The sequence below is a fragment of the Rhodoferax lacus genome (genome assembly GCF_003415675.1).
Lineage (GTDB): Bacteria > Pseudomonadota > Gammaproteobacteria > Burkholderiales > Burkholderiaceae_C > Allorhodoferax > Allorhodoferax lacus.
Genome location: NZ_QFZK01000011.1, coordinates 1 through 114008 on the forward strand (window position 1 = coordinate 1; position 114008 = coordinate 114008).

Sequence of the window (114008 nt, forward strand, 5' to 3'; positions counted from 1 at the left end):
ATTCAAAAGGAGTCAGCAAAACCAGCAAGAGACTATAGTTATCCACAGTTGGCAGTCATGCTGTCAGCAAAAGCCCCTGGTCAAAATTCGATCGGCACAGGTGGTCAAGATTCAATCGGCGCCAACAGATTCACTGACCCTTGGGAATCATTAGAAGTAGCGGAAATTGGACAACCATACGGAGGTCTTTTTGGGAAGAATAAAGACGATTTCGGAAGCGGTGATGGCCGCTATGTCACTTACATGGGAGTGTTCGGTAACGCAATATCAAATTTGAACATGACGGGGATGATCGGCGTTGATAAAAATCAGAATGAAGTCAAAAGGGGCGATGTTCTATTCACGATCTCGTCCGAGACGCCAAACGAAGTGGGAATGTCGTCTGTTTGGTTAGAGGACACGAAAAATGTCTATCTGAATAGTTTCTGCTTTGGTTTCCGACCGATACCTAGTTTACATAGCGAATTTTTGGCCTATGTTTTCCGATCAAGCGGGTTTCGAGAGAAAGTATGCATTTTGGCACAAGGAATTTCTCGCTACAATATTTCGAAAACAAAAGTGATGAAGATAGTCATTACCATTCCGAATTCCAAAGAACAAATAAAAATCGGTCGCTATTTCAGATCACTTGACGAAATCATTTCAAAGAACGCCACCCAGCTTCAAAAGCTTAAACAGATTAAATCTGCCTGCTTGGAAAAGATGTTTGTCTAAACGCTTTACGGACAATCCATGACCACTTTTTCCAAAGAATCTGAATTTGAAAACGCCGTGATCCACGATCTGCGTCAGAGTGATTGGGGCGATGCGGAAGTTATCAAGAACCCGAGCGAAGCAGACTTGTTGGCGAATTGGAAGCGAATCCTTTTTGAGAACAATTGCGGCAAGGATAGGCTCAATGAAGTGCCGCTGACTGACAGCGAGATGCAGCAGATCATGGAACAGATCACTGCGCTACGCACGCCGCTTAAGCTCAATGGCTTTATCAACGGTAAAACCGTTGCCATCACCCGCGACAACCCAGCGGACGCGTTGCACTTTGGCAAGGAAGTGAGCCTGAAAATTTACGACCGCCACGAGATTGCTGCGGGCCAGAGCCGTTACCAGATCGTGCAGCAACCCCGCTATGCCCGTGGGTCGGCGCTTCTCAATGACAGGCGCGGTGACCTTCTGCTGCTCATCAATGGCATGCCTGTTATTCACATCGAGCTGAAAAAAAGCGGTGTTGCGGTGAGTCAAGCGTACAACCAGATCCAAAAATATTCTCGTGAAGGCATTTTTACTGGCATTTTTTCGCTCATCCAGATCTTCGTGGCGATGGAGCCCGCGGAGGCGCTTTACTTCGCCAATCCAGGACCGGACGGGAAGTTCAATAAAGACTACGCATTTCACTGGGCGGACTTTAACAACGAGCCCATTAACGATTGGAAGAGCTTCACCAAGCACTTGCTTTCCATACCGATGGCGCACCAGCTCATCGGCTTTTACACGGTAGCAGATGAGTCAGACGGGGTGCTGAAGGTGATGCGCAGCTACCAGTATTACGCCGCCCACGCCATTTCCGACAAGGTGGCCAAGACCGATTGGAAGAACCCAAACCGCCTTGGTGGCTACATTTGGCACACCACTGGTTCGGGTAAAACCATGACCAGTTTCAAGTCCGCACAACTCATCGCCAACTCCAAGGACGCGGATAAAGTGGTTTTTCTGCTTGACCGCATTGAGCTGGGCACGCAGACCTTGGATGCTTACCGCAATTTCGCCGGTGACGGTAATCAGGTGCAGGCCACGGAATACAGCAGCGTACTCATCAAGAAACTCAAGAGCACAGATCCCGCCGATACCCTCATCGTTAGCTCAATCCAGAAGATGAGCAAACTCAAGGATGAAGAGGACGGGCTCAAAGCCCACGATCTGGAAACCATGCGTGCCAAGCGCATCGTTTTCATCATTGATGAATGTCATCGCTCCACCTTCGGCGACATGCTTATTGCCATCAAGAAGAGTTTTCCAGGTGCGGTCTTCTTTGGATTCAGCGGCACTCCCATCCACAAGGAGAACGTCCGCAAGGACAACACAACAACTGACGTATTTGGCGATGAGCTTCACCGCTACAGCATCGCCGATGGCATACGCGATAAAAACGTACTTGGCTTTGATCCTTACCAAGTGCTGACATATCGGGACCGAGATTTACGAGAAGCAGTCGCATTGGTGAAAGCAAAAGCTGCCACGCCACAGGAAGCATTCGCCGATCCACAAAAGAAGAAAGTTTTCAATCGCTACATATATGACGTACCAATGGCGGGACACTTGGATAGTGCTGGTGTTTACCAAGCAGGCATTGAGGACTATCTGCCCAGCACCCAATACAGCATTGAAATGCACCAAAACGCCGTGGTTCAAGATATTGCAGACAATTGGGTTACTCTGAGCCAAGGCAATAAGTTCCACGCCATCTTTGCCACTAGCAGCGTCACGGAAGCCATCATTTACTACCGTCTGATGAAGGCTCAATGTCCGCATCTGAAAATCACAGCACTCTTTGACCCCAATATCAGTGATGACGACGGTGGTGGCGATTCCGCTTTCAAAAGCAATGGCCTCGTTGAGATTCTGGAAGACTACAACCAAACCTACGGCCAAAAATTTGATCTTGGCAGTCATGCCAATTTCAAGAAAGACCTTTCTGCACGTCTGGCTCACAAAGCTCAATACATTCGTATTGAGAACCAGCCAGAAAAGAGGCTTGATTTGCTGATTGTTGTGAACCAAATGCTCACCGGATTCGACTCGAAATGGGTAAACACGCTCTACCTAGATAAGCTGCTGGAGTATGAAAACATCATTCAGGCGTTTTCTCGTACAAACCGTCTCTTTGGACCGGACAAGCCGTTTGGCACCATCCGCTACTACCGCAAGCCGCACACAATGGAGAGAGACGTCGCCGCTGCCGTGAAGCTGTATTCCGGTGACAAATCAATCGGCCTTTTTGCAGATCGCTTGCCCCACAACTTGGAACGCATGAATGTCAGCTTTGGCGAAATAAGTGCCATCTTCGCGTCAGCGGGCATTGATGATTTCATGAAGCTACCGGATGACCTCACCGAGCGAGCTGCCTTTGCCAAAACATTCCAAGAATTCAACAAAATATTAGAAGCAGCTAAGATTCAAGGTTTCACTTGGGATCAAGCAATCTATGAATTCGTTGAGCCGAACCAAAAGGTGGAACTTACTATTTCTCACATTCAATATCTCACCCTCCTTCAGAGATATAAAGAGCTTGGCGCAGCAGGTGGTGGCGGTGGCGAGGCGATCCCTTTCGACATTGATAGTCACATCACCGAGATTGACACCGGGAAGATAGATGCCGACTACATGAACTCGCGCTTTGACAAATATCTCAAAGTCCTGAAAAACGACAATGAACAGGCCAAGGAAACCACGTTGGCCGAGTTGCACCGGACGTTTTCATCGCTTTCCCAAGAAGAGCAAAAAATCGCCGAAATATTCCTCCATGACATTCAACGTGGCGACGTGCAGATTGACGCCAACCGTACATTCCGCGACTACCTCGCCGACTATCAGGCCAAGGCTAAGAATCATGAAATCGACACTCTAGTGGCTCTTCTGGGTGTCGATAGAGCAAAACTCGTTGCCATCATGAACACCCATGTGACACAAGCCAATCTAAATGACTTTGGCCGCTTCGACGATCTGAAAGCGACGGTTGATCAGCAAATGGCTAAGGCTTACTTTGAAGGTTTGGAAGGAAAGCAACTACCTTTATTCAAGGTCAACATCAGAACTGCAAAGCTCCTTCAGGAATTCATTATCCAAGGGAGCGTTGTTAAGATTTGAACAGCCGCCCCATCAAATCCTTGAGATTGTCGTGCTCGCTGGTCCGGCGCATAAATTAACTTTCGGGCATTCAGCTAGCATCGATGTAACTGAGATACAATTATATAAATTGCTACTTGATAAATTGGCAATGTTCAACAAAACAAAATATTAATTTTTCGACTTTTATGGAGATAATATGGATTGGTTGATTGCAAATAAAGATTGGGTATTTAGTGGTATAGGTGTTCTTGTTTTAACTGTCATTGGTGGTTTTATAAAAAATAAACTTTCACCAAGTGCTGCGCCTCAAACTGCACAGACAGTAAATCAATCTGTTGTATTGCAATCAAGCTCCTTATTAGATGGGAAAAGTACTGAGAAAAGAAGAGCAACCCCTCCATCACTCCCTGAGCGCAAAGCCGCAACAAAGATAGTGTTTGTTGATGACGACACGAAATTCAAAGTGGTAAAAATTTTAGCTACCAGCGGATGGTTGAATACTTCGATTATAAAAGATGTAAAAAGTCTTGACGATCCAGTAATTGTCGATGCCCATATTTTATTCATTGACGTGCAAGGTGTCGGTGTGGCGATGGGGTTTGATAGCGAGGGCTTAGGACTATCAATGGCAATCAAGAATAAGTATCCAGAAAAAAAGATTGTCATTTACTCAACTGAAACAAAAGGCGATCGATTCCATGAAGCACTAAGACGCGCTGACTCATTTTTGGCAAAAAATGCAGATCCATATGAATTTCAAAAACTTGTAGAGGAACTCTCGCTGGAAGTTAATTATTAACACGTTTATTTATCATGAGATATGAGCTTCGAAATTTGGATGACGCATGTGTTGCCACCACGTTATTGGATGCAGATCAATCCATTCTGAGCGGTTTAGCAAGTGAATCCACTCTTTCAGTAAGTGGGAAGTATCGTATTGGAAAAATGTCAAACCAACTAGGAACAATAATTGCCATTTCGAACGAAAAGGACTTTGTTTGTAGTTCGCAGAAATTCAAGAACACAGCGCGATGCATATTGAATTCTTTGGCTTATACACAAAATGTTATTGATTTGCAACGATCAATTACAAACAAAAACACAGCCAGGCTCATTCATAATCTAACCTCATTAAATGCACATAACATTCAAGAGGTTTATTCACTTATTCCTCAAGAAGAAATATCTGGCAAAATAAAAGGTCACGTCGAGTATGTAAAACAGACTGTTATTGAACATCCGATTGATGCTGCAAATGTATTGCTTAGGATTGCCAAAAATAACGCCGCGATGAAGGCGGAATTTTCAGTTTTTAAGAAGCTTTTCAATCCACATCCTGAGATGCACCCGTCTCAACATGTTGTTCATAAAGTTTTGCTAAATGTTTTATATTTATTTTTTTCAGACTTTACTGACAAAAACGTAGATATAAAAATTGACCGAAGCGATGCCAAAGCATACTTTGACTACGAATCAATCCATGTTGCGCTATATCATTTAATCGATAATGCAGCCAAATACACAAAACCGAGTAGTACGTTTGATATTAAATTCGATACAAACTCGGTGGGTGTTGCCATAGTATTTCGAATGAAAAGTGTTCGTATATTGGAGACTGAAATTAATAGAATATATGAAGAAGGATTTTCTGGTTCTATTCCAACAAAGATAGGCAAGGCAGGAAATGGGATTGGGATGGGAATAATCAGGACCATCATTCAGATTAATGGAGGATCTGTAAATTTAAAATCTGATCACTCCACGCGCGAAAATGACTTTGGCATCGATTTTGAAATCAATGAAATAGTTATTGAACTACCAGCACAACCTAGGCGTAACAATAGATTAAGTGATTTTGTTTAGCAAGCCTCCAAAAGAATCTGTCTGTGGACTGCTCGGAGCGCGAAAGTGTGAGAGCCAAGCTCAGGCTGATGGTGAGAAGAATCCTTCGGAAGTACAAATATCCGCAAAATATGGAGGAGTCGGCGGTTGAGTTGGTATTACAGCAGGCGCATGCACTTGGTGAAGAGTGGTCGGATGGCTAATACGATGTTCATTGAAGGGCCGTCCACGAGTATGGTCGATCTTCAAAGGTTTAATTGAATCAACAACTTACGCGTTTTGGTTCAATGGGCGACTGCTACCGAATGGCGCACAATCGGGTAATGCACATTCATATTCTGGGTATCTGTGGCACTTTCATGGGCGGTCTGGCTGCCCTGGCCCGCGAAGCCGGACACCGCGTCACCGGCTGTGATGCGGGTGTCTATCCCCCCATGAGCGACCAGTTGCGCGCCCTGGGCATTGACCTGATCGAGGGCTTCGGCGTTGAGCAGTTGGCACTCAAGCCCGACATGTTCGTGGTGGGCAACGTGGTCAGCCGCGCCCGTCTGGCCGATGGCACAGCCAAATTCCCGCTGATGGAAGCCATTCTGGACGCCGGCGCCCCTTACACCAGTGGCCCGCAGTGGCTCTCCGAGCACGTGCTGCAGGGCCGCCATGTGCTGGCGGTGGCCGGCACCCACGGCAAGACCACTACCACGGCCATGCTGAGCTGGATATTGCATAGCGCGGGCCTGGAGCCTGGCTTTTTGGTGGGCGGCGTGCCCTTGAACTTTGGCGTGTCGGCCCGGCTGGGAGCGCCCACACGCCCTGCACTGCCCGGCTCGCTTCCACCCGAAGTTGCGGCCGCTGCTGGCGCGGATCCAGCGAAACAACCAGCCTCGACGCCCGTCTTCGTGATTGAAGCCGATGAATACGACACCGCCTTCTTCGACAAGCGCAGCAAGTTCGTGCACTACCGGCCGCGCACCGCGGTGCTGAACAACCTGGAGTTCGACCACGCCGACATCTTCGACGACCTTGCCGCCATTGAGCGCCAGTTTCACCATCTGCTGCGTACCGTGCCTGGCACCGGGCGGGTGGTGGTCAATGGCCTGGAAGAAAGCCTGGCGCGCGTGCTGCACCAGGGCTGCTGGAGTGAGACGCGCAGCTTTGGCGCCGCCGTCAGTGACTTCAGTGCGGTGGGTGAGCCGCATGATTTTGAGGTGCTGCTGCAAGGCAAGCCAGTAGCCCATGTGCGCTGGGGCTTGAGCGGCGTGCACAACCAACTCAACGCCCTGGCCGCCATCGCAGCGGCCGACCATGTGGGCGTGTCCCCGGCCCAGGCAGCCCAGGCCCTGGCAAGCTTCGAGAACGTGAAACGCCGCATGGAAGTGCGGGCACAGATCGCCTTGCCTGGCACGGCCAGCTCCACACCGGTCACCATTTACGACGACTTCGCCCACCATCCAACCGCCATTCGCACCACGGTCAACGGGCTGCGCCGCAGCGTGGGGCAGGCGCGCATCCTGGCCGTGTTTGAGCCACGCAGCAACACCATGAAACTCGGTGCGATGAAGGCCCAGTTGCCCTGGAGCCTGGAAGAGGCCGACCTGGCCTTTTGCCACAGCGGCGGGCTGGGCTGGGATGCCGCTGCTGCGCTTGCATCCATGGGCGAGCGCGCCCACGTGGCGGACAGTGTGGAAGGTGTGATCGCCCAGGTGCTGGCTCAGGTCCAGCCCGGCGACCACATCCTGTGCATGAGCAACGGCGGCTTTGGTGGCATTCACCAGAAGCTCGCACTTGCCCTGCAAGCGGCCTGAGCCCGTGGGGCCGGCGCCTCAGTAAGTCACGCTGAGCGCGTCGGCGTCCACCAGCACCGTTTTTTTGCCCAGGGCCGCGCTGGCGGCTGCGGCAAAGGCTGTGCCCCACGCCGCGTCGGCAAAACGCCGGGCGCCGGCTTCGCGGGCAATAGCCACCACCTTGTCGGCAAGCAGCAGCTTGCCGGAGGCGCGAATGGGCTCGCACTCCAGTTCCACAAACTGCGCATCCAGCCAGTTGCGTGCAACTTCATTGGCCAGAACCTCCCGGCCCTCCAGACTGAAGGAAAAGGCCTGGCCCTCCACCGTGACATTGACTTCGCTGCGCATAGTGCTTCCTGTATCAAAGAGACAGGAAGAGGTTACCGCAATCTGCCCTGCGCTACGCTGACACAGCGCAGGGCATTGGTTCATGCCCGGCGGGCTTTAACCGCTTGGGACAGCACTTCCAGCGACGCCAGCGAATCGTCCCAGCTCAGGCAGGCGTCGGTAATGCTCTTGCCGTATTCCAGCTTGGCCGCATCGTCCTTGCCGGGTGTGAACTTCTGCGCGCCGCCCAGCAAATGGCTTTCCACCATCACGCCGAACACGCTGGTGGAACCCGCGGTGATCTGCGCTGCGATGTCACGCGCCACTTCGAGCTGCTTCTCATGCTGCTTGCTGCTGTTGGCGTGGCTGCAATCCACCATCAGGGTCGCTGACAGTTTGGACTTTTCCAGCTCGGCACAAGCTACCGCCACACTGGCTGCATCGTAATTGGGCGCCTTGCCGCCGCGCAGAATCACGTGGCAGTCTTTGTTGCCCTTGGTTTGCACAATCGCCACCTGGCCGTTCTTGTGCACCGACAGGAAGTGGTGACCACCGGCCGCGGCCTGGATGGCGTCGGTCGCGATTTTGATGTTGCCATCGGTGCCGTTCTTGAAACCGATGGGTGCCGACAGGCCGGAGGCCAGCTCGCGGTGCACCTGGCTCTCGGTAGTACGCGCGCCAATGGCACCCCAGGAGATCAGGTCGCCCAGGTACTGGGGCGAGATCACATCCAGGAATTCGCTGCCCGCAGGCAGGCCCAGGCGGTTGATCTCGATGAGCAACTGGCGCGCAATGCGCAGGCCTTCGTCGATGCGGAAGCTCTCGTCCAGGTAGGGGTCATTGATCAGGCCCTTCCAGCCCACGGTGGTACGGGGCTTCTCGAAGTACACGCGCATCACGATTTCCAGCGTGTCGGCATATTTCACGCGCTGCGCCTGCAGGCGGCGGGCGTATTCCAGCGCGGCAGCGGGATCGTGGATGGAGCAGGGTCCGATGATGACCAGGAGGCGGTCATCCTTTTTGGCCATGATCTTGTGGATGGTGTGGCGGGTGTCGGAAATCAGCTTTTCGACGGCCGTACCCTGGATCGGGAAGAAGCGGACCAGATGCTCGGGAGGTGGCAACACGGTGATGTCCTTGATGCGTTCGTCGTCGGTGATGCCGGTGCGGTCGGCGCTGGTGTGAACTGGGGTCGTCATGGCTGGGTTCCTGGGTTGAAGAGCACATAAAAAAACCGCCGGTGGTGCCGGCGGTTTTTTGAAAGATTCGGTACTTTTTACAGGTACGTTCAGATCTCTCGACCGCCGCAGGCGTTTGAGAACCAAAAGTAGCTAAAGAAAAAAGTGGCTGAATGCATGGCTTGCAATGTAGCACAGCTTTCTGACGCGGCCTTTGCAAGTCGCAATGCCCCAACAACAACCACAAACCCCACTCACACCAGCAACCAGCGCCATAAGCCATAGACCACAAAGCCCCCCAGAATGGCCGCCAGGGTCTGGCGCGTCCACAGGGCCAAGGCCACCGCGGCAAGCGTGCCCGGCAGATAGGCGTTGTGCAGCGACACGTCAATAGGCCCTTGCGGCGCAAGCGCCATGGGCACGATCAAGGCCGTCAGCACAGCCGCGGGCACATAGCGCAATGCACGCTCCAGCCAGACGGGGAAGCGCACGCCGTGGCCAAACACCAGAAAGCTCAGGCGTATGCCGTAGGTCACCACCACCATGCCCAGCAGGGCCAGGCCCCAGGTGAGTTGCAGACCGTCGTTCATGGCCGATCCTCGCGCTCTGCCCTGGGCGCCACCCGTTCGGCCCAAAGCTCGGCACAGACACCAGCGGCCACTCCGGCAACGGCCGCCAGCATCAGGCCCATCTTGTAGGGCAGTCCGCGCGCCAACAGCGCCACGGCACCGGCCACCAGGGCGGCAAACAGCACAGGGCGTGCATGCAGTTGCAGGGCCACGATGGCGGCAAAGGTGGCCACCATGGCAAAGTCCAGGCCCAGGGTTGCCAGCACCGGCACACTTTGGCCCAGCAGCACACCCACGAGGGTCCAGAACTGCCAGTTGAAGTACATGGCCAGCGACGAGCCCAGCCAGTACCAGGCGCCATCGCGCACATCCACATGGTGGCGCAGCTGGTTTTCCACCACGGCAAAGGTCTCGTCGGTGAGCCAGAAGGCCAGGGCCCAGCGCCAGCGGGCCGGCAATGCGCGGGCGTAGGGCAGCAAGGTGGCGCTGTAGAGCGCATGGCGCAGGTTGACCACAAAGGTGGTGAGCCAGATCACAGGCACGGCAGTGCCACTGCCCAGCAGGCTGACCGCCACAAATTGGGAAGAGCCACCAAACACCAGCAGCGACATGCCAAGGGCAAGCCAGACCGGCAGGCCGCTGGCTATGGCCAGGGTGCCAAAAATCACGCCAAAGGGCGCAGCCCCCACCAGCATGGGAAAGGTGTCACGCGCACCGGCCGCAAAAGGTCGCCAGTTCAGGCGCCCAGTCGCACGCCAATGGAAGGAGCGCAAGCCGCCAAGTCCTTAAGCCGTGCCGCCCACGGTAAGGCCGTCGATGCGCAGGGTAGGCTGGCCCACACCCACCGGCACGCTCTGGCCTTCCTTGCCGCAGGTGCCCACACCGGTGTCGAGCTTCATGTCGTTGCCAATCATGCTGACGCGCTTGAGGCACTCCGGGCCACTGCCCACGATGGTGGCGCCCTTGACGGGATAAAGAATCTTGCCGTTTTCCACCCAATAGGCTTCGGACGCGGAGAACACAAACTTGCCCGAGGTGATGTCCACCTGGCCACCGCCAAAGTTGGTGGCGTACAGGCCCTTCTTGATGCTCTTGACGATTTCTTCAGGCGCCTTGTCGCCGCCGAGCATATAGGTGTTGGTCATGCGCGGCATGGGGATGTGGGCATAGCTTTCGCGGCGGCCATTGCCGGTGGGCGGCACGCCCATCAGGCGCGCGTTCATGCTGTCCTGGATATAGCCTTTGAGGATACCGTCCTCGATCAGCACATTGCGCTGGCTGGCATTGCCCTCGTCGTCCACATTGAGCGAGCCGCGGCGGTCGGCAATCGTGCCGTCATCCAGCACCGTGACCCCCTTGGCCGCCACGCGTTGGCCGATGCGGCCACTGAAGGCGCTCGACCCCTTGCGGTTGAAGTCGCCCTCCAGGCCGTGGCCAATGGCTTCGTGCAGCAGGATGCCGGGCCAGCCCGAGCCCAGCACCACCGTCATTTCACCGGCAGGCGCGGGGCGCGCCTCCAGATTGGTCAGGGCCGCGTGCACGGCATGGTCCACATATTCCTGGATCTGCGCATCGCTGAAATAGGCCAGGCCAAAGCGGCCGCCGCCACCACCCGAGCCCACCTCGCGGCGACCCTTTTGCTCGGCAATCACCGTCACCGACAGGCGCACCAGCGGGCGCACATCGGCGGCCAAGGTGCCGTCGGCACGGGCCACCAGCACCACATCGTATTCAGCAGCCAGCCCGGCCATGACCTGCGCCACGCGCGGGTCCTTGGCGCGCGCCATGCGCTCCACCCGGCCCAGCAGATCCACCTTGGACTGGCTGTCCAGCGTGGAGATGGGGTCCACGGCGGTGTAGAGGCTACGGGCCTTGGCAATTTTTTGCGAGGCCGTCTTCACACGGGCCGATTGGGCCGCGCTGGAGATGGTGCGCACGGTGCGCGCGGCGTCCAGCAGCGAGGCCTCAGAAATGTCGTCGGAGTAGGCAAACGCCGTCTTCTCGCCGCTCACCGCCCGCACGCCCACGCCCTGGTCGATGCTGAAGGAGCCGGTTTTGACAATGCCTTCTTCCAGGCTCCAGCCTTCGGAGCGGGTGTATTGGAAGTACAGATCGGCCTCGTCCACCTTGTGCGCCTTGATTTCATTCAGGGCCCGGGCCAGATGGGTTTCATCCAGTCCAAACGGTGTGAGCAGGAGGGACTTGGCGGTGGCCAGGCGTTCGATGGTGGGTTCGCGAGAGATCATGGGCCCATTTTAGGCATGACCACCGAATGCCGGGGGCCCGGCTTTCTTAGACCCCAGAGAACTAGGATTGCACCAACCGCTTCGAATTGGAAATCGACATCAATATCCCCAAGGCCAGTCCCAACGTCACCATAGCAGTGCCGCCATAACTGATAAACGGCAACGGCACCCCTACCACCGGCAAGATCCCACTCACCATGCCCATATTCACAAACGCGTAGGTAAAGAAAATCATGGTCACAGCCCCGGCCAGCAGACGCGCGAACAGGGTGGGCGCGTCCAGTGCAATGGCCAGGCCACGCAGGATCAGGAAGATGAAGGCGCCGATCAGACACAGATTGCCGATCAACCCGAATTCTTCCGAGAAGGCAGCAAAGATGAAGTCGGTGGTGCGCTCCGGGATGAACTCCAGATGCGTTTGCGTGCCCTGCATGAAGCCCAGGCCAAACACGCCGCCCGAGCCAATGGCAATCATGCCCTGGATGATGTGAAAGCCCTTGCCCAGCGGGTCGCGCGTGGGGTCCAGCAGGGTGCAGATGCGCTGCTGCTGGTAGTCGTGCAACACCGGCCAGCGCATGCCGTCAGCGCACAAGGTGGGCTCGAAGGAAACAATCAACACGATTCCAATCAGTCCCAGGACTACGGGCGGCACGATCAGCTTCCAACTCATGCCGGCAAAAAAGATCACCGACATGCCGGCCGCCAGCACCAGGAGAGCCGTGCCCAAATCGGGTTGCTTGATGATCAGCGCCACCGGCACCGCCAGCAGCACGGCGGCCACGCCAAAGTCCAGCGGGCGCAACTGGCCTTCGCGCTTCTGGAACCACCAGGCCAGCATCAGCGGCATGGCGATCTTGAGTACCTCGCTGGGCTGTATGGTCACGCCCACATTGAGCCAGCGCCGGGCGCCTTTCTTGGTCACGCCAAAAATGGCCACTGCGATCAGCAGGGCCACACCCAGGGTGTACAGCGGCACGGCCAGGGCCATCAGGCGCTGGGGTGGAATCTGCGCCACCACGAACATGATGCCCGCGGCAATCAGCATGTTGCGGGCATGGTCCTCGAAGCGGGTACCGTGGTCCCAGCCGGAGGAATACATGGTCAGCATGCCCGCACAGGCCAGCAGAAAAACGGCAAAAGCCAGCGGGCCGTCAAAGCCGGCAAACCAGGGTGCAATGCGCTGGCGCAGTGACGGTTGTGAAAAGGGAGAGGACATATCAAAAGAAGTTATCCGCCCAATTATCCCGCCAAGCCGCATTCCTGCTCCAGCCCCCCTATGCTGTGGCCATGACAAGCATGACTTCACTGACCCACCTGCTCTACCTGCACGGCTTTCGCTCCTCGCCCCAATCGGCCAAGGCGCGGTTGATGGCGGCCCACATGGCGGCGCACCACCCGGACGTGGTCTGGCTGTGCCCGCAGTTGCCCCCTTCGCCCCGCGAGGCCATGGAGATGGTGCGTGCCGCCACGGCCCACTGGCCGTCGGACACCATGGCCGTGGTGGGCTCCTCGCTGGGCGGCTATTACGCCACCTGGGTGGCCGAGCAACGCGGCTGCCGGGCCGTACTGCTCAACCCCGCCGTCTACCCGGCGCGCGACCTGGAGAAATACATAGGCGCACAAACCCAGTGGCATGCACCCGAGGAGGAATTCTTCTTCCAGCCCCACTATGTGCAGGAGTTGCAAGACCTGGCCTGCGGCGCCTTGTGCGCACCAGAGCACTATTTCTGCATCATCGCCCAGGGTGACGAGGTGCTGGACTGGCGCGAGATGCAAGCCCACTACGCCGCATGCCACGTTCTGCTGCTCGAAGGCGGCGACCACGCCCTGAGCAACTTTGCAACACACCTGCCGGCCGTGATGGCCCATCTGGGACAATCTCCGCATGTATCTATTGTTTGAAGAAGCCGGAAAATTCATGGCCGGTCGGGTGCTGTCGGAGGCCGAGTCCTCTGCACAGGTGGAGTTGGACAGTGGCAAGCGCGTCAAGGTCAAGAGCAGCAACATGCTGATCAAGTTCGAGAAGCCCGCCCCCCAGGCCTTTGTGGAGGCGGCGCAGACCAGTGCCGCTTCCATTGAGTTGGAGATGGCCTGGGAGTTCGCACCCGAAGAAGAGTTCGGCTTTGCCGACCTGGCGCGCGACTATTTCTCGGCCAACGCCACGCAGGAGCAGCAAGCCGGCATGCTCTACAAGCTGTTCGAAGCACCCCACTACTTCCGCCGCGCAGGAAAAGGGCGCTTCAAGCGCGCCCCGGCCGACATCATTGCCCAAGCCCTGGCCGCCATCGAGAAGAAGCGCCTGATGGCCGAGCAGATCACCCAGTGGGCCAAGGACCTCGGCGAAGGCACGTGCCCCGAGGCCATCAAGGAACAGCTCTACAAAATCCTGTTCAAGCCCGACAAGAACGCGCCCGAGTACAAGGCCGTGGTCGAGGCCTCGCGCGCTACGCACACCGCGCCGCTGGAACTGCTGCAAAAGGCCGGCGCCATCCACTCGCCCTACCTGTTCCACTGGAAGCGTTTTCTGCTGGAGAACTTCCCCAAGGGCACGGGCTTTCCCGCCGTCACCGCGCCGCCGATTGCCGACGAGTTGCCCCTGGCAGAAGCGCAGGCCTTTTCCATCGACGACTCGCAGACCACCGAAATCGACGATGCCCTGTCCGTTCAGGGCCTGGGCAGCGGCACGGTCACCGTGGGCATCCACATCGCCGCACCCGGCCTGGCCGTGCTGCCGGGCAGCCCGGTGGATGTGCTGGGGCGTGCGCGCCTGTCCACCGTCTACATGCCGGGCTACAAGGTCACCATGCTGCCCGACGCAGTGGTGCAGACCTACACCCTGCAGGCCGGGCGCGATTGCCCGGCCGTGTCGCTCTACGTCACCCTGGACGAGGCCACGCTGGAGATCACCAACAGCGAAACCAAACTGGAGCTGGTGCCCATTGCCCACAACCTGCGCCACGACCAGCTCGATGCCGTGGTCACCGAGCCCTGGCTGCAAGACCCGGCCTTCAACCACGCCAACGAGCCCGAGGCACTGACGGGCTTGCGCACCCAGCTGGCCTTTTTGCACCGCCTGGCGCGTGACCTCAAGGCCAAACGCGAAGTGGTGCGCGGCAAGCCCGAGACCTTCAACCGCCCGGACTACAACTTCCGCCTGCGCCGCGCCGACCCGGCCCTGGCCGGCACCGAGCCCACCGGCGACGAGGTGGTGGAAATCAGCACCCGCATGCGCGGCGCGCCACTGGACCTGATCGTGGCCGAGGCCATGATTCTGGCCAACAGCACCTGGGGCAACTGGATGGCCGAGCTGGGCGTGCCCGGTATTTACCGCAGCCAGGCGTCCCTGGCACCGGGCGTTAAGGTGCGCATGGGCACGCGCGCCCTGCCGCATGCCGGTATTGGTGTGAAAAGCTACGCCTGGAGCACCTCGCCGCTACGCCGCTACACCGATCTGGTGAACCAGTGGCAAATCATCGCCTGCGCGCGCCACGGCAAAACGGCTGCGCTGGTGGCGCCCTTCAAGCCCAAGGATGCGGACCTGTTCTCCATCATCTCGTCGTTTGACACCGCCTACAGCGCCTACAACGGCTACCAGGGCGCCATGGAGCGTTTCTGGACACTGCGCTACCTGCAGCAAAACAACGTCACCGAGCTGGTGGCCAGCCTGTTCAAGGAAAACCTGGTGCGTGCTGACGAAATCCCGCTGGTGCTGCCGGTGATGGGAGCGCAAGGCCTGCCGCGTGCGGCCAAGGTGCGGGTGCGCTTGGGCGAAGTGGACCTGATCACCCTGGATGTGCATGGCACGGTGATCGAGCGGCTGGATGCACCCCTGACTGAGAGCGCACAAGCGCAGGAGATCGAGGAGGCTGAGGACGACGAAGAAGTGGCCGGCCCGATTGCCATTGCGGTGGATGTGAGCGAAAGTCCGGAAGGTTCCAACGATAATCCGGCCTAGTGATCTTCACAAAATACAGCACACTGCAGCTAGCCCTGGGTGCATCCATTGCGGTGCATGGTGTGCTGCTTTCAGTGCGCTTTGTGGATCCGGAATCCTTCAACCGCGTGTTCCAGGACACGCCGTTGGAAGTCATTCTGGTCAACGCCCGCACCAACGAAAAGGCGGAGAACGCCCGGGCAATCGCCCAGGCCTCTCTGGCCGGGGGCGGAGATGCCGAGGCAGGACGTGCCACCAGCCCACTGCCCCCTTCCGAATTCACCGACAACGGCGACACGCTGGAAATGATCAGCGCCCGCAAGCTGCAAAGCCTGCAGGAGCAGCAAAGCGTGATGCTGTCCACCGTGCGCCAGCAATTGGCCGCCCTGCCCCCGCCCAACCCCAAGGAACTCAGCAAACAGACCGAGCAAAACCAGAGCGAGGAAAAGCGCCAGCAACTGGCCAAGTTGCTGGCCGAAATCGAGCGGCGCATCAACAGCGAGAACTCGCGCCCCAAGAAGCGCTACATCAGCCCGTCCACCCGCGAAGAGGTTTATGCCGCCTATTACGACAGCCTGCGCCACACGATTGAAGACCGTGGCACCGAAAACTTTCCCGCGGCCAATGGCAAGAAGCTGTATGGCGACCTGACCATGATCGTCACTGTCAACTTCGACGGCCGTGTGCTGGGCACCGAGGTGGTAGCCAGCTCGGGCAACCCCGTGCTGGACCGGCGCGCAGCGGCCATTGCCCGCACCGCAGGTCCCTTTGGGGCCTTTACCCCGGCCATGCGCAAACAGGCCGACCAGATTCTGGTGGTGTCACGCTTTCGCTTTACGCGCGACGAGACCCTGCAAGCCCGGGTCAGCGCCGCACCATGAAGGCCCTATGGCGTTGGCTGGCCCTGTGCGCCCTGGCGCTGCTGTGTCTGCAGCTCTATTTCATAGGCCGTATCGCGCTGATGGCCGTGCTCAGCCCGCAGTCCACCGCCTTCCAGCGCTCGGAGGCCTGGCGCATCACCACCGACAAGGGCCGCTTGCCGTGGGCCCAGGAATGGGTGCCGTATGCCCAGATATCTGACAACCTCAAGCGTGCCGTCATAGCGTCCGAGGACGATGGCTTCAGCAGCCATGACGGCGTGGACTGGGACGCGCTGGAAAAGGCCTGGGCCAAGAACAGCAAGGCCGAGGCGCGTGCCGAACAGAAGGGCACCACCAAACCGCCCAAGGTGGTGGGCGGCTCCACCATCACCCAGCAACTGGCCAAGAACCTGTTTCTGTCGGGCGAGCGCACCCTGCTGCGCAAAGGCCAGGAATTTGTGCTGACCTTTGCCCTGGAGCTGCTGCTGGGCAAGCAACGCATTCTGGAGATCTACCTCAACAGCGTGGAATGGGGCGAGGGCGTGTTCGGTGCCGAGGCTGCGGCCCAGCATTACTTCCACAAGCCCGCAGCCAAACTCAGCGCCTACGAGGCGGCACGCCTGGTGGTGATGCTGCCGCGCCCCAAGTACTTCGAGAAGACGCCCAACTCGGCCTACCTGAGTGGCCGCGCCGGGGTGATAGCCGCGCGCATTGGCGACGCCCGGTTGCCCTGACAGGCTGCCCAGCGTTGGTTTGAAGGGACAGTTACCTCCGCTTACAGGATTTGGGTCGATTTGGGAATATTATCCCAAACATGGAAATTCCCGAACCATTGAAGCCCAGCGTCAGCCATGCAGTTGCGCGCTTGCTGCGCCCCTTGTTTCGCCTGCTGCTGCGCCAGGGCATATCGTTCAGGACCTTTGAAGAAATTGCCAAGCGTGCGTATGTGGATGTCGCGCTGCACGGCTTTGGGCTGGACGGCAAAAAGTCCTCCATTTCCCGCGTCTCCATTCTTTCGGGCCTGACGCGCAAGGAAGTGCAGCGGCTGGTGGAGGAGCCCCTGCCCTCTGATGCCGAGCTGGATGCCCGCCACAACCGGGCCGCACGCGTGCTGAGCGCCTGGGTGCGAGACGCCGATTTTCATGACGCCCATGGCGCCCCCCGCGCCCTCGAAACTCAAGGCGAACGCAGCTTTGACACGCTGGTCAAGCGCCACAGTGGCGACATGCCCACCCGCGCGGTGCTGGACGAGCTGCTTCGCGTGGATGCCGTCTACCAGCGCCTGGACGGCCGGGTGGAGCTGCAGACGCGCGCCTATGTTCCTCAAAAAGGGGCCGCGGAAAAAGTGGGCATCCTGGGCGCGGACGTGGCCTACCTGATAGACACGATTGACCACAACCTGAGCCAGGTGGGCCAGCCTCCCAGGTTCCAGCGCAAGGTCATGTACCACAGCATGCCCATGGCAGCGCTGCCCGCCTTTCGCGCCCTCAGCGCAACACAAGCCCAGGCCCTGCTGGAAAAGCTGGACCGCTGGCTTGCCGAGCACGACGTGGCCAACCCGGACAAGACACCCCATGCAGCGCGCGCACGCGTGGGTATGGGCATTTATTACTTCGAGGAAAGCCTCGATTCAACCCGACATGAAGGAAAAGCAAAATGACATTCCATTGGAAAACCGCACTGGCCGTTGCCAGCGCTGCCTTGGGCCTGTTCGCTTGCGGCGGAGGCGGCATGAGCGGCACCGGCGCGAGCGCCTCCGGCGCCATGCACCTGTCGCTGACGGACGCGCCGGCTTGCGGCTATGACAACGTCTACCTCACGGTAGAACGCATCCGTGTCAACAAGAGTGACACGGCGGTGGATGGCGATAACACCTGGTCCGAGGTGGTGCTGAATCCGGCCAAACGCATCGACCTCCTGACCCTGACCAACGGTGTGCTTTCAGAGCTGGGGCAAACAACGCTGCCCACTGGCAAGTACACCCAGATGCGGCTGGTACTCGCCCCCAATACCGGCCCCGGTGCCAACCCCTTGGCCAATTCCATCAAGCCTACCGGTGGCACCGAAGTGGCACTGAGCACCCCCAGCGCCCAGCAAAGTGGCCTCAAGCTCAACGTGAACATGGACATTGCGGCCGATCAGGTGGCCGATTTTGCGATTGACTTTGACGCCTGCAAGTCGATCGTCAAACGCGGCAATTCCGGCCAGTACAACCTCAAGCCCGTTGTCACGGTCATTCCCGTGGTGTCGAGCGCCGGCATGAAGGTGCAAGGCTATGTGCAGGGCGCAGTGGCCCTGCCCACGACCACGGTGTCGCTGCAGCTCAATGGCGTACCGGTGAAGGCCACCGTCCCGGACCTCAACGGCCGCTTTGTGCTCTACCCCGTGCCCGTGGGCAACTACGCGCTGGTGGTTACCGCGCCCGGTCACGTCACCGGCGTGGTCACCGACGTGCCCGTCACAGCCACCGCCATCACCACCGTGAACACATTGGGTACACCCATCACCCCCCCCTTGGCAACCCAGAGAGCCATCACCGGCACGCTGGATCCGTCCACTGCCACGGTGCGGGCGCTGCAAACCCTGACGGGCGGACCCACCGTGGAAGTGGCCTGGGGCCTTGTGGAGGTACCGACCGTACTGCCTGCGCCAGCCAGCTTCAGTCTTTCCCTGCCGATCGAGGCACCGGTCGTGGCCCCCTATGTGGCACTGCCGGCCTCGCTCAACTTTGCTGCAGACAGCAGCGCAAGCGTGAGTGGCAAGTACACGCTCGAAGCCACATCGGGCACCAGCATCCAGCCCGTGCCCATTAACGCCAACGCAATCGTGTCGCCGGTGGCGTTCACCTTTCCCTAACCACTGACAGCAGCCCAAACGCCAGCGGCGATGCCCGTGCATCGCCGCCCGGGCCCGCACCCGGTGGTATGGTCCAGCCATGAAAACTCAACTTGATCATGTGGTAGTGCTGGCAAAAACCCTGGAGCAAGGGGTGCAGTGGTGCGAAGCCACCCTGGGCATCACCCCGGCCCCTGGTGGTGAGCATGCCCAATACGGCACGCACAACCGGCTGTTCAAAATCGCCACGCCCACCAACCCCTTTGCCTACCTGGAAATCATCGCCATTGACCCCCAGGCCAAGGGGCCAGCCCAGGGCAAGCGCTGGTTTGACATGGACGACCCGGCTGTGCAGGCCGCTGTGACAACAGAACCCCGCCTGATCCACCTGGTGGCCAACACCAGCGATCTGCATGCGGCCCGCATCGCCCTCAAAGGCCAGGGCGTGGACCCGGGGCCTGCCGTGCACGCCAAACGCCACGCGCGCAAGGGCGTGCTGCACTGGCAAATCACGGTGCGCGACGACGGCCAGCGCCTCTTCAACGGCGCCATGCCCACGCTCATCCAATGGGGCAAGGCCGACGACGCCGATCCCATGCGCCTGCACCCGCGCAACAGCCTGCCGCGATCAGGCGTGTCGCTGCAAAGCGTGGCCATCAACCACCCCTCGGCCGACAAGTTGCAGGCGGCCTATGCCGCCATTGGCCTGGAAGGCATTGCGCTACAAACAGGTGCGGCCAACATCACCGTGGAATTGCGCACACCTAAGGGCATGGTCAGCCTGCAGAGCCTGGGAATCTGAAAAAAACGCGGGGAGGCGTCATGCACGCATTTGATTTATATACGCTGCAGGCGCTCAATCGGCTTGTGGGTGTGTCCAGACCCTTGGATGATTGGATCATCTACCTGTCCAATGCACACCTGTTCAAAATGACGCCCATGCTGCTGGTACTCTGCGGCTTCTGGTTCATGCGGCCAAAGGACAACGCAACCAACAGGCACATTATTCTGGCCGGTCTGACGGGTTGTTTTGTTGCGATGGCGCTAGCACGAGTGCTTTCGAAAATTCTTCCCTTCAGAGTGCGCCCGCTGCACTCCCCGGAATGGGGTCTTCAGCTTCCCGCGTCCATGCCCCGCTATACGCTCGATGGATGGAGCTCATTGCCCAGCGACCACGCTGCCTTGTCGTTTGCCTTGGTGACGGTCCTGTTCTTCCTGAGTCGGCGTTGGGGCCTGTGGGCACTGTTCCACGCCTTTGTGTTCATCTGCCTTCCAAGAGCCTATCTGTCTCTGCATTTTCCAAGCGACCTGCTCGCAGGCGCACTGGTGGGAACAATGGCTGTGGGCATTACCATGCGCCTGGCAATCAATAGCCGCTGGACCCACTTTCTGCTGGAGATGGAAACCTCGCGGCCAGCGGTCTTCTACACAGGCTTTGTCTTTTTGATTTCGCAAATGATGCACATGTTTGATGATTTGCGGCAAGGTCTGCACTTGTTGCTGACACTCCTGCATGCCTGACGGACCGTACCCGACCGTGCAGCGGCCACCCAGCACTGCATTGAACCGGTTGATGCAGTGTTCCAGATTTCCATTTGCGGCAGTCATTCCCAGACACCCCTCTGTATCATTGCAGCCATGCTGGCCAAGTTGATGTCGTTGTTTTTGCTGGGGCTGATTCGTGTACTGACCGGCGCGCAAGCCCGTTGGGTTGGCTGCCCACCCAAGGCCGAGCAGCGCATTTACTTTGCCAACCACCAGAGCCATGCCGACCTGGTGATGATCTGGGCGGCCCTGCCCCAAGAGCTGCGCCACAGCACGCGCGCCATTGCCGCACGTGACTACTGGACCAAGACCCCCTTCAAGCAGTGGCTGACCAGCGCGGTGTTCAACGTAATTTATGTGTCACGCGAGCGCACGGCCGACGAAGACCCGCTGGAGCCGCTGCTGGACGCCCTGGCCAAAGGCGACTCCATCATCCTCTTTCCCGAGGGCACGCGCGGCCATACAGGCGAGCCGCAGGCCTTCAAGGCCGGCCTCTACAACCTGGCGCAAAAGTTCCCGCAGGCGGTGCTGGTTCCGGCCTGGATCAACAACGTGCAGCACGTGCTGCCCAAGGGCGAGGTAGTGCCGGTGCCGGTGTTGTGCTCGGTGACCTTTGGTGCGCCGGTTCAGGTGCAACCGGGCGAAGCCTGCAAGCCCTTTTTGGAACGCGCCCGAAGCGCTGTCATCGCCCTGCGCGAGGTTTAGGCCCCTGCGTACTGTCCATGTATTTCTATCTGAAGAACCTCTCCCCCACCCAGCAGATTGGCGCGCTCTTTGTGCTGGTGTTCGGCCTGTTGCTGCTGGCCAGCGTGACCGCCTTTGCTTTTTCCATCAAGGAGTTTGCTGACGAAGAGCAGGCCCAGCGCCGCCGCGCCAACCTGCAAAGCATCAATGGCATCCTGCGCAGCAGCTGGCTCATGGTGCTGGTGTTCTGGCTGGGCTGGATGGTGGGCAACCGGGTGGCCCTCACCCTGTTTGGCCTGCTGTCCTTTTTTGCGCTGCGCGAGTTTCTTACGCTTTCACCCACGCGCCGCAGCGACCACCGCAGCCTGGTGCTGGCCTTCTTTGGGGTGCTGCCGCTGCAGTACTGGCTGGTCTATGCCGAACACTTCGACATGTTTGCGGTGTTCATCCCGGTGTTTGTGTTCCTGGCCCTGCCCGTGGTCAGCGCGCTGGGCAATGACCCGCAGCACTTTCTGGAGCGCAACGCCAAGCTGCAGTGGGGCATCATGGTCTGCATTTACGGCATGAGCCATGTCCCAGCCCTCCTGATGCTGCACTTCCCCGGCTACGACCACCGCAACGCCTTCATGGTGTTCTTTCTGGTGCTGGTGGTGCAGGTGTGCATGGTCACCCAGCACCTGCTGGGGCGCTGGCTGAAAAGAAAACCGGTGGCACCGGCCATCAGCAGCAGCTTCGACTGGGCCAGCTGGCTGATCGGCATGTTGTGCGCCAGCGTGTTTGGCGCAGCCCTGGCCGGCATCACACCCTGGGTGCCGGGAACCGCCTTTGCTTTTTCGTTTATTGCCTGCCTGGCCGGCTCACTGGGCCATTTCGTCATGAAGGCGCTCAAGCGCGACCGCGGCATCCCCAGCTGGGGCGCCCAGGGCCGCGCCGTCACCGGCGCAGGTGGCCTGCTGGACCGGGTGGACGCCCTGTGCTTTGCCGCCCCGGTGTTTTTTCACTCGGCGCGCTGGTACTTTGACTTGTAACGCCGCACTGGCGGGCGGGGCGCAGGCTATCCTTACCCACAATTTGCGCGACCTGCGTGGCGGCGATTTGCGTTTAGGAAACCTGCGGGTACTCACACCCGCGCAATGTTTGGAGGAGTGGGAATGAGCACATTGACCATACGTCTGCCCGACGACACAGCCCAACGGCTGAAATCGTTGGCACAAAGCCGGGGTTTAAGCATGAATAAATTGGTGGAGCAGTTGAGCGCCCATGCACTGTCCGCCTGGGACACAGAAAATCACTTCCGCGCTCTGGCCGCCACGGGGGATGTAAACAAGGCACTGTCCGTTTTGGACAGGCTGGACGCAGAAGATCGCAAAGCGCCTGCACGCTAAGGCCAAAATATCACCACCCATGCGAATACTCGGTATTGACCCCGGCCTGCGCACCACCGGTTTCGGCGTGGTGGATGAAGAGGGTGGGCAGCTGCGCTATGTGGCCAGCGGCACCATCAGCACCCAGCACCTGGACACCCACGCCCTGCCGGCGCGCCTGAAAGTGCTGTTTGACGGCATTGCCGAGGTGGTGCAGCGCTACCAGCCGGATTGCGCGGCGGTGGAAATCGTCTTCGTGAACGTCAACCCGCAGTCCACCCTGCTGCTGGGCCAGGCGCGCGGCGCGCTGATCACGGCCCTGGTGACCAACAACCTGGCGGTGGCGGAGTACACGGCGCTGCAGATGAAGCAGGCCGTGGCCGGTCACGGGCGGGCGCAGAAGTCGCAGATCCAGGAAATGGTCAAACGCCTGCTGGCCTTGAGCGGCCTGCCCGGCACCGATGCGGCCGACGCCCTGGGCCTGGCCATCACCCACGCCCATGCGGGCAAGGCCATGGCGCGGCTGGCTGCGGCCGACGGTTTGGGCCACGGCGTGAACATTGGCGCCAAGGGCGCACCCAAGGTGAGCCAGAAGGCCTCGTACCGGGCCGGGCGCAGCCGCTAATAAAGTTACGTACCGCATCCGTTTTTCGCTTGCACGGTCACATTAAGGGTATAGCCTATGGGTGGCACGTGAATTGCACGAAGATACTGCACTGACCCCCACTGGATAAGAAGAACATGCTGACCGCAAACGATATTTCCGCCCTCATGCGGGCCGACCACGGTGATGCATTCAGTGTCCTGGGCATGCACGAAAACGCAGGCGCCATCTGGGTCAACGCGGTGTTGCCCGGCGCGAGCAGCGTCACCGTGCTGGACCGTCACACTGGCATTGCGCGTGGCACTCTGCTGCCTCTGGATGACAGCGCTGTTTTCAGCGGCAAGCTGCCGGGTGCCACCGAGCGCTTTGAGTACCAGCTGCAGATCGAATGGGCCCCGGCCCCCGAGCGCACCACGCCGCACAGCCAGGTGCTCGAAGACGCCTACCGCTTCCCGTTTGTGCTGCAGGAGATGGATGTCTGGCTCTTGGGCGAAGGCTCGCACCAGCGCCCCTTTGAGTGCCTGGGCGCCCACCTCACAACGCTGCTGGGTGTGGAGGGTGTGAGTTTTGCAGTCTGGGCGCCCAACGCGCGGCGCGTCTCGGTGGTGGGCAGCTTCAACCAGTGGGACGGGCGGCGCCACCCCATGCGCCTGCGTCGCGAATGCGGCGTGTGGGAAATCTTCATTCCTGGCCTGGCCCAGGGCGACATCTACAAGTTCGAGATCCTGGGCGCCAAGGGCACCATTGCGCTGAAGGCCGACCCCTACGCCTTCCAGTCGCAAATGCGCCCGGACACGGCCAGCGTGGTCTATCCGTTGATGCCGCGGCGCCCCATGCGGCCCGAGCGCCTGGCCGCCAATGCGTTCGAGCAACCCATGAGCATTTACGAGGTGCACCTGGGCTCCTGGCGCAAGGCGGACGGCTGGCGCTGGCTGAACTACCGCGAGCTGGCGCAGAGTCTCGTGCCTTATGCGAAAGAAATGGGCTTTACCCATCTGGAGTTGCTGCCCATCAGCGAGCACCCGTTTGACGGCTCCTGGGGCTACCAGCCGCTGGGCCTGTTCTCGCCCACGGCGCGCTTTGGCACGCCGGAAGAATTCCGCGACTTTGTGGACGCCGCACACGATGCCGGTCTGGGTGTGATCCTGGACTGGGTGCCCGCCCACTTCCCCAGCGACGCCCACGGCCTGGCCGAGTTTGACGGCACCCACCTGTATGAATACGCCGACCCCAAGGAAGGCTTTCACCAGGACTGGAACACGCTGATCTACAACTTCGGCCGCACCGAAGTGCGCAACTTCCTGGTAGGCAATGCGCTGTACTGGCTGGAGCGCTTTGGCATTGATGGCCTGCGTGTGGACGCCGTGGCCTCCATGCTGTACCGCGACTACAGCCGCCAGGAAGGCCAGTGGATCCCCAACCGCTATGGCGGGCGCGAGAACCTGGAAGCCATTGAATTTTTGCGCCGCATGAACTTCATTGTGGGCACCGAGCGCCCCGGCGCCATCACCCTGGCCGAGGAGTCCACGTCGTTTCCCGGTGTCAGCCGCCCGCCCAGCGCGGACTTGCAAAGCGGGGGCCTGGGCTTTCACTACAAGTGGAACATGGGCTGGATGCATGACACCCTGCAGTACGCGGCCATGGACCCGGTCTACCGCAAGCACCACCAGAACCAGCTCACCTTCGGGCTGATGTATGCCTTCAGCGAAAACTTTGTGCTGCCGCTCTCGCACGACGAGGTGGTGCACGGCAAGAAGTCCATGCTGGACAAAATGCCGGGCGACCCCTGGCAGCGCTTTGCCAATTTGCGCGCGCTCTACGGCTATATGTGGGGCTACCCAGGCAAGAAGCTGCTGTTCATGGGTTGCGAGCTGGCCCAACCCACCGAATGGGCCGATGCGGGCAGCCTGCCCTGGCACCTGGAGGGGCAAAGCGCCCACCAGGGTGTGCAACGCCTGGTGCGTGACCTCAACCGCGTCTACCAGGCCTACCCGGCTCTGCACCAGCAGGACGTGAAGCCCGGCGGCTTTGAATGGATCTCGCACAGCGACGCGGCGCAAAGCATCGTGGCCTTTACCCGCTGGGGTGAGGACGGTAGCTGCGCCGTGGTGGTCTGCAACTTCACACCGGTGCCGCGCCACGGCTTCCGGCTGGGTCTGCCGCAAGCCGGGCAGTGGGCCGAGGTCATCAACTCCGACCTTGGCATCTACGGCGGCAGTGGCCTTGCCAACGGCACGCTGACCAGCGAGGCTGTTACCGCCCACCACAAACCCAACTCGGTAGTGCTCACCCTGCCCCCCTTGGCCACGGTGATATTGGTAAAACTTTCCGACTGAGGTGCTTAGGTGGTGGACATGATGCTTGAACCTGGCCACGCCCACGCCCTGGGCGCCACGCTGCAAAGCGGTGGCGTGAACTTCTGCCTGGCCGCACCCAACGCACAGGCCGTGGAGCTGTGCCTGTTTGATGCCACGGGCAGCACGGAGACTGCGCGTGTGTATTTGCCCGCCTGCACCGATGGCATCTGGCACGGTTTTCTGCCGGGTGCCCAAGCCGGCTTGGTCTATGGCTGGCGCGTGCATGGCCCCTGGGCACCGCAGCAGGGCCACCGCTTCAACCCGGCCAAAGTGGTGCTGGACCCGTATGCCCGCGAGGTGGTGGGAAGCTACCGGGGCCAGGACCTTTTCCTGGGCCATGACGCCAGCAACCCCGAGCTGCCAGACACCCGCGACAACGCCACTGTCGCGCTCAAGGCACGCGTGGCGGCTGAGCTGCCAGCCCCGGTGCCCGGCCCCGTGGTGGACCCGGCACAGCGCGTGCTCTATGAACTGCACATCAAGGGCTTTACCGCCCTGCACCCGGACGTTCCCATCAAGCTGCGCGGCAGCTATGCCGGCCTGGCCCACCCGGCTGCCATTGCCCACCTGAAGAAGCTGGGCATCACCACCGTGTGCCTGATGCCGGTGGCGCAGCGGGCCGACGAGGTGCGGCTGCTGAACCTGGGCCTGACCAATTACTGGGGCTACAGCTCCGTTGCCTGGAGCGCGCCCGAGAACCGCTACTGGAGCGGCACCGAGGGCACCACAGCGCGCAGCGAATGCAAGGCCATGGTCGACGCGCTGCACCAGGCCGGGCTGGAAGTGATTCTGGATGTGGTCTACAACCACACCGCCGAGACCGATGAGCTGGGCCCCACGCTCAGCCTGCGCGGCATCGACAACGCAAGCTACTACCACCTGCAGCCCGACAGCCCCGCGCACTACATGAACTGGACGGGCTGCGGCAACTGCGTCAACCTCAATGAACCGCTGGTACTGCGCTGCGTGATGGACAGCCTGCGCCACTGGGTGCAGGCGTATGGGGTGGACGGCTTCCGTTTTGACCTGGCACCGGTGCTGGCGCGCGGCGCGCAGGACACGCAGTACCGCTTTGCCAGCCACGCGCCCTTTTTGATGGCCGTGGCACAAGACCCGGTGCTGAGCACCAAACTGATGGTGGCCGAGCCCTGGGACATAGGCCCGGGCGGCTACCAGATGGGGAGCTTTCCACCCGGCTGGCTGGAGTGGAACGACAAGTTCCGCGACACCCAGCGCGCTTTCTGGTTGTGTGGCCAGGAGCATCTGGGGGCTGTGGCCCAGCGTCTGGCCGGCTCCAGCGAATCGTTTCACCCGCAATGGCGCGGCGCGCACAGCAGCGTGAACTTCATCACCGCACACGACGGCTTCACGCTCACCGACCTGGTCAGCTACCACCAGCGCCACAACCTGGCCAATGGCGAAGACAACCGCGACGGGCATGGCCACAACCTCAGCAACAACTTTGGCGCCGAAGGGACCACGGACGATGCCGCCATCCGCGCCCTGCGCCTGCAACGCAAACGCACCCTGCTGGCCGCCACCGTGTTCTCCCTGGGCACACCGATGCTGCTGGCCGGTGACGACCTGGGCCACAGCCAGAAGGGCAACAACAACGCCTATTGCCAGGACAACGCGCTCACCTGGCTGAACTGGCTGGATGCCGACCGGGATCTGAGCGCCTTTGTGGCGCAGCTGCTGCAGGCACGCCGCGCGCGCACGGCTTTGCAGGCCCGCAGTTGGTGGCAGCCGGGGCAAGCCGAGGCGGTCGATGTGCCCGGCCAGGTCAGCGCCACCTGGTCCACGCCGCAGGACACCGCCCTCACACCGGACGAATGGAATGACGGCCAGCACCGTGCCCTGGCACTGCGCCTGCAGGTCGCACCAACAGGCCCGCAAAAAAACACCGGTGCACAGCCCGTGTCCGAGTTGTCCGACTGCCTGCTGCTGTTCAATGCCGCTGACCACAACGTGACTTTCCGGCTGCCAAGCGGCCAATGGCTGCGCCACATCAACAGCGCAGACGCAACCCGCTGCGACACTCTGTTGTCAGCTGAAGAAACCCTGTCCCCAGGCTGCCTGTGGTTGGCCAGCACGCAGCCCCTGTTCCCCGCCTGAACCGCATCCGAACCACACCTTCCTCCCAGTCCCCATGACTATCCAGACCCTGCCCACCACCCCGTTTTCCGACCAGCGCCCCGGCACCTCGGGCCTGCGCAAAAAGGTCACCGTGTTTGCCCAGAAGCACTACCTGGAAAACTTTGTCCAGGCCCTCTTTGATGTGCTGCCCGATGCCAGTGGCCTGACCCTGGTGCTGGGTGGCGACGGGCGCTACTACAACCGCGTGGCGGTGCAAACCATTTTGCGTATGGCCGCCGCCAAGGGCTATGCCCGCGTGCTGGTGGGCCAAGGCGGCATCCTGTCCACACCGGCAGTGAGCGCGGTGATTCGCGCCAATGCAGCCAGTGGCGGCATCGTGCTCTCGGCCAGCCACAATCCCGGCGGGCCCGACGGCGACTTCGGCATCAAATACAACATCGCCAACGGCGGCCCGGCGCCGGAGAAGATCACCGAAGCGGTGTTCGCCCGCTCCAAGGAGCTCAGCAGCATCCGCATCAGCGACGGCGCCGACGTGTCCCTGGACGTGCTGGGCGACAGCACCCTGGACGGCATGCAGGTCACTGTGATTGACCCGGTGGCCCAGTACGCCGAGCTGATGGGCACGCTGTTTGATTTCGACGCCATTCGCAAACTGTTTGCCAGCGGCTTCAGGCTGCGCTTTGACGCCATGAACGCCGTGGGCGGCCCCTATGCCCGGGCCCTGCTGGAAGGCACGCTGGGCGCGCCAGCAGGCACCGTGGTCAATGCAGTGCCGCTGGAAGACTTTGGCGGTCTGCACCCCGACCCCAACCCGGTCAACGCCGAGGACCTGATTGCCCACATGACGGCGTCTGATGCGCCCGACATGGGCGCAGCATCGGACGGCGATGCCGACCGCAACATGGTGGTCGGCCGCAACTTTGTGGTCTCCCCTTCCGACAGCCTGGCCGTGATTGCGGCCCACGCGAAACGGGTACCCGGTTACGCCAAAGGCCTGGCCGGTGTGGCGCGCTCCATGCCCACCTCCACCGCCGTGGACCGGGTGGCCAAAGCCCTGGGCATTCCCTGCTTCGAGACACCCACCGGCTGGAAGTTTTTTGGCAACCTGATGGACGCCGGCCGCGTGAGCCTGTGCGGCGAAGAAAGCTACGGCACCGGCTCCAGCCATGTACGCGAAAAAGACGGCCTGTGGGCCGTGCTGTTCTGGCTCAACCTGCTGGCCGTCACAGGCAAATCGGTGGAGACGCTGGTGCGCGAACTGTGGACCGAACACGGCCGCTGCGTCTACTCGCGCCATGATTACGAAGCCATCCCCACCGCACAGGCCGACACCCTGATGGCGGGCCTGCGCGCCCAGTTGCCCACCCTGGCGGGCACCACGGTGGCGGGTTGTGACATCGCTTTGGCCGACGACTTTGCCTACACCGACCCGGTGGACGGCAGCGTGAGCAACATGCAGGGCATACGCATCATCCTCACCGACGGCTCGCGCGTGGTGTTCCGTCTTTCGGGCACGGGTACCGAGGGCGCCACCCTGCGCGTGTACCTGGAGCGCCACGAGCCTGACGCCAGTCGCCATGATGTGGAGGCGCAAGCCGCGCTGCAGCCACTGGTGGCCCTGGCGCAAACGCTGGCCCACATTCGGGACAGCACCGGCATGGACCAGCCCACCGTCATGACCTGAAGACTTTTTTCCTCGACCCACCAAACCATTACAAAACAGGAGCTCACATGAATTTTCGGGAAAACACTGCGGCTGCCCAACACGACCGCCAGGCCCAGCCCCACATGCTGGTACGCCGCACCATTGCCCTGGTGCTGGCAGGCGGGCGCGGTTCGCGCCTGAAGCAACTCACCGACCGGCGCGCCAAGCCTGCGGTGTACTTTGGCGGCAAGTTCCGCATCATTGACTTTGCGCTGTCCAACTGCGTGAACTCCGGCATACGCCGCATTGGTGTGATCACCCAGTACAAATCGCACTCGCTCTTGCGCCACCTGCAGCGCGGCTGGAGTTTTCTGCGCGCCGAGCTCAATGAGATGGTGGACCTGCTGCCCGCCCAACAGCGCGTGGACGAAGAACACTGGTACCGCGGCACGGCCGATGCCATCTACCAGAACATCGACATCATCCAGAGCAGCAACCCCGAGTACGTGGTGATCCTGGCCGGCGACCACGTCTACAAGATGGACTACTCGCTGATGCTCAAGGACCACGTGGACAGCGGTGCTGGTTGCACCGTGGGCTGCATCGAGGTGCCGCGCGCAGAGGCCTCGGCCTTTGGCGTGATGGCCGTGGACGAGAACCGCAAGATCATCGAGTTTGTGGAGAAGCCCTCAGACCCGCCGCCCATGCCCGGCAATGACGCCGTGTCCCTGGCCAGCATGGGCATTTACATCTTTGATGCGCAGTACCTCTACACCCTGCTGGACGCCGACATTGCCGACAAGTCCTCCAGCCACGACTTCGGCAAGGACGTGATTCCGCGCGTGGTGCAGGACGGCCGCGCCATTGCCCACCCCTTCTCTTACTCCTGTGTGTCCTCCACACCGGAGGCCGCGCCCTACTGGCGCGACGTGGGTACGATTGACGCCTTCTGGGAAGCCAACCTGGACCTGGCCTCGGTCACCCCTGAGCTGGACATCTATGACACCAGCTGGCCCATCTGGACCAGCCAGCGCCAGCTGCCGCCCGCCAAGTTTGTGCAGGACGCAGAAGGCAAGCACGGCCAGACTATCAACACCATGGTCTCGGGTGGCTGCATTGTGTCGGGCTCGGTGGTCAGCAACTCGGTGCTGTTTTCCAGCGTGCGCGTGCACTCCTACTGCGTGATTGACCAAGCCGTGCTGCTGCCCGACGTGACCATTGGCCGGGGCTGCCGCCTCAGCAAGGTGGTGGTGGACAGGCGCTGCAACATTCCCGATGGCCTGGTGATCGGCGAAGATGCGGCGCTGGATGCAGCGCGCTTCGAGCGCACCGAAAATGGTGTGGTGCTGGTAACCCGCGACATGATCAACCGGCTGACACAGTGACACCGTAACATCAGCCCTCACTTCAAGGAACCCAAGCCCCATGCCCATGCGCATTCTGCAAGTCAGTGCCGAGATATTCCCCTTGTTGAAAACCGGCGGTCTGGCCGACATTGCCGGTGCCCTGCCCCTGGCCCTGCAGGCCCAGGGCTGTGATGCGCGGGTGTTGCTGCCCGGCTTCCCGGCGATCCTGGCGGGGCTGAAGGACGGGGTACGGGTGGGCTCCTTTGGCACACCCTGGGGCGAATCGGTGGAAGTTCTGTTTGGTGCGCTGCCAGCCCTGAGCACCCAGGAGCACACCATCTATGCCTATGTGCTCCATGCCCCCGGCCTGTATGACCGCCCCGGCAACCCCTATGAAGACGCCAACAAGCGCCCCTATGCCGACAACCACCGGCGCTTTGCGGCACTGGGCTGGGCCGCGGCCCACCTGGCGCACGGCCTGGACCCTCTGTGGCGCGCCCAACTGGTGCATAGCCACGACTGGCACGCTGCCCTGGCCCCCGCCTGCCTGGCGGTGTGGAATGCCGGCATGGGCCCGCGCGTGCCCAGTGTCTACACCATCCACAACCTGGCCTACCAGGGCGTGTTCTGGCCGCAGAACTTTGGCGACCTGGGCCTGCCCGGCCATGTGTTCAGCGTGCAGGGCATGGAGTACTTCGGCCAGATCTCCTTCATGAAGGCCGGCCTGTCTTACGCCAGCCACATCACGACTGTGAGCCCCACCTACGCGCGCGAGATCCAGACACCCGAGCAGGGCTGCGGCCTGGACGGCCTGCTGCGCGGGCGCGCTTCCCACCTGAGCGGCATCCTGAACGCCGTGGACGACGCGGTCTGGAACCCGGCCACCGACGTCCACCTGCAGCACCACTATGACGTGCGCAACCTGACCGGCAAGGCCCGCAACAAGGCTGAACTGCAGGCCGCCCACGGCCTGAGCGTGGACGCCGATGTACCGCTGTTCACAGTGGTCAGCCGCCTCACTGAGCAAAAGGGATTGCCCCTGGTGCTGGCCGGTTTGCAGGAGATCCTTTCGCGCGGCGGCCAGTTGCTGGTGCTGGGCAATGGCGACACCCAGCTGGAGCAGGCCTTCACGCTGCAGGCCAAGGCCCACCCAAGCCAGGTGGCCTTCAAGCTGGGCTATGACGAAGACCTGGCGCACCGCATCTTTGCCGGCAGTGACATCACCCTGGTGCCCTCACGCTTTGAGCCCTGCGGCCTGACCCAGATGTATGGAATGAAGTACGGCAGCCTGCCTTTGGTGCGCCGCGTGGGGGGCCTGGCCGACACGGTGACGGACACCGACTTGGAAACCCTGGACGACCAGAGCGCCACCGGCTTTGTCTTCAACGATTTCGATGTACAAGACTACCGGCGCGCCATTCGCCGCGCCTTTGCCCTGTACCGCCGCCGCTCCGATTGGAACCGCGTGCGCCAGACTGGCATGCGAATTGCATTTGACTGGGCCAGCGCCGCCCAGCAGTACACCAACCTTTACAAGAGTCTGATTTAAGCCAATGACCCCACAAGCTACCGCACAAACCCTGGCCGACTTCCCCTTTGATGCACCGGGCCGGGACCTTGAATCCCTGAAGCACGCGATTGCCAACAAGCTGATGTTCACCGTTGGCAAAGACCCCAAGACTGCCCGCCCCGAAGACTGGATGCATGCCGCGGCCTATGCCGTGCGCGACCAGCTGGTGGAGCGGTGGATGAAGACCACGCGCGCCCAGTACGCCCAAGACGCCAAGCGCGTGTACTACATGTCCATGGAGTTCCTGATTGGCCGCACCTTTGGCAACGCCATGCTGGCCCTGGGCCTGCGCGAACGCGTGCGCCAGGCCCTGGCAGACTTTGGTGTGGATCTGGATGCCATCACCGAGCTCGAGCCCGACGCGGCCCTGGGCAACGGCGGCTTGGGGCGCCTTGCGGCCTGTTTCCTGGACTCCATGGCCACGCTCAACATCCCCGGCTTTGGCTACGGCATCCGCTACGACTACGGCATGTTCCGCCAGACCATTGTGGACGGCCGCCAGGTCGAAGTGCCCGACTACTGGCTGACCCAAGGCAACCCCTGGGAATTTGCCCGCCCTGAAGTCACCTACCGCGTGCGCTTTGGTGGCCGTGTGGTCAAGGACGGCGACCAGTACAACTGGGTGGACTCCAACGATGTGCAGGCCATGGCCTACGACACCATCATCCCCGGCTACGACACCATGGCCACCAACACCCTGCGCCTTTGGTCGGCCAAGGCCACGCAGGAGATCGACCTGGGTGCCTTCAACCGCGGCAACTACTTTGCGGCGGTAGAGACCAAGAACCATTCCGAGAACGTCTCGCGCGTGCTCTACCCGGACGACTCCACCGACTCCGGGCGCGAGCTGCGCCTGCACCAGGAATATTTTTTCTGCAGCGCCAGCGTGCAGGACTTGCTGCGCCGCTACATGAGCCGCCACAAGGGCTTTGAAGACCTGCCCAACAAAGTCAGCATCCACCTCAACGACACGCACCCGGTGCTGGCCATCCCCGAGCTGATGCGCCTGCTGCTGGACGAACAGCACCTGCCCTGGGCCGACGCCTGGCGCCTGTGCCAGGGCGTGTTCTCGTACACCAACCACACGCTGATGCACGAGGCCCTGGAGACCTGGCCCGTGGGCATGCTCGAGCGCATCCTGCCGCGCCACCTGCAAATCATTTATGACATCAACGCCCAGTTCCTCACCGGCCTGGCCCAGGCCGGCGTGGCCGCCGAGATGCTGCGCAAGGTGTCTCTGGTGGACGAGCACGGCGACCGCCGCGTGCGCATGGCCTACCTGGCCGTGCTGACCAGCCACAGCATCAACGGCGTGTCGGCCCTGCACTCGGAGCTGATGAAGGAATCCATCTTCTCCGACTTTGCGCGCCTGTGGCCCGAGCGCTTCAACAACAAGACCAACGGCATCACGCCGCGGCGCTGGCTGGCCCAGGCCAACCCGGCGCTCTCGGCCCTTTTGGACAAGAAGATTGGCACCGGCTGGCGGCGTGATCTGTCGCAGCTCAAGGAGTTGCAGCCGCTGGTCACCAACGAAAAGGTAATCGCCGGTTTCCAGGCCGCCAAGCTGGTCAACAAGCAGCGCCTGGCCGCCTGGGTGAAGAAGAACATGGGCCTGGAGATTCCCACCGATGCGCTGTTTGACGTGCAGGTGAAACGCATCCACGAATACAAGCGCCAATTGCTCAATGTGCTGCATGTGATCACCCGCTACCAGCGCATCCTGGCCAACCCGGACGCACCGGTGGTCCCACGCGTAGTGGTGTTTGCCGGCAAGGCGGCTTCGGCCTACCACATGGCCAAGAACATCATCCGCCTGATCAACGATGTGGCCAAAGTCATCAACAACGATGCGCGCATTGGCAACAAGCTCAAGGTGGTGTTCATCCCCAACTACAGCGTCAGCCTGGCCGAGATGATCATCCCCGCAGCCGACCTGTCCGAGCAGATCTCCACTGCCGGCACCGAGGCCTCGGGCACCGGCAACATGAAGCTCTCGCTCAACGGCGCGCTCACCATCGGCACGCTGGACGGCGCCAATGTAGAGATTTTGCAGAACGTGGGCGCAGATAACATTTTCATCTTCGGCATGACCACGCCCGAGGTGGCCACCCTGCGCGCCACCGGCTACCGTCCGGCCAGCATCGTGGAGAAAAACCCCGAACTGGCCGCCACCCTGAACGCCATCCGCAGCGGCCTGTTCAGCCCCGAGGAGCCCGAGCGCTACCAGTCGATTTATGACGCGCTGGTGACCTGGGGTGACCACTACCTGCTGCTGGGCGACTATGCCGCCTACATCGCAGCCCAAGAAAAGGTGGACGCGGCCTACCTGGACCCGCAGGCCTGGGCCATCATGGCCCTGCGCAATGTGGCGGCCATGGGCCCGTTCTCGGCCGACCGCACGATTGCGGAATACGCCGAAAAGATCTGGAACAGCCCGGCGCTGGAAATCGAAGCCTGAGCAGAGTCATGCCGGGCCGCGGGGCCCGCATGAATTTGCACCGCTTGCGTTAGCGCAAGCCGGGCCCCAGGGGGTGCGATGCAATCAAGGCTTGTATCGCAGCCCCAGGAGGCCACCATGTCTGACACCCCTGCCCCTTTGCCCGGCACCGAGTCCGCTGAGCGCAGCATCTGGCTGCGCGCCCTGCTGATGCTTGTGTTGGCCCTGTGCTTCCAGCTGGCCAGCTCCCTGCTGGTTGTGCTGGCCTTGGCGCAATGGGTCTTGGTGCTGGTCAGCAAAGACCCGAACGAGCGCCTGAGCTCCTTTGCCCGCAGCCTGGGGCACTATCTGCGACAGATCGCGGAGTTTGAGGGCTTTGCTTCCCAGGCATTGCCTTTTCCGTTTAGCGACTGGCCCGATGTTTAACTTCCCCCATTGTTTAAACGCCACTGTTTTTTTACTCCCCCATCCCCCCCGCCCCTTACCCCCCGTCGGGGTAAGGGGTGCCTAATACGGACAGCCGATTTGCTTGCTTCGCGCCGAATACAGAATTACGAACGGTGCGTTACCACCGTTTTTTTTCGCCCAAAGCTCACGCCGCTAGTTCCGAGCGCCGGAGACGCTTGTGCAGTGGCAAGTGGCAAGTGGCAAGTGGCAAGTGGCAAGTAGCCAAAGCAAAAAATAGAGCACGCAAATACAGAGCGGAAACAAATAAAAGAGAGAAGTGTGGCGTGTGAGGAAGGAAGAAAGCCGCCACGCCAGTAAGCGCGTAGCCGAAGCGACGAAACCAAATGGGCTGTCCGATCCCGGCACCCCTTACCCCGACGGGGGGTAAGGGGCGGGGGGGATGGGGGAGTCAAAAAGCGAGGTCGTCCCGCCCACTCACTCCTGTCCGTACCCAACAATCCCCTTGATTTCCAAGAAATCGTGGATGCCCCAGTCGGCATACTCACGGCCGTTGCCAGACTGCTTGTAGCCACCAAACGGCGCGTGCGTGTCCCAGTCCGGGTAGTTGATGTTCACCTGCCCCGCGCGCAACTGCCGTGCCACGCGGCGCGCATGCGCCAGGTCGCCCGACTGCACATAGGCCGCCAGCCCATACACCGTGTCATTGGCAATGGCGATGGCTTCCTCTTCGGTGTCGTAAGGGATGATGGCCAGCACCGGCCCGAAGATTTCCTCGCGCGCGATGGTCATGGTGGGCGTCACACCACCAAACACCGTGGGGCGCACATAGTAGCCACGGCTCAGGCCCTCGGGGCGGCCCAGGCCGCCGGACACCAGCGTGGCGCCTTCCTGGATACCCACCTCAATCATGTGCTGGATCTTCTGGAACTGCAGTGCGCTCACCACCGGGCCCAGCACCGTGTCATCGGCCTGCGGGTCGCCCACCTTGTGGCCTTCGGCGCTCTGCTTGGCAATGGCCAAAGCCTGGTCATGCAGGGCGCGCGGCACCAGCATGCGGGTGGGCGCGTCGCACGACTGGCCGGTGTTGCCAAAGCAGCCTTCCACGCCCTTGCGCACCGCGCTCTCCAGGTCGGCGTCGGCCAGGATGATGTTGGGGGATTTGCCACCCAACTCCTGCGCTACGCGCTTGACAGTATCGGCCGCATTCTTGGCCACCATGATGCCGGCGCGCGTAGACCCGGTGAAGGAGACCATGTCCACTTCCAGGTGGCCGGACATGGCCTGGCCCACCGAGGGGCCGTCTCCATTGACCATGTTGTAGACACCGGGCGGGGTACCTGCGGCATGCATGATCTCGGAGAACACGATGCCGCTGATGGGCGCAATCTCGCTGGGCTTGAGCACCACGGTGCAGCCCGCGGCAATGGCCGGTGCCACCTTGCAGACAATCTGGTTGAGCGGCCAGTTCCAGGGCGTGATCAGCGCGGCTACACCAATGCCTTCATGCACTACGCGGGTAGAACCGCGCTGGGATTCAAAAGCCATGCCTTCCAGCGCCGCAATCGTGGCCTCCAGGTGCACCCGGCCGGCCCAGGTCTGCGCATCACGGGCCCAGGCCATGGGCGCACCCATCTCATCCGACACGGCACGGGCAATGTCCTCCGCGCGTTCGTTGTAGACCTCCAGAATGCGTTTGAGCAGTTGCAGGCGCTCTGCCTTGCTGGTCAGGGTAAAGGCCGGAAAAGCCGCACGGGCTGCGCCCACGGCACGGTCCACGTCCGCCGCGCTGCCCATGGAAATGCGGGTGTAGGCTTCTTCGGTGGCGGGGTTGATGACGTCCAGCGTGGCCGGAGTGACCGGGTCAACCCAGGCGCCGTTGATGTAAAACTTGAGGTGGTTGTTCATGCGAAGGAGTCCTGAAAATAGGTGGCAACACGAAGAATACGCGCAGTCAGCTCCGCACGGTGCATGGCAGAGCAAAAACCCGCACAGCCCCACACGCGGTCACCGTCTCAGGCGATCCGCTCCAGGATCAGTACCGCGAAAAATCCCAGCCCGGCCAGCACCGCCCACTTCAGCACCACCAGGCCAAAACGCTTGAAGCGCTCCTGCCCTGTGCCCACATACAGCGCGAAGCTGACGATCACGCCCAGTGCACACAGAATAGCCAGCCAGCGGAAGATCAGCATAAGTGGGCCTTGTGCGATGAACCGCTGTGTTTACCAGGCGCGCGCGGGTTGCGCGAAGCCGGCGGGTGCCTGCTTCACATCTTCGAAGGTCACCACATCCCAGCAGTCCTGGTGCGCCAGCAGCTCGCGCAGCAGTTTGTTGTTCATGGCGTGGCCCGATCGGAAGGCCGAGTAGCTGGCCAGCAGCGGCTTGCCCACCAGATACAGGTCGCCCATGGCGTCCAGGATCTTGTGCTTCACGAACTCGTCGTCATAGCGCAGGCCATCGGCGTTGAGCACCTTGTAGTCGTCCATGACGATGGCGTTGTCCAGCCCGCCGCCCAGGGCCAGGCCGTTGGCACGCATCATCTCCACGTCCTTGGTGAAGCCAAAGGTGCGGGCACGCGCGATGTCGCGTGAATACGAGCCGGTGCTCAGGTCAAACTCCACGCGCTGGCCAGTGGAGTCCACTGCCGGGTGGTTGAAGTCGATCTCGAAGCTGAGCTTGTAGCCATGGAAGGGCTCCAGGCGCGCCCACTTCTCGGTGGGGCCGGACCCCTCGCGCACTTCCACGGGTTTGAGCAAGCGGATAAAGCGGCGCGGCGCGTTCTGCAACTCGACGCCCGCGCTTTGCAGCAGGAACACAAAGGAGGCGGCCGAGCCGTCCAGAATCGGAATCTCCTCGGCCGTGATGTCCACATACAGGTTGTCCACGCCCAGGCCAGCACAGGCCGACATCAGGTGTTCCACCGTCAACACCTTGGCATTGCCTTTTGAGAGCGTGGAGGCCAGCCGTGTGTCCGTCACCGCTTCGGCCGACACCGCAATCTCCACCACCTGTGGCAGGTCCACGCGACGGAAGACGATGCCGGTGTCAGGGGCAGCAGGCCGCAGCGTGATTTCCACACGCTGGCCGCTGTGCAGGCCCACGCCTACGGCATGGGTGAGGGACTTGAGGGTTCTTTGTTTGAGCACGGCTGCGATTTTAACGGCGCGAGAAGATGAGCGCCGCCGGGCCGCCCCAAGGCGCGAGGGCCCCCTCGGGGGGCAGGGAGCCACACGCAGTGGGCGACCGTGGGGGCCACATTAATCGGCCTGCTTCCTGAGGAACGCCGGGATCTCGTAGTCATCCATGCCACCGCTGGACAGCGCATCCACACGCGCCGCCGCTTGCGTGCGGTTGGTGCGCCACACGCTGGGGGTGGCCATGCTGCCGTAATCGGGTTGGCTGTGGCCCATGCCGGCGGGGGCTGTGTTCTGCACGCCCACGGCGTTGTTCAGCGTGGGGATGTTGAAGGGCACGTTGTCGGTGCCGGTGCGCAGCTGGGTCTGCACCACCTGGATGGGCGGGCGGGCGCGTTGGCCATTGCGGGACAGGCCGGTAGCCACCACGGTGACGCGGATTTCTTCGCCCAGGCTGTCATCGTTGGCAGTGCCGTAGATGACATGCGCGTCGGGCGAGGCAAAGGCGCGGATGGTGTTCATGGCCAGCTTGGATTCGGACAGCTTCAAGGAGCCCTTGGCCGCGGTGATCAGCACCAGCACACCTTTGGCGCCCGACAGGTCAATGCCTTCGAGCAGCGGGCAGGCCACAGCCTGCTCGGCGGCGATGCGGGCGCGGTCCGGGCCTTTGGCCATGGCGGTGCCCATCATGGCCTTGCCGGGCTCGCCCATGACGGTGCGCACGTCTTCGAAGTCGACGTTCACATGGCCGGGCACGTTGATGATTTCGGCAATGCCGCCCACGGCGTTTTTCAGCACGTCGTTGGCCTGGGCAAAAGCTTCTTCCTGGCTGACATCGTCACCCAGCACTTCGAGCAGCTTTTCGTTCAGCACCACGATCAGCGAGTCCACATTGGCTTCGAGCTCAGCCAGACCGGCGTCGGCATTGCTCATGCGGCGTCCGCCTTCAAAGTCGAAAGGCTTGGTGACCACGCCCACGGTGAGGATGCCCATCTCCTTGGCCACGCGGGCAATGATGGGGGCTGCACCGGTGCCGGTGCCGCCGCCCATGCCGGCAGTGATGAAGAGCATGTGCGCGCCCTGGATGGCGTCGCGGATATCGGCTTCGGCCATTTCGGCGGCTTCACGGCCCTTGTCGGGCTTGCTGCCAGCGCCCAGGCCGGAGGCACCGAGCTGGATGGTCTTGTGCGCCGTGCTGCGGGTCAGTGCCTGCGCATCGGTGTTGGCGCAGATGAATTCGACGTTGTCCACACGGGACTGGATCATGTGCTCAACGGCATTTCCGCCGCCGCCGCCTACGCCAATCACCTTGATTTGGGTGCCCTGGTTAAAACCTTCTTCTTCAATCATTTCGATGGCCATGTGTGTAACTCCTGAATGTCAAATGTACGTGAATTAGTCTTGTGTTTTGTGTCGCAGTTGCCTTTTACAGATCACCTTGGTGGATCTGTGCATCGCCATCGCCAGTGCGGGCTTCCCCTGGCCAGCCAAATCTTGTTTTGCATGGCTAGAAGTTCCCGATGAACCAGTCCTTGATACCGCCAAAGGCGGTCTTCATGGACCCTTGTTTTTGTGCCACCTTGTAGCCGCGCATGCGGCCCAGGCGGGCTTCTTCCAGCAGGCCCATCACCGTGGCGGCACGCGGATGGGCCACCATGTCGGAGAGCGCACTGCGGTATTGCGGAATGCCACGTCGCACGGGCTTCAAAAAGATGTCTTCGGCCAGCTCCACCATGCCGGGCATGACGCAGCTGCCGCCGGTGAGAACGATGCCGCTGGAGAGCACTTCTTCAAAGCCGCTTTCGCGCATCACCTGGTTGACCAGCGAGAAGATTTCCTCGATGCGCGGCTCGATCACACCGGCCAGGGCCTGGCGGCTGAGCATGCGCGGGCCGCGGTCGCCCAGACCGGGTACTTCGACCTGGATCTCGGGGTCCACCAGCAACTGCTTGGCATGTCCCGATTCCACCTTGATGTCTTCGGCGTCCTTGGTGGGCGTGCGCAGGGCCATGGCAATGTCGCTGGTGATCAGGTCACCGGCAATCGGGATCACCGCGGTGTGGCGGATGGCGCCGTTGGTAAATATCGCCACATCCGTCGTGCCCGCACCGATGTCCACCATGGCCACGCCGAGTTCGCGCTCGTCGGCGGTCAGCACCGAGAGGCTGCTGGCCAGCGGATTGAGCATCAATTGGTCGACTTCCAGGCCGCAGCGGCGCACGCACTTGATGATGTTCTCAGCCGCCGTCTGCGCACCGGTGACGATATGCACCTTGGCCTCCAGGCGGATGCCGCTCATGCCGATGGGCTCACGCACGTCCTGGCCGTCGATGATGAATTCCTGCGGCTCCACCAGCAGCAGGCGCTGGTCGGTGGAGATGTTGATGGCCTTGGCGGTTTCCACCACGCGGGCCACATCGGCCTGGGTGACTTCGCGGTCTTTCACCGCCACCATACCGCTGCTGTTGATGCCGCGGATGTGGCTGCCGGTGATGCCGGTGTAGACCCGGGTGATCTTGCAGTCGGCCATCAGCTCGGCTTCCTTCAGCGCGGCCTGAATGCTCTGCACCGTGGCGTCGATGTTGACCACCACGCCGCGCTTCAAGCCGTTGCTGGGCGCCACACCCAGCCCTGCCAGTTTGAGCTCGCCACCGGGCATGACTTCGGCCACCACCACCATCACTTTGGCGGTGCCGATGTCGAGTCCGACGATCAGGTCTTTGTATTCTTTGGCCATAGGTTCACCTGCTTGTGTTTGTCCATTATTTTTTAGGCGCATCCGGCTGCGTGGTGCTAACACCGCGTAGCCGGATGGCGTATCCGTTTTCATGCCGCAAATCGGCTGATTCGATGGCATTGGGCGCACGCCCGTAGCGCGACACCACTTGTGTGAGCGTCTTCAAAAAGCGGTCCACGCGGGGCTTGACTTCGTCGATGCTGCCGCGGCCCAGTTCAATGTCGGCGCCCGCATCCAGACGCAGGCTCCAGCTGCCGCGTCCCGAGAGTTCCATCTGCTCCACCGCCATATCCATGTCGGAGAACAGGGGTGCAATGGCGCGGTACATGGCCAGCACCTCGGCGCTCTGACCTTCCGGGCCGCTGAGCAGGGGCAGGCTGTCCTGGTCCACCTCGCCCAGATTGGCTTCAAACACTTCACCAAAGCTGTTGACCAGGCGGGCATCGCCCTGCCCGCCCTCGCCGCCCCACAGGGCCACGGGCTCGTGTTCCTGCAGCGTGACGCGCAGGCGGTTGGGAAAATCGCGGTGCACCACGGCACGGCGCACCCAGGGTGCGGCTTCAAAGGCCGCGCGCACACGGGACAGGTCCACAGTAAAGAAGGTGCCCGCAATGCGCGGTGCCACATTGGCACGCAGGGTCAGGCTGTTGTTGTGGCGGCTGTCACCGGTGACGGTGATGCCCTGGATGTCAAAAGCACGGGCGCGCGAGACGCTCCGCACGGTGGCCACGGCACAGTAGACGAGCAACACCAGAACCAGGACGACTACCGCCAGGTTCATGAGTTTGACGTCCACGGGCGTTGCCACTTTGTTTTTCACACCGGCGCCCTCGCATCCAGCGTGGCGCTTTGCAGCAGCTGCACGCACAGGTCTTCGTAGCTGATGCCAGACGCCTTGGCCGACATGGGCACCAGGGAGTGGCCGGTCATGCCGGGAGAGGTGTTGATCTCCAGCAGGTAGGGGGTACGGGTGGCGGCGTCGATCATCACATCGGCGCGGGCCCAGCCGCGGCAGCCCAGCACGCTGTAGGCCTTGAGCACCAGTGCGGCAATGGCTTCTTCTTCACCGGCGGGCAGACCGGCGGGCACCAGGTACTGGGTGACGTCGGTGAAGTATTTGTTTTGGTAGTCGTAGTTGCCGTCGGGTGCGACGATACGGATCAGCGGCAAGGCCCGGGGTGCGGCCGTGGGGCCCAGCACCGGGCAGGTGACTTCATCGCCGGCAATGAACTGCTCACACAGCACTTCCACGTCATGCTGCGCGGCCAATGCGTAGGCGGCGTCACACTGGTCTGCGGTCATGACCTTGGTGAAGCCGATGCTCGAACCCTCGCGCGCCGGCTTGACGATCATGGGGGCGCCCAGCTTGGCAAAGGCGGCATGCGTTTCAGCCGGGCTGCTGACCTGCGCCCAGGCGGGAGTCGACAGGCCTTCAAAGCGCCAGATGCGCTTGGTCATGACCTTGTCCATGGAAATCGCCGAGGCCATCACGCCCGAGCCGGTGTAGGGAATGCCCAGCAGTTCCAGCGCACCCTGCACCGTGCCGTCTTCACCAAAGCGGCCATGCAGGGCAATGAAGCAGCGCTCGAAGCCTTCGCGCTGGAGGTCGTCCAGGGGCCGTTCAGCCGGATCAAACGCATGGGCGTCCACGCCCTTGGACAGCAGGGCCTTGAGCACACCGCTGCCCGACATCAAGGACACCTCGCGCTCGGCGGAGGCACCGCCCATCAGTACGGCGACTTTGCCCAAACCCGAATGGTTTTGTGTGCTCATGCGCGGCCACCTTTCTGGGTCAGCAGGTCGGCAATCTTTCCCGGCACGGCACCAATCGATCCGGCGCCCATGCACACCAGCACGTCGCCATCGCGCGCGTTGTCGATGGCCGCTTGCGGCAGGTCCAGGATGTCGTCCACAAAAATCGGCTCCACCTTGCCGGCAATGCGCAAGGCACGCGCCAGGGCGCGGCCGTCGGCGGCCACGATGGGGGCTTCTCCAGCGGCATAGACCTCGCCCAGCAGCACCGAATCGGCCAGGGCAATGACCTTGACGAAGTCTTCAAAGCAGTCGCGCGTGCGGCTGTAACGGTGCGGCTGGAAGGCCAGTACCAGGCGGCGACCGGGGAAGGCACCGCGCGCAGCCGACAGGGTGGCGGCCATCTCCACGGGGTGGTGGCCGTAGTCGTCGATCACGGTGACGGTGCCACCCGACTGGCCGTCCACTTGTGGCAGGGGCAGATCGCCATAGCGCTGGAAGCGGCGGCCCACGCCGTGGAATTCGGCCAGGGCTTTTTGCACCGCCGCGTCTTCAATATTCAGCTCCACCGCCACGGCTATCGCCGACAGGGCATTGAGCACGTTGTGCAGGCCCGGCAGGTTGAGCACCACGTCCATATCGGGCAGCACCACGCCGTTGCGGCGCTGCACGGTGAAGTGCATTTGCGCACCCACCGCGCGCACGTTGATGGCACGCACCTGGGCTTCTTCGTTGAAGCCGTAGCTGGTGATGGGGCAGGTCACGTCGTTGCAGATGTCGCGCACGGCCGCATCGTCGGTACACAGAATCGCAGTGCCATAAAAGGGCATGCGGTGCAGGAAGTCGACAAAGGCTTTTTTGAGATTGTTGAAGTCGTGGCCATAGGTTTCCATATGGTCTGCGTCGATATTGGTCACCACGGCCATCACCGGCAACAGGTTCAAAAACGAGGCGTCGGACTCATCGGCCTCCACCACGATGTAGTCGCCCTGCCCCAGGCGCGCATTGGCACCGGCGCTATTGAGGCGCCCGCCAATCACAAAGGTCGGGTCCAGCCCGGCCTGTGCCAGTACGCTGGCCACCAGGCTGGTGGTGGTGGTCTTGCCGTGGGTGCCGGCAATGGCGATGCCGCTTTTCAGACGCATCAGTTCAGCCAGCATCAGGGCGCGCGGCACGATGGGGATGTGCATCTCGCGGGCACGAATCACCTCGGGGTTGTCCTGCTTCACGGCAGTCGACGTGACCACCGCATCGGCCCCCTTCACGTTGTCGGCGCTGTGGCCCACCTGCACGGTGATGCCCAGCTTGGCCAGACGCTGCGTGGTGGCGTTGTCGGCCAGGTCCGAGCCGGAGATGGTGTAGCCCAGGTTGTTCAGGATCTCGGCGATGCCGGACATGCCGGCGCCGCCTACGCCCACAAAGTGGATATGTTTGATGGCGTGTTTCATTTGGCGAGCTCCTCGCAGGCGGCGACCACCGCATCGGTGGCGCGCAGTTGCTGCATCTGTTTGGCGGCCAGGGCGCGCTGCAACAGGGCAGCGCGGTCGGTGGATTGGAGAAAGGTGGCCAGGCGTTGGGGGGTCATATCGGTTTGGGGCATCAGCCAGCCTGCGCCCTGGTCCACCAGGAAGCGGGCGTTGGAGGTTTGGTGGTCATCCACGGCGGAGGGAAAAGGCACGAACACAGCCGCAGCACCCACCGCCGCAATTTCGGTCACGGTGCTGGCGCCTGCGCGGCACAGCACCAGGTCGGCATCGGCAAAGGCGGCGGCGGTGTCGGTGATGAAGGGGGTGAGCTCGGCAGTGACGCCTGCGGCGGCATAGTTGGCGCGCAGTTCGTCAATCTGCTTCTCGCCGCTCTGGTGGATCACCTGCGGGCGCTGGTCGGCGGGGATGAGGGCCAGGGCCTTGGGCACCACGCTGTTGAGGGCCCGCGCACCCAGGCTGCCACCCACCACCAGCAGGCGCAGGAGTCCGCTGCGTCCAGCAAAGCGCGCTTGCGGCTCGGCCTGTTTCAAAAATTCGGAGCGCAAGGGGTTGCCCACGTGCACGCCCATGGGGCTGACATTGGGGAAGGCGGTGAACACGCGGTCGGCAACCGAGGCCAGTACCTTGTTGGCCAGGCCTGCCACCGAGTTCTGCTCGTGCAGCACCAGGGGTTTGCCGCAGGCCACGCCCATCAGGCCGCCAGGAAAGGTGATGTAGCCGCCCAGGCCCACCAGCACATCGGGCTTGACCCGGCGCACCACCTGCAGGCTTTGCCAGAAGGCGCGCAGCAGGCGCAGGGGCAGCAGCACCAGGGTCTTAATGCCCTTGCCGCGCACACCGGAAAAGTCCACCAGCTCCAGCGCGAAACCACGGGCAGGCACCAGGCGGCTTTCCATGCTGCCGGGCGCGCCCAGCCAGTGCACGCGCCAGCCCTTGGCACGCAAGGCCTCGGCCACGGCCAGGCCCGGGAAGATGTGGCCGCCGGTTCCACCGGCCATGATGAGTGCAGTGCGTTGGGTTGTCATACACGGCCTCCGTGCATGAGCTGTCTGTTCTCGTAGTCAATCCGCAGCACCACAGCGATGGCAACCAGGTTGACCAGAATCGCCGATCCCCCGTAGCTCATCAGCGGCAAGGTCAGGCCCTTGGTGGGCAGAGCCCCCAGGTTCACGCCCATGTTGATGAAGGACTGAAAGCCCATCCAGATGCCCAGGCCCTGTGCCACCAGACCGGCAAACACGCGGTCCAGCGCAATGGCCTGGCGGCCTATGTGCATGAGGCGGCGGGTCAGCCAAAGGAACAACCCGATTACCAGCACCACGCCCACCAGTCCGAACTCTTCGCCGATCACGGCCAGCAAAAAGTCGGTGTGGGCTTCGGGCAGCCAGTGCAGCTTTTCCACGCTGCCGCCCAGACCCACGCCAAAAATTTCACCGCGACCGATGGCAATCAGCGAGTGCGAGAGCTGGTAGCCCTTGCCCATGGAATAGGCCTCGTCCCACGGGTTCAGGTAGGCAAAGATGCGCTCACGCCGCCAGGGCGAGAGCGCAATCATCAGGGAAAAGGCCACCACCAAAATCGCGGCTATCAGGAAGAACATGCGGGCGTTTACGCCACCCAGAAACAGAATGCCCATGGCGATCACGGCAATCACCATGAAAGCACCCATGTCGGGCTCGGCCAGCAGCAACAGGCCAATCACCGCCACGGCAATGCCCATGGGCATGACGGCGCGGAAGAAGCGTTCTTTGACTTCCATCTTGCGCACCATGTAGTCGGCGGCGTACAGCACCACGGCGAACTTGGCCAACTCGGAAGGCTGGAAGTTGAGGACGCCCAAGGCGATCCAGCGGCGCGCCCCATTCACGCCCTTGCCGATGAAGGGAATCAGCACGGCAACCAGCAGCACCAGAGACGCGATGAACAGCCAGGGCGCCACTTTTTCCCAGGTCTGCACCGGCACCTGGAAGGCCAGCAAGGCGGCCACAAAGGCCACACCAATGGACATCACGTGGCGCAGCAGAAAGTGGCTGTGCGCGTAATTGGCAAAGCGCGGGTTGTCCGGCATGGCGATCGAGGCCGAGTACACCATCACCAGACCCCACAGCAGCAAGGTAACCGTGACCCAGACCAGCGGTTGATCAAACCCCTTGACCTGCGCCGCACGGGTTTGCGTGGAGAACGAGCCGCGCCCGCCCAGGCGCACCGGCAGGGCCGCACTGTTGGCTGCTGCAAACTTGCTGGAGAACCAGCCCTTCATGGTTTGTGCAAAGGCGCTCACTGTGCACTCTCCAGGTCCGAGCCGCTGTCCAGCGCCAAGGTGCGCACGGCGTCCACAAAGCACTGGGCACGGTGTGCGTAGTCCTTGAACATGTCAAAGCTGGCGCAGGCCGGGGACAGCAGCACGGCGTCACCCGCATGCGCTGCGCGGTTGGCCTGGGCCACGGCGTCTTCCATGCTGCTGGCATCCAGCAGCGGAACGTCGGTAGCCGTCAGGGATGCGCGTATCAGCGGCGCATCGCGGCCAAACAACACCACGGCGCGCACATGCTGTGCCACGGGGTCGGCCAGCGGTGAGAAGTCCTGGCCCTTGCCCTCGCCACCCAGCAGCAGCACCAGCCGGCGCTCGGCCCCCAGGCCGCGCAGGGCGGCTACGGTGGCACCCACGTTGGTGCCCTTGCTGTCGTCAAAGAACTCGACGCCATTCAGGATGCCCACGCTCTCCACGCGGTGCGGTTCGCCGCGGTATTCGCGCAGGCCAAACAGGATGGGGCCCAGAGCGCAACCGGCGGCCGAGCACAGCGCCAGTGCGGCCAGCGCATTGCTGGCGTTGTGGCGGCCACGGATGCGCAGCGCATCGGCGGGCATGAAGCGCTGGATGTGCAGTTCTTCCAGGTGCTGGTATTTCTTGCGCGTCTCATCGGCTTCCAGGGCGCGCACCAGCCAGGTCATGCCATTGGTTTCTTCCAGGCCAAAGTCACCGGGGCGATGCGGCATGTCGGTGCCGAAGGCCACATACTCGCGCTCTATGGGGCGCTGCAGTTTGGCGCGAATCGGCTCAGGGCGCATGGCCATGACAGCTGCATCTTCGCGGTTGAGCACCATGAGGCCGGTCTGGCCAAAGATGTTGGCCTTGGCCTTGGTGTAGGCGGCCATGCTGCCGTGCCAGTCCAGGTGGTCCTGGCTGATGTTGAGCACCACTGCGGCCGTGGGCTCCAGGCCGCTGGGCAGGTCCAACTGGAAGCTGGAGAGTTCCAGCACCCAGACATCCGGCAGGGCTTGCGCTGCCAGGGCTTCAGAGAGGGTGTCCAGCAGCGTCGGGCCGATGTTGCCGGCCACGGCCACGCTCTTGCCAGACCAACGCACCAGATGCCCGGTGAGCGAGGTCACGGTGGTCTTGCCGTTGGTACCGGTGATGGCCAGCACCTTCGGGGCGTAGTGCGCGTGCAGGGTGGGCACCGGGCTGGCAGAGAGGTCCTTGAGTGCCTGGGCAAACAGGCTGAGCTCGCCGCCCACCCACAGGCCCAAGCCTGTGGCGGCATCCACCACACCAGCCGTCTCGGCCGGGCTCAAGCCCGGGCTCTTGAAGACGGCGCGAATGGAAGTGCCCTCCACCAGGGCGGCGTTGAAATCCGAATGCACAAAGGCCACGGCGGGCCACTCGGCGCGCAGGGTGGCCAATTGCGGCGGTGCTTCGCGCGTGTCCACCACGGTCACCACGGCGCCGTGCTGTGCGCACCAGCGCACCATGGCCAAGCCCGAGGCACCGAGGCCCAGGACCATGACGTGGAGGTTGCGCAAGTTGTTCATGGTGTCAATGGCGTCTCAGCGCAGCTTCAGGGTGGACAGGCCCACCAGGCAGAGTAAAAAAGTGATGATCCAGAAGCGCACCACCACCTGCGTCTCTTTCCAGCCCTGCTTCTCGAAATGGTGGTGCAGCGGCGCCATCTTCAGCAGACGCACGCCGGTGCCGAATTTCTTCTTGGTGTATTTGAAGTAGCTCACCTGCACCATCACCGACAGGGCTTCGACCACAAAGATGCCGCCCATGATGGCCAGCACGATTTCCTGGCGCACGATCACCGCCACAGTGCCCAGGGCCGCACCCAGCGCCAGTGCACCCACATCGCCCATGAAGACCTGGGCCGGATGGGTGTTGAACCACAAAAAGGCCAGGCCCGAGCCCGCCAGTGCGGAGCAGAAAATCAGCAGTTCGCCACTTCCGGAGATGTGCGGAAAGAACAGGTATTTGGAGAACACCGCGCTGCCGGTCACATAGGCAAACACGCCCAGTGCCGAGCCCACCAGCACCACCGGCATGATGGCCAGGCCGTCCAGCCCGTCGGTAAGGTTCACAGCGTTGCTCGATCCCACGATCACCAGGTAGGTGAGGATGACAAAGCCCAGCACGCCCAGCGGGTAGCTCACCTCCTTGAAGAAGGGCAGCAGGAGGCCGGCCTTGGGCGGCAGGTTCACATCAAAGCCGGAACGCACCCACTGGAAGAACAATTCCATGACGCGCAGGTTGGAACTCTCGGAGATGCTGAACACCAGGTACAGAGCCGCCAGCAGGCCGATCACCGATTGCCAGAAATATTTCTCGCGCGAGCGCATGCCCTCGGGGTCTTTGTTGACCACCTTGCGCCAGTCGTCCACCCAGCCAATGGCACCAAAGCCCAGGGTGACCAGCAGCACGATCCAGACGAAGCGGTTGCTCAGGTCAAACCATAGCAGCGTGGAGACAGCAATGGCCAGCAGGATCAGCACGCCGCCCATGGTGGGTGTGCCGCTTTTGCTCATATGGCTTTCCATGCCGTAGCCGCGAATCGGCTGGCCGATCTTGAGTTCGGTGAGGCGGCGGATCACATAGGGGCCAGCGGCCAAGCCGATCAGCAGCGACGTGAGCGCGGCCATCACGGCGCGGAAGGTCAGGTACTGGAACACCCGCAGAAAGCCGAATTCCGGGGACAGGGTTTGCAGCCATTGGGCCAGGCTTAGCAGCATGTGCTTGCTCCGATCTTGTCGTTGTTGTTCATGCGTGGGACTCCGCTGCGGCGCACACCGCTTCCACCACGCGCTCCATGCGCATGAAGCGCGAGCCTTTGACCAGCACGCTGTTGCAGGCGCTCAGTTGCTGCAAGACAGCGGCATTCAGTGCGTCCATCGATTCAAAGTGCTGTGCACCGGGAAAGGCAGCCACGGCCGAGCGGGCCAGTTCGCCCATGGCAAACAGGTGCTCGATGCCGCTGGCACGGGCTTCCACACCTGCCTCGGTATGGAAGGCCGGGCCCTGTTCGCCCACCTCGCCCATGTCACCCAGCACCAGCAGGCGCGGGCCGGGCAGTTCGGCCAGCACCGCAATGGCGGCGCGCACCGAGTCGGGATTGGCGTTGTAGGTGTCATCCACCAGGGTGCGGGTGCCGCTTGCCATGTGCAGCGCCACGGCGCGCGAGCGGCCCTTGACCGGCACAAAGCTTTGCAGGCCCTGCACCACGGCCTCTGGTGCCACACCCGCCGACAATGCGCAGGCTGCAGCAGCCAGCGCGTTCTTGACGTTGTGGCGGCCTGCAATGTGCAGGCTGAAGGTAAAGGTGTGGCCCAGGCCTTGGGCCTGCACCTGCCAGGCGCCATCCTGCCAGTGGGCAGCGACACAGCACAGGTCCTGGGACTGATCCGTGGCGCCCAGGCTGAAGCGCGCCGTGCGGCGTGCGCCTGCCAGTTGGGTCCACAGCGGGGTGAAAGCATCGTCTGCTGGAAACACCGCCACGCCATCGGCGGGCAGGCGTCGGATGACGGCGCCGTTTTCTTCGGCCACGGCCTGCACGGTGTGCATGAATTCCAGGTGCTCACGCTGCGCGTTGTTCACCAGCGCCACGGTGGGCTGGGCCACTGCCGCCAGGGCATCAATCTCGCCGGGGTGGTTCATGCCCAATTCGACGACGGCCAGGCGGTGGTGCGCGCGCAGGCGCAGCACGGTGAGCGGCACGCCAATGTCGTTGTTCAGGTTGCCGCGGGTGGCCAGGGCATCGTCACCGGCTGCGGCCGCCAGAATGCTGGCGACCATTTGCGTGACGGTGGTCTTGCCGTTGCTGCCGGTCACAGCAATCAGCGGCAGGCCAAATTGGGCGCGCCAGCCAGTGGCCAGTTGGGTGAGCGCTGCGCGCGTGTCAGCCACCTCGATGCGGGGAATGCCGGCGGGGTAGCTGTCGGCACCCAGGCCGGCGTGGCAGATGAGCGCACTGGCGCCGCGTGCGCAGGCTTCGTGCAGCATGCTGTTGGCGTCGAACTTCTCGCCCTTGAGGGCAATGAACAAGTCGCCCGGCTCCACACTGCGGGTGTCGGTGTGCACGCGCAGCACGGGCGTATCCGCAGCGCCCACCAAAGTGGCGCCGGACAGCCAGGGCATGGCGGTGTGCAATTGCATCATGGGCTTCACGCCGACACCTCCGGATGGCTGCTGCGCCGCAGCTGCAGGGCAGCCTGGGCATGGGCACGGTCGGAAAAAGCGGTCTTGGTGCCAGCGATTTCCTGCGTGGCTTCATGGCCCTTGCCGGCCAGCAGGATCACGTCACGCGCATCGGCCTGGGCCACGGTCTGGGCGATAGCCAGTGCGCGGTCGGACTGCACCTCCAGCGTCTTGCAGGAAGGCAGGCCCAGCAGGATCTGGGCGATGATGGTTTCGGGCTTTTCGCTGCGCGGGTTGTCGCTGGTGACCACCACGCGGTCGGCCAGCTTGTCGGCAATGGCGCCCATCAGCGGTCGCTTGGAGGCATCGCGGTCACCGCCGCAGCCGAAGATGCACCACAGCTTGCCGCCACGGGCACTGGCCAGGGGGCGCAAGGCAGCCAGGGCATGGTCCAGCGCATCGGGCGTGTGGGCATAGTCCACTGCCACCAGCGGTGTATTCGCATGGCCCAGGCACTCCATGCGGCCGGGCACGGCATGCAGTTGGCTGCAGGCTTGCACAGCGTCGGCCAGCGGCACGCCCAGGGCGCGCATGGCAGCCAGCACACCCAGCAGGTTGGAGATGTTGTAGCTGCCGATCAAGTGGGTTTGCACCGGCAGGCTGACAGCGCCTTCCACCACATCAAAGCCCATGCCTTGCGCGGAGTAAGCGATGTTGCGGGCCTGCAGGCGCGCGGCTTGCACCGTGGACACAGTCCACACATGCAGGGCGGTGGATTGCAGCGCCTCGGCCAGTTCCAGGCCCCGCACGTCGTCCACATTGAGCACCACGCTGTGCAGCCCGGGCCAGGCGAAGAGGCGTCGCTTGGCCTGCCAGTAGGCGTCCATGCTGCCGTGGTAGTCCAGGTGGTCTTGGGTGAAGTTGGTGAACAGCGCCACGCGGATCAGCGTGCCGTCCAGCCGCGCTTCTTCGATGCCGATGCTGGAGGCCTCGATGGCGCAGGCCTTGAGGCCTGCATCGGCAAAGCGGCGCAGGGCCGATTGCAGTTGCACCGGGTCCGGTGTGGTCAGGCCGGTGGCGACCACATCGCTCTGCGCAGTGGCGGCATCCATTGCGCTGCCAGCCGCCGGGGGTCGGCCCACGCCCAGCGTGCCAATCATGCCGCAGGGCAGCGGCGCCTGCAGGGCCGAGAGGGCTTGCGCCAGCCACCAGGCCGTGGACGTTTTGCCATTGGTGCCGGTCACGGCCAGCACTGCCAGGGCCTGGGAGGGGTGGCCAAAGTATTCGGCAGCAATCGGGCCGGTAGCAGCCTTCAGGCCCGCATAGCTTTCAACGCCATGGCTGGGCAACTGAAAAGCCTGTGCGCCCTGCTCTTCCACCAGGCACGCCACGGCACCCGACTGCAGGGCAGCGGGCACAAACGTGCGGCCATCCACTGCCGCACCGGGCCAGGCAATAAAGCCGTCGCCCGGGCGCACCACGCGGCTGTCGGTGCACAGTGTGCCGGTGACCCGGGCCTTGAGCCACTCAGCGGCGTTGGCAGGTGAGTTGAGCATCAGAAGCTCTCCTCTACTGTGCTGGCCACGATGTTGGGGTGCACCGCCATGTCGGGCTGCACATTGAGCAGGCGCAGGGTTTGCTGCACGGTGTCACTGAACACAGGGGCTGCCACTTCTCCACCGAAATACTTGCCGGCACTGGGTTCATCGAGCATCACGCCCACGATCAGGCGCGGTTTGTCGATGGGCGCCATGCCCACAAACCAGCTGCGGTACTTGCGGTTGCCATCCGTGCCGTAGCCCTTGCCCTGCTGCTTGTAGGCGGTGCCGGACTTTCCGCCCACCGAGTAGCCCTGGGTTTGTGCCTTGGGGCCGGTGCCGCCGGGGCCTGCCGCCATTTGCAGCATCTTGCGGACTTCGGCGGCGGTGCCGGGCGAAAACACGCTGACACCCACGGCGGGCTCGCTGCTCTTCATCAGGGTGGCGGGGATGATCTGCCCGTCGTGCGAAAACACGGTGTAGGAGCGCACCATCTGGAACAGCGAGGCCGACAGGCCGTAGCCGTAGGACACGGTGGCCTGCTCGATGGGGCGCCACTTGTTGGCCGGGCGCAGACGGCCAGAGACGGCGCCGGGGAATTCGATTTGCGGCTTCTGGCCGAAACCCGCCTGCGAGAAGGTCTCCCACATCTCGCTGGCCGGCATCTGCATGGCGATCTTGGCTGTGCCCACGTTGCTGGAAACCTGGATCACCTGCTCCACCGTGAGTGCGCCGTGCGGATGCGAGTCATGGATGGTGACGCCGGTGATGGTGAAGGAGCCGGGTGCGGTGTCGATCACGGTGGTGGGCTTGACGCGGCCGGTCTCCAGGGCCAGACCCACGGTAAAGGGCTTCATCACCGAGCCGGGCTCGAAGGTGTCGGTAAGGGCCCGGTTGCGCAGCTGCGCGCCGGTCAGGTTCTGGCGCTTGTCGGGGGTGTAGCTGGGGTAGTTGGCCAAGGCCAATATCTCGCCGCTCACGGCATCGAGCACCACCACGCTGCCGGCCTGGGCGCGCTGCTGCAACACAGCTTCCTTGAGCTTCTGGTAGGCAAAGAACTGCACTTTGCTGTCGATGCTGAGCTGGATGTCCTGACCATCCACTGGTGGCACCACCTCCCCCACACCTTCAACAGCGCGGCCCAGGCGGTCCTTGATCACATGGCGCATGCCGGGCTTGCCCAGCAGGCGCTTGTTGTAGAGAAGCTCCACGCCTTCCTGGCCGTTGTCTTCCACATTGGTAAAGCCCACCACGTGGGCGGCCGCCTCGCCCTCGGGGTATTGGCGCTTGTATTCCTTGCGCTGGTAAATGCCTTTGATGCCTAAAGCGGCAATTTCCTTGGCAGTGTCGGCATCGACCTGGCGCTTGATCCAGACAAAGGTCTTGTCCTCATCGAGCTTCTTGGCCAGATCGGCATAGGGCATTTGCAGCAGCTTGGCAAGCTGCAGCAGTTTGGGTTTCTCGTCCTTGGTGTCCACATCGTCGGGAATGGCCCAGATGCTGGGCGCCGGTACGCTGGAGGCCAAGATCAGGCCATTGCGGTCCAGGATGCGGCCGCGGTAGGCCGGCAGCTCCAGGGTGCGGGCAAAGCGCACTTCGCCCTGGCGCTGGAAGAAGTCGTTGGCAAACACCTGGATGTAGGCCGCGCGCGCGGCCAGGCCGCCAAAGGCCAGGGCAATGGCAGCCACCACAAACTTGCTGCGCCACACCGGCGTGCGACTGGCCAGCAAGGGGCTGGAGGTATAACGGATGCTGCGACTCACGGCCGCGCTCCCACTGGAGCCGATGCAGCAGGACTGACCGGTTCGGCGTAGCCCACATAGGTGGTGATGGCGGGCAGCACCAGGCGCATCTGCAGCTTTTCACGGGCCAGCTTTTCCACCCGGGCCGAGGTGGCCTGGGCGCGCTTTTCCACCTGCAACCTGTCAAGTTCACTGGAGAGGCGACGCTCTTCGCTTTGCGCCTTGTCCAGCTCGGTGAACAGGCGGCGCGATTCGTACTGCACGTTCACCAGGTAGATGGCGCTGAGCAGCACGGCCAGCAACAGGACCAGGTTGATTCTGGTCATAGGTTGGCCCCCACGCTTGTGGCTTCGCCGCTCTGCGAGAACACTGCGTGTACTGCGCTGTACGTGCCCCGGCCAGAGGCCAGGGCTCTTCTCGCCGTCCAAGCCTGCGCGGGCAGGCTTGGAGCCGCGGCGCTCAGCCCCATGGGGGCCCTCGCAGCTTGGAGCGGTCCGGCGGTGCTCATGCTGCCGTCCTTTGCGCCACACGCATGATGGCGCTGCGCGAACGCGGATTGCCCTTGATCTCTTCCTCACTGGGCTTGACGCGGCCCAGAGACACCAGTTGCATCACTTTCGGAGCGGCAAAGGGCGCCCGGCGGTCGTATTCTTCGCGCGCGTGCTTCGCAATGAACTGCTTGACGATGCGGTCTTCCAGCGAGTGGAAACTGATCACCGCCAGGCGGCCGCCGGGCTGCAACACCGAGAGGCTGGCCTCTAGCGCTTGCTGCAGCTCTTCAAGCTCGGCGTTGATGAAAATCCGAAAAGCCTGAAATGTGCGCGTTGCAGGGTCCTTGCCCGGCTCGCGGGTTTTGACCTGTTCAGCCACGAGCTGGGCCAATTCGCTGGTGGTTGAAAGAGGCCCCCGTTCCTGTCGGCGAGCAACAATCGCCTTTGCAATTGGCCCAGCAAACCGTTCTTCGCCATATTCACGTATCACCTCCGTGATTTGATTGACTTCAGCTGTTGCCAGCCACTCGGCCACACTTTCTCCGCGCGTGGTATCCATGCGCATGTCCAGTGGACCGTCGTTACGAAAACTGAAACCCCGCGCGGGGTTGTCAATCTGCGGTGAACTCACGCCCAGATCCATCAACAAGCCGGCCACGCTGCCCACAGGCAGTTCCCCCAAGTGGGCAAAGCCCTCGTGGCGGATGGAGAAACGCGCATCGGCAATGCTGGCGGACTCGGCCACGGCTTGCGGGTCCTTGTCAAAGGCGATCAGGCGACCGGCGCTTGAGAGCCTGGAGAGGATCAGGCGCGAATGGCCGCCGCGGCCAAAGGTGGCATCCACATAGGTGCCGTCTTCTGCGCCGGAAAAGTCATTGGTACCGTCGCTGAACAATGCAGATACCGCTTCGTTCAACAAGACGGTGGCATGGTTCCATGTTGTTTCCACCGTGCACCCTAGAAGGAAAAGTCCTTGAAGACATCGGGCATGTCGCCCTGCATGGCCTTGGCCTCTTCGGCGTCGTACAGGGCCTTGTCCCAAAGTTCAAAGTGGTTGCCCATGCCCAGCAGCATGGTGTCCCGGCTGATACCGGCGGCCGCGCGCAATTCGGGAGAAACCAGCACGCGGCCGGTGCCGTCCATCTCTACGTCCATGGCGTTGCCCAAAAAGATGCGCTTCCACCACTGGGCCGACATGGGCAGTGCGGCAATGCGTTCGCGGAATTTTTCCCACTCGGGGCGGGGAAACACCATCAGGCAGCCGTGGGGGTGCTTGGTGATGGTCAGTTGGCCGGCGGCGGTCGCACTCAGGACGTCACGGTGCCGGGTCGGCACAGAGAGCCGACCTTTTGCATCCAGACTGAGAGACGAAGCACCTTGAAACACGACCAGACACCTTTTTTTGAAGACAGAACGAAAAGCAGGTCATGAATGGCATTTTTCACCACTTAATTCCACTTTTTTGCACTGTATCAGCAAATGGCTACGCCGCAAGCAGGCTCGCAACAAAAATTTCCAATGAAATCAAGGACTTAGCGCAGGTTTTGCAGGTCACACAGACCCAAAAACCGTTCTAAATGAAGCACTTAGCAGTGGTACTGAAAGTGATGCTTGAAGCAAAGTCCAGTTTCTGGACATTTGCGGCTTTACAAGATGTAGCGCGACAGGTCTTCGTTCTGGCTGAGCTCGCCCAGACGCTTGTCCACATAGGTGGCGTCGATCTCCACGGTCTGTCCGGCCAGCGCGGCCGCGTCAAAGCTGACGTCATCGAGCAGCCGCTCCATGACCGTGGACAGGCGGCGCGCACCGATGTCTTCGGTGCGCTCGTTCACTTCAAACGCAATGCGGGCCAGGCGGGTAATGCCTGCGGGCGTGAAGTTCAGGGTGACGTTTTCAGTAGCCAGCAGGGCCTGGTACTGGCGGGTGAGGGACGCATGGGTCTGGGTCAGAATGGCCTCAAAGTCCTGCACCGAGAGCGACTGCAGTTCCACGCGTATGGGAAAGCGCCCCTGCAACTCGGGAATCAGGTCGCTGGGCTTGCTCAGGTGAAAAGCGCCTGAGGCCACGAACAGGATGTGGTCGGTCTTGACCATGCCGTACTTGGTGGACACCGTGGTGCCCTCCACCAGCGGCAGCAGATCGCGCTGCACGCCCTGGCGCGACACCTCGGCACCGCTGCCCTCGCTGCGCGAGGTGACCTTGTCGATCTCGTCGATGAACACAATGCCGTTTTGCTCCAGCATGCTCAGGGCCTGGGTCTTGATATCGTCTTCGTTGACCAGCTTGGCGGCTTCTTCATCGACCAGCAGCTTGTATGCCTCGCTGATCTTGAGTTTGCGCGTATGGCGCTTGTTCTGGCCCATTTGACCGAACATGCCGCGCAGCTGCTCGGTCATCTCTTCCATACCGGCCGGCACCATCACCTCGAGCTGGGGCGCAGGACTGGCGACATCGATTTCAATCTCGCGCTCGGCCAGTTCGCCCTCGCGCAGCTTTTTGCGGAAGGTCTGGCGTGCGGTGCTTTCGGGCGCGGCCTCGGCCGGGGCAAAACCAAAGTCATTGCGGGGCTTGGGCACCAGGATGTCCAGAATGCGCTCTTCGGCGGCGTCTTCGGCACGCGCACGCACCTGGATCTTGGCCGTCTCGCGGGTTTGCTTGACGGCGATTTCTGCCAGGTCGCGGATGATGGAGTCCACATCCTTGCCGACATAGCCCACTTCGGTGAACTTGGTGGCCTCCACCTTGATAAAGGGGGCATCGGCCAGGCGCGCCAAGCGCCGTGCAATCTCGGTCTTGCCAACACCTGTGGGGCCGATCATGAGGATGTTCTTGGGTGTGATTTCCGCGCGCAGGCTGCCCTCTACCTGCTGGCGGCGCCAACGGTTGCGCAAGGCAATGGCCACGGCCCGCTTGGCCTGGCCCTGGCCGACGATGTGCTTGTCCAGCTCGGCAACAATTTCCTGTGGTGTCATGTGAGGTGCGCCCGCAATGGCTTATTCCAAAGTCTCGATGGTGTGGTTCATATTGGTGTAGATGCAGATTTCGCCTGCAATCTCCAGCGAGCGTTTGACAATGGCCGTGGCATCCAGCTCGGTATGGTTGAGCAGCGCCATGGCCGCCGCCTGCGCATAGGCGCCGCCAGAACCAATGGTGACGATGCCGTTTTCCGGCTCCAGCACGTCGCCATTGCCGGTGATGATGAGGGAGGCATCCTTGTCGGCCACGGCCAGCATGGCTTCGAGGCGGCGCAGCACGCGGTCGGTGCGCCAGTCCTTGGTCAGCTCGATGGCAGCGCGCACCAGTTGCCCCTGGTGCTTTTCCAGTTTGGCCTCAAAGCGCTCAAACAGGGTGAAGGCATCGGCAGTGGCGCCGGCAAAGCCCGCCAGCACGCGACCGTGGTAGAGCTTGCGCACCTTGCGCGCCGTACCCTTGACCACGATGTTGCCCAACGTGACCTGGCCATCACCACCGATGGCGACCTGGTAGCCATTGGCGGTTTTGCGACGCACGCTGATGATGGTGGTTCCGTGAAATTGTTCCATGTGCTTCCTCAACTGGGGATGATGGCCCGGGTTGCAAGGCGCCCCGCCTGGTCATTTGCAAACCCTGCGGGCTCAGAGGGTGCGAAGAACCACTTTGGCGTGTTCGTTGATGCCAATGACATTGAAAAACGCAGCCACCAGACGGTGCACATCCACAAACTGCACCTGGTTGCCTTCTGCCTGGCGCATGGCCACCCAGTTCAATATGCCACCGGCGGCAGCGAAGTCCACGCGGATCAGGTCGCGGCAGGACAGCAGCACTTGCTGGCCATCCACCGGGGCCGCGTTCAAGGCCGCCAGCGCCTGTGTGGCGTCCCCCATGACCTGCCCTTGCAGCACCAGCATATGGGCGCCCTGCGCCAGCAGCGCGGCACGCTCTGCTGCTTGCTGGCTTTGCGCATCTTGCAGGTTGGCGCCAGACCGGCCAGCGGAGCCCACGAAGTGGCATTGCGCTGCAATCCAGGCCGGAGGAGACACACCGTAGGTGACGCAGTAATCCAGGGCTGCGAGTTCAAAGTCATCCTGCAAGCCCATGGAGCGCAAGGCGTTCAGCCGCAATTGCCAACAGGTCTGCGACACATCGCGGTTGCCCGAAGGTGTGAGCGTCCGAAGCGCCCGCACCAAGCGGTCTTCGCCGTCAAAGCGCAGTGCAACGGCTTCGTCACACAGGCTGCTGAACAAACCATCCAGCAGGGGTATGGCATCCGGCGCGATCTGCTCCAGTGCGCCCCAGCCCAGGTACCACGGCGTTGGCATGGACACCATGGCCAGGCGCAGGCTCTCCATAGCCTGTGCTGTCAGGAGCGTCGGACTTTCCCAGATACGCGCAACCGGCTCGGACTCGCTGCCAACAGGCGATGCGGTGGCAGGGTCGCCCAAGGCAAACCAGGCGGGCCTGGCGCCGTCAAGCTGGGATGCAAATTCATGAAACGCGGACTCGAATGCCGCGCGGTTGTTGGTGGCGCGGTACAGGTCCAGCAGCGCCGCTGCCCAGACGAAGGAAACCTGGTCGGCAGACGCCGCCCCGCGCAAGGCAGCCAGCAGGCCTTTTTCGGCTCCGGCATCGTCGCTGTTGGCAAAACGGATGGCGGCTTCCTCCAGCTCCGGGTCGGTCTCCAAGGTGTCGTCCTGGATCGCGAACAGCATGGATGTAGAAAAGCTGGCGGCAGATTCAGAATGTGCCGCTGGTCCATCGAGCATATCCATGCCCGGCACCGAAGCCATGTCGGAGGCCATCTGGGTGGGAATGAATTCGTCGGCGAAGTCGACACTGTTCTCGCGCCGCATGGAAATGGGTTCCGTGGCCGCAAAAGGCGCAGACAGATCGGAATCGCTGGGATGCAACTCGGAATTCGACAGGTCTGGTGGGGGAACCGTGGCGTCCGTGTTGTGAAAAATAGGAGGCTGCGGAGAGGTGTTTCCACTTTTGCTCTTCCACCACTGCCGCGACATTTGCGCCTCGATTTCGTCGATCTTCTTCAGGGTTACGGCGCGTCCGCCCGCATCACCAGGCAGGCTGTTCTGAAAAAAGGACTGCCGCGCAAGGCTGGCAATGGCACCCGGATCGCGGTCGCGCAACTTGCGCAGTTGGTCAAATTCGCGCTTGCGGACAAAATCATTTTGCCGCTTGCGCTCAATCATGGCCTTGAGCGCCTGCTTGTCGTAACCATTGGCATCGCTATCGAGCGGTTGGTCCAGCTCCGACCAGTCTTTGGTCGGATTGCGCACGAACATGGCAACCTTGGACAGCAGACCGGGTCTATCGTCTTTGGTAGCCATGCTTATGCCGTATTGGAATCAGGTGCCTGCAAGCGTGCCAATCAATCGCCAAACATTTTTTGCTTGAGTTCACGGCGCTGCTGCGCCTCCAGTGACAGCGTGGCGGTGGGACGCGCCAGCAGGCGGCCCACACCAATGGGCTCGCCGGTTTCATCGCAGTAGCCGTAGTCGCCCGCATCAATGCGGCCAATCGATTGCTCGATCTTCTTGAGCAACTTGCGCTCGCGGTCGCGGGTGCGCAATTCCAGGGCGTGTTCTTCTTCGATGGTGGCACGGTCGGCCGGATCGGGAACCACCGAGGTGTCTTCACGCAAATGCTCGGTGGTTTCACCGGCACTGTTGAGAATGTCCTGCTTGAGCAAAGACAGCTTCAGGCGGAAAGCCGCCATCTGCACATCGTTCATGTATTCCGAATCGGGCATGGCCAGCAATTCAGCGTCTGTGAGCTCTGCCACTGGTTTGGTCTTCCAGTTGTTGGCGAGCTTGGGGTCCTTCTTAATGGACGAGGGCAAGGCCGGCACGATCACCGGCACAGGGGCCGACTGGCTGTAGCTGGCCTTGGCCGCCGTGGAGGCCACGGCCTGGGCCATGGAGGGCACAGTCAGCTGTGCCAGGCGCGAAGACGGGCGCCCGGTTTTTTGGGTAACAACATTGGATGCGGCGGGTGCAGCTACAGGTGCGGACTTGGTCGCAGCAGTGGTCATGGAGGCGGATACTTTTTCAGAAGAAGCTGGTTTGGCAGCGGGTTTGCTGGCAACAGCAGGCTTGGGGGAGGCAACGGGCGCGCTGGCCTTGGCTGCCTTGACAGGAGAGGTTTTCACCACAGGCTTTGCTGCAGCGGCTTTGACAGGCGGTTTGGATACTGCTTTGACCGTTGGTTTGGACACCGGCTTGGCAGCAGGCTTTGCAGGGGCTTTGACCGCGGTTTTGGCTTGCACAGCAGGCTTGGCAGCAGTTTTGGGGAGAGGTTTGGCGACTGCCTTGGCGGGCTTTGCGACGGCTTTGGCCGACACCTTGGCTTTCACTGTGACAGCTTTTGACTTGGGGTCTTTCCCGGATTTGGCATTCACTTGGTCTCTCCTGTTGGAACTCGCCGGCTTGTTATCTTTGCTGCTATGAGCCTCAGGGGACGCTTTTGACGGCTTGTCCTGTGGGGTTTCTCCGGCGCGCGAGTGTACAGGTTTCGCCAAGGGAAAACCCATGAGTTGCAAAATCGAGACAATCATTCCATTTCCCGCCATCATCGAGCCTCTCTCATAACCAGCAGCCTATCCGGGCCAGCATAGCGCAGCTCCATTACACACTACCTACACCAGAGACTGCTCCAAGCCCTGCAACAAAATATCCTTGGGCAGGTCGATGCCGATAAACACCATTTTGCTGGTGCGCACTTCACCCTCAGCCCAAGCCGGGCCCAGATCGCTGCCCATCAACTGGTGCACGCCCTGGAAGATCACCTTGCGCTCAGTCCCGGTCATGTGCAGTACGCCCTTGTAGCGCAGCATGCGCGGACCGTACACGTTGACGATGGCGCCCAGGAAATCTTCGAGCTTGGCCGGATCAAACGCGCGATCGGACTTGAACACAAAGCTCTTCACATCGTCGTCGTGGTGATGGTGGTGGCCGTGCCCGTGGTCATCGTGGGCATGAGAGGGGTGGTCGCAATGCGCACCGTGCGCATGTTCGGCATGGTCATGGTGGTCATGGCTGTGGTCGTGGTCGGCGTCAGTCAGGAAGTCCGGATCAATGTCGAGCTTGGCATTGAGGTTGAAGCCGCGCAGGTCAAACACCTCGCTCAGGGCCACTTCGCCAAAGTGCACAGCGCGCTGCGGGGCACGCGGGTTCATGTGCTTGAGGCGGTGCATCAGCGCATCCAGATCGTCTGCGGACACCAGGTCGGACTTGCTGATAAAGATCTGGTCGGCAAAACCCACCTGGCGGCGGGCTTCCTGGCGGTCATTGAGTTGTTGCCCGGCGTGCTTGGCATCCACCAGGGTCAGAATGGAGTCCAGCAGGTAGGACTCGGCCACTTCGTCGTCCATGAAGAAGGTCTGCGCCACCGGGCCGGGATCGGCCAGGCCGGTGGTCTCGATCACCACGCGCTCGAAGTCGAGCTCGCCCTTGCGCTTCTTCTCGGCCAGGTCGCGCAGGGTGGCGCGCAGGTCTTCACGGATGGTGCAGCAGATGCAGCCATTGCTCATCTGGATGATCTGCTCGTTGGTGTCGCTCACCAGGATGTCGCTGTCGATGTTTTCTTCGCCGAACTCGTTCTCGATCACGGCAATCTTCTGTCCGTGGGCCTCGGCCAGCACGCGTTTGAGTAACGTGGTTTTACCGGAACCCAGAAAGCCGGTGAGGATGGTGGCGGGGATAAGTGACATGTTTGTTCGAGCCCAAAATCAGCAGTTGGGGAGTGTAGCGGTCAATTCAAGGTGGGGCCTTGCGCTGGAGCATGTCCGGCCCCTGCCGCACAGGCCCGGACAGACCATGGCCTCAGCGCCGCATGATGACCAGGCCCTTGAGGTATTCACCCTCGGGGAAGGCAATGGTCATGGGGTGATCGGGGGCGCCGCCCATGCGCTCGGTGATGAATCCGTCCACCCCGGCGTCCGAGCCAGCACCGGCCACGATCTTGTGGAACAGGTCGGCGCTGATGCCGCCCGAGCAGGAGTAGGTGAACAGCACGCCGCCGGGCTCCAGCAGCTTGAAGGCCAGGCGGTTGATGTCCTTGTAGGCGCGCGCCGCCCGCTCGGCATGGGCCACGGTGGGTGCGAACTTCGGGGGGTCCAGGATGATGGCGTCGAAGGTGCGCCCCTCATTGCCGAACTGGCGCAGCGAGGCGTTCACGTCCGCATCCATCCAGGTGGCACGCGCCGCATCAAACCCGTTTAGCGCCACATTGGCCGCACCCATTTCCAGCGCCGGGGCGCTGGAGTCAATTGAGGTGACGTGGCCCGCGCCGCCGCTCAGGGCCGCTACGCTGAAGCCGCCGGTATAGCAAAAGCAGTTGAGCACGCGCTGGAACTGCAGGCGTTGGGTGTACGCCGCGAACTTGTGGCGGCTGTCACGCTGGTCCAGGTAAAAGCCGGTCTTGTGGCCGTTGGCAATGCTCAAGTGCAGCTTCCAGCCGTGCTCCTGCAGCACCAGGTCGGTAGGCCCTTGCCCGCGCAGCCAGCCGGTCTGCTCGGCCAGGCCTTCCAGCGTGCGGCTGCTGGCGTCCGAGCGCTCATACAGTTTTGCCAGGCCGGTCTCTGCCAGCAAGGCGTCGGCAATCGCGTCCTTCCAGCGCTCCACACCGGCCGAGGTGAACTGCGCCACCAAGGTGTCGCCATAGCGGTCCACGATCAGGCCCGGCAGGCCATCCGACTCGCCATGGATCAGCCGCGCGCCGTTGCTCTGGATGTCGAAACGGGTGCGCGCCTGCACCGCCTTGGCAATGCTGGCCTGAAAGAAACCCTCGTCAATGCGCTGGGCCTCGTCAAAGCTCCAGACACGGGCGCGGATTTTGGAACTGGGGCTGAATGCCGCCCAGCCCAGAAACTGGCCCTCGGCAGACTCCACCCGCACGGTCTCGCCGCTGTCGCCCCCGCCCTTGGCAATGGCGGACTCGAAGATCCAGGGATGGCGACGCAACAGGGAGCGCTCTTTGCCGGCGCGCAGGCGAATCATTTTCATGAGGCTATTGTCGCTGCTCGCGCTGCGGCGCCTTTGCAGACACGGTTCCTGCGCTATGCCTTGGGCTTGCCCTTGCCCTTGGCGTGCGCCCGCGGATGCGCCGCGTCATAGGCCCGGGCCAGGTGCTGGAAGTCCAGCCGCGTATAGACCTGCGTGGTGGTGATGTTGGCGTGGCCCAGCAACTCCTGCACCGCGCGCAGGTCGCCGCTGCTTTGCAGCACATGGCTGGCAAAGGAGTGGCGCAGCATGTGGGGATGCACCGGGGTGCTCACCCCTGCGAGTTGGCTGCGGCGCTTGAGGCGTTGCCAGACGGACTGGGCCGTGAGACGCGTGCAGTTGCGGCCTATGAAAAGAGCGCGGGCGGCGTCGGCTTGCGAGGCATGCACCGGCCCGGCCTGGGCGGTGCCCATGGGACCACGCAAGGCCAGCCAGCGCGTGAGTGCCAGCAAGGCGGTCTTGCCCACCGGCACGCTGCGGCGCTTGGAGCCCTTGCCCAGCACATGGGCCTCGGCTGCCTGCAGGTCCACCCAGCCGCGTGCCGTGCTGCTGGCCTCCACATCCAGGCCTATGAGTTCACCCACGCGCAAGCCACTGCCGTAGAGCAGCTCCACCATGGCCGCGTCGCGCGCTTCCAGCCAAGGGTCGTCATCGCTTTGGAAGTCGGCAAACTGCACGGCGTCGTCCACGCCCAAGGCTTTGGGCAGGGGTTTGGGCGCGCGGGGCGCACGCACGTCCACTACCGGGTTGCTGGCGATCAGGCCGTCGCGGCCCAGCCAGGTGTAGAAGCCGCGCCAGCCCGAAAGAATCAGCGCAATGCCGCGGCCGCTGCGCCCGCCGCTGTGCATCTGTGCCACCCAGCGGCGGATGTGCGGGTTGCGCACTGCCAGCAGATCGACGACCGCCGCTGTGGCAAAGGCCTGCAGCTTGTGCAAGTCCAATGCGTAGAGCTCCACCGTGCGCTGGGCCAGGCGCTTTTCCACGCGCACGTACTCCAGGTATTTTTCAACCAGCGGACTCATTGTGGTCGCAGCACCGGCATTGGCACTGCGCGCAGCCGCCGCAGGTTCAGGCACAGGTTCGCGCGCAGTTTCAGGGGGCAGCGCAGCTGGGTCGGGCATACCCGCAGGGCCTAGCGCAGGCGCGACAGCGCAGCGCTGGCCAGCTCGCCAATGCGGGCCAGGAAGTCGGTGCCCATGCCGCTGGTAAAGCGCTGGGCATCACCCGAGGCCAGCACCAAGAGACCAAAGGCCGGCGTGGTGGAGCCGCTGGGGCCCATGCGCAGGGGTATCAGCGCCAGCGACGTAATGGCAGAAGGTGTCTCCAGCCAGTTCACCGACTCAAAGCCGGTGTTCAGGCCGCAGAAGGGTTCGGTCAGCGAAGAGGCGAAGGACTTCAGGTCATCACTTACGCCCTGGGCATAGGGCTCAGCGGCGTAATCGGCCGCCACATCCCACAGGCGCAGCCCCACCTGGGGCACGGCGAACTGCTGCTCGATGTCGATGGCCAATTGCTGGGGCAACTGGCGCACGTCGCTGCCCTGCAGCAGGTTGCCTGCCCAGCGGATGATCTTGTTGGACAGGATGACGTTGTCATTGCCGTTGCGCAGCATTTCCATGATGCGCTGCTCCAGCAGCTTGATCTTCTCGCGCAGCATCTCGGCCTGGCGCTCCTGCAGGCTCACCGCGCGGTGACCGTGCGGGCTGTTGAGTTGAACGGCAGCGAGCAGTTCGGCATGGCGCAAAAAGAAGTCCGGCGTGTTGGCCAAATAGTTGGCGATGTCGTCTTCGGTGATCGGGTTGGCCAGTGCGGAGTTCAGAAGGTTGCTCATGGAAGCTCAGTCAAAGTGAAAAGTCAATCGATACCCTGGCGCCTAGGCAGCCAGGTTGTCGGGCATATCAATCTCGCCACGGAACACGGTGGTGGCCGGGCCTGTCATCAGCACGGGCGCGCTGCCGCCGGCCCAGGCAATGCTCAGCATACCGCCACGGGTCTCTACGTCCACCTGGTGGTCCAGCAGGCCCAGCCGGATACCGGCCACCACGGCTGCACAGGCGCCTGAGCCACAGGCCAGGGTCTCGCCCACACCGCGTTCATACACACGCAGGCGGATGCTGTTGCGTGACCGCACCTGCATAAAGCCCACATTCACGCCCTGGGTGAAGCGCGCATTGGCCTGCACCTGCGGGCCCAGCGTGGCCACGGGTGCCGTGTCCACATCCAGCACCTGCAGCACCGCATGCGGGTTGCCCATGGAGACGGTGGCCAGCAGCACCTCATGGGCCGCGCCCACAGGCAGGATGGACCAGTTACCCCAGTCGCCCTGGGGCTGCAGCTTCAAGCCGCTGGCATCAAAGGGCAGCTCTTGCGGCTCCAGGCGCGGTGCGCCCATGTCCACGGTAACGCGGCCGTCCGCATTGAGCTGCGGGGCAATCACGCCCTTCATGGTCTGCACGCGCAAGGTGTCTTTGGTGCTCAGGCCACTGTCGCGCACAAAGCGGGCAAAGCAGCGCGCGCCGTTGCCGCACTGCTCCACCTCCTGGCCATCGGCGTTGTGGATGATGTATTCGAAGTCAATGCCGGGTGCGGGCGAGGGCCGCACGGTAAGGATCTGGTCTGCGCCCACGCCAAAATGGCGGTCGCCCAGAAAGCGGTAGTGCGCAGCGGTCAGGCCCAGGCGGCCACGGGTTTCGTCGAGCACGACAAAGTCGTTGCCCGCGCCCTGCATTTTGGTGAACGGAATTCGCATGGGTGCAATTATCCGCGCACACTGCATGCGCAGTCACCCCACGCGTGGGAGGCCCTGTGTGCGCCCAAAGCCCGAGCGGCCCTGCTTTTGGTTGCAAAATGGCCCGCATGCCCAGACCCTCGCAAATCCTCCAGCCTGACGTGGGCCCCATCCCTGCACCCGCCGACTGGCAGACCGTCGCACCCGTGTCCATTCTGAAGAACGTGCTGCGCCTGACCGCGCCCAACCCCGGCGTGATGACCGGCCCTGGCACCAACAGCTACCTGGTGGGTGATGCGCACACCGGTTTTATCGCCATAGACCCGGGCCCGGCCGATGCCGACCACCTGCAGCGTCTGTGGCAGGCCGCCGTATACGCTGACGGACGCGGGGGCAACATCAGGATGATTGTGTGCACCCACTCGCATCCGGACCACTCACCCGGCGCCAAGCCCTTGCAGGTGCTGTGCGCGCAGAGCCGAGCCGATGGCATGGCCCCTGCCATCCTCGGTCTGCCTTCCGCACCTACTGCGCGCGCCGCCAGCGCCTTCACCCCGGACCGGGCGCTGCGAGACGGCGAAGTACTGCAGCTGACAGCAGCCCAGGAAGGCGATGCAAGGCACAGCCTGCGCGTGATCCACACCCCCGGCCACGCGGCCAACCACCTCTGCCTGCTGCTGGAAGAAGACGGCCTGCTGTTCTCCGGCGACCATATCCTGAACGGCAGCACCACGGTCATCGACCCACCGGACGGCCAAATGGGCCACTACCTGGACTCACTGGATGCGCTGACACAGGCCTGCACGCAGCGGAATGTCGGGTACATTCTCCCGGCCCACGGCCATGTGATGCCCGATGCACTGGAAGCCATATCCAGGCTCAAAGCCCACCGCCTGCAACGCGAGGCCAAGATTGCCCGCGTGATGCAAGCCAACCCCCAGGGCGACCTGGACCAGTGGCTGCCACTGGCCTACGACGATGTAGACCCGCGCATCTGGCCTGTGGCCAGGCGCTCCCTGCTGGCCCATGTGGAACACCTGCAGCAACTGCCAACCAACGCCAACGAATCGAGCCCCCTATGAGTACCTTCCAAAGAGCGGCACGCCCCGAGGGCGCACCCGAGGCACGCCGTGAGCGTCCTGCCGGTGACCGGCCCAACCAAAGGCCCGCCACCGCGTCCGCTGGCCCCAAGCCCCGCAACCGCCCACGCACCGTGGACCGCACGCCGCCCGTCTCGGCACCCGCGGCCGACCCGGGCGAGCGCCTGTCCAAGCGTGTGATGCAGCTCAAGGGCTGCTCGCGCAGCGAGGCCGAGCAGTACATCGAGTGCGGCTGGGTGATGGTCAACGGCGTGGTTGTGGAAGACCCACCGTTTCGCGTGCAACAGCAAACCGTCACCATGGACCCGGCCGCCAGCCTGCTCAACATGGCCGATGTCACGCTGATCCTGAACAAGCCCTCCGGCTGGCTCGACGGGGTGGAGGAAGAAGACGACGATGAAGACGACGCACCACGCCCCGCATCAGGCCCGCGTGGCAGGGGAGGCAAAGGCGCCAAGCCGCGTGTGGACAACGCCCGCAGCCTGCTCACCGCAGCCAACCACTGTCCCCATGACCCGGCCGAAATACGCCTGCTCAAACGCCACCTGCTGCACCTGGAGGCCGAGGTGCCACTGGAGACGGGTGCCAGCGGCCTGGTGGTGTTCACCCAGGACTGGCGCACCACACGCAAGCTCAGCGAAGACCTGGGCTCCATGGAGCATGAAATCATCGCCGATGTGGCCGGTGAAGTGGATGAAGAGGCGCTGCAGAAAATTGCCCGCGCCCTCAAGGACGAGCGCACCCCCCTGCCCCACACCAAGTTCAGCGTCAACAGTTCTTCCGAAGAAATGAGCAAGCTGCGCTTTGCCATCAAAGGCGCGCATCCCGGCCTGGTGGCCTATCTGTGCGAACGCGGCGGCCTGCAACTGCTGGCCATGCGCCGCATCCGCCTGGGCCGCGTGACCCTCAGCGACCTGCCCGTGGGGCAGTGGCGCTATTTATCGGTGCATGAAAAGTTCTAGCTGGCTATATACGACTGCAGCTGGCTGATGGTGGCTTCCTGGTCGGCAATGATCTCGTCCATGATGTCGCGGATGGAGATCATGCCCAGCACCCGGTCGCCGTCCACCACTGGCATGTGGCGGATTTTCTTGTGGCTCATCAGTGCCATGCAGTCTTCGGTGCGGGAATGGGCATCCACGGTCAGCACCTTGGCGGTCATGATGTCGGCGACCTGCGTGTCCTTGGAGGACTTGCCTGCCAGCGCGATCTTGCGGGTGTAGTCACGCTCGGAGAGTATGCCCACCAGCTTGCCCTGGTCCATCACCATGAGGGCGCCCACATTGTGGTCGGCCAGAATTTTGAGCGCATCGAAAACGCTGTCCTGCGGCTTGAGACTCCAGGGCGCGTCATGACTTTTTAACAGCTCGCGTACGGGTCGCATAGGGCCTCCGTCAAAATGGTTATAGACGAAGTAACCATACCGCAAAAAAGGTGGCAAAAGTGTGAAGCCCACCGATAAGCCGGATTCTGTGCATGAGGGTTTCCCCTCACGTGACCACCATTAATCTGGGCCGCCAGTCACCTGGACGGCTCAATGCTACCTACCCGCACACTCCGGGGGCCCCGTCAACGTGTGCCTACTTGGTATTGCTGCGCGTAGAGATTGCCCGTTTCACCCGACGGGCTTCGCCCGTCGGGTGGCTATGCGCACCCGGTTACCCGGGGCACGGCTTGCGCCGCGCTACACGCATAGAACACCCTTGGGGTTGTTCCATCGACTCGTCTCTGTTGCTCTAATCCTCACCTTAGGAGCCTGCATTTGCATGCAAACCTTGTCGGTGGACAGTTGTTAACTGCTACGCTGCCCTGTGCAGTCCGGACGTTCCTCCAGTGCTCTGTTTCCAGAATTGCACCAGCGGTGGTCTGGTGGGCTTCACATCCCGATTATCGGCTGTGTTTCCGGCCTTCTCTGCAAGCGCATATCCATATACCGAAACCAATTGAATATTTGGCCCACAATGGCGCAACAATTCCGTCCCACAAGGAGATCCCCCATGAGCTTTGACAACGTTCTGCAGACCATTGGCAACACGCCGCACATCCGCATCAACCGCCTGTTCGGCAACACGCACAAGGTGTTCGTGAAGTCCGAGCGCTCCAACCCGGGCGGCTCCATCAAGGACCGTATTGCCCTGTCCATGGTCGAAGCGGCCGAAGCCAGTGGCGAGCTCAAGCCAGGTGCCACCATCATCGAGCCCACCTCCGGTAACACCGGCGTCGGCCTGGCCCTGGTGGCAGCCGTCAAGGGCTACAAGCTGATTCTGGTCATGCCCGACAGCATGTCCATCGAGCGCCGCCGCCTGATGCTGGCCTACGGCGCCAGCTTCGACCTGACCCCGCGCGAAAAAGGCATGAAGGGCGCCATCGCCCGCGCCCAGGAACTCGCCGCCCAAACACCCAACTCCTGGATTCCCCAGCAGTTTGAAAACCCGGCCAATATCGACGTGCATGTGCGCACCACGGCCCAGGAAATCCTGAAGGACTTTCCCAATGGCGTGGACGTCATCATCACCGGCGTGGGCACCGGCGGGCACCTGAGCGGCGTAGCCAAGGTGCTCAAGCCCCTGTGGCCCCAGCTCAAGGTGTATGCGGTGGAACCCACCGCCTCGCCCGTGATCTCGGGCGGCGCACCCGCACCCCACCCCATCCAGGGCATTGGTGCAGGTTTCATCCCCAAGAACTTGTTGACAGACTTGCTGGATGGTGTGATCCAGGTGGATGCTGAGCCAGCGCGCGAATACGCCCGCCGCAGCGCCCGCGAGGAAGGCCTGTTGGTGGGCATTTCCAGCGGCGCCACCCTGGCAGCCATTGCGCAAAAGCTGCCGGAGATTGCCGCAGGTGCCACGGTGCTGGGCTTCAACTACGACACCGGTGAGCGCTACCTGTCGGTGGAAGGTTTCCTGCCGACGTAAGGCTGCGCCGCAGTCGCACAGCCAGGGCCGCGACAAGCGGCCCTTTTTGCGTGCTTCACATGGAGTGCAGGCCCAGCATATTGCCCTCGGTGTCCATCACCAGGGCAATGTTGCCGTACTGGCCTATGGACCATTTGGACTTGTGCACCTTCCCGCCTGCGGCCACCACGCGCGCTTCTTCCACCGCGCAATCCTTGCAGGAAAAATACACCAGGGTGCTGTTGCCACCGGCCTTCATGCCGTCCATGTGCACCAGCGCTCCTCCGGCGCCGTAGGTGTCCATGGTCGAGGGAAAGGCCATCATGTCCGGCCCCCCGCCTTCCAGGGGTTGCAGGACAAACTGGAACACGGTTTCGTAGAACTTTCGCGCACGCGCCATGTTGTCGACATAGATCTCAAACCAGCCAATGGGGTTGCTCATGGATTTCTCCTTCGTTGTTGGATTTGTTGGCAAATATTCCCTGACCCGTATTTTTTGACAATGTAGGGGATTGGCGCGGCCTCTGTCCAGCGTTGCAGCAAGCCTGCCATGCCAAACAAGCCCAGGCCCGTGGTCTGCCCGTATCATTGCCCCCTTGCTTGATCACCACGAGCCCCTGCCATGATTCGCCTCACAGAACTCAAACTTCCGCTCTCCGCCCTGCCCGTGGATGCGCGCCGCGCAAGCGACGCCCCATCCGAAACCGAGGCCGACCGCGCCCCTGTTCCCCACCCGATTGAAGCCCTCAAGCGCCTGGCCGCACAGGCTCTGAAGGTGGATGCTTCCGCAATCCAGTCCCTGCAGGTGTTCAAGCGCAGCTTTGATGCGCGCAAGGCCGACCTGGTGGTGGTGTACATCGTCGATGTGGCCGTACCGCCCGAACGGGAGGGCGCACTGCTGGCTCAGCACAGTGGCAACCCGCACATCCTGGCCACGCCCGACATGGCCTACCACTTGGTAGCCCAGGCCCCCGAGGCCCTGCCGAGCCGCCCGGTCGTGGTGGGCTTTGGCCCCTGCGGCATGTTTGCAGCGTTGGTGCTGGCACAAATGGGCTTCAAGCCCATCGTGCTGGAGCGCGGCAAAACGGTGCGGCAACGCACCCAGGACACCTGGGGCCTGTGGCGCAAGCGCACCCTCAACCCCGAGAGCAATGTGCAGTTTGGCGAGGGCGGTGCGGGCACGTTTTCGGACGGCAAGCTGTGGAGCCAGATCAAGGACCCGCGCTTTCTGGGCCGCAAGGTGATGGACGAGTTCGTCAAAGCCGGTGCTCCCCCCGAAATTCTGTATGAAGCCCATCCGCACATCGGCACCTTCAAGCTGGTCAAGGTGGTGGAAAACCTGCGCGCGCAAATCATCGCCTTGGGGGGCGAGGTGCGTTTTGAGCAGCGTGTGGTCGATGTGCTGCTGCAACCAGCGGGCGAAGGCCACCAATTCACCGGCCTGCAGGTACTGGACGTGGCCACCGGCACGGTCAGCACCTTGCTGGCAGACCATGTGGTCATGGCCCTGGGTCACAGCGCGCGCGACAGCTTTGCCATGCTGTATGAGCGCGGCGTGGCTATGCAGGCCAAGCCCTTCTCCGTAGGGTTTCGCATTGAGCATCCGCAAAGCGTGATCGATGCCGCGCGCTGGGGGCGCCACGCCGGTCACCCCATGCTGGGTGCGGCGGACTACAAGCTGGTGCACCACGCCGCCAATGGCCGCGCGGTCTACAGTTTTTGCATGTGCCCGGGCGGCACCGTGGTGGCTGCCACCAGCGAGGCCGGCCGCGTGGTGACCAACGGCATGAGCCAGTACTCACGCAATGAGCGCAACGCCAACGCGGGCATTGTGGTGGGCATAGACCCGCCCGACTATCCACAGGACGAGGCCACTTTTGTGCAGGCCTTTGGCGAGGAAAAGGGGCGCCAGTACGCAGCCGAGGCTGCCGAGCTGCGCCGCCATGTCCCCAAGGCCGCGCACCCGCTCTCCGGCATTGCCCTGCAGCGCCAGCTGGAGGCCGGTGCCTATGTGCTGGGCGGCAGCAGCTACGAGGCACCCGGCCAGTTGGTGGGCGACTTTATTGCCGCCCGGCCCTCCACCGATTTCGCCAGCGTGCTGCCCTCCTACAAACCCGGCGTCAAGCTCGGCAACCTGGCGCCCAGCCTGCCGGTCTACGCGATTGACGCAATCCGCGAAGCGCTGCCGGTGTTTGGCAAAAAGATCCGCGGCTTTGACATGGCGGACGCCGTGCTCACCGGGGTGGAAACACGCACCTCCTCGCCCCTGAAGATTCCCCGCGGCGAAGACCTGCAAAGCACCAATGTGCGCGGCCTGTACCCGGCGGGTGAAGGTGCCAGCTACGCGGGCGGCATTCTGTCAGCCGGGGTGGACGGCATCAAGGTGGCCGAAGCCTTGGCACGGGATATGGCGGCTGGTTCACAATGCATGCATTTCAGCGGAGCCTCCACATGACAGACGATGAACGTTGCTGCGGCACAGGCACCTGCATCATTGACGCACAGGGGCTCTGCTGGTGCGGACAGGTGTGGGATGGGGAGAAAATGTGCCGCCCCACAAGTTCCGCGGGGGCCAGCCCTGCCGAGGAACCGGCCCCATCCGGCACGGATGGGAACCCGGTGCCATTGACGTGAATACCGTTACCGAACACATCCTGTTGAATGCCGATGTGTCGCAGCGCTGTGTGGTCGACAGCAACGCCTTGCCGTGGCAGCCTTCCCCGTCACCGCTGGTGCAGCGCAGGCTGTTGGAGCGCGATGGTGGCGAGGTAGCTCGCGCCACGTCCATCGTGCGCTACGGCGCAGGCGCGAAGTTTGATCTGCACACGCACGGGCTTGGGGAAGAAATTCTGGTGTTGGGTGGGACCTTGAGTGACGAGTACGGGCACTACGGGACAGGCAGCTACCTGAAGAATCCCCCCGGTTCCAGCCACGCACCTTTTTCCGAGGGCGGGTGCACCTTGTTTGTGAAACTAAGCCACCTCTCACCCGATGACAGCGAACGGGTGGTGGCTCACACCCGGCAAGCGCCCTGGCTGCGTGGCATGGTGGAGGGGCTCACGGTAATGCCACTCTCTGAGTTCGGAACCACGCACACCGCCCTGGTGCGATGGGCGCCCGGAACCTATTTCAATCCGCACCGGCATTACGGCGGCGAGGAGATCTTTGTGGTCGAAGGCGTCTTCTCCGACGAGTATGGAAGCTACCCCCAGGGCAGCTGGATTCGCAGCCCCCATCTCAGCCAGCACAAGCCCTTCAGCGTCGAAGGTTGTCTCATCCTGGTCAAAACAGGGCACCTGCTGGCGGATGCTACTGGGCCGGCATAACCTGGCCGCGCAACTCGCCGCCCGGATTGGCAGCGGTATGCAGGTTGACATACCACTTGCCCGCCAGCACGTCGGCCACCTGGGCCGCGCTCAGGGTGGCCGATCCCTTGATCGGGCTCTCCACGCTGCCGGTAAAGCCCAGCGCCACTCCGGCATTCGCTCCAGCGGCGGCCGGGCCGTGGAAGTGGCCCGCCTTCACAGGACCTGTCGTTCCCGAATAGCTCACCGTCCAGGTCAGCATATTGCTTTGCTTGTCCAGGCTGGCCTCCAGCGCGCCTGAGCCCGCGCTGGCATTGGCCGGGACCTCATTCGCACCGGACAGCTTGGCACGCAGGGCCGTGGTGTTGGAGGCCATCATCGAGCCACAGGCGCTCAGGCCCAGCGCGGCGGTGATCAAGCTCAGCGACAGGAAAGTTCGGGTCTTCATCATGGTCGGTTCCTTGGGGGTTGAAAAAATCAGGAAATTGGTGGGCATCAGCGCGGAGTCGGGCTGCCCGAAGAAGGCTCTGCCATCCGCGCCCACCGCTGCAGCCGGGGCCTGAGGTGCAGGAAACCACGGTAGGCCAGTTCCAGGGCCGGGGTCACTCCGGGCAGACGGCCGAGCCGCCACAACCAGCGCCATCCCGGCATCACCAGCCACAGCGCAACAAAGGCCGCGGCGCCACTGAGCAACCGGCCGTCCTGCAGGCGCACGTGAAACCGGGCCATATAACGGGCCTGCTCGGCAGCACCCAAGCCAGCGGTTTGCTGGCTCACGTCCAGCCACTCAACCGCCTGGAGCGGCGCCAGCGATTGGTACAGGCCGACCTCCCGCCGGCACAAGGGGCAGGCCCCGTCAAACATGACGGTGAGCGTGTTGCAACTGGCGTCCTGCGCGTTGGTGGTGTTCTGATTCATGGCACCCGTTTTAGCGCATCACCGACTGCGTTGCTTGCGTCAGGGCATTGGGGGTGGGCGCCGACCGATCCCACCCAGCAGCATCAGCTTGCGCTTTGCAGTGCAGCAATGCGCTCTTCTATTGGCGGGTGCGAGCTGAACAGCTTGCCAATGCCACCCGCAATACCGAAGGCGGCAATGCTCTTGGGCAACTCGCCCGGCGTCATGCCTCCCAGGCGCGCCAGGGCGTTAACCATGGGTTGCTTGCGGCCCAGCAGCTGTGCCGAACCCGCGTCGGCGCGGAACTCGCGCTGGCGCGAGAACCAGGCCACCACGATGGCAGCGGCAAAACCGAGCACGATGTCGAGCACGATGGTGGTGAGCATGTAGGCCATGCCGGGGCCAGAGTCGCGGCTGTCGCCCTTGCGCAGTAAGCTGTCCACGGCAAAGGCGATGACACGGCTGAGAAACACCACAAAGGTGTTCATCACGCCCTGGATCAGCGTCATGGTGACCATGTCGCCATTGGCCACGTGGGCAATTTCGTGGCCAATGACGGCTTCGATCTCTTCTCGCGTCATGCCCTGCAGCAGGCCGGTGGAAACCGCCACCAGGGCCGAGTTCTTGAAGGCACCAGTGGCAAAGGCGTTGGGCGCACCTTCAAAAATACCTACCTCGGGCATGCCGATGCCGGCCTTGTCCGACAGCCTGCGCACCGTCTCCACAATCCAGGCCTCGTCGGCATTGCGCGGCTGGTTGATGATCTGCACGCCCGAGGTCCACTTGGCCATGGGCTTGCTGATCAGCAGCGAAATGGTGGCGCCACCAAAACCCATGATCAGGGCAAAGCCCAGCAGGGAGCCCAGGTCCAGGCCGTTGGGGGTCAGGTAGCGGTTCACGCCCAGCAGGCTGGCCACAATGCCCAGCACGGCGACCACCATCACATTGGTCAGGACAAAAAGAATAATGCGTTTCATGTTTTTTCCTCAAAATACGGCGCTTTGCTCGCGCGTCAAGCCAGATGTTAGGGCCAGGAGCTTCAGATTCAAGCATGCCGCTGCAAGCGCCCAGTGAATTTATGGACTTTGCCGCAGGGCGCGAAAGACGCTGGGGTCATCGTAAAACGCCGGGGACTCGTTGGCGGCCCACCATCCAGGCACGCCCAATACGGGCAAATGGGCAAAGGGTTTGGCGGCCAACACGTCGGCGCTGAGCTCGCACGCCAGCCAGGCATCGATGTCGGCCAGCCCCCTGCCGGGCGCGTGCACACGGTAGACGTGGGCGGTGATGGGCTTGCGCGGGGCCACCAGCTTTTCGGTCAGGGCGTGGCCAAACAGAATCAAATGCGACTGAGCCCATAGCGGGCGCAAGGTTACAAACACGGCCGGCCAGTCCTTGGCCACCAGCGCGTTCCAGAGGGCATCTGGGGCCTGCAGCAGGGCCGCGTTTTCATCGAACACGGTCAGCGCATCCCGGGCCGGACCGCGCACCGGCTGAATTCCGCTGCTGGCGATTTGCGCCGCCTGCAGGGCGTTGAGGCGCAGCTTGGTTTGCGGAAAGTGCAGCCAGGCCAGGCCGTTGAAAAAGTCATGCAGGCCGTCGCGCGTGGGCACGCAGCCTGCAGCAAAAATATGCGCCTCGTAGGCCACACCGGCGGGCAGTTCGGCCTGAGGGATAAAGCGTTTGGGCGCCAGACCGGTGGCATTCAGCGCCTGGGCCACCGACAGCCCTGCTGCAACCTGTTGCGCCACCGCTTCGCCAGGACTGCGCCAGACCGAGAGCCAGGGCGCATCCCAGTCGATCTGGGAAAGCTCACAGCCCCCACGCTCGCCCACTGCGTGTGGCTCGCTGCCCCCCGAGGGGGCGCAGCCCGGTTTGGGGCGGCCCGGCACCGGGCTTACACCATGCGCCACGCCAGGGGCTCGCCAGCGGCCAGGGGTTTGAGGGCGGCATCACCAAAGGCAAAGCTGTCTGGTGGCGTCCAGCTTTCACGGTGCAGGGTGATGGTGCCGCTGTTGCGCGGCAAGCCGTAGAAATCAGCGCCAAAAAAGCTGGCGAAGCCTTCGAGCTTGTCCAGCGCGCCAGCCGCATCAAAAGCCTGGGCATAGAGCTCCATGGCGGCGTGCGCCGTATAGCAGCCAGCGCAGCCGCTGGCGTGCTCTTTCAGGTGGGCCGGGTGCGGGGCGCTGTCGGTACCCAAGAAAAACTTGGGGCTGCCGCTGGTGGCCGCTTGCACCAGTGCCAGGCGATGCGTCTCGCGCTTGAGCACGGGCAGGCAGTAGTAGTGCGGACGGATGCCACCGGTAAAAATGGCGTTGCGGTTGTACAGCAGGTGGTGGGCCGTGAGCGTGGCAGCGGTAAAGCGGCCGGCCTCCTGCACGTACTGGGCCGCCTCCTTGGTGGTGATGTGCTCGAAGACGATTTTGAGCTCGGGGAAGTCGCGGCGCAGCGGGATCAGCTGCTGGTCAATGAACACCGCCTCGCGGTCAAACAGGTCAATGTCGGGCGAGGTCACTTCGCCGTGCACCAGCAACAACATACCGGCGCGCTGCATGGCTTCCAGGGTCTGGTAGGTCTTCTTCAGGTCGGTGACACCGGCGTCGCTGTTGGTGGTGGCACCGGCGGGATAGAGCTTGGCCGCCACTACACCGGCGTCTTTGGCACGCCGAATTTCGTCGGCGGGCAGCTTGTCAGTGAGGTACAGCGTCATCAGCGGCTCGAACTGCAGGCCAGCGGGGACGGCTGCGCGTATGCGCGCGGCATAGGCCAGGGCCTGCGCCGCGGTGGTCACGGGCGGCTTCAGGTTGGGCATGATGATGGCGCGGCCAAACTGGGCGGCGGTGTGCGGCACCACGGTCTCCAGAGCGGCGCCATCGCGCACATGCAGGTGCCAGTCGTCCGGGCGGGTGAGGGTCAGGGTGTTGATGGGGGTGTTCGGTGCGATCGTCATGCGCCTATTGTCCCCGCAGTTTTGGCCTGGGTGAGGTGTTCCCACAGTGCTTGCGCCGCGCTCTTGTGGGTCTTGCCGTTGGAACGGGTGCCCTCCTTGCCGGTGGGGCGTTCGCGGTAGGCACGAATCTCCAGCTTGGCCTCCAGGGGCTGCATGTTGGGGGCGGCCGCACTCACCAGTTTTTTGGCGCGCAGCTCCTTGCGGATGGCGCTTTGCGGCAGGAAGGCAATGCCGTGGCCTTCCAGCGCCATGGCCTTGAGGCCCTCAGCCATATCGGTCTCGTAGACACGTTCCAGGTGCATGGCCACACCTGCCTCCTTGAGCATCATCTCCACCACCAGGCCCAGATACGCGCCCGGCGCGTAGCCCAAATAGGGCAAGGGCGCGTCCAGGCGGCCCGGCAACTGAAACTGCGGCTGGCCATTGGCGTCCGCGCGTGAATAAGGCGCCACGATTTCCTCGCCCAGGCTCACCATCTCGTAACGCGCGCTGTCAAACTGGAAGGGTTGCGACTGATGGTGGTAAGCGATCAACAGGTCGCAACTGCCTTCCACCAGGCGCATGACGGCGTCGTGCACATTGAGCGCAATCAGGCGGCTTTTGATGCTGCCAAAGTCCTGACGCAAGCTGCTGACCCAGGCCGGGAAGAAGGTAAAGGCTAAGGTATGGGGCACCGCAAACTCTATGAAGTCCTGCCCCGCCGACGAGTGGCCGCGCAGCATGGCGCGCGTGCTTTGCAGTGCCTGGAGCATTTCCAGGGACTGGTCGTACAGTGTCTCACCCGCCGGTGTCAGCCGCGTGGGGTAAGAACTGCGGTCCACCAGATCGGTACCGGCCCAGGCTTCCAGAGACTGGATGCGCCGCGAGAAAGCGGGTTGGGTGACGTGGCGCAGTTGCGCGGAGCGGCTGAAACTGCGGGTTTCTGCCAGACTCACAAAGTCTTCAAGCCATTTGGTTTCCATGCAGGATTATCCGTTCTTGCGTTTGTGCCCAGATATTGGCACCTTTGCGTTTTGATGCTGTTCCAACGCCAGGAGCAGGCTGGTGCGGTATTCACGCGCAACCACCTGCCACGGCAATCCTGTGAGCGCACCCTCCAAGGCCCACAGAAGGTTCAGGCTGGCATTGCGATGGGATTGCTTGACTTGGGCGTAGGCGGCAACAGCTCCTAGCTTGCTCAATTTTGCAACCGAGTCGATGTGCACCGAGGCCAGCATTGCCTGCGACTTGGGGCCCAGATTGGGCAGGGATTCCAGCTCTGCAGTCCTTTGTGGCTTGGCTGTTGCGCGTGGTTTGGGCACCTTGGATGGAGGCAGGCCGTCAAAGGTGGCGCGCACCAGCGCATTGAGCCAGCTGCGGTCATCCCAGTCGTCCGGACTGACAAGGAGATGGGGACGGGCGCCGGGGAAAGGGGCACCTACCGTCAGTGCCTTCATCAGCCGTTTACCAGCTTCTGTGGGCTTGAGGTACAGCTGCTCGTCACACACCAGCCCGACCGGGCGGCCTGCGTAGTACAGGCAATACTCGCCAAACATCTTGCGTGCGCTGACCTGTTTGCCGTCGGACAGGATGTCCAGCAAAAAGTCCATTGTGTTTTGGGAAGTTGCCATAGGGGTGCTGATTGCCTCTTTGCAGCGTCAATAAGGTGCATTTTGCCCAAGCGCTTTACAGGCCGACACACATTTATCCGTTTTGATCATATTTTGATCAAGACAGGCGTCCCAATTGATGCAACAGTCGAGGCATCTTATGGAACAAGAACCCTTCAACCAGCCCAAACAGAGCGCCTCGGAGTTCTGGAAAGCTTACTTCGCCAAGTTCCGGCGTCGTGTGGGTGACCATGAGCAATCGGAAACCGGTTCAGCCGCGCTTTCCTCCAACACCGTAACCAACCTGCCCTTCCCAGACCGCAGGCGCCCCCGCTCACAGCGCCACAGCTTGCTGCGCTGATCCTTTGCGGTGCCGGTGCGCTGCGACATCAGGCTGCAGCCAAGTCCACCACCTCCGCACTTTGCTGCAGTGCCCACATCTGGGCATAGCGCCCGCCCTGCGCCATCAAAGCCCCATGGGTGCCGCGCTCGATAATGCGGCCCGTATCCATCACCAGAATTTCATGCGCATCCACCACCGTGGACAGGCGGTGCGCAATCACCAGCGTGGTCTTGTTCTGTGCCACACTTTGCAGCTCGGCCTGGATGGCGCGCTCGTTGGCCGAGTCCAGGGCCGAGGTGGCCTCGTCAAAGATCAGAATGGGCGGGTTCTTCAGCAGAGTGCGGGCAATGGCCACGCGCTGCTTCTCGCCACCCGAGAGCTTCAGGCCGCGCTCGCCCACCATGGTGTCGTAGCCCTTGGGGGTGGAGCTGATGAAAGCATGGATGTGGGCGGCCTTGGCCGCAGTCTCCACCACCTCGCGGCTGCAGCCCGGGCGACCATAGGCGATGTTGTATTCCACCGTGTCATTGAACAGCACCGTGTCCTGCGGCACGATGCCGATAGCCGCACGCACCGAGGCCTGTGTGACCTGCTTGATGTCTTCCCCGCCAATCAGGATGCAGCCCTGCTGCACGTCATAAAAGCGGTACAGCAGGCGCGCCAGCGTGGACTTGCCCGAGCCCGAGGGGCCCACCACGGCCACGGTTTTGCCGGCAGGAATCTCAAAACTGATGTCGTGCAGGATGGTGCGCGCAGGCTTGTCCGCCGCAGCCCCCGCACTGCCTGCGGGGTCGTAGGAAAAGGTCACATGCTCAAAGCGCACGGCAGCGTCGCCCGCATGCAGGCGCAAGGGCTGGGCACCGGGTACATCGGCGATTTCGCGCTCGCGCTCCATCAGCGTGAACATCTTTTCCAGGTCGGTCAGGCTTTGCTTGATCTCGCGGTAAATCACGCCCAGAAAATTCAGCGGTATGTAGAGCTGGATCATGAAGGCGTTGACCATCACCAGGTCGCCCAGCGTCATGCGGCCATCCACCACGCCCTGGGTGGCGCGCGTGAGCATGGCCACCAGGGCCACGGCGATGATGAGCTGCTGGCCGGTGTTGAGCATGCTCAGGGTGGTCTGGCTCTTGATGGCGGCGCGGCGGAAGCGCTCCAGGTTCTCGTCGTAACGCGTGGCCTCGAACTCTTCGTTGTTGAAGTACTTGACGGTCTCGTAATTGAGCAGCGAGTCGATGGCGCGGCTGTTGGCAGTGGAGTCCAGCTCGTTCATCTTCTTGCGGTACTGGGTGCGCCACTCGGTCACGGTGATGGTGAAGGCAATGTAGAACACCAACGCTGCGATGGTGATCCAGGCAAACCACATATCGAACTTCACCGCCAGGAGGCTGAGCACCAGCGTGACCTCGATCAACGTGGGGATGATGCTGTAGAGCGAGTAGCTGATAAGCGAGTGCACGCCGCGCGTGCCGCGCTCGATGTCGCGCGTCATGCCGCCGGTCTGTCGCTCCAGGTGAAAGCGCAGGCTCATGGCGTGCAGGTGGCGGAACACCTGCAGCGAGAGGCTGCGCGCCGCGCCCTCGGTGGCCTTGGAAAACACCAGTTCGCGCAGCTCGGTGAACAGCGAGGTCGACAGGCGCAAGGCACCGTAGCCCAGCAGCAATGCCACTGGCACCACCAGGATGGCGGCCGGATCCCCCGGCTTGAGGGTCATGGCGTCCACCAGATTCTTCAGCAGCAGCGGCACGCCCACATTGGCCATCTTGGCGCCCACCATGAAGGCGAGTGCGGCCATCACCCTCCATTTGTAGGCCCACAAGTAGGGGAACAGGCGGCTCAGGGTTTGCCAATCGGAATGGGTCTTGTCCGGTTTTGCGCTGGTGACTGGCAGGGTAACAGGGGCAGCAGCAGGGGCGGCGGTAGGGCCAAAGGAACGCATGAAGGACAATTCGGATTCGTTAAAGTTCTACGATTGTGCCTATGTCCCAAAATTCAAGCGCCGAGCCAGTCTTGCTGCCCACCGACCAGGAGTTGGTGCTCAAGGTCATCCCCATGCCGGGGGACTGCAACCCCAATGGCGATATCTTCGGCGGCTGGGTCATGGCGCAGGTGGACCTGGCGGGCTCGGTGGTACCCGGGCGCTATACCAAGGGCCGCATGGCCACGGTGGCGGTGAACGAGTTTGTCTTCAAACAGCCGGTGCGCGTGGGCGACATCCTGAGCTTTTTTTCCAAGGTGCATCGCATAGGCCGCACCTCCATCACGGTGAAGATCGAGGTCTATGCCGAACGCCATTTCAAGCAGGGTGTGTACGCCAAGGTGACCGAGGCGCTGCTGACCTATGTGGCCATTGACGAGCATGGACAGCCGCGCGAGATACCCAAAGATTAGGACCAGCTCAGCGGGTTGCTGCGGTAGTAACTGCGTAGCTCCGCAAACAACTGTGGGTGCTGCGCGGCCAGTTCGGCGGCCCGCTCAAAAAAGAGTTCACTGCATACGGCAAAAAATTCTGCCGGATCGGTGGCCGCGTAGGGCTCGATCAGACCGTCTTGCCCGTGGTCCAGGCGCAGGCGCAAGGCATCGTATTCAGCCTGCATCACGGTCGACCAGGCGTGGTATGCCTTGCGTGATGTGAGCAGCGGCGCGCCATTGGCAAAACCCTTGGCCTGGTCGAGCTGGTGGGCAAACTCATGGATCACCACATTGCGGCCATCGGTCGGATCGGATGCGCCCTGCAGTACGTCAGCCCAGGACAGCAGCACCTGGCCTTCACCCCAGCTCTGTCCCGACAAGGCGTGCAGGCCGTCGCTATGCACGCCATCTTCCGCCACCCGGCTGTGCTGTGCCCAAAAGGCATCCGGATACAGCAGGATGCGTTGCAGCTGCGGGTAGTAGCCGCGCCGCGCACCCAACAGGGGCACACAGGCCAAGGCCGCCACGGTGACCCGCATCTCGTCAGTCACAACGAGGCCGGCACAGCCCAGAAAGGGCTTTTCCGCCAAGAACACCAGCATGTCCTGCTTGAGGCGCAGCTGCAAATCGGCAGGCAAGCGCGCCACCAAGGGCACCCGCGCCCGCAGAATGGCGCGCCAGGCCGGAGGAAAGGGGCCGGCACGCACTCGGCTGCGGCGAGCGTGCAACCACAGGGGTTGCGTCAGCAGCCAGACCACGGCGAACATGGCGCAGGCCACCAGGGAATAGAAGGCCAGTGCCGAGGTGTTCATGGTGACACTGCAGTTGGGCGCGCAGCGCGTAAATACAAGGGGTTGTAAAGCGGGAGTAAACACAGTCAACGCCCCCCAAAGGCGCACGTTATGGTTACAAGCTCTGAATATTCTTGGGGCTCGCTTGAGACGGTCGAAGCTACAGCGACTGTCGTTTTAGTAAAAGAGAAACCACATGTTGAACATCAAATCCCTGATTGCCGCTACCGTTCTGACCAGCGTTGCCGCCCTGTCCTTCGCCGCAGCTCCCGAGGCACCCAAGGCCGCTGCTGCAACGCCTGCAGTTGTCGCTGCTCCTGCAGCACCCGCTGCGGATGCCATGGCCAAGCCCGCCAAGAAGATCAAGCATGTCAAGAAGGTGAAGCATGCCAAGGCAGCTCCCGCTGTGGATGCTGCCAAGTAAGCAGACCACATGGGTCTGAAGAGGGCACCCGGGCAACCGGGTGCCCTCTTCTTTTTATGCGGTGCCAGGCGGTGTCGCTGTGCCGACCAGGGGCAGGCTGATGCGCGCATCCAGCCCACACACCTGCCCCTCGGACAGGCGGTTGTTCAATTGCACCGAGCCGCCCAGCGCCAGCGCAATTTCCCGCGCGATGGTCAGGCCCAGGCCGGTGCCCGCATGGCCGCCCGCCGTGGCGAAGGGCTGGAACAGGCGGCTGCGCAGTGCCTCTGAAATGCCGCATCCGGCATCCTGTATCAGCAAGGTGGCCACCTCTGCGGACTGCGAGAGCTGCAGCAGAAGGCTCGCACCCGGCGGGCTGTGGCGCACCGCGTTATGCAGAAAGTTGCGCACCATCTCGCGCAGCATCCATTCGTGCGCCAGCACCACGCAAGGCTTGGCGTCGAGTTCGAAGTCCAGGTTTTTTTCGGCTATCAGGGGCGACATTTCCAGCACCAGCGCGCGCACCGACTCGGCCCAATCCAGTGGCTCAAAGCTTTGCTGCTGGCGCAACTGCTCCACCTTGGCAAAAGTCAGCATCTGGTTGGTCAGCTGCGTGGCGCGGTTGACGGTGGCCTCAATGCCCTGCAGGGCTTCGTGTGGTGCCAGGTCTCCGCGCAGGGCTGACTGCACCTGCACCTTGAGTACTGCCAAGGGCGTGCGCAGTTGGTGGGCGGCATCGCGCACAAAGCGTTGCTGGTAGTCCAGCAGATGCTGCAGCCGGGCCATGACGCGGTTGGCGGCTTCGGTGAGCGGCTGGATTTCGCCGGGCAGCTCGGGCGCTTGGATGGGCGTGAGGTCGTCCTCGCTGCGCGCGTCCAGGCTGCGGCTGAGCCTGCGCACCGGGCCGGTGACGCGTTGCACCACAAACAACACCACGGCGGTGATCACGCCAATCAGCAGCGCCTGGCGCTGCAGTGTGTCGAGCAGAATCTGCCGCGCCAGCGTGTGGCGCAGCTCCAGGGTTTCGGCCACCTGCACCATGGCCATGGCGCGCTCGCGCCCGGTGGCTACCGGTTGCAGCAACACGGCCACGCGCACGGCATCGCTGCGCACGGTGTCATCGTAAAAATCCACCAGCGCGGCATAGGGCCCTTGCTGGGGCAAGGTGCCGCTCCAGGCGCGCAAGGCGGCGTCTCCATCGAGCCACTGGCCACGCGCGTCGGACACGCGGTAGGACATGCGGCTGCGGTTGTCGGCCTCAAAGGCTTCCAGTGCGGCGTAAGGCACGCGCGCCCGTATGTGGGCCTGCGCGCCCTCGCCCTCGATCTCCAGCAACTCACCAATCGACTTGGCCGAAGCCAGCAGGGTGCGGTCGTACGCCACGTTGACCGCGGCCAGAGCCTGGTGGTAGACGCTGACCGTGTCCACCACCACAAACAGCACAATCGGCAGCAGAATGCCGATCAGCAGGTCGCGCCGCAGCGACCGCTCCTTGAACAAGCGCTGCAAAAAATCAGGCATCGAGCTTGAGCAAATAGCCCACCCCACGCAGGGTCATCAAGGTCAGGCCCGTGCCGGCCAGTTTCTTGCGCAGCCGGTACACCACCACCTCAATGGCTTCGGGTTGCACCTGCGCTTCACCGGGAAAGACGATTTCAAACAAGCGCTCGCGCGCCAGGGCATGGCCGGGCTTGCACATCAGGGCGCGCAGCAACTGCAACTCGCGCAGGGGCAGTTCCAGGATGCGGTGGTCCAGGTACACAGGGCCTTCATCGCGGTCGTAACGCAGCGGGCCGAATTGCACGCTTTCATCACGGCCACTGCGTTCGGCGCTCTGGCGGCGGTACAGGGCGCGCAGGCGGGCCTCCAGTTCATCCAGATCAAAGGGCTTGGGCAGGTAATCATCGGCACCCAGGTTGAGCCCCAGCACCCGGTCACCCACGGTGCCACGCGCAGTCAAGATGACCACCGGTGTGGCCAGGCCCGCAGCACGAGCGCGTTTGAGCACCTCCAGGCCGTCCAGGCCGGGCAGGTTCAGATCCAGCAGCACGGCATCGGGTTGCAGACGCTGCCACACGGCCAGTGCCTGCGCCCCGTCGCCACAGGTCTGCACCCGCATGCCTGCGCGCGTCAGGCTGCGCTCCAGCGTGGCGCGCATGGTGGGGTCGTCTTCGATCAGCAGCAGTTGCATGAAGGGGCAAGATTGAAAAAGCGGGGTATCCGTGTTTCCCCTAGGATTTTGGACAGCCAAATGACAGGCTGGCAACCCATCATAGGGGCCATTACAACCTGAGGAGCACCCTATGCGTCGCGATACCTTTCTGAAGTCTGTGGCTGTTCTGGCCGCCACTGCCGGCCTGCCCCTGAGCGCCCGTGCGGCCACCAACCTGAAGATGATGATTCCGGCCAACCCCGGCGGCGGCTGGGACGGCATGGGCCGTGAATTTGGCAAGGCGCTGATTGCCTCCAAGCTGGTGGACACCGTGCAGTATGAAAACAAGGGCGGTGCGGCCGGTGTGATTGGTCTGGCGCAGTTCATCAACTCGGCCAAGGCCGACCCCAATGCCCTGCTGGTCACCGGCGCGGTGATGGTGGGCGGCATCATCACCGGCAAGCCCGCTGTGTCCATGGGCCAGATCACACCGATTGCGCGCCTCACCGCTGAGTACAACGTGTTCGTGGTGCCTGCCGACTCTCCGCTCAAGACCATGAAGGATGTGGTCGCGCAGATGCAAAAAGACCCGGCCAGCGTCAAGTGGGGCGGCGGCTCGCGCGGCTCCACCGAGCACATCTGCGCCTCCATGCTGGCCACCAAGGTAGGGGTGGATCCCAAGAAGGTGAACTATGTCGCCTTCCGCGGCGGCGGTGAGGCGACTGCCGCCATCCTGGGTGGCAACGTCACCGTGGGCGGCAGCGGCTACAGCGAGTTTGCCGAGTACATCAAGGCGGGCAAGATGCGCGCGATTGCCGTCACCTCGGAAAAGCGCCTGCCGGGCCTGGACATCCCCACCATGAAGGAGCTGGGCTACGACGTGGTGCTGGGCAACTGGCGCGGCGTGTACGGCGGCCCTGGCATCACGCCCGCACAACGCACGGCGCTAACCGACATAGTGGTCAAGGCCACACAGACCGCGTCCTGGAAGGAATCGGTGGAGAAAAACGGCTGGGCCCCCGTGCTGCTGACCGGCAAGGCCTTTGACGACTATGTGGATGACCAGTTCTCCAGCCTGCGCGGCATCATGCACCTCTCGGGCATGGTGTGATGGCACGCGACCCTGCCCGTATTCGCCAGGCCTGGCTGGCCTGTGGTGTGCTGGTGCTGGCCGGGGTGCTGGCGGCAGGCGCCGTTGGCATCCCCTCGGACGCGGGTTACGCCGGCGTGGGGCCCAACTTTTTGCCCTGGCTGGTGAGCGCCGTGCTGGCCATCTGCGGCCTGTGCATGCTGTGGGAGGTGCGCACCGGCGGCTTTCGCGGCATGGTTCCACCCGACTCGGATCAGCCCATGTATGTGCCCGGGTTCGTCTGGCTGAGTGCGGGCATGCTGCTCAATGCCGCGCTGCTCACCACCATCGGCTTCATCCTGAGCTGCACCCTGTGCTACGTCTTTGCGGTGCGCGGTCTGCGCGACGCCGAAGGTGGGCGTGACAACAGCGTGCGCCGCTGGCTCATCGACAGCCTGACCGGTGCGGCCATAGCCGCGCCGGTGTACTGGATGTTTACCAAACTGCTGGCCATCAACCTGCCCGGCCTGACCGCCACTGGTTGGCTCTGACATCGGAACACTTTCATGGACTTGTGGAACCAACTCATGGGTGGCTTTGCCACCGCGGGCACGCCCGTCAACCTGCTATGGGCCTTTGTCGGCTGCGCACTGGGCACGGCAGTGGGCGTGTTGCCCGGCATAGGCCCGGCCGTAGCTGTGGCCATGCTGCTGCCCATCACTAGCCAGGTGGACATGACGGCCTCAATGATCTTTTTTGCCGGCATCTACTACGGCGCCATGTATGGCGGCTCCACCACCTCCATCCTGCTAAATACGCCGGGCGAAACCGGCAGCATGGTCACCGCCATGGAAGGCAACAAGATGGCCAAAAATGGCCGCGCCGGTGCCGCCCTGGCCACGGCCGCCATTGGCTCCTTTGTGGCCGGCACCATTGCCACGGTGCTGGTGACCCTGTTTGCGCCGGTGATGGCCAACTTTGCCGTCAAGCTGGGCCCGCCCGAATACCTCTGCCTGATGCTGCTGGCCTTTACCACGGTGAGCTCGGTGCTGGGCAAGAGCACGCTGCGCGGCCTGACCGCGCTGTTTGTGGGCCTGGCCGCCGGCCTGATCGGCATGGACCAGATCACCGGCCAGGTGCGCTACACCGGGGGCGTGACCGAGCTGATGGACGGCATCGAAATCGTGCTGGTGGCCGTGGGCCTGTTTGCCGTGGCCGAGGCGTTGCATGCGGTGCTGTTCGAGGGCAAAACCAAAGAGTCCCAAAACCCCATGAGCCAGGTGCACATGAGCCGCACCGAGTGGCGCCGCTCCTGGCCGGCTTGGCTGCGCGGCACGCTGCTGGGTTTTCCGTTTGGCACCATACCGGCGGGCGGCACCGAGATCCCCACCTATTTGAGTTATGGCCTGGAGCGCAAGCTCTCCAAACACCCCGAGGAGTTTGGCACCATAGGCGCGATTGAAGGCGTGGCCGGCCCGGAGGCGGCCAACAACGCCGCCGTGACCGGCACACTGGTGCCCTTGCTGACCCTGGGCATTCCCACCTCCACCACCGCCGCCATTTTGCTGGGGGCCTTCCAGAACTACGGCATACAGCCCGGCCCGCAGCTGTTCGAGACCTCCAGCACGCTGGTATGGGCGCTGATTGCCTCGCTCTATATCGGCAACGTGATGCTGCTGATCCTGAACCTGCCCATGGTGGGCCTGTGGGTCAAGCTGCTCAAGATCCCCAAGCCGCAGCTGTACGCGGGCATTCTGATCTTTGCCACGGTGGGCGTGTACGGCATGCGCCAGAGCAGTTTCGATTTGCTGCTGCTGTACGCAATTGGGGTGCTGGGCGTGGTGATGCGGCGCTTTGACGTGCCCACGGCGCCGGTGATTGTGGGCATGATTTTGGGGCCGCTGGCCGAGGCGCAAATGCGCAATGCGCTGTCCATTGGCGAGGGCCGCTGGAGCATCTTCATCGAGCGCCCCATGTCACTCACCCTGCTGGGCGTGGTGCTGGCGGTGCTGCTGATTCCGCGGGTACTGGCGCATCTGGAAAAGTCGCGCGGTGCCCATTCCAAGGTGCGCGCACTCTAAGCCCCAAAGGGACTATTCGTAACGGAAGTCTTTGTGGCAGGCCTTGCAACTGTTGATCACCTTATCCATGGCCTGCTGCACCGGCTCCAATTGGCTAGTCCGCGCTGCCAGCAGCAGCGCCTGCACACTGGCTTGGTAGTGGTCCTGGGCCGCCTTGAAGGCTTGGGGTTGGCTCCACACCGCCTCTTTGGCGCGTGTGGGCGAGTAATTGCCATCGGTCGGAAAGTACACCCAGGGTTTGGTGGACAGCTTCTCCAGATCCTGCACCATGGCCAGGAACTCATCGGGCTTGTATTCCTTGCGGCCACTGGCCACCAGGCCCATGGGCTCCAGGGTGCGGGTGAACTGCTTGAACAGGGCGCGCCGCTTGGTCAGCACCTGGTCGGGGTGGGTGTCCTTGATGGGCTCGAAGCAGCCGCTCAGGGGCACACACAAGCCCAGGCACAACAGCAGGGCGAAGCCGGTTTTCAGATAAGGCATGTCAGGGCGCACAGCAATGCGTCAGGTAGGTGCTGGCAAACCACACGGTAAAACCGCAGAAGGCCACGGCCAGCGCGCACACCAGCAGCAGGCGGCCAAAGCGGGGTTTGTGTTCCTTGGGTTCCATGGCTTACTGGACAATGGCACGGCGCTCGCTGCCCGCCTCGGCCGTGCTGGTGCACACCACATCCTTCAGGTCCGGTCCGGACACACGCAGGGTCTTGGCATTGTCAAACACGATCTCCGAAGGTGGCGCAAAGCCCAGCAAGCTGCGGTCATTGGCAAAGCCTTGCCAGTCAAAACGGTTCTGCTGAACCGTGCCGTCCAGCAGGCCGTTGGCGGTCTTGATCTGCACGCGGTCAGTACCATGCAGGTAGTAGACGGAGAAGTTGCCGAGCGGTGCGCTGCAGTCGTAACGCTGCAGCTTGGTGGGCGGCGGAATCAGGCTGCCATTGCGCCAGGCGTTCAGGCCAACGCCGCCCAGCACGTAGATGACTGCAGCCCCGATCACGGTGAAAACCACATAGGGGATGAATTCCACGCGCCAAACAAAGCGCGCAAGGCTGCCGGTGTCAAATTTGCTCATGCCCGATTATCAGGTGCCTGTGCAAAGCAGAGGTCAAGAAACGATATAGGCCGCAGAACCGGTGGACAACAGCCGGCCATCCGAGCCCAAAAACTCCATGCGGGTGGAGGCCACGCGCGAACCCAGGCGCATCACTTCGGCGCGCAAGCTGAAATGCTCGCCAATGCCCGGGCGAAGGTAGTCCACGCGCAAGTCGATGGTGCCCAGCTTGGCAAAGCGGTGCAGGCGCGCTTCGATCGATTCGTCCATGTGGCGCGCACCGATGGCCGCCAGCACCGCAATGCCGCCCAAGGCATCCAGTGCCGCGCTGATCACACCACCATGGATGCGGTTGTAGCTGGGGTGGCCCACCAGTTCGTGGCGCATCTGGATGCTGCCGGTCACTGTGTCCGCCGCAATCGAGGTGATCTTCAGACCCAGCGTGCGGTTGAAAACAATGTCTTCTTCAAAGATGCGGGTCAGGGCCTGAATGTATTCAGGCTCAAAGGCCAGCGGCTCGGGAGCAGCTTTCACTTGTCCTTCATCTTGCCGCGCGGCGCCACATAGGTGGTCACCGTGGGGCGCACCGGCTCGCCGGCGTTGGAGGATGCGGGCTTGGGAGGCGAATTGTCCTTCTTCGGCTTCTTGGCTTCCTTGTTGGTTTTTTGTTGACCTTTGGCCATGGTGCTTGCCCTCAATGTGGTTAAGAATACCCACAGTATGCCAGTGCCCTTGACCATCAAAGAAGACGAAGTGAGCGTGACCGCCATACGCGCACAGGGCGCGGGCGGCCAGAACGTAAACAAGGTCTCCAGCGCCATCCATTTGCGCTTTGACATCCCCGCCTCCAGCCTGCCAGACGATGTGAAAGAGCGCCTCTTGTGCCTGCACGACAGCCGCATCACACAGGATGGCGTGCTCATCCTCAAGGCCCAGCAGCACCGCACCCAGGACATGAACCGGCTAGACGCTTTTGCCCGTTTGCACGAACTCGTCAACAGCGTAGCCACACCACCGCGCGTGCGCCGCGCCACCAAGCCCACGCGCGCCTCCAAGGTGCGCAGGCTGGAGGGAAAGAGTCAGAGGTCAGGTATCAAGGCCACGCGTGGCAAAGCCGGGCTACACGACTAAAGCAGATTGCCCACGTTCAACAGCGCCAGCACCCCCATCACCGCAAACATGGCCGCGGCAATGCCATGTACCAGCTTAAGCGGGATCTTGGCGGCGAAGCGGTCGCCTACGAACACGGCCGGGATATCGGCCACCAGCATGCCCAGGGTGGTGCCCACCACCACCCAGATCGGGTCACTGAACTTGGCGGCCAGGGCAACGGTGGCGATCTGCGTCTTGTCGCCCATTTCGGCCAGGAAGAAAGTGACCAGGGTGGCCCCGAACACGCCGAGCTGGCCGGCGATCTTGGTTTCTTCTTCCTCGATCTTGTCGGGAATCAGCGTCCAGACGGCCATGCCCAGAAAGGACAGGCCCAGCACCCAGCGCAAGGTGTCGGGCGTGACCATGGAGGTGATCCAGGCGCCCAGGGCACCGGCCAGGCCATGGTTGACCACGGTGGCGCAAAAAATGCCGGCAATGATGGGTAAAGGCTTCTTGAAACGTGCGGCCAGGATGAAGGCCAGCAACTGGGTCTTGTCCCCGATCTCGGCCAGGGCGACTACGCCAGTTGAAAATATAAGGGCTTCCATCTGGCGATTGTAGGGACGACCTGCCTTGGCTCGCCAACAGGGGCTGACGAGGCATGCGCCCTGTCAACGCCCCTGCCGTGCCATCAGAGCTTGGAGAAATCCGGCTTGCGCTTTTCCAGAAAGGCGCCAAAGGCCTCGCGCGCGGCGGGCTCGGCCATCATGCGGCCAAAGCTTTGCGCTTCTTCACTGACCACGGCCAGCACCTGCTCCATCTGGCCTTGCTTCATCAGGCGCTTGGTGGCCATCACGGAACTCAAGGGCTTGGCAGCCAGCTTACGGGCCTGTGCCTGCGCCAGGCCATTGACCTCGGTGGGCGGCACGATGCGGTTGACCAGGCCCACCTCGAGCGCGGCCTCGGCCATGAAGGGCTCGCCCAGCAGCAGGGCCTCGGCGGCGCGGTGGTAGCCCATCATCTGGGGCACCAAGAGGCTGGACGCAGCCTCGGGGCAGACACCCAGGTTGACAAAGGGCATGGCAAAGGCGGCGTTGTCACCGGCATAGACCAGGTCGCAATGGAACAGCATGGTGGTGCCTATGCCCACGGCCGGGCCGCAGACGGCCGCAATCAGGGGCTTGGGGAAGGTCACCAGTTCGCGGATAAAACGCAGCACTGGCCCGTTCAGTCCGGGCGTGGGGTTGTTCAAGAAGTCGGTGATGTCATTGCCCGCGCTGAACACGGTCAGATGGCCCTGGATGACCACCACACGCACGGCGGCGTCTGCCTTGGCCTGCTCCAGCGCATCGGCGCAGGCCGCATACATGGCGCTGGTGAAGGAATTCTTTTTCTCCACCCGGTTCAGGGTGATGGTCATGACGCCGTCGGTGCTGTCGATCAAAATTTCTTGCATGTCGGATTTTCCTGTGAGGCTGGTGCTGGACTAGACCCGCTCGAATATACCGGCAGCCCCTTGGCCCATGCCCACGCACATGGTGACCATGCTGTAACGCAGCTTGTTGCGTTGCAGGGCGTGGATGGCGGTGGCCGCGCGCATGGCGCCGGTGGCGCCCAGGGGGTGGCCCAAGGCAATGGCGCCGCCCAGCGGGTTGACCTTGTCCGGGTTCAGGCCCAGGGTGTTCATCACAGCCAGGGATTGCGCGGCAAAGGCCTCGTTGAGCTCGAACCAGTCGATGTCGTCCTGCTTGAGGCCCGCATAGCGCAGGGCTGCGGGGATGGCCTCAATGGGGCCTATGCCCATGATGTGCGGCGGCACGCCTTTGCTGGCGAAGGATACGAAGCGCGCCAGCGGTGTCAGGCCATATTGTTTGACCGCTTTTTCGCTGGCCAGAATCAGGGCACCGGCGCCGTCCGAGGTTTGCGAGCTGTTGCCCGCCGTCACCGAGCCGCGTGCGGCAAACACAGTTTTCAGCTTGGCCAGGCCTTCAAGCGAGGTGTCGGCGCGCGCGCCCTCGTCCATGGACACGGTGCGGCGCTTTTCCATCACCTCACCGGTGTCCAGGTTGGCGCTGCGGTCCACCACTTCCACCGGGGTAATCTCGGCCGTGAAGTCGCCACGTGCTTGCGCTGCCAGTGCCTTGGCATGCGAGGCCACGGCAAAGGCGTCCTGCATGTCGCGGCTGACCTTCCACTGCTGGGCGACTTTTTCGGCCGTCAGCCCCATGCCATAGGCAATGCCGATGTTCTCGTCGTTTTGAAACATCAGGGGAGAGAACGAGGGCGAATTGCCGGTCATGGGCACCATACTCATGCTCTCCACACCGGCAGCGATCATCACATCGGCCTCGCCCACACGGATGCGGTCGGCAGCCATCTGGATGGCCGAGAGGCCAGAGGCACAAAAGCGGTTCACGGTGATGCCGCCCACGCTGGTGGGCAGACCTGCCAGCACCGCGCCCACACGCGCGATGTTCAGGCCTTGCGGGCCCTCGGGGATGGCGCAGCCGCAGATCAAGTCTTCAATGGCCTGCGGGTCCAGCGAGGGGACCTGGGCCAGCACGGCGTGCAGGGCCTTGACCAGCAAATCGTCCGGGCGGGTGTTGCGGAAGTAGCCGCGGTGCGAGCGGCCAATGGGCGTGCGCGTGGCGGCAACGATGTAGGCGTCTTGTACTTGTTTCATGACAGTCTTTCGGTAGCTCAATCAGTTGCGAACCGGCTTGCCGGTGGACATCATTCCCATGATGCGCTCTTGCGTCTTGGGGTTGGTGAGCAGCGTGCCAAAGGCGCGGCGCTCCAGCGTCATCAGATACTCCTCGCTGACCAGCGTGCCCGCATCCACATCGCCGCCGCAGACCACCTCTGCAATCAGCGAGGCAATATGGAAATCGTGCGCGCTGATGAAGCCGCCGTCGCGCATGTTGACCAGCGAGCCCTTGATGGTGGCCGAGCCACTGCGCCCGACCACCGGGAACAGGCGCTTGTGCGGCGCACGGTAGCCCGATGCAGCCATGGCGCGGGCCTCGTTGATGGCCACAAACAGCAACTCATCCTTGTGGGCCACGATGACATCGCTCTCCAGCAGGTAACCCAGCTTGCGCGATTCCAGCGCGCTGGTGCCCACCTTGGCCATGGCGGCTGCGGTAAAGCCTTCGGTGAGGAAGGGCAGCAAGTCCTTGCCTGTGGAGGCGGCCGCGTTTTCTGCGGCGCGCCGGGCAATGTAGGTGAGCCCTCCGGCACCAGGCACCAGGCCCACACCGACTTCCACCAGGCCGATATAGCTCTCCATGGCGGCAACCCGTTTGCTGGAGTAAATCGCCAGCTCGCAACCGCCGCCCAGTGCCAGGCCGCGCATGGCTGAGACCACCGGCACATTGGAGTAGCGCAGCTTGAGCATGGCCTGCTGCATCTCGGCTTCCATGCCTTCAATGGCTTTGGCGCCGCCCACCATGAAGGTCGGCAACATGCCTTGCAGGTCGGCTCCAGCGGAGAACATCTCGTCGGGCGACCAGATCACCAGGCCCTGGTAGTCATTCGCGGCCAGCTCTTGTGCCTGCAACAGGCCCTCGACCACGCCCGGGCCAATGGTGTGCATCTTGGTATTGATGCTGGCAATCAGCACATCGGCCTCTGCACTTCCAGGGGCACCCAAGGTCCACAGGCGGATGTGCTCGTCTTCTTGCACGGTGTTGCCCGCGGTCTTGGCCGAGGGTGCTTGCGCACCCAGCACGCTCTCGGGAAAGTGCTGGCGCGCGTACACCGGCAAATGGCGTACCGGCACAAACTGCTGCGTAGTGGGGTTCCAGGAGCCCTGCGGCGTGTGCACGCCACCGGCCTCGGCCACCGGGCCGCTGAACACCCAGTCCGGCAACGGTGTGTTGCACAGCGCCTTGCCCGCCTCGATATCGGCCTTGACCATCTGTGCCACCTGCAACCAGCCCGCTTCCTGCCAGAGCTCGAACGGGCCCTGGCTCATGCCAAAGCCCCAGCGCATGCAGAAATCCACATCGCGGGCGTTGTCGGCAATGGCCGCGAGGTGGATGGCTGCGTAATGGAAACTGTTGCGCAGAATGGCCCAGAGGAACTGGCCCTGTGCGCCCTCGGCATTGCGCAGCAACTGCAGGCGCTCGGCCGCCGGCTTTTTGAGCATGCGGGCATAGACCTCGTCGGCCTTTTCGCCGCCGGGCACATAGTCTTTGGCTACGGGGTCAAAGCGCAGGATGTCGCGGCCCACCTTTTTGAAGAAACCGGCCTTGCTCTTCTGGCCCAGGTTGCCCATCTCTAGCAGGTCTTTCAGCACGTCGGGGGTGGCGAAGCTGGCATAGAAGGGATCGGACTGCAGGCTCAACGTGTCCTGCAGTGTCTTGATGACATGGGCCATGGTGTCCAGGCCCACCACGTCGGCAGTGCGGAATGTGCCCGAACTGGCGCGGCCCAGCTTCTTTCCGGTAAGGTCGTCCACCACGTCGTAGGTCAGGCCGAAGTTCTGCACCTCCTTCATGGTGGACAGCATGCCGGCAATGCCTACCCGGTTGGCAATGAAGTTGGGCGAGTCCTTGGCGCGCACCACGCCTTTGCCCAGGGTGCTGGTGACAAAGGTTTCCAGGCTGTCGAGGATGTGGGGCTCGGTAGTGGGGGTGTTGATCAGCTCCACCAGCGCCATGTAGCGCGGCGGGTTGAAAAAATGGATGCCGCAAAAGCGCGGCTTGATCTCCTCGGGCAGCGCCTCGCTCAGCTGGGTGATGGATAGGCCCGAGGTGTTGGAGGCCACGATCGCGTGGGGCGCGATGAAGGGCGCAATCTTCTTGTACAGATCGAGCTTCCAGTCCATGCGCTCGGCAATGGCCTCGATGATCAGGTCGCAACCCAGCAGCACGTCCATGTGCTCCTCGTAGTTGGCCTGCTGGATCAACACGGCATCTTCATTCACGCCCAAGGGTGCGGGCTTTTGCTTCTTGAGGGCTTCGACGGCACGCATGACGATGCCGTTCTTCGGCCCCTCTTTCGCTGCCAAGTCGAACAGGACTACAGGCACCTTGACGTTGACCAGGTGCGCAGCAATCTGCGCACCCATGACACCGGCGCCCAGCACGGCGACTTTACGAACTTGAAAACGGCTCACACATTACTCCTTGGTTGTTTGCTTTGGCGCCCGCGATGGGGCGCCGCTCGCGCGCTTTATTCCACGCGTTGCCACACCTGGGTGCGGTAAATAAAAGCGATGTAGCCACGCATTTCCATGGTCTTGCCACCGTCCACGGGTTTGAGGCGGGTCTTGTAGGTCTTGCCGTTGTTGGGATCCAGGATTTCACCGCCGGTCCAGATCGTCTTGTCATCGGCATCCTGGCGCACATTGCGGATGATGGCCATGCCCTGCACCGGTTTGTCCTTTCGGTCATCGGTGCACTTTTCGCATTTGGCGTCCTGCTTGGCGGGGTCGAAGATTTTTTCGATGGTGCCGGTGAGCACGCCACCGCTCTCGGTGATGCGTACGAGCGACTTCTCGGTCTTGCCATCGTCGTCAATGGTTTTCCACAGGCCCACGGGCGTCATCTGCGCCATGGCACAGGCGCCCGAGAGGGCCAGAATCACAGTAGCTGCAAGGCGTTTCATAGGTTTCTCCTCGTTGTTATGCATGCACGATTCAAGAAAATTCAGGCAAACACCGCATCGGTATCCATCAGCACCCGCGCGCCACTGCGTGCGGTACGCATGGCCGTGGCCGTTTCAGGGAACAGTTTGGCAAAGTAGAAGCGCGCCGTCTGCAGTTTGGCCACATAGAAGGTGTCGGTGTTGCCCGACGCAATTTCCTTCAAGGCCACCTGCGCCATGCGCGCCCAGAAGTAGCCAAACACCATGTGGCCGGCCACGCGCAGGTAGTCCACAGCAGCCGCGCCCACTTCGTCCGGATTCTGGAAGGCCTTGAAGCCGATCTCGGTGGTGAACTTGGTCATCTGGTCGCCCAGGATGGCAATGGGGGTGATGAACTCGGCCATCTTTTCGTTCACGCCTTCTTCTTCCACCAGCTGGCCAATCAGCTTGCCAAACTTGCGCAGCGTGGCGCCGTTGTTGGAGAGCACCTTGCGGCCCAGCAGGTCCAGCGACTGGATGGTGTTGGTGCCCTCGTAAATCATGTTGATGCGGGCATCGCGCACCAGTTGCTCCATGCCGGTTTGCTTGATATAGCCATGGCCGCCAAACACCTGCAGGCAGCCGGAGGTGGCGGTCCAACCATTGTCGGTGATGAAGGCTTTGACGATGGGGGTGAGCAGGGCCAGCATCTCGCCGCTGTCTTTGCGCACTTTTTCATCGGGGTGGTAGTGCTCTTTTTCCAGCAGCATGGAGCAAAACGTCATGAGGGCACGGCCGCCTTCGGCATAGGCTTTGGCGGTGAGCAGCATCTTGCGCACGTCGGGGTGCACGATGATGGGGTCGGCCGCCTGGTCCTTGGACTTGGGGCCCGTGAGGGCGCGCATCTGGATGCGGTCTTTGGCATAGGCCAGTGCGTTTTGATACGCCACCTCGGTCAGGCCCAGGGACTGGTTACCCACGCCCAGGCGCGCGGCATTCATCATCACAAACATGCCCTGCATGCCCTTGTTGGGCTGGCCCACCAGCGTGCCCACTGCGCCGTCCAGGACCATCTGGCAGGTGGAGTTGCCGTGGATGCCCATCTTTTCTTCCAGGCCCGCGCAGAAGATGCCGTTGCGCGCGCCCAGCGAGCCATCGGACTTGACGTGGAACTTGGGCACGATGAACAGGCTAACCCCTTTGATGCCGGGGGGCGCGTCTGACAGGCGTGCCAGCACCAGATGGATGATGTTGTCGGCCATATCGTGCTCACCGGCGCTGATGAAAATCTTGGTGCCAGTGATCTTGTAAGTGCCGTCGCCCTGCGCCTCGGCCTTGGTGCGCATCAGGCCCAGGTCGGTGCCGCAGTGCGGCTCGGTCAGGCACATGCTGCCGGTCCACTCGCCACTGGTCATCTTGTGCAGATAGGTCTGCTTTTGCGCGTCGGTGCCGTGCTCGCGCAGCGCGGCGTAGGCGCCGTGCGTGAGGCCCGGGTACATGGTCCAGGCCTGGTTGGCGCTGTTGAGCATTTCGTAAAACATCTGGTTAAGTACCAGCGGCAGGCCCTGTCCGCCGAAGTCGGGGTCGCAGGCAAGAGCCGCCCAGCCGCCGTCTATGTACTGGCGGTAGGCTTCCTTGAAGCCCTTGGGGGTGGTGACGGCGTGGCTAGCCGCATCACGCCTGCAACCCTCCATGTCGCCACTGAGGTTCAGGGGCTGCAGCACCTCGGAGGCAAACTTGCCGCCCTCTTCCATCACGGCGTTCACCGTGTCGGCATCCAGCTCGGCATGCTTGGGGATTTGCTGCAGGTCGTCCATGACGTGCAGCAACTCGTGCATCACAAACTGCATGTCGCGCAGGGGCGGGGTGTAAGTGGGCATGGTGGTGGCTCCTGAAAAGACGTCAAGCGGGTTGGGAAACCTGTGCGCCATAGCGCACCAGGATGTTGGCAAAGGCGGTGTTGGCGCGCTCCAGCGAACCTGGATTCTTCAGGAAACGCGCCCCATAGTGAAGCGCCAGAATGAGACCGTGGATTTCAAAGGCAATCTGCTGCGGGTCAGCATCCACCCGCAGTTGGCCGCATTCCTGGGCCTGCTCGATGGCGCGGTGCAGGGCCTGCATCCAGGTCTGCACCGAGCTGGCCAGGGCGTCGCGCACCGGGCCGGGCCGGTCATCAAACTCCGCAGCGCCACTGATGAAGATGCAGCCGGACTGGATTTCCACCGCCACGCGTTTCATCCAGTTGGAGAACAGGGCCCGAACGCGTGGCAATCCGCGATCGGCTTGCAGGGACGGGTAGAAGATTTCCTGCTCGAAGCGGCTGAAGTACTCGCGGATGACGGAGATTTGCAGCTCTTCACGCGAACCGAAGTGGGCGAATACGCCCGACTTGCTCATCTGCGTAACCTCGGCAATGGCGCCGATGCTCAAGCCCTCCAGACCGATCTGGGTGGCCAGGCCAAGCGCGGCCTCGATGATCGTGGCCTTGGTCTGCTGGCCTTTTTGCATGGCGCGCGGTGAGCTGGCGGAAGAGGTAACCATGTGTGTTTGGGGTTGCGCTGGCAGGGACACCAACAAAATAGAACGACCGTGCTATTTTGCAGTATTTCGCCGAAACCCGGTCAAAGCCCGCCTGTTCTAGGCTGGGGCTTCTATTTGTGCCACGGGTTTACCCGAGCATGACGGACAGGCTGCTGTCCAGGTGTTCCGAGGGCAGGCGCTTGAAGCCCGAGCGCACAAAGCGCTGCAGCCGGCCGGTGACAAAGGCCGCCAGCACGGCCGCGCGCACCTGTGCATCGATGGTGGGCGTCAGGGATGCGGCATCTGCTCCGGCGCGCAGGCACTGCCTGAAGGTGGCCTCGATCTTGTCAAAGAACTGGTTCATGCGCTGTTGCAGGCGCTCGTTTTCAAATACCAGCGCGTCCCCCACCATCACGCGGGCCATGCCCGGGTTGCGCTCGGCAAACTGCACCAGCATGCTGATGATGATGGCGCATTGGCGCGCACCGGCGCCTGTCCCTTCAGGCTGCTCGCGCTCCACGATCTGGTTGGCCAGCGTGAACACCGACTGCTCGATGAATTCGATCAGGCCTTCGAACATCTGGGCCTTGCTGGCAAAGTGGCGGTAGAGTGCCGCCTCGCTCACGTCCAGCCGCGCGGCCAGGGCTGCGGTGGTGATGCGTTCGCCTGCGGGCTGTTCGAGCATGGCTGCCAGGGTTTGCAATATCTGGATGCGCCGCTCACCCGGCTTGGGCCGTTTGCGCGCAGGTGCCGGATCGGCATTCTGTGACGCAACCGGCAACCCAACAGGCAGCGCTGCCTCCTGGTTTTCGATTGCGGTCGGGTCGTCGGGCATGGTGCTTGGGGGTGGTTGATTCATTCTCGCACAGGCTCCAGCAGCAGCGTGCAACGCAGGCCCCGGCCCCCGGCTCCGGCACCAATCTGCAACTGACTGTGGTGCACGCGCGAAATCTCATCGGCAATGGCCAAGCCCAGGCCATTGCCCTCACCCGGTGTTCCGGGCAGGCGGTAAAAGCGCTCCAGCATGCGGGCCCGCTCCTCTGGAGGCACGCCGGGGCCGTCGTCTTCGACTTCCACGAAGGCCTGCGCTGCGGGACTTCCTACGGCCTTGCGCAAGCCACAACGCAGGGTGACATGGCTGCCCTTGGGGGTGTAGCGCACGGCGTTGTCCACCAGGTTGGCCAGCAGCTCACGCAGCAGCCAGGCATAGCCATTGACGCGCACGTCTTGGGCCTCCAGCCCCAGGTCTATCTGCTTGACAGCAGCAGCGTCCAGAAACTCTTCCAGCACCTGCTCGCATAGCGGCTTGAGGTCGACGGCTTGGGCAGGCTCGGTCAGACTGGTGCGTGCGTCAGCCCGTGAAAGGGCCAGCAGTTGGGTGGCCAACTGCGAGGTGCGGCGCGTGGCATCGCGCAGCTTGCGGATCTGGTCAGAACGCAGGGTGATGGTGTCCGTCTCGGGCAAGGCCCAGGCTTCCACCTGGGCTTGCAAGCCGGCCAAGGGTGTGCGCAACTGGTGCGCAGCATCGGCCACAAAGCGGCGCTGGCTCTCGGCTTGCGCGTTCACCAGATCAAACAGGCGGTTGAGCGACAACACCAGGGGCCGCACTTCGTCGGGCGAGCCTGCTGCATCCAGTGGCGAGAGGTCACGCGGCGAGCGGCCTTCCACGGCGTCCTTCAGTGCCAACAGGGGACGCAGGGCGCGGCGCACAGCCCAGTGGACGGCAAAGGCGGCACCCGCTGCCAGTACCAGATTGGGCAATATCACCTTGAACCACAACCGGCGCAGCCACTGCGTTCGCACGCTGGCTCCATCGGCCAGACGCACGGTCAACTCACCGGCAGAACCTATGACACGCTGGCTGACAATGCGGTAGACCACACCCTTGTATTCCTCACTGGAAAACTCGGGCTCATAGGTGTCGGGCGGATAGTCCCCCAGCCAGGGCTCACCCAAAAGCACCTTGCCGTCGGAATTGAGAACGGCGTAGGCAGACCGTCCTTTGCGTACGGCCAAAAAATCGGCAACCTCTGGAGCCATGTGCAGGCGCGGAATCTGCGGTGGCCAGGCGCCTTGCGCCTTGATGGAATCAGCCAGTTGGGGCACCAGGGTCAGCAACTGCCGGTCCTGCTGTATGGCTGGCGTGTCGGCCAGCTGGTAGTCAAACCAGGTGTTCAGTGCAGCCAGTATCAGCAGGGGCACCAGCAAGAGCAGCAGCAGGCGCTGTTGCAGACCTGGAGCGCCAGCAATGGCAACAGGCGCCGGTGTCAATCGGCGCCCACCAGCTCCAGCCGGTAGCCAAAACCACGAATGGAACGCAGGGCTATGCCATGCGGCTCCAGCTTGGCTCGCAGACGCGAGATATAGACCTCCACCGCGTTGGGTGTGATCTCCTTGTCCCAGCCGGTCAGGGCCTGCAACAGCTTGTCCTTGTTGGCGGGTTTGGGAGCCTGCAGCATCAGGTATTCCATCACCGTCCACTCACGGGGCCCCAGCTCCATGGGCTGGCGCGTGGATGTAGCCGCGCCATCGGCGCCTGGTGTGGCTACATGGAAGGTCGCCTGGCGCAGTGCCATGTCCAACTCCAACGAGCCAAAGCGCAGCACCGACGTGGTAGCGGCCTGCGAGCGGCGCAGCAGGGCCCGCAAGCGTGCCAGCAGTTCGGGCAACTCAAAGGGCTTGACCATGTAGTCATCAGCGCCCATGTCCAGACCCTGCACACGGTCCTGCAATGCGTCACGCGCTGTGAGTATCAGCACCGGCATGCTGTGGCCCTGCTCGCGCAGCGCCTGTGTGAGTGCCAGGCCGTCCATCAGCGGCAAGCCGATATCGATGACGGCGATGTCGAAGGCGTCGGCCTGCGTCACCTCCAGCGCCCGCTCGGCGCTGCCCACCCAGTCCACCGCGTAACCGGCGTTGGACAGCCCCAGCTTGATGCCGCTGGCAACCAGCACGTCGTCTTCTACGAGCAGCAATCTCATGGAAATCCGTTGCGGTGCGGTGTGGGGGCCATGGTCAATGGGAGCGGATCATGGTGCCGAAGGCCTGCTCGGTCAGGATCTCCAGCAAGAGCACATGGGGCACGCGCCCGTCGACGATGTGCACCGCGTTGACACCGCTCTTGGCAGCATCCAGCGCGCCCGCGATCTTGGGCAGCATGCCGCCCGAGATGGTGCCGTCGGCAAACAGTTCATCGATACGCCGGGCTGTGAGGTCGGTGAGCAACTGACCCTGCTTGTCCAGCACGCCGCTGATGTTGGTCAGCATCAGCAGCTTTTCGGCATGCAGCACGGTGGCCAGTTTCGCGGCCACGACGTCGGCGTTGATGTTGTAGCTCTCGTTGTTTTCGCCAAAACCGATGGGGCTGATGACGGGGATGAAGGCGTCGTCCTGCAAGGCCTTCACCACACTCGGGTCCACGCTGACGATGTCGCCCACCTGGCCGATGTCATGCTCGATGCTGGGGTCTGCGTTGTCATGCAGCTTGAGTTTTTGGGCACGGATCATGGCGCCATCGCGCCCGGTCAGGCCCACGGCCTTGCCACCGGCCTGGTTGATCAGGCCCACGATGTCCTGCTGCACTTCGCCACCCAGCACCCACTCCACCACTTCCATGGTGGGGGCGTCAGTCACGCGCATGCCCTGGATGAACTCGCCCTTCATGCCCAGGCGCTTCAGGGCCTGTTCAATCTGCGGGCCGCCGCCGTGCACCACCACCGGGTTGATGCCCACCAGCTTCAAGAGCACCACGTCCTCGGCAAAGGCCTTTTGCAGGGCCGGGTCGGTCATGGCGTTGCCGCCGTACTTGATGACCATGGTCTTGCCATGGAACTTGCGGATATAGGGCAGCGCCTGGGCCAGGATGTCGGCTTTGTCGTGGTTGGCGATTGGTGTGGGGGATGCGGGGGGTGTTGTCATGGGTGGATATGGAAGGAAATTCGTTCAAAGCAGCGGCAGCCCTGTGGCGCACTTGTGTAAAGGTTGGATTTCTAGATCGCTTGAATTTTTTGATTAAAAAGTTCGACGATAGACAGCAATTGCCTTGCTGCTTCGGTGGCCATCTGAAGTCGCTCAAAACGCTCGACAGAGCTGTCCGGGTACTCGTGTGCGAACTGGTTTCGGACTTGTCGCAGGGCAAGCCACTGGTCGGCACTGGGTAGCCATCCGAGTTGCTCCAAACGGCCAAAGCGGTCAACAGCCGACATGGACCGAACGTCTTCGCCCAAGGCGTTTAGCACAGCAGGTATCAAACGGGCACCCAAATCGTCTTGCAGACGGGTGTAGCGGTAGGCGAACTGATCCACCAAGCGGCGATCAGCCTTGCTCAGATTGGCATATTCTTCTGGGTTGAGTGCGCGTGTTTGCATATCCTGCAACGCATCCGTCAGAGCCTCAACGTGACCAAGGCACACGGCGTGGATTTGCTGCATGGCCAGCAGTTCAGGTGTGGGCGTCATAGTATTTGAACTCCCGTGGCATGGGCCACTGTGACTATGGAGCGCTCATCGCCTGGTTGTTCAACGACAAGGTCAATTTTGCGTTCGCCCAGCGCACGTTCAAGCAAGGTCAGCATACGGACTTTCTTGGCAAAGGGTTCGATGGCTGCGGCCGAGGCCGGGCGTACGAGCAAATCAATGTCACCACCCTTTTTTGCGTCGTCCACGCGGGAGCCGAAGAGCCAGACAGCCGCACCATCGCCAAACGTGCTCACGGCTGCGGAGCGAATTGCCTGGACTTGGTCAGAGGATAGGCGCATAGGTTTTTTGCCACTATGGGCAATCCGAAGTTCACTTGCTGCGGGACACAAGCCCGATTTTACTGTGGCGGTTGTTACAGCTGGCCAAGGCTACAGAAATCAAAGCGCGTTGGTTTCAATTCGCGTGGCCCTTAAGTTGGCTGGTAGCCCTGCACGTGGCGCAAGAAGACGGCCTTGATGGCGGGCGCGTCGTTCTGGTCGGCCGCCACCTGCAGCCCCTGCAGCTCGCCTCGCAGCTCCGCCCACGGCAAAAAAGGCTCGCGCGCCTTCATGATGCGCGGGTGCTCGGTGGGCTCGGGGTTGTCGCCAATCAGCAGTTCCTCGTACAGCTTTTCGCCGGGGCGCAGGCCGGTAATGGCGATCTCGATATCGCCTTGCGGGTAGGACGGCGTGCGCTCGCTCAAGCCCGAGAGGTGCAGCATGCGCCGCGCCAGGTCGATGATCTTGATGGGCTGGCCCATGTCCAGCACAAACACGTCACCGCCCTGCCCCATGGCACCGGCCTGCAGCACCAGTTGGGCTGCCTCGGGGATGGTCATGAAGTAGCGCGTTACCTCGGCATCCGTCACCGTGAGTGGCCCGCCGGAGGCCAACTGTTTGCGGAACAGTGGCACCACACTGCCGCTGGACCCCAGCACATTGCCAAAGCGCACCATGGAGAACAGAGTGTGCGGATGCGCCTGCGCAAAGGCCTGCAGCACCAGCTCGGCCATGCGCTTGGTGGCACCCATCACATTGGTGGGGCGCACGGCCTTGTCGGTGCTGATGAGCACAAAGCGGTGCACGCCCGCGTTGACGGCTGCCTGCGCCATGTGCAAGGTGCCAAACACATTGTTGCGCACGCCCTCACCCGGGTTGTCTTCCACCATGGGCACATGCTTGTAGGCGGCTGCGTGGTAGACGGTGGCGGGTCGGTAGGCATTGAACACGGCCTGCAGGCGCTCGGGGTTGGACACGCTGGCCAGGAGAGGCACCAGTCCCACCACCAGCCCTTCGGTGATGCACTGCGCCTGGAGTTCCTGGTGGATGCTGTACAGGCCAAATTCGCTGTGGTCCAGCAGCAGCAATTGGCGTGGCTTTTGTTGAACGATCTGGCGTGTGAGCTCGCTGCCAATGCTGCCCCCTGCGCCACTGACCAGCACCACCTGTCCGGCCAGGTCACGGGCCAGCAGATCGGTGCGCGGCGGCACCGGCTCGCGGCCCAAGAGGTCTTCGATGTCCAGTTCACGGAAGTCTTGCACCGTGACCTTGCCCGAGGTGAGGTCCGAGAGGCTGGGCAGGGAGCGCACATGTACCGGCAGGCTCTCCAACGACTGGATGATCTGGTTGCGCCGCTCACGCGTGGCGCTGGGCATGGCCAGCAGAATGTCGGTGATGGCGTGGCGCGACACGAGTGACAGCAGGGCGTCGGCCGCGAAGATCGGTTTGCCATTGATGCTGCGGCCCACCATGTTGGCGTCGTCATCCACAAAACCGATCAGCTTGAGCTGGCCCGACACCTGCAGGGCGGAGGCGGTCTGGGCGCCCGCCGTCCCGGCACCGTAGATCAGCAGTTTGCCCGTGTGTCCTGAACCCAGCAGGGGAAGGCCTGCCAGCCAGAAGCGGGCCATGGCGCGGCTCAGGCCCACAAGAATCAAGAAGATCAGGGGCTGCAGCACACCCAGGGTGCGGGGTACACCAACCCAATGGTTCCATAGCAGCACGGCCGTGAGCAGCACGGAATACAGCAACACCGCTTTGGCCGTGGCATTCAAGGCGGCTTGGCCGGTGTAGCGGAAGATGGCGCGGTAAAGGCCAAAGCGGACAAAGATGGGGATGGCCAAGGCGGGCGCCACCAGGTACACCCACCACTGGGCGCCAACCGGGCGGGCCCAGACGTCCAGACGCAGGCCGAAGGCCAGCCAGGTGGAGGCCAGGGCCAGGAGTACGTCCATTGCCAGCACGATGAGCTGCTTCACCTCGCGTGGCCAAGTCAATATGCGTTGGTTCATTCCATTAAAGTCTAGTGCGTGACATTGTCACGCTTGAGGACCTTGACCGCAGTCAGCAGTAATATCTTCATGTCAAAACCAAACGATTGCCTTTCAAGGTATTCCCGGTCGAGTGCTACTTTCTGCGGAATAGGAATTTCGTCGCGGCCATTTACTTGGGCCCATCCGGTCAAGCCCGGCAACAGCCTATGCACACCCTGCTCGGTTCGCAGCTGAATCAAATCTGCCTGGTTGAAGAGGGCGGGCCGCGGACCTACAAAGCTCATATCTCCTTTAAGGATGCTCCACAACTGGGGCAACTCGTCGAGACTGCTTTTCCGCAAGAAGCTGCCTATGGGCGTCAAGTGAGAAGCTGGATCAGCCAGCAAATGGGTAGCGACCGCAGGTGTGCCAATCCGCATGGATCGGAACTTGGGCATTTTGAAGACACGGTTGTGTTGGCCTACTCGGTCGGACCAATAGAGGACGGGGCCGCGAGAACTAAGTCGGACCAAAATTGCCGTATAAACCAACGGCAGTAGCAATACAACCCCAGCGACTGTTACTAGTGCAACATCAAAGCAACGTTTCACTTTTTTTCCATGACAAGGTTGCCCTTCGTAAGCCTTCATCTACCGAAATCGGTGGGGTCCATCCCAACATGTCACGCGCCTTGGAAATATCCACCTGGAGATTACCGGTCAGGCGCTGCAGAGTCGCACCTTGCCCAAACAGCGCGGCCCCCACTGCCAAGATCCACAATGGAATCGGAACAAACCAAACCTTGCTGTGCAGTCCCTTGGCGATACCATTCACCAAGTCAACGGTAGACAAATCTTGACCATCGGAAACCAGGAAGGTTTGGTTGGCGGCATGTGGATGCATGCAGCAAACCCCGATGAAGTTCACCAAATTGTCCAGACCAACCATGCTTCTCAAGTTTCGAACCGCGGCCAAAGGCAGCGGAATGCGGGCCAGCACCCCCCTGACCAGATGGGAAAAATTTCCAGGAGCGTTTGGCCCATAAACCAAAGGTGGACGAATGATGACAAATTCCATACCAGACTCCAGCGCTACTTTCCTCAATGCCTGCTCAGCCTCCCACTTCGACTGGGCATACGGATTGTGAGGCTGTGGCTTATGCCACTCGGTAAAAGGTTTGTGGGCCTCCGTCTTAAAACCGTTCACGCCTACGGAGCTTATAAAGACAAAGCGTTTGACTCCGCGTTGCGATGCCGCTCTGGCCAGTTGCACCGTGCCATGGAGGTTGGTATCCCGGAATGCCTGTGCAGGATTTGGGGAATGCTCACGCAACACGTGCACTCGTGCTGCTAAATGCACCACTACATCGACCCCGTCCAGAGCGAGATCCCACTGAGTTCGTCCATCGATATCGCCCGTCGTTACGGTTTCGTAAGGTGTATTGAGCTTTATCAGCGTGGCATGCCCCCTCAACGCCAGTCGAAGACGAACGCCATACTGGCTCGCCAAATGGGCAACCAGTTCTCGCCCTACAAAGCCACTGGCTCCTGTGATCAGTATTCTTGACGTCATTACTTAACTGGACGATTCGCCAGTAACCCCGATCACAGCGCACCAGACACAGGAAGCAAAAAAGAAGACCCGGTCGCGCAGAGTACGACGGCACTGCGGTGCAAGCAACGCAAGTTGCAACAAATGCCAACGCCGACCTTCCAACAAGCGACTGACCGATTGGGACTCCGTTCCACACGCCGTTCGGGCTATCACGCGCGCCTGATTCAGCGCGTCACCAGATACGACTTGATTGAACCGTCGCATAAATGAGTAAAAACCCGTGTTGGCACCCAACTGATTGCCCGCATGCTGTCGATACTGCAATCCAGAATAGTCATCAATAATCCATTTGAAGCCGTGTGCGCGTGCGTATGCATAAGTAAACCAATCGTGATACACCACTTCTTTCAAGGACTGCATTTGATTGCGCGCTGCACTCTGCAATTCAAGTGCCAGTTTTAGGCACATCAGGTAGGTGCAACCCGGGCCGGCCGACTCAAACAAGTAATCCCAACGCCGCTGCGGGTTGGCCTTGTAGACGAGGACCTGCTTGCCAGAGGCCCAAAACGCAGTGACGTTGCTGGAGTAGGCATCCCCTCTTTGCAACAACAATTGCTCGCAGGCACGTGCCATTTTGCACTCTGCCCATATGTCGTCCTGATCAGCAAAGCCAAAATAATCAAAACCGGAAAGATCCAAATCACGCAACAACCGGAAGAAATTTGCAGAAGCACCGCCAAACCGCTGCCCCATAGGCAGTACTACCACCCGTGCATCAGTCCTTGCCAACTGGTTTACCCATGCTTCCGACCCGTCAGAAGATATGTCAACGCTGACAAACAACGTTATTACTACACCTTCTTGCCCCAGTATGGATGCTACCTGCTGCGGAAGATACTGAATCCCGTTATAAACAGCCAAAGCGATGGCGATTCGTGGATAACCATTTTTCATACTATCTTGACTTGTCCGAAAAAAATCTGTGAATTACCAACCGCCTTAAGAATTTAATAGCGGAAAACAGATTCAAGGCTGCGAATTCAATATGGGAAATATACTTGGAATTCAGCAGGCGTCGATAATTCCCAAAATCTCCACGGGCCATATTCAACCATTGCGCACTCAAACCGGAATGACCAAAACCGCTTTTATAGGTTGCCGCAAGCGCCACAGGTATTCTGGCTACCCTCTGGTTTGAACATACTATATTAAGCCATAACATACGATCCTCCATGAACCGCTGTCCCTCTAAAAATCTGCAAGAGATGTCCCGTCTCAACATGACTGAGGGTGTCACAAAACGGTTGGCAATAAGTAATTGCCATTTGGAAATCGGCCTGGCGATCGACTTGCCTCCATCGGTTTGAAGTTTCCAGTCGGGCAAATCATCTTTCAAAAGAATTTGATGTGTATGACCGCACAAGGCAAGTTCAGGTTGGTTCAACATTAGATTCAGTTGAATACGTACTTTCTCAGGATGCCATGCATCGTCTGAATCAAGAAAAGCAATGTAGGGCTGTGTAGCGATTGCCCAACCTGCGTTGCGTGCACTTCCAGCCCCCATGTTCTTGTCAAGTAGTACCGTGCGTATCCAACCTGCCGTGTATTTGGCCGCAATTGCTTGCATCAATAAGCGCGTATCGTCACCGCTGCAGTCGTCCACTAATATCAACTCAGCAGGGACCAACGATTGAGCAGCAACAGAAGCGACCGCACGCTCCAGTGTCGCAGTACACCGGTAACACGGAATAATTGCAGTAACTACCGCCAAAGACCCGGTCTGACTCATTTCAAATTCCAATGCTTGACCTTTGAATGTGACTTTCAACTTCACCCACGCCATGTCAGAGACAAAAATGCGCGCTTCAAACCAGCAAATAGCATGCTGTCAGCACGAATTCGAAAATTAGCAATTATCATCAGCATCAATTTGGTCGTTAAACCGGCGCCAGTGCCGAAAGACTTATGCAATCGACTCCATCTGTAGTCAATATCTGGATAGCTTGAAGCAACTCGTAGGTAGAGCCTGGTCATATGATCCAGCAATACCTCCCTAGCTTCTCCTACACTTGAACGCAGCAATATGTTGAATACGCAATCCACATGATCCATATTCAATGTATAAGGTTCGCTCTCGCGCATTTGCCATACATCTTCTACCAATTTCATGTCTAGTCCTAATGGGGCGGACATGTGATTCCAGTAGCGAAAGCGAACTTCCTGTGTCAATTTTTGTTGCAGCGCAAATGAAGACATCGAAATCTGGGTCTGATGTTGGCGGTAATTAAGCAAAACCTCCGGGACATTAGACATCTTCCATCCCGCTCTTGCCGCCCTTTCCCACAAATCGTAGTCTTCACATTTCTCCCATAAATCATCGTACTTTAATTTCTTTGCGAGTTCTGCCCTCATCAACACTGAGGGATGGGCAAACGGTGAACCGAATAACATACTAATCTTAATCGCAGCATCAGATTGTGGATGGCGAATTATTCGATTGTCACTGGTGCCAAAAAAGCGGATCCAACTCCCGCACAAATCGTCACCTCGTTGCTCCAACCAATTGATTTGCTTTTCAAATCGATTGGGCAAAGATATGTCATCCGCATCCATTCGAGCTATCCATTTGCCTCGCGCTAAACCAATACCCTCATTCAGCGAATGCACAAGACCTCTATTTTCTCTGGAGATAAATATTATTCGAGGGTCTTTTACACTCATATCTCTCAATATATCTCCCGTACTATCCAGAGATCCATCATTGATAGCTATTAACTCAAAATCTACAAAAGTCTGCGACAATATCGATTCCACAGCCTCACGCACATAGAGTTCCGCGTTGAAGGCTGGCAGCACTACTGATATAAGGGGTCTAAAGGTATTGAAATTCTCATGATCAATCACAGCGATAGGCTCCATACAAATCCAATTCGTGTTTCAAATCAAAACGTCGCCAGTATCGGAAAAGTCAAGGCTTCCAAAGCCTAATTCTCTCGAAATTTTCACCTAAAGTCTTATCCAATTTGCAGGCAGCAAGTCTTCTGTATTTATTTCCTTGGCAAACCATTTTTTAGGAGCTATGACGATTTTTTCAGAACTTCTATTTAGCCATGCTCCCCACCAACTGAAAGAGCTATTCGCAATAATATTGTGTTTACACAAGCTCATCAATCGCATGTCATTGTAACTATCTGCACCCGTATTATGATGAACATAGTTACAAGGATAATCCATTGATAAATTCTCTCTAACCCACTGGAGATCATCGGAAAAAATGAAAAAGCTCGGATTGTCAACTCGCTTTGTAATGTGCCCAATTGCTTCTTCATAGTAATCCAAGGAACATAAACCATGTGTTGCGTTGATTGACGGGTTCTTTGCAAAATCATTTCGACGAACGTGCAATGCGATTGAATTAGAACTGGCAATTTTTTCAGAAAATTCAAAATTAGTCTTGCACATAGGCAGTCTAAATGAAAAATCAGCGAGGATTTCATTCCTTATTTCCATAAAGTATTTTTCACTCTGCCAATATCCACTTATATAGCTCCCATCTCTCAAGTGCAACACTTCCGGACTGTAATTGAAAGTTTGCTCCTGAATTAAAGATGATTTATACACATGCCGCAATCCACATGCATTAATAACTTTCTGCACCATCAAGTACCGTTGCAAACCCAAAACCGATTTAATATCTGCTGGAGTAGCTGTGGTTGCGTGTATATCAAACAGCCTCTCCAACTCAAATCCACTATGTATATTTAGTGTACGATCCGATATTGCAAGCTTCATTTCTGCGCCAAGCCTTTTCGCGCAAGCTCGTCCAAACGCATATTGAAACATTTGATTTCCTAGCCCGCCGGATAAGTGCAAGATAATCAAGATTCAAGCTTTCCGCAATCCAATTGAGAGCAATGCAGTCAGTGCGGGATTTCGCCACAGCAATAACATCACAACCCCGCCTGCCATTAAGAATCCCAACGCCATTAATTCAATACACTCCAGAAAGTTCGTTGATGTAATAGGTGCAATAATCGCTGAGGCAGCACAAACGAGGAGTGTCACAATACCTATCATCCATCTCCATACATCCAGTTTAACTCGCACCATCCGCTGCATTACTATGACCATCGCCATGCACATCAACAACCCGGATGACGCCAAAACAACCGATATATGGTTTATATCGCCTTGCCGCTGATTCACCCAAATTAAACCAATCCAAACTGCAAGAGCACCGATACCGTATGGAAGAATGTAATTCGTAGTATTTCGCTCAATCTGTGCTGCATAGGACCACAAATTCGCTGTGCAACGTGAGAACTCGACGATCACCCCTAAAGTCACGAAGGCAACCGATGCGTAATAAAGCTCATTGGTGAGCACCACCAACAATGAAGATGCAAAGACAAAATTAAATCCTGCTAACACTGCATATAGAGGCCACATTACATTAATCACATTGGAGAGAATGGCGGAATTTTCCGATGCTGACTTTGATTCAGTAATATGTCGGAAAAAGTATGGTGACAAAAATTGCATTGATACTGCCTCAACAATCGCCCAAATTTGGGCTGTAATACTTAGCCCAATTGCCAAAAGTCCCAACTCTTTTGCACCCCAAACTCCACCAATCCAAAAACGGTAGCCCGCAGTTTGAATCCACATCAAGCCGGTAGCCATGGCAAGTGGCAGACAGAATTTTATGATCGTCTTTTTGTCAATTAGAGATATAGGTTCTGTTTCGACAGTTTTCAAATTATTTTCATTTTTTATATACCTTCTCAGCATCATCCCTCCACCCACCGCACCCACCGCCATGCCAATGGCTTGCCCCAATAGCCATGAAATTCCGGTGGGGTAGTTGTACGATAAGTATGCCGAGAATGCGAGCCCCACAATGGACGTTGACAGCATCCAACATACACTGGCACTACGAAAACCCAGCATGTTTAATATATATACAACCGTTCCATTCCAAGTACCAAAGTACACCATTAAACTGACAGCCATTGCTGACAACAATGTCCCAGTAAGGCTTTGGTCCGTACCCGGATAGAAGTTCCACCAAAATGCGACCACAATCGCTATTCCCGCAGAAATAAACACAATATAGTTGTTGTATCCAGAGAGACGTTTGGTCAGACTTCCATCATCCCACCAAGCATGTGTATTACGGTTGAGATGCAAGCCAACAGGACTAAGCAGTATCAAACCACAAAATCCTTGAAAAGCAATAAGCAGTGTGTACAGGCCAAAATCGGCGGGCTGTAAAAATGACGTTAATAGGCGCAAACTGGCGATAGATACCATTGCACTTACAACCCGCCCTCCCAACACCCAAACAATATCACTGCGCATTTTCATCGTACTCAGCCTAAGGGACTTGGGTATTTAATTTCATTAATTAATCATTCTTCCCAAATCTTACATTTCGCGCTGGCAAACTCTTTATGATTTTCGCGGGAACACCGCCCACAACGCAATCAGGCGGAACATCTTTTGTGACAACTGCCCCTGCAGCTATAACTGCTCCACTCTTTATTTCTACGCCTGGAAGAATTATCGCACCTGTTCCAATCCAGACATCCTCTCCAATAACAATTGGTCTGTTTATCCCAACCTCTGTCACTGGCAGATGATATAGATCGTGTGTAGCCGTCACAATGCGTACGCCAGCAGCTATTGCACATCTATCTCCAATGCTGATTGAACCCTTGCTTGATGCACCGATGTCTACACTGCGTGCGATAGATACATCGTTGCCAATAAATATTTGACTGGGAAATGCAAACTTAACATTGTGTGAAAAATGGCTATTTGTTCCAAACGAACCCAATGTCTTAATACGATACATCCCCATTAACTGCCATACTATTTGAATTAGAAATTTACCCGGCAATGTAAGCAATCTCATAATACCCATTACAAATCGTTATATATATCGACACTGGAGGGGCCACCCTATCTAAATTTAGATCATTTTGCATGCTCTAGGTCGCCAACAATTGTATTCACTATCGTTTCAGCAAAGAAATCCGAACTAAAGGGTCTCGCTTTCTCACTTCCCAAAAACGCTGCAATCTTCTCTTGGTAGCAAATGAATTGTGCCTCTGTCATTGAGGACATATATTGATAAAGCGCCTCATGACTCTTGAATTTACGACGATCAATAAAGCAATCATCAGGAATATAATTTGTGATATTTGATGCACCCCAATAGACAGGTATGCAACCAGAAAAAAAACAGTCCCATATTTTTTCAGTAATATATCCGGGCAAATCACGCACATTTTCATAGCATATAGAAAAGCGGTATTTTTGCATTGTTTCCAGTTTGCTGGCAACTCTGCCTCGATAGGAGGCGAAATATATCTTTCCATTTTGATTTCTTCTTGGCAGAAATCTCGCAATTTTTCTCTTGACACGGTTCATCAAACCAGACTTCTCTGCAGGCGCATCCCAGCCACTTCCAAACAAGTCAAAAGAGTGCGGTGCATTTTGTTCAAACCAGCGAATTGTTTTTACACGCTCCACATACAAGTCAAGTTCTGTTCGGGAAGGGAGTGACTTATTTGCAGCTATCAAACAACACAGTTTGTCCCTGCCAATCCACCCTCTTGTTTTATTTTCAATGATTTTATTAGGGAGATTAAATTTCACAAACCGATCTCCATCCACCCAATCGTCACGCCAAGTAAAGACACGTCTATATTTCTTCAAACAATTTTTGTTTTTATTGAGCGGTCTTATATTTGATGATTCGTAAAGCATCACATATGCCGTCACTCCTGCAACTAATTTTTTTTGCGCATCTTGATGCAATTCAAAATCAACGACTCTTGGCACAAAAACATCAGGCGTATTTAATTCGATTCCATGCTTGAGAAATTGGCTTTTTAACTTCCAAAAGGGATAGTACCAATTGTCAGGATTGCCTTTGTTCACATCATCGAAGATACTATTTTTTGTATGTCCTGTTCCGAGCAAGTGCGCCGTCTTCATTTGGAAGCGCCGTTCAAATTCAAACTTTTAAAAATCGACTGCGCAGTCTG

Annotated in this window: 110 protein-coding genes, 1 other RNA gene and 3 pseudogenes (1 of these 114 running past the window's edge); 38 read left to right on the forward strand and 76 right to left on the reverse strand. The window is 61.2% G+C overall.

Annotated features, from left to right (window positions below; all coding sequences use genetic code 11):
• The 6 genes and pseudogenes from DIC66_RS15530 to mpl all read left to right on the forward strand — a co-directional run.
• Positions 1–714, forward strand: a 714-nt coding sequence (locus DIC66_RS15530; protein ID WP_199534763.1) for a restriction endonuclease subunit S, incomplete at its 5' end; no start/stop codon positions are given.
• 18 nt (positions 715–732) lie between these two features.
• Positions 733–3861, forward strand: coding sequence for a type I restriction endonuclease subunit R (locus DIC66_RS15535; RefSeq protein WP_117178844.1), 3129 nt, complete (start codon positions 733–735; stop codon positions 3859–3861).
• Positions 3862–4039: 178 nt separating this feature from the next.
• The gene (locus DIC66_RS22955) at positions 4040–4642 is read left to right on the forward strand and encodes a hypothetical protein (RefSeq protein WP_147321332.1); all 603 of its coding nucleotides are present in this window, start codon (positions 4040–4042) and stop codon (positions 4640–4642) included.
• Positions 4643–4677: 35 nt separating this feature from the next.
• Positions 4678–5706, forward strand: coding sequence for a sensor histidine kinase (locus DIC66_RS15540; RefSeq protein WP_158558920.1), 1029 nt, complete (start codon positions 4678–4680; stop codon positions 5704–5706).
• Between the two features lie 2 nt (positions 5707–5708).
• A pseudogene (locus DIC66_RS15545) lies at positions 5709–5888 on the forward strand (type I restriction enzyme endonuclease domain-containing protein); the annotation flags it as partial.
• Between the two features lie 120 nt (positions 5889–6008).
• Positions 6009–7487 (forward strand): UDP-N-acetylmuramate:L-alanyl-gamma-D-glutamyl-meso-diaminopimelate ligase, encoded by a 1479-nt coding sequence (gene mpl / locus DIC66_RS15550; RefSeq protein ID WP_117178850.1) that lies wholly within the window; start codon positions 6009–6011, stop codon positions 7485–7487.
• A gap of 18 nt (positions 7488–7505) precedes the next feature.
• Here the strand turns inward: mpl and DIC66_RS15555 are convergent, their stop codons facing one another.
• The 6 genes from DIC66_RS15555 to rodA form a co-directional block, all read right to left on the reverse strand.
• Positions 7506–7814, reverse strand: coding sequence for a hypothetical protein (locus DIC66_RS15555; protein ID WP_117178852.1), 309 nt, complete (start codon positions 7812–7814; stop codon positions 7506–7508).
• An 80-nt stretch (positions 7815–7894) separates the two neighbouring features.
• On the reverse strand, positions 7895–8992 hold the full coding sequence (locus DIC66_RS15560; protein WP_117178854.1) for a 3-deoxy-7-phosphoheptulonate synthase: 1098 nt from the start codon (positions 8990–8992) through the stop codon (positions 7895–7897).
• Between the two features lie 233 nt (positions 8993–9225).
• Entirely contained in the window at positions 9226–9561 is a 336-nt protein-coding gene (locus tag DIC66_RS15565; protein ID WP_117178856.1) for an AzlD domain-containing protein, read from the reverse strand.
• Positions 9558–10313, reverse strand: a complete 756-nt coding sequence (locus DIC66_RS15570; RefSeq protein WP_233505954.1) for an AzlC family ABC transporter permease — start codon at positions 10311–10313, stop codon at positions 9558–9560. The genes DIC66_RS15565 and DIC66_RS15570 overlap by 4 nt, the downstream gene beginning before the upstream one ends.
• Before the next feature lie 12 nt (positions 10314–10325).
• The gene (gene tldD / locus DIC66_RS15575) at positions 10326–11786 is read right to left on the reverse strand and encodes a metalloprotease TldD (RefSeq protein WP_117178860.1); all 1461 of its coding nucleotides are present in this window, start codon (positions 11784–11786) and stop codon (positions 10326–10328) included.
• A 61-nt stretch (positions 11787–11847) separates the two neighbouring features.
• Positions 11848–13002: a rod shape-determining protein RodA gene (gene rodA / locus DIC66_RS15580; RefSeq protein WP_117178862.1), complete on the reverse strand. Its 1155-nt coding sequence runs from the start codon at positions 13000–13002 to the stop codon at positions 11848–11850.
• Positions 13003–13082: 80 nt separating this feature from the next.
• Between rodA and DIC66_RS15585 the strand changes: the two genes are divergently transcribed.
• From DIC66_RS15585 to DIC66_RS15680, 19 genes are all read left to right on the forward strand, one after another.
• Entirely contained in the window at positions 13083–13688 is a 606-nt protein-coding gene (locus tag DIC66_RS15585) for a YqiA/YcfP family alpha/beta fold hydrolase (protein WP_117179075.1), read from the forward strand.
• Positions 13672–15741 (forward strand): ribonuclease catalytic domain-containing protein, encoded by a 2070-nt coding sequence (locus tag DIC66_RS15590; protein WP_117178864.1) that lies wholly within the window; start codon positions 13672–13674, stop codon positions 15739–15741. The genes DIC66_RS15585 and DIC66_RS15590 overlap by 17 nt, the downstream gene beginning before the upstream one ends.
• Positions 15741–16601, forward strand: a complete 861-nt coding sequence (locus DIC66_RS15595) for an energy transducer TonB (RefSeq protein WP_199534764.1) — start codon at positions 15741–15743, stop codon at positions 16599–16601. The genes DIC66_RS15590 and DIC66_RS15595 overlap by 1 nt, the downstream gene beginning before the upstream one ends.
• Positions 16598–17314: a monofunctional biosynthetic peptidoglycan transglycosylase gene (mtgA, locus tag DIC66_RS15600; protein WP_117178866.1), complete on the forward strand. Its 717-nt coding sequence runs from the start codon at positions 16598–16600 to the stop codon at positions 17312–17314. Before DIC66_RS15595 ends, mtgA begins: the two co-directional genes overlap by 4 nt.
• Before the next feature lie 80 nt (positions 17315–17394).
• Positions 17395–18240 carry a DUF6502 family protein gene (locus DIC66_RS15605; protein ID WP_117178868.1) on the forward strand — a complete coding sequence of 282 codons (846 nt, stop codon included), beginning with the start codon at positions 17395–17397 and terminating at the stop codon, positions 18238–18240.
• Complete coding sequence (locus tag DIC66_RS15610) at positions 18237–19436, forward strand: DUF4382 domain-containing protein (RefSeq protein ID WP_117178869.1); 1200 nt, start codon at positions 18237–18239, stop codon at positions 19434–19436. The genes DIC66_RS15605 and DIC66_RS15610 overlap by 4 nt, the downstream gene beginning before the upstream one ends.
• A gap of 79 nt (positions 19437–19515) precedes the next feature.
• The gene (locus DIC66_RS15615) at positions 19516–20217 is read left to right on the forward strand and encodes a VOC family protein (protein WP_117178871.1); all 702 of its coding nucleotides are present in this window, start codon (positions 19516–19518) and stop codon (positions 20215–20217) included.
• 20 nt (positions 20218–20237) lie between these two features.
• Positions 20238–20936, forward strand: a complete 699-nt coding sequence (locus DIC66_RS15620; RefSeq protein ID WP_117178873.1) for a phosphatase PAP2 family protein — start codon at positions 20238–20240, stop codon at positions 20934–20936.
• 117 nt (positions 20937–21053) lie between these two features.
• Positions 21054–21665 (forward strand): lysophospholipid acyltransferase family protein, encoded by a 612-nt coding sequence (locus DIC66_RS15625; RefSeq protein WP_117178875.1) that lies wholly within the window; start codon positions 21054–21056, stop codon positions 21663–21665.
• 17 nt (positions 21666–21682) lie between these two features.
• Positions 21683–22672, forward strand: a complete 990-nt coding sequence (locus DIC66_RS15630) for a phosphatidate cytidylyltransferase (RefSeq protein WP_117178877.1) — start codon at positions 21683–21685, stop codon at positions 22670–22672.
• A gap of 123 nt (positions 22673–22795) precedes the next feature.
• Positions 22796–23029, forward strand: a complete 234-nt coding sequence (locus DIC66_RS15640) for a ribbon-helix-helix protein, CopG family (RefSeq protein WP_117178879.1) — start codon at positions 22796–22798, stop codon at positions 23027–23029.
• Positions 23030–23048: 19 nt separating this feature from the next.
• Complete coding sequence (ruvC, locus tag DIC66_RS15645; RefSeq protein ID WP_117178881.1) at positions 23049–23633, forward strand: crossover junction endodeoxyribonuclease RuvC; 585 nt, start codon at positions 23049–23051, stop codon at positions 23631–23633.
• Positions 23634–23749: 116 nt separating this feature from the next.
• Positions 23750–25948, forward strand: coding sequence for a 1,4-alpha-glucan branching protein GlgB (gene glgB, locus DIC66_RS15650; protein ID WP_117178883.1), 2199 nt, complete (start codon positions 23750–23752; stop codon positions 25946–25948).
• Between the two features lie 21 nt (positions 25949–25969).
• A complete protein-coding gene (gene glgX / locus DIC66_RS15655) occupies positions 25970–28084 on the forward strand; it encodes a glycogen debranching protein GlgX (RefSeq protein ID WP_117179079.1) in 2115 nt (704 codons plus the stop codon).
• Positions 28085–28118: 34 nt separating this feature from the next.
• Positions 28119–29750: an alpha-D-glucose phosphate-specific phosphoglucomutase gene (locus DIC66_RS15660; RefSeq protein ID WP_117178885.1), complete on the forward strand. Its 1632-nt coding sequence runs from the start codon at positions 28119–28121 to the stop codon at positions 29748–29750.
• A 47-nt stretch (positions 29751–29797) separates the two neighbouring features.
• Complete coding sequence (gene glgC, locus DIC66_RS15665; RefSeq protein ID WP_117178887.1) at positions 29798–31096, forward strand: glucose-1-phosphate adenylyltransferase; 1299 nt, start codon at positions 29798–29800, stop codon at positions 31094–31096.
• 46 nt (positions 31097–31142) lie between these two features.
• Entirely contained in the window at positions 31143–32606 is a 1464-nt protein-coding gene (gene glgA / locus DIC66_RS15670; protein ID WP_117179081.1) for a glycogen synthase GlgA, read from the forward strand.
• Between the two features lie 4 nt (positions 32607–32610).
• The gene (locus tag DIC66_RS15675; RefSeq protein ID WP_117178889.1) at positions 32611–35085 is read left to right on the forward strand and encodes a glycogen/starch/alpha-glucan phosphorylase; all 2475 of its coding nucleotides are present in this window, start codon (positions 32611–32613) and stop codon (positions 35083–35085) included.
• Positions 35086–35202: 117 nt separating this feature from the next.
• On the forward strand, positions 35203–35490 hold the full coding sequence (locus tag DIC66_RS15680; RefSeq protein ID WP_117178891.1) for a DUF4389 domain-containing protein: 288 nt from the start codon (positions 35203–35205) through the stop codon (positions 35488–35490).
• 456 nt (positions 35491–35946) lie between these two features.
• Here the strand turns inward: DIC66_RS15680 and DIC66_RS15685 are convergent, their stop codons facing one another.
• From DIC66_RS15685 to dksA, 22 genes are all read right to left on the reverse strand, one after another.
• Positions 35947–37377 (reverse strand): aldehyde dehydrogenase family protein, encoded by a 1431-nt coding sequence (locus DIC66_RS15685; RefSeq protein ID WP_117178893.1) that lies wholly within the window; start codon positions 37375–37377, stop codon positions 35947–35949.
• A gap of 107 nt (positions 37378–37484) precedes the next feature.
• Complete coding sequence (locus DIC66_RS23280) at positions 37485–37661, reverse strand: hypothetical protein (protein ID WP_199534765.1); 177 nt, start codon at positions 37659–37661, stop codon at positions 37485–37487.
• Positions 37662–37691: 30 nt separating this feature from the next.
• Positions 37692–38615 (reverse strand): UDP-3-O-acyl-N-acetylglucosamine deacetylase, encoded by a 924-nt coding sequence (lpxC, locus tag DIC66_RS15690; RefSeq protein ID WP_117178894.1) that lies wholly within the window; start codon positions 38613–38615, stop codon positions 37692–37694.
• 111 nt (positions 38616–38726) lie between these two features.
• On the reverse strand, positions 38727–39965 hold the full coding sequence (ftsZ, locus tag DIC66_RS15700; RefSeq protein WP_117178896.1) for a cell division protein FtsZ: 1239 nt from the start codon (positions 39963–39965) through the stop codon (positions 38727–38729).
• 145 nt (positions 39966–40110) lie between these two features.
• A complete protein-coding gene (gene ftsA / locus DIC66_RS15705; protein ID WP_117178898.1) occupies positions 40111–41340 on the reverse strand; it encodes a cell division protein FtsA in 1230 nt (409 codons plus the stop codon).
• Between the two features lie 25 nt (positions 41341–41365).
• The gene (locus DIC66_RS15710; RefSeq protein ID WP_233505955.1) at positions 41366–42160 is read right to left on the reverse strand and encodes a cell division protein FtsQ/DivIB; all 795 of its coding nucleotides are present in this window, start codon (positions 42158–42160) and stop codon (positions 41366–41368) included.
• A complete protein-coding gene (locus DIC66_RS15715) occupies positions 42157–43113 on the reverse strand; it encodes a D-alanine--D-alanine ligase (protein ID WP_117178900.1) in 957 nt (318 codons plus the stop codon). The genes DIC66_RS15710 and DIC66_RS15715 overlap by 4 nt, the downstream gene beginning before the upstream one ends.
• The gene (murC, locus tag DIC66_RS15720) at positions 43110–44540 is read right to left on the reverse strand and encodes a UDP-N-acetylmuramate--L-alanine ligase (RefSeq protein ID WP_117178902.1); all 1431 of its coding nucleotides are present in this window, start codon (positions 44538–44540) and stop codon (positions 43110–43112) included. Before murC ends, DIC66_RS15715 begins: the two co-directional genes overlap by 4 nt.
• Positions 44537–45604, reverse strand: coding sequence for an undecaprenyldiphospho-muramoylpentapeptide beta-N-acetylglucosaminyltransferase (gene murG, locus DIC66_RS15725; RefSeq protein WP_117178904.1), 1068 nt, complete (start codon positions 45602–45604; stop codon positions 44537–44539). Before murG ends, murC begins: the two co-directional genes overlap by 4 nt.
• Positions 45601–46839, reverse strand: a complete 1239-nt coding sequence (ftsW, locus tag DIC66_RS15730) for a putative lipid II flippase FtsW (RefSeq protein ID WP_117178906.1) — start codon at positions 46837–46839, stop codon at positions 45601–45603. The genes murG and ftsW overlap by 4 nt, the downstream gene beginning before the upstream one ends.
• A 17-nt stretch (positions 46840–46856) precedes the next feature.
• Positions 46857–48389, reverse strand: coding sequence for a UDP-N-acetylmuramoyl-L-alanine--D-glutamate ligase (gene murD, locus DIC66_RS15735; protein ID WP_117178908.1), 1533 nt, complete (start codon positions 48387–48389; stop codon positions 46857–46859).
• 15 nt (positions 48390–48404) lie between these two features.
• A complete protein-coding gene (mraY, locus tag DIC66_RS15740; RefSeq protein ID WP_117178910.1) occupies positions 48405–49583 on the reverse strand; it encodes a phospho-N-acetylmuramoyl-pentapeptide-transferase in 1179 nt (392 codons plus the stop codon).
• Between the two features lie 28 nt (positions 49584–49611).
• Positions 49612–51006, reverse strand: coding sequence for a UDP-N-acetylmuramoyl-tripeptide--D-alanyl-D-alanine ligase (locus DIC66_RS15745; protein ID WP_117179085.1), 1395 nt, complete (start codon positions 51004–51006; stop codon positions 49612–49614).
• Between the two features lie 5 nt (positions 51007–51011).
• Entirely contained in the window at positions 51012–52541 is a 1530-nt protein-coding gene (locus DIC66_RS15750) for a UDP-N-acetylmuramoyl-L-alanyl-D-glutamate--2,6-diaminopimelate ligase (RefSeq protein ID WP_117178911.1), read from the reverse strand.
• Positions 52541–54286 carry a peptidoglycan D,D-transpeptidase FtsI family protein gene (locus tag DIC66_RS15755; protein WP_117178913.1) on the reverse strand — a complete coding sequence of 582 codons (1746 nt, stop codon included), beginning with the start codon at positions 54284–54286 and terminating at the stop codon, positions 52541–52543. Before DIC66_RS15755 ends, DIC66_RS15750 begins: the two co-directional genes overlap by 1 nt.
• On the reverse strand, positions 54283–54591 hold the full coding sequence (gene ftsL / locus DIC66_RS15760; RefSeq protein WP_117178915.1) for a cell division protein FtsL: 309 nt from the start codon (positions 54589–54591) through the stop codon (positions 54283–54285). The genes DIC66_RS15755 and ftsL overlap by 4 nt, the downstream gene beginning before the upstream one ends.
• A gap of 178 nt (positions 54592–54769) precedes the next feature.
• Positions 54770–55705: a 16S rRNA (cytosine(1402)-N(4))-methyltransferase RsmH gene (gene rsmH, locus DIC66_RS15765; protein WP_117178917.1), complete on the reverse strand. Its 936-nt coding sequence runs from the start codon at positions 55703–55705 to the stop codon at positions 54770–54772.
• Between the two features lie 8 nt (positions 55706–55713).
• Positions 55714–56142 carry a division/cell wall cluster transcriptional repressor MraZ gene (gene mraZ / locus DIC66_RS15770; RefSeq protein ID WP_117178919.1) on the reverse strand — a complete coding sequence of 143 codons (429 nt, stop codon included), beginning with the start codon at positions 56140–56142 and terminating at the stop codon, positions 55714–55716.
• A gap of 260 nt (positions 56143–56402) precedes the next feature.
• Positions 56403–57728: an ATP-dependent protease ATPase subunit HslU gene (gene hslU / locus DIC66_RS15775; RefSeq protein WP_117178921.1), complete on the reverse strand. Its 1326-nt coding sequence runs from the start codon at positions 57726–57728 to the stop codon at positions 56403–56405.
• 21 nt (positions 57729–57749) lie between these two features.
• Positions 57750–58298, reverse strand: a complete 549-nt coding sequence (gene hslV, locus DIC66_RS15780) for an ATP-dependent protease subunit HslV (RefSeq protein ID WP_117178923.1) — start codon at positions 58296–58298, stop codon at positions 57750–57752.
• A gap of 72 nt (positions 58299–58370) precedes the next feature.
• Positions 58371–60077 carry an STAS domain-containing protein gene (locus DIC66_RS15785; RefSeq protein WP_117178925.1) on the reverse strand — a complete coding sequence of 569 codons (1707 nt, stop codon included), beginning with the start codon at positions 60075–60077 and terminating at the stop codon, positions 58371–58373.
• A 41-nt stretch (positions 60078–60118) separates the two neighbouring features.
• Complete coding sequence (dksA, locus tag DIC66_RS15790; RefSeq protein WP_233505956.1) at positions 60119–60898, reverse strand: RNA polymerase-binding protein DksA; 780 nt, start codon at positions 60896–60898, stop codon at positions 60119–60121.
• Between dksA and DIC66_RS23490 the strand changes: the two genes are divergently transcribed.
• Positions 60780–61196: a hypothetical protein gene (locus DIC66_RS23490; protein WP_233505963.1), complete on the forward strand. Its 417-nt coding sequence runs from the start codon at positions 60780–60782 to the stop codon at positions 61194–61196. The genes dksA and DIC66_RS23490 overlap by 119 nt on opposite strands.
• 188 nt (positions 61197–61384) lie before the next feature.
• Here DIC66_RS23490 and DIC66_RS15795 read toward each other — a convergent pair whose 3' ends face one another.
• From DIC66_RS15795 to dapF, 5 genes are all read right to left on the reverse strand, one after another.
• A complete protein-coding gene (locus DIC66_RS15795) occupies positions 61385–62458 on the reverse strand; it encodes a CobW family GTP-binding protein (protein WP_117178927.1) in 1074 nt (357 codons plus the stop codon).
• A 112-nt stretch (positions 62459–62570) separates the two neighbouring features.
• Positions 62571–63752, reverse strand: a complete 1182-nt coding sequence (locus DIC66_RS15800) for a class I SAM-dependent rRNA methyltransferase (RefSeq protein ID WP_117178929.1) — start codon at positions 63750–63752, stop codon at positions 62571–62573.
• Positions 63753–63805: 53 nt separating this feature from the next.
• A complete protein-coding gene (locus tag DIC66_RS15805; RefSeq protein WP_117179089.1) occupies positions 63806–64771 on the reverse strand; it encodes a tyrosine recombinase XerC in 966 nt (321 codons plus the stop codon).
• Positions 64772–64881: 110 nt separating this feature from the next.
• Positions 64882–65580 (reverse strand): DUF484 family protein, encoded by a 699-nt coding sequence (locus DIC66_RS15810; RefSeq protein WP_117178931.1) that lies wholly within the window; start codon positions 65578–65580, stop codon positions 64882–64884.
• Between the two features lie 42 nt (positions 65581–65622).
• Complete coding sequence (dapF, locus tag DIC66_RS15815) at positions 65623–66498, reverse strand: diaminopimelate epimerase (RefSeq protein ID WP_117178933.1); 876 nt, start codon at positions 66496–66498, stop codon at positions 65623–65625.
• 53 nt (positions 66499–66551) lie between these two features.
• Here dapF and DIC66_RS15820 point away from each other — a divergent pair.
• Positions 66552–67559, forward strand: a pseudogene (locus DIC66_RS15820) (MBL fold metallo-hydrolase); the annotation flags it as partial.
• Positions 67556–68539 carry an RNA pseudouridine synthase gene (locus tag DIC66_RS15825; RefSeq protein WP_117178937.1) on the forward strand — a complete coding sequence of 328 codons (984 nt, stop codon included), beginning with the start codon at positions 67556–67558 and terminating at the stop codon, positions 68537–68539. The pseudogene DIC66_RS15820 and the gene DIC66_RS15825, both read left to right, overlap by 4 nt.
• Here the strand turns inward: DIC66_RS15825 and DIC66_RS15830 are convergent.
• Together DIC66_RS15830 and rnpB are read right to left on the reverse strand one after the other, a co-directional pair.
• Positions 68536–68961, reverse strand: a complete 426-nt coding sequence (locus DIC66_RS15830) for a CBS domain-containing protein (protein ID WP_117178939.1) — start codon at positions 68959–68961, stop codon at positions 68536–68538. The two genes, DIC66_RS15825 and DIC66_RS15830, sit on opposite strands and share 4 nt — an antisense overlap.
• Positions 68962–69020: 59 nt before the next feature.
• Positions 69021–69455: RNase P RNA component class A (rnpB, locus tag DIC66_RS15835), an RNA gene on the reverse strand.
• A gap of 119 nt (positions 69456–69574) precedes the next feature.
• Here rnpB and cysK point away from each other — a divergent pair.
• Complete coding sequence (gene cysK, locus DIC66_RS15840) at positions 69575–70492, forward strand: cysteine synthase A (RefSeq protein ID WP_117178941.1); 918 nt, start codon at positions 69575–69577, stop codon at positions 70490–70492.
• Between the two features lie 55 nt (positions 70493–70547).
• Here cysK and DIC66_RS15845 read toward each other — a convergent pair whose 3' ends face one another.
• A complete protein-coding gene (locus DIC66_RS15845; protein ID WP_117178943.1) occupies positions 70548–70913 on the reverse strand; it encodes a VOC family protein in 366 nt (121 codons plus the stop codon).
• Positions 70914–71093: 180 nt separating this feature from the next.
• Between DIC66_RS15845 and DIC66_RS15850 the strand changes: the two genes are divergently transcribed.
• Entirely contained in the window at positions 71094–72926 is a 1833-nt protein-coding gene (locus DIC66_RS15850) for an NAD(P)/FAD-dependent oxidoreductase (RefSeq protein WP_117178945.1), read from the forward strand.
• Between the two features lie 175 nt (positions 72927–73101).
• The gene (locus tag DIC66_RS15860; RefSeq protein WP_476705500.1) at positions 73102–73797 is read left to right on the forward strand and encodes a cupin domain-containing protein; all 696 of its coding nucleotides are present in this window, start codon (positions 73102–73104) and stop codon (positions 73795–73797) included.
• Here the strand turns inward: DIC66_RS15860 and DIC66_RS15865 are convergent.
• From DIC66_RS15865 to DIC66_RS23285, 7 genes are all read right to left on the reverse strand, one after another.
• Positions 73781–74227 (reverse strand): CHRD domain-containing protein, encoded by a 447-nt coding sequence (locus DIC66_RS15865; protein WP_117179093.1) that lies wholly within the window; start codon positions 74225–74227, stop codon positions 73781–73783. The two genes, DIC66_RS15860 and DIC66_RS15865, sit on opposite strands and share 17 nt — an antisense overlap.
• 44 nt (positions 74228–74271) lie before the next feature.
• Positions 74272–74694 (reverse strand): thiol-disulfide oxidoreductase DCC family protein, encoded by a 423-nt coding sequence (locus tag DIC66_RS15870; protein WP_117178949.1) that lies wholly within the window; start codon positions 74692–74694, stop codon positions 74272–74274.
• A gap of 83 nt (positions 74695–74777) precedes the next feature.
• Positions 74778–75650: a protease HtpX gene (htpX, locus tag DIC66_RS15875; protein WP_117178951.1), complete on the reverse strand. Its 873-nt coding sequence runs from the start codon at positions 75648–75650 to the stop codon at positions 74778–74780.
• A gap of 99 nt (positions 75651–75749) precedes the next feature.
• The gene (locus DIC66_RS15880) at positions 75750–76508 is read right to left on the reverse strand and encodes a DUF3025 domain-containing protein (RefSeq protein ID WP_117179095.1); all 759 of its coding nucleotides are present in this window, start codon (positions 76506–76508) and stop codon (positions 75750–75752) included.
• 62 nt (positions 76509–76570) lie between these two features.
• Positions 76571–77623 carry a dihydroorotase gene (pyrC, locus tag DIC66_RS15885; RefSeq protein WP_117178953.1) on the reverse strand — a complete coding sequence of 351 codons (1053 nt, stop codon included), beginning with the start codon at positions 77621–77623 and terminating at the stop codon, positions 76571–76573.
• Positions 77620–78585, reverse strand: coding sequence for a LysR substrate-binding domain-containing protein (locus tag DIC66_RS15890; RefSeq protein ID WP_117178955.1), 966 nt, complete (start codon positions 78583–78585; stop codon positions 77620–77622). The genes pyrC and DIC66_RS15890 overlap by 4 nt, the downstream gene beginning before the upstream one ends.
• A gap of 6 nt (positions 78586–78591) precedes the next feature.
• The gene (locus DIC66_RS23285; protein WP_233505957.1) at positions 78592–79212 is read right to left on the reverse strand and encodes a TfoX/Sxy family DNA transformation protein; all 621 of its coding nucleotides are present in this window, start codon (positions 79210–79212) and stop codon (positions 78592–78594) included.
• Positions 79213–79372: 160 nt separating this feature from the next.
• Here DIC66_RS23285 and DIC66_RS15905 point away from each other — a divergent pair, with 160 nt between their 5' ends.
• Entirely contained in the window at positions 79373–79573 is a 201-nt protein-coding gene (locus DIC66_RS15905; RefSeq protein WP_117178957.1) for a hypothetical protein, read from the forward strand.
• Between the two features lie 28 nt (positions 79574–79601).
• Here DIC66_RS15905 and DIC66_RS15910 read toward each other — a convergent pair whose 3' ends face one another.
• Positions 79602–81494 carry an ABCB family ABC transporter ATP-binding protein/permease gene (locus DIC66_RS15910; RefSeq protein ID WP_117178959.1) on the reverse strand — a complete coding sequence of 631 codons (1893 nt, stop codon included), beginning with the start codon at positions 81492–81494 and terminating at the stop codon, positions 79602–79604.
• 41 nt (positions 81495–81535) lie between these two features.
• Here DIC66_RS15910 and DIC66_RS15915 point away from each other — a divergent pair, with 41 nt between their 5' ends.
• Complete coding sequence (locus tag DIC66_RS15915; protein WP_117178961.1) at positions 81536–81946, forward strand: acyl-CoA thioesterase; 411 nt, start codon at positions 81536–81538, stop codon at positions 81944–81946.
• Here DIC66_RS15915 and DIC66_RS15920 read toward each other — a convergent pair.
• Positions 81943–82779 carry a M90 family metallopeptidase gene (locus DIC66_RS15920; protein ID WP_199534767.1) on the reverse strand — a complete coding sequence of 279 codons (837 nt, stop codon included), beginning with the start codon at positions 82777–82779 and terminating at the stop codon, positions 81943–81945. The two genes, DIC66_RS15915 and DIC66_RS15920, sit on opposite strands and share 4 nt — an antisense overlap.
• Positions 82780–82954: 175 nt before the next feature.
• Between DIC66_RS15920 and DIC66_RS15925 the strand changes: the two genes are divergently transcribed.
• The gene (locus DIC66_RS15925; protein WP_199534768.1) at positions 82955–83182 is read left to right on the forward strand and encodes a hypothetical protein; all 228 of its coding nucleotides are present in this window, start codon (positions 82955–82957) and stop codon (positions 83180–83182) included.
• A 54-nt stretch (positions 83183–83236) separates the two neighbouring features.
• Here the strand turns inward: DIC66_RS15925 and DIC66_RS15930 are convergent, their stop codons facing one another.
• Together DIC66_RS15930 and DIC66_RS15935 are read right to left on the reverse strand one after the other, a co-directional pair.
• A complete protein-coding gene (locus tag DIC66_RS15930; protein ID WP_199534769.1) occupies positions 83237–84682 on the reverse strand; it encodes a sensor histidine kinase in 1446 nt (481 codons plus the stop codon).
• Positions 84675–85352: a response regulator transcription factor gene (locus DIC66_RS15935; RefSeq protein WP_117178963.1), complete on the reverse strand. Its 678-nt coding sequence runs from the start codon at positions 85350–85352 to the stop codon at positions 84675–84677. The genes DIC66_RS15930 and DIC66_RS15935 overlap by 8 nt, the downstream gene beginning before the upstream one ends.
• Before the next feature lie 112 nt (positions 85353–85464).
• On the opposite strand from DIC66_RS15935, the gene DIC66_RS15940 reads away from it, so the two are divergent.
• The 3 genes from DIC66_RS15940 to DIC66_RS15950 are packed head-to-tail and all read left to right on the forward strand — an operon-like array spanning position 85465 to position 88463.
• Positions 85465–86424, forward strand: a complete 960-nt coding sequence (locus DIC66_RS15940; protein ID WP_117178965.1) for a Bug family tripartite tricarboxylate transporter substrate binding protein — start codon at positions 85465–85467, stop codon at positions 86422–86424.
• The gene (locus DIC66_RS15945; protein ID WP_117178967.1) at positions 86424–86933 is read left to right on the forward strand and encodes a tripartite tricarboxylate transporter TctB family protein; all 510 of its coding nucleotides are present in this window, start codon (positions 86424–86426) and stop codon (positions 86931–86933) included. Before DIC66_RS15940 ends, DIC66_RS15945 begins: the two co-directional genes overlap by 1 nt.
• A gap of 15 nt (positions 86934–86948) precedes the next feature.
• Positions 86949–88463: a tripartite tricarboxylate transporter permease gene (locus DIC66_RS15950; RefSeq protein ID WP_117178969.1), complete on the forward strand. Its 1515-nt coding sequence runs from the start codon at positions 86949–86951 to the stop codon at positions 88461–88463.
• Positions 88464–88475: 12 nt separating this feature from the next.
• Here the strand turns inward: DIC66_RS15950 and DIC66_RS15955 are convergent, their stop codons facing one another.
• Genes DIC66_RS15955 through DIC66_RS23290 form a run of 5 tightly spaced genes read right to left on the reverse strand, consistent with a single transcriptional unit; the run spans position 88476 to position 90191 of the window.
• Positions 88476–88943 carry a c-type cytochrome gene (locus DIC66_RS15955; RefSeq protein WP_117178971.1) on the reverse strand — a complete coding sequence of 156 codons (468 nt, stop codon included), beginning with the start codon at positions 88941–88943 and terminating at the stop codon, positions 88476–88478.
• Position 88944: 1 nt separating this feature from the next.
• Positions 88945–89070 (reverse strand): hypothetical protein, encoded by a 126-nt coding sequence (locus tag DIC66_RS23640; protein WP_275405248.1) that lies wholly within the window; start codon positions 89068–89070, stop codon positions 88945–88947.
• 3 nt (positions 89071–89073) lie between these two features.
• Entirely contained in the window at positions 89074–89529 is a 456-nt protein-coding gene (locus DIC66_RS15960) for a hypothetical protein (RefSeq protein ID WP_117178973.1), read from the reverse strand.
• A 33-nt stretch (positions 89530–89562) separates the two neighbouring features.
• A complete protein-coding gene (locus DIC66_RS15965) occupies positions 89563–90042 on the reverse strand; it encodes a thioesterase family protein (protein ID WP_117178975.1) in 480 nt (159 codons plus the stop codon).
• Complete coding sequence (locus DIC66_RS23290) at positions 90039–90191, reverse strand: hypothetical protein (RefSeq protein ID WP_199534770.1); 153 nt, start codon at positions 90189–90191, stop codon at positions 90039–90041. Before DIC66_RS23290 ends, DIC66_RS15965 begins: the two co-directional genes overlap by 4 nt.
• A 37-nt stretch (positions 90192–90228) precedes the next feature.
• Between DIC66_RS23290 and arfB the strand changes: the two genes are divergently transcribed.
• Positions 90229–90639: an alternative ribosome rescue aminoacyl-tRNA hydrolase ArfB gene (gene arfB, locus DIC66_RS15970; protein WP_117179104.1), complete on the forward strand. Its 411-nt coding sequence runs from the start codon at positions 90229–90231 to the stop codon at positions 90637–90639.
• Here the strand turns inward: arfB and DIC66_RS15975 are convergent.
• From DIC66_RS15975 to DIC66_RS16090, 24 genes and pseudogenes are all read right to left on the reverse strand, one after another.
• The gene (locus tag DIC66_RS15975; RefSeq protein WP_117178977.1) at positions 90636–91208 is read right to left on the reverse strand and encodes a TMEM165/GDT1 family protein; all 573 of its coding nucleotides are present in this window, start codon (positions 91206–91208) and stop codon (positions 90636–90638) included. The two genes, arfB and DIC66_RS15975, sit on opposite strands and share 4 nt — an antisense overlap.
• A gap of 83 nt (positions 91209–91291) precedes the next feature.
• Positions 91292–92056 (reverse strand): enoyl-CoA hydratase, encoded by a 765-nt coding sequence (locus DIC66_RS15980; RefSeq protein ID WP_117178979.1) that lies wholly within the window; start codon positions 92054–92056, stop codon positions 91292–91294.
• A gap of 30 nt (positions 92057–92086) precedes the next feature.
• A complete protein-coding gene (locus tag DIC66_RS15985) occupies positions 92087–93283 on the reverse strand; it encodes an acetyl-CoA C-acyltransferase (RefSeq protein ID WP_117178981.1) in 1197 nt (398 codons plus the stop codon).
• A gap of 21 nt (positions 93284–93304) precedes the next feature.
• Positions 93305–95722: a 3-hydroxyacyl-CoA dehydrogenase/enoyl-CoA hydratase family protein gene (locus DIC66_RS15990; RefSeq protein WP_117178984.1), complete on the reverse strand. Its 2418-nt coding sequence runs from the start codon at positions 95720–95722 to the stop codon at positions 93305–93307.
• 56 nt (positions 95723–95778) lie between these two features.
• Positions 95779–96213, reverse strand: a complete 435-nt coding sequence (locus DIC66_RS15995) for a DUF2147 domain-containing protein (RefSeq protein WP_117178986.1) — start codon at positions 96211–96213, stop codon at positions 95779–95781.
• 41 nt (positions 96214–96254) lie between these two features.
• Positions 96255–98051 (reverse strand): acyl-CoA dehydrogenase C-terminal domain-containing protein, encoded by a 1797-nt coding sequence (locus tag DIC66_RS16000; protein WP_117178988.1) that lies wholly within the window; start codon positions 98049–98051, stop codon positions 96255–96257.
• A gap of 22 nt (positions 98052–98073) precedes the next feature.
• Complete coding sequence (locus DIC66_RS16005) at positions 98074–98712, reverse strand: TetR/AcrR family transcriptional regulator (protein ID WP_117178990.1); 639 nt, start codon at positions 98710–98712, stop codon at positions 98074–98076.
• 127 nt (positions 98713–98839) lie between these two features.
• Entirely contained in the window at positions 98840–99526 is a 687-nt protein-coding gene (gene slmA / locus DIC66_RS16010; RefSeq protein ID WP_117178992.1) for a nucleoid occlusion factor SlmA, read from the reverse strand.
• A gap of 20 nt (positions 99527–99546) precedes the next feature.
• The gene (locus tag DIC66_RS16015) at positions 99547–100962 is read right to left on the reverse strand and encodes a sensor histidine kinase (RefSeq protein ID WP_233505958.1); all 1416 of its coding nucleotides are present in this window, start codon (positions 100960–100962) and stop codon (positions 99547–99549) included.
• The gene (locus DIC66_RS16020) at positions 100959–101672 is read right to left on the reverse strand and encodes a response regulator (RefSeq protein WP_117178994.1); all 714 of its coding nucleotides are present in this window, start codon (positions 101670–101672) and stop codon (positions 100959–100961) included. Before DIC66_RS16020 ends, DIC66_RS16015 begins: the two co-directional genes overlap by 4 nt.
• A 34-nt stretch (positions 101673–101706) precedes the next feature.
• Positions 101707–102609 carry an acetylglutamate kinase gene (argB, locus tag DIC66_RS16025; protein ID WP_117178996.1) on the reverse strand — a complete coding sequence of 301 codons (903 nt, stop codon included), beginning with the start codon at positions 102607–102609 and terminating at the stop codon, positions 101707–101709.
• Positions 102610–102680: 71 nt separating this feature from the next.
• The gene (locus DIC66_RS16030; RefSeq protein WP_117178998.1) at positions 102681–103148 is read right to left on the reverse strand and encodes a hypothetical protein; all 468 of its coding nucleotides are present in this window, start codon (positions 103146–103148) and stop codon (positions 102681–102683) included.
• Positions 103145–103354: a hypothetical protein gene (locus DIC66_RS16035; protein WP_233505959.1), complete on the reverse strand. Its 210-nt coding sequence runs from the start codon at positions 103352–103354 to the stop codon at positions 103145–103147. Before DIC66_RS16035 ends, DIC66_RS16030 begins: the two co-directional genes overlap by 4 nt.
• Before the next feature lie 224 nt (positions 103355–103578).
• Complete coding sequence (locus tag DIC66_RS16040; protein ID WP_117179002.1) at positions 103579–105438, reverse strand: polysaccharide biosynthesis protein; 1860 nt, start codon at positions 105436–105438, stop codon at positions 103579–103581.
• Positions 105439–105449: 11 nt separating this feature from the next.
• Positions 105450–106010 (reverse strand): sugar transferase, encoded by a 561-nt coding sequence (locus DIC66_RS16045; protein WP_117179004.1) that lies wholly within the window; start codon positions 106008–106010, stop codon positions 105450–105452.
• A complete protein-coding gene (locus tag DIC66_RS16050) occupies positions 105994–106971 on the reverse strand; it encodes an NAD-dependent epimerase/dehydratase family protein (protein ID WP_117179006.1) in 978 nt (325 codons plus the stop codon). The genes DIC66_RS16045 and DIC66_RS16050 overlap by 17 nt, the downstream gene beginning before the upstream one ends.
• Positions 106972–106974: 3 nt before the next feature.
• Complete coding sequence (locus DIC66_RS16055) at positions 106975–107907, reverse strand: glycosyltransferase (RefSeq protein WP_117179008.1); 933 nt, start codon at positions 107905–107907, stop codon at positions 106975–106977.
• Between the two features lies 1 nt (position 107908).
• Positions 107909–108781, reverse strand: coding sequence for a glycosyltransferase family 2 protein (locus DIC66_RS16060; protein ID WP_158558921.1), 873 nt, complete (start codon positions 108779–108781; stop codon positions 107909–107911).
• Positions 108782–108783: 2 nt separating this feature from the next.
• Complete coding sequence (locus DIC66_RS16065; RefSeq protein WP_117179012.1) at positions 108784–109872, reverse strand: glycosyltransferase family 2 protein; 1089 nt, start codon at positions 109870–109872, stop codon at positions 108784–108786.
• Positions 109873–109959: 87 nt separating this feature from the next.
• Positions 109960–110835, reverse strand: a complete 876-nt coding sequence (locus DIC66_RS16070) for an alpha-1,2-fucosyltransferase (RefSeq protein ID WP_117179014.1) — start codon at positions 110833–110835, stop codon at positions 109960–109962.
• 3 nt (positions 110836–110838) lie between these two features.
• Complete coding sequence (locus DIC66_RS16075) at positions 110839–112320, reverse strand: lipopolysaccharide biosynthesis protein (protein ID WP_147321333.1); 1482 nt, start codon at positions 112318–112320, stop codon at positions 110839–110841.
• Positions 112321–112360: 40 nt separating this feature from the next.
• Positions 112361–112555: pseudogene (locus DIC66_RS23765) on the reverse strand (DapH/DapD/GlmU-related protein); the annotation flags it as partial.
• 377 nt (positions 112556–112932) lie between these two features.
• Positions 112933–113958, reverse strand: a complete 1026-nt coding sequence (locus tag DIC66_RS16085) for a glycosyltransferase family 10 domain-containing protein (protein WP_117179020.1) — start codon at positions 113956–113958, stop codon at positions 112933–112935.
• On the reverse strand, positions 113955–114008 hold the end of the coding sequence (locus DIC66_RS16090) for a CatB-related O-acetyltransferase (protein ID WP_117179022.1). The gene runs 540 nt beyond the window's last position; only the last 54 of its 594 coding nucleotides appear in the window; the start codon falls outside the window, past its right edge; it ends in the stop codon at positions 113955–113957. Before DIC66_RS16090 ends, DIC66_RS16085 begins: the two co-directional genes overlap by 4 nt.

Coding starts and splice junctions, on each gene's coding strand:
- DIC66_RS15535 (WP_117178844.1), top strand. CDS start 733: ATGACCACTTTTTCCAAAGAATCTGAATTTGAAAACGCCGTGATCCAC.
- DIC66_RS22955 (WP_147321332.1), top strand. CDS start 4,040: ATGGATTGGTTGATTGCAAATAAAGATTGGGTATTTAGTGGTATAGGT.
- mpl (WP_117178850.1), top strand. CDS start 6,009: ATGCACATTCATATTCTGGGTATCTGTGGCACTTTCATGGGCGGTCTG.
- DIC66_RS15555 (WP_117178852.1), bottom strand. CDS start 7,814: ATGCGCAGCGAAGTCAATGTCACGGTGGAGGGCCAGGCCTTTTCCTTC.
- DIC66_RS15560 (WP_117178854.1), bottom strand. CDS start 8,992: ATGACGACCCCAGTTCACACCAGCGCCGACCGCACCGGCATCACCGAC.
- DIC66_RS15565 (WP_117178856.1), bottom strand. CDS start 9,561: ATGAACGACGGTCTGCAACTCACCTGGGGCCTGGCCCTGCTGGGCATG.
- tldD (WP_117178860.1), bottom strand. CDS start 11,786: ATGATCTCTCGCGAACCCACCATCGAACGCCTGGCCACCGCCAAGTCC.
- rodA (WP_117178862.1), bottom strand. CDS start 13,002: ATGTCCTCTCCCTTTTCACAACCGTCACTGCGCCAGCGCATTGCACCC.
- DIC66_RS15585 (WP_117179075.1), top strand. CDS start 13,083: ATGACTTCACTGACCCACCTGCTCTACCTGCACGGCTTTCGCTCCTCG.
- DIC66_RS15590 (WP_117178864.1), top strand. CDS start 13,672: ATGTATCTATTGTTTGAAGAAGCCGGAAAATTCATGGCCGGTCGGGTG.
- mtgA (WP_117178866.1), top strand. CDS start 16,598: ATGAAGGCCCTATGGCGTTGGCTGGCCCTGTGCGCCCTGGCGCTGCTG.
- DIC66_RS15605 (WP_117178868.1), top strand. CDS start 17,395: ATGGAAATTCCCGAACCATTGAAGCCCAGCGTCAGCCATGCAGTTGCG.
- DIC66_RS15610 (WP_117178869.1), top strand. CDS start 18,237: ATGACATTCCATTGGAAAACCGCACTGGCCGTTGCCAGCGCTGCCTTG.
- DIC66_RS15615 (WP_117178871.1), top strand. CDS start 19,516: ATGAAAACTCAACTTGATCATGTGGTAGTGCTGGCAAAAACCCTGGAG.
- DIC66_RS15620 (WP_117178873.1), top strand. CDS start 20,238: ATGCACGCATTTGATTTATATACGCTGCAGGCGCTCAATCGGCTTGTG.
- DIC66_RS15625 (WP_117178875.1), top strand. CDS start 21,054: ATGCTGGCCAAGTTGATGTCGTTGTTTTTGCTGGGGCTGATTCGTGTA.
- DIC66_RS15630 (WP_117178877.1), top strand. CDS start 21,683: ATGTATTTCTATCTGAAGAACCTCTCCCCCACCCAGCAGATTGGCGCG.
- DIC66_RS15640 (WP_117178879.1), top strand. CDS start 22,796: ATGAGCACATTGACCATACGTCTGCCCGACGACACAGCCCAACGGCTG.
- ruvC (WP_117178881.1), top strand. CDS start 23,049: ATGCGAATACTCGGTATTGACCCCGGCCTGCGCACCACCGGTTTCGGC.
- glgB (WP_117178883.1), top strand. CDS start 23,750: ATGCTGACCGCAAACGATATTTCCGCCCTCATGCGGGCCGACCACGGT.
- glgX (WP_117179079.1), top strand. CDS start 25,970: ATGCTTGAACCTGGCCACGCCCACGCCCTGGGCGCCACGCTGCAAAGC.
- DIC66_RS15660 (WP_117178885.1), top strand. CDS start 28,119: ATGACTATCCAGACCCTGCCCACCACCCCGTTTTCCGACCAGCGCCCC.
- glgC (WP_117178887.1), top strand. CDS start 29,798: ATGAATTTTCGGGAAAACACTGCGGCTGCCCAACACGACCGCCAGGCC.
- glgA (WP_117179081.1), top strand. CDS start 31,143: ATGCGCATTCTGCAAGTCAGTGCCGAGATATTCCCCTTGTTGAAAACC.
- DIC66_RS15675 (WP_117178889.1), top strand. CDS start 32,611: ATGACCCCACAAGCTACCGCACAAACCCTGGCCGACTTCCCCTTTGAT.
- DIC66_RS15680 (WP_117178891.1), top strand. CDS start 35,203: ATGTCTGACACCCCTGCCCCTTTGCCCGGCACCGAGTCCGCTGAGCGC.
- DIC66_RS15685 (WP_117178893.1), bottom strand. CDS start 37,377: ATGAACAACCACCTCAAGTTTTACATCAACGGCGCCTGGGTTGACCCG.
- DIC66_RS23280 (WP_199534765.1), bottom strand. CDS start 37,661: ATGCTGATCTTCCGCTGGCTGGCTATTCTGTGTGCACTGGGCGTGATC.
- ftsZ (WP_117178896.1), bottom strand. CDS start 39,965: ATGGCCATCGAAATGATTGAAGAAGAAGGTTTTAACCAGGGCACCCAA.
- ftsA (WP_117178898.1), bottom strand. CDS start 41,340: ATGGCCAAAGAATACAAAGACCTGATCGTCGGACTCGACATCGGCACC.
- DIC66_RS15715 (WP_117178900.1), bottom strand. CDS start 43,113: ATGAGCACACAAAACCATTCGGGTTTGGGCAAAGTCGCCGTACTGATG.
- murC (WP_117178902.1), bottom strand. CDS start 44,540: ATGAAACACGCCATCAAACATATCCACTTTGTGGGCGTAGGCGGCGCC.
- murG (WP_117178904.1), bottom strand. CDS start 45,604: ATGACAACCCAACGCACTGCACTCATCATGGCCGGTGGAACCGGCGGC.
- ftsW (WP_117178906.1), bottom strand. CDS start 46,839: ATGAAGGGCTGGTTCTCCAGCAAGTTTGCAGCAGCCAACAGTGCGGCC.
- murD (WP_117178908.1), bottom strand. CDS start 48,389: ATGAACAACTTGCGCAACCTCCACGTCATGGTCCTGGGCCTCGGTGCC.
- mraY (WP_117178910.1), bottom strand. CDS start 49,583: ATGCTGCTAAGCCTGGCCCAATGGCTGCAAACCCTGTCCCCGGAATTC.
- DIC66_RS15745 (WP_117179085.1), bottom strand. CDS start 51,006: ATGATGCAATTGCACACCGCCATGCCCTGGCTGTCCGGCGCCACTTTG.
- DIC66_RS15750 (WP_117178911.1), bottom strand. CDS start 52,541: ATGCTCAACTCACCTGCCAACGCCGCTGAGTGGCTCAAGGCCCGGGTC.
- ftsL (WP_117178915.1), bottom strand. CDS start 54,591: ATGACCAGAATCAACCTGGTCCTGTTGCTGGCCGTGCTGCTCAGCGCC.
- hslU (WP_117178921.1), bottom strand. CDS start 57,728: ATGACACCACAGGAAATTGTTGCCGAGCTGGACAAGCACATCGTCGGC.
- hslV (WP_117178923.1), bottom strand. CDS start 58,298: ATGGAACAATTTCACGGAACCACCATCATCAGCGTGCGTCGCAAAACC.
- DIC66_RS15785 (WP_117178925.1), bottom strand. CDS start 60,077: ATGGCTACCAAAGACGATAGACCCGGTCTGCTGTCCAAGGTTGCCATG.
- DIC66_RS23490 (WP_233505963.1), top strand. CDS start 60,780: ATGGAGGCGGATACTTTTTCAGAAGAAGCTGGTTTGGCAGCGGGTTTG.
- DIC66_RS15795 (WP_117178927.1), bottom strand. CDS start 62,458: ATGTCACTTATCCCCGCCACCATCCTCACCGGCTTTCTGGGTTCCGGT.
- DIC66_RS15800 (WP_117178929.1), bottom strand. CDS start 63,752: ATGAAAATGATTCGCCTGCGCGCCGGCAAAGAGCGCTCCCTGTTGCGT.
- DIC66_RS15805 (WP_117179089.1), bottom strand. CDS start 64,771: ATGAGTCCGCTGGTTGAAAAATACCTGGAGTACGTGCGCGTGGAAAAG.
- DIC66_RS15810 (WP_117178931.1), bottom strand. CDS start 65,580: ATGAGCAACCTTCTGAACTCCGCACTGGCCAACCCGATCACCGAAGAC.
- dapF (WP_117178933.1), bottom strand. CDS start 66,498: ATGCGAATTCCGTTCACCAAAATGCAGGGCGCGGGCAACGACTTTGTC.
- DIC66_RS15825 (WP_117178937.1), top strand. CDS start 67,556: ATGAGTACCTTCCAAAGAGCGGCACGCCCCGAGGGCGCACCCGAGGCA.
- DIC66_RS15830 (WP_117178939.1), bottom strand. CDS start 68,961: ATGCGACCCGTACGCGAGCTGTTAAAAAGTCATGACGCGCCCTGGAGT.
- cysK (WP_117178941.1), top strand. CDS start 69,575: ATGAGCTTTGACAACGTTCTGCAGACCATTGGCAACACGCCGCACATC.
- DIC66_RS15845 (WP_117178943.1), bottom strand. CDS start 70,913: ATGAGCAACCCCATTGGCTGGTTTGAGATCTATGTCGACAACATGGCG.
- DIC66_RS15850 (WP_117178945.1), top strand. CDS start 71,094: ATGATTCGCCTCACAGAACTCAAACTTCCGCTCTCCGCCCTGCCCGTG.
- DIC66_RS15865 (WP_117179093.1), bottom strand. CDS start 74,227: ATGATGAAGACCCGAACTTTCCTGTCGCTGAGCTTGATCACCGCCGCG.
- DIC66_RS15870 (WP_117178949.1), bottom strand. CDS start 74,694: ATGAATCAGAACACCACCAACGCGCAGGACGCCAGTTGCAACACGCTC.
- htpX (WP_117178951.1), bottom strand. CDS start 75,650: ATGAAACGCATTATTCTTTTTGTCCTGACCAATGTGATGGTGGTCGCC.
- pyrC (WP_117178953.1), bottom strand. CDS start 77,623: ATGACGATCGCACCGAACACCCCCATCAACACCCTGACCCTCACCCGC.
- DIC66_RS15890 (WP_117178955.1), bottom strand. CDS start 78,585: ATGGAAACCAAATGGCTTGAAGACTTTGTGAGTCTGGCAGAAACCCGC.
- DIC66_RS23285 (WP_233505957.1), bottom strand. CDS start 79,212: ATGGACTTTTTGCTGGACATCCTGTCCGACGGCAAACAGGTCAGCGCA.
- DIC66_RS15905 (WP_117178957.1), top strand. CDS start 79,373: ATGGAACAAGAACCCTTCAACCAGCCCAAACAGAGCGCCTCGGAGTTC.
- DIC66_RS15910 (WP_117178959.1), bottom strand. CDS start 81,494: ATGCGTTCCTTTGGCCCTACCGCCGCCCCTGCTGCTGCCCCTGTTACC.
- DIC66_RS15915 (WP_117178961.1), top strand. CDS start 81,536: ATGTCCCAAAATTCAAGCGCCGAGCCAGTCTTGCTGCCCACCGACCAG.
- DIC66_RS15920 (WP_199534767.1), bottom strand. CDS start 82,779: ATGAACACCTCGGCACTGGCCTTCTATTCCCTGGTGGCCTGCGCCATG.
- DIC66_RS15925 (WP_199534768.1), top strand. CDS start 82,955: ATGTTGAACATCAAATCCCTGATTGCCGCTACCGTTCTGACCAGCGTT.
- DIC66_RS15930 (WP_199534769.1), bottom strand. CDS start 84,682: ATGCCTGATTTTTTGCAGCGCTTGTTCAAGGAGCGGTCGCTGCGGCGC.
- DIC66_RS15935 (WP_117178963.1), bottom strand. CDS start 85,352: ATGCAACTGCTGCTGATCGAAGACGACCCCACCATGCGCGCCACGCTG.
- DIC66_RS15940 (WP_117178965.1), top strand. CDS start 85,465: ATGCGTCGCGATACCTTTCTGAAGTCTGTGGCTGTTCTGGCCGCCACT.
- DIC66_RS15945 (WP_117178967.1), top strand. CDS start 86,424: ATGGCACGCGACCCTGCCCGTATTCGCCAGGCCTGGCTGGCCTGTGGT.
- DIC66_RS15950 (WP_117178969.1), top strand. CDS start 86,949: ATGGACTTGTGGAACCAACTCATGGGTGGCTTTGCCACCGCGGGCACG.
- DIC66_RS15955 (WP_117178971.1), bottom strand. CDS start 88,943: ATGCCTTATCTGAAAACCGGCTTCGCCCTGCTGTTGTGCCTGGGCTTG.
- DIC66_RS23640 (WP_275405248.1), bottom strand. CDS start 89,070: ATGGAACCCAAGGAACACAAACCCCGCTTTGGCCGCCTGCTGCTGGTG.
- DIC66_RS15960 (WP_117178973.1), bottom strand. CDS start 89,529: ATGAGCAAATTTGACACCGGCAGCCTTGCGCGCTTTGTTTGGCGCGTG.
- DIC66_RS23290 (WP_199534770.1), bottom strand. CDS start 90,191: ATGGCCAAAGGTCAACAAAAAACCAACAAGGAAGCCAAGAAGCCGAAG.
- arfB (WP_117179104.1), top strand. CDS start 90,229: ATGCCAGTGCCCTTGACCATCAAAGAAGACGAAGTGAGCGTGACCGCC.
- DIC66_RS15975 (WP_117178977.1), bottom strand. CDS start 91,208: ATGGAAGCCCTTATATTTTCAACTGGCGTAGTCGCCCTGGCCGAGATC.
- DIC66_RS15980 (WP_117178979.1), bottom strand. CDS start 92,056: ATGCAAGAAATTTTGATCGACAGCACCGACGGCGTCATGACCATCACC.
- DIC66_RS15985 (WP_117178981.1), bottom strand. CDS start 93,283: ATGAAACAAGTACAAGACGCCTACATCGTTGCCGCCACGCGCACGCCC.
- DIC66_RS15995 (WP_117178986.1), bottom strand. CDS start 96,213: ATGAAACGCCTTGCAGCTACTGTGATTCTGGCCCTCTCGGGCGCCTGT.
- DIC66_RS16000 (WP_117178988.1), bottom strand. CDS start 98,051: ATGCCCACTTACACCCCGCCCCTGCGCGACATGCAGTTTGTGATGCAC.
- DIC66_RS16005 (WP_117178990.1), bottom strand. CDS start 98,712: ATGGTTACCTCTTCCGCCAGCTCACCGCGCGCCATGCAAAAAGGCCAG.
- slmA (WP_117178992.1), bottom strand. CDS start 99,526: ATGCCCGACGACCCGACCGCAATCGAAAACCAGGAGGCAGCGCTGCCT.
- DIC66_RS16020 (WP_117178994.1), bottom strand. CDS start 101,672: ATGAGATTGCTGCTCGTAGAAGACGACGTGCTGGTTGCCAGCGGCATC.
- argB (WP_117178996.1), bottom strand. CDS start 102,609: ATGACAACACCCCCCGCATCCCCCACACCAATCGCCAACCACGACAAA.
- DIC66_RS16030 (WP_117178998.1), bottom strand. CDS start 103,148: ATGACGCCCACACCTGAACTGCTGGCCATGCAGCAAATCCACGCCGTG.
- DIC66_RS16040 (WP_117179002.1), bottom strand. CDS start 105,438: ATGAACCAACGCATATTGACTTGGCCACGCGAGGTGAAGCAGCTCATC.
- DIC66_RS16050 (WP_117179006.1), bottom strand. CDS start 106,971: ATGACGTCAAGAATACTGATCACAGGAGCCAGTGGCTTTGTAGGGCGA.
- DIC66_RS16055 (WP_117179008.1), bottom strand. CDS start 107,907: ATGAAAAATGGTTATCCACGAATCGCCATCGCTTTGGCTGTTTATAAC.
- DIC66_RS16065 (WP_117179012.1), bottom strand. CDS start 109,872: ATGGAGCCTATCGCTGTGATTGATCATGAGAATTTCAATACCTTTAGA.
- DIC66_RS16075 (WP_147321333.1), bottom strand. CDS start 112,320: ATGAAAATGCGCAGTGATATTGTTTGGGTGTTGGGAGGGCGGGTTGTA.
- DIC66_RS16085 (WP_117179020.1), bottom strand. CDS start 113,958: ATGAAGACGGCGCACTTGCTCGGAACAGGACATACAAAAAATAGTATC.